Below are 113,875 nucleotides of genomic sequence, written 5' to 3'. Positions count from 1 at the left end.
TATTCGCTGTCGGCCTTGGCGAGGCGTTCCAGCGTCGGCATGGAGGTGATGTTGTAGCCGGAATCCACATAGTGGATTTCGCCGGTGACGCCGCTCGACAGATCGGAGAGCAGGTAGAGCGCCGAATTGCCGACGTCCTCGATGGTGACGGTGCGGCGCAGCGGCGCGTTCTTCTGTTGCCAGGAGAGCATGGCGCGTGCATCCGAAATCCCGGCGCCCGCAAGTGTGCGGATCGGACCGGCGGAGATCGCGTTGACGCGGATGTTGCGCGGGCCATAGTCGCCGGCAAGATACCGTACCGAGGCTTCCAACGCCGCCTTGGCGACGCCCATGACGTTGTAGTTCGGCATGATGCGCACAGAGCCGCCATAGGTCAGCGTCAGCATTGCGCCGCCGTCGGTCATCAGGTCTGCCGCGCGCTTGGCGATCTCCGTAAACGAGAAGCAGGAAATGACCATCGTGCGGGAGAAATTGTCGCGCGAGGTGTCGGCATAGAGGCCTTTCAGCTCGCTCTTGTCGGAAAAGCCGATGGCGTGCACGACGAAATCGAGCTTGCCCCACTTTTCCTTGATCGCTTCGATCGTCGCATCGACCGACGCAATATCTTCGACGTCGCAGGGAATGACGAAATCGGAGCCGAGCTCGGCAGCGAGCGGCTTCACGCGCTTGCCGAGTGCTTCACCCTGGTAGGTAAAGGCGAGTTCCGCACCCTGATCGGCAAGTTTCTGGGCGATGCCCCAGGCGATAGAGTGGTTGTTCGCGACCCCCATGATGAGGCCGCGCCTACCTTTCATGATCCCCGTCATGCCTGTCATCCGTTATGGCGCTGGAAGACCAGCGTGGCGTTGGTGCCGCCGAAGCCGAACGAGTTGGAGAGAACCGTATCGATCTTGGCATTGTCGATGCGCTTGCGCACGATCGGCACGCCGTCGAATTCCGGGTCCAGTTCGGTGATGTGGGCGCTCTCGCCGATGAAGCCGGCCTGCATCATCAGGAGACCGTAGATCGATTCCTGCACGCCGGCCGCACCCAGCGAATGGCCGGTCAGTGACTTGGTCGACTGGATGTGCGGGATCTTGTCGCCGAACACTTCGCGGATCGCGCCGATTTCCTTCGAATCGCCGACGGGCGTCGAGGTGCCGTGCGTGTTGATGTAGTCGACGTCGCCCTTCACGGAGGCAAGCGCCTGGCGCATGCAGCGGATGGCACCCTCGCCGGACGGGGCGACCATGTCGTAGCCGTCGGAGGTCGCGCCGTAGCCGACGATTTCGGCATAGATCTTGGCGCCGCGGGCCTTTGCATGTTCCAGCTCTTCGAGAACCAGGACGCCCGCACCGCCGGCAATGACGAAACCGTCGCGGCTGACGTCATAGGCGCGGGATGCGGTCGACGGCGTGTCGTTGTACTTGGAGGACATGGCGCCCATGGCGTCGAACAGGTTCGACATGGTCCAGTCGAGGTCCTCGTGACCGCCGGCAAACATGATGTCCTGCTTGCCCCACTGGATCATTTCCGCGGCATTGCCGATGCAGTGCGCCGAGGTCGAGCAGGCCGACGAGATCGAATAGTTGACGCCGTGGATCTTGAACCAGGTGGCGAGCGTCGCGGATGCCGTGGACGACATCGCCTTCGGCACGGCGAACGGGCCGATGCGCTTGGGCGAATTGTTCTTCAGCGTGATCTCGGCCGCTTCGATCAGCGTGCGGGTGGAGGGGCCGCCCGAGCCCATGATGATGCCGGTGCGCTCATTGGCGGCGTAATCCGCCTCCTCGAGGCCGGAATCGGCGATCGCCTGCTTCATCGCGACATGGTTCCAGGAGCCGCCCTGCGAGAGGAAACGAGCCGCGCGACGGTCCACCATTTCGGTCGTGTCGATGTTCGGCGAACCCCAGACCTGGCACTTGAAGCCGTGGTCGGCGAAATCCTGGCTGAAGCTGATGCCGGAGCGCGCATCACGCAGCGACTGCGTCACTTCGTCAGCATTGTTCCCGATGGAGGATACGATCCCCAGACCCGTGACAACAACCCGTCTCATGATTCCTGACCTTTTCTAGAACGTCTCATTGTGAAGGCGGCGTGGCGCCGCCCTCAGGCTTCCGGCGGCCATCGCCGCCTTAGGCTTCCTTGTCCTTCGACAGGCCGACGCGCAGGTCGGTCGCCTGATAGATAGTCTCGCCGTCGGCCTTCAGCCAGCCGTCCGCCGTGCCGAGCACGAGGCGGCCGCGCATGACGCGCTTGAAGTCGATGCCGTATTCGAGGAGCTTCGTTTCCGGGCGGATCATGCCCTTGAATTTCACTTCGCCGGTGGACAGTGCCATGCCGCGGCCCGGTTCACCCAGCCAGCCGAGGAAGAAGCCGGTCAACTGCCACATGCCGTCGAGGCCGAGGCAGCCCGGCATGATCGGGTTGCCCTGGAAATGACAGGGGAAGTACCAGTCGTCGGGCTTCACGTCGTATTCGGCGCGGATATAGCCCTTGTCGAAGGCGCCGCCGGTTTCGGAAATATCGGTGATGCGGTGGACCATCAGCATGGGCGGCAGAGGAAGCTGGGCATTGCCGGGGCCGAAAAGCTCCCCGCGGCCGCAGCGCAGAATTTCCTCATAGTTGTAGCTGGATTGCCTGGTCGTCATCGAATGTCTCATCCCCGGTCTGATACGCTTTGTAAGCGTTAGATTTAGAGAAGGTGCGGCACGAATTGAAGCACCCGGTCCTTCCCTTTTTGTCGCCCTACCCATTCTGAGCGGGACGTTATTTCAGCAGTCCGCATACATGATGCTTGCCGCGACAGCCAGTGCAAAGTGGTGCAGTGAAAGCAAAGGGCCCGGTTTTCCGCATGTTGCACGCCATTCAAGTGCCGTAATCCTATTGAATCCCGGCAGCGCTAAAGTTATATCGAAACGTCGACATTGTTGTTCAAGGCCAGACAAGCGGATCCGTCACCCATGACGCATACACACGAGATGCCCATCGAAGAGCGCTTGCGCCACTGCGGCCTGCGCCCGACGCGCCAGCGCGTGGCACTCGCCGACCTGTTGTTCGCCAAGGGAGACCGCCATCTGACGGTCGAGGAACTGCATGAGGAGGCCGTCACTGCCGGCGTTCCGGTCTCGCTTGCAACCGTCTACAACACGCTGCACCAGTTCACCGAGGCGGGCATGATCCGCGTTCTGGCGGTGGAAAGCTCGAAGACCTATTTCGACACCAACGTGTCGGATCACCACCATTTCTTCGTCGAGGGCGAAAACCATGTGCTCGATATTCCGGTGAGCAACATCGCGATCGGCAACCTGCCGGAGCCGCCGGAAGGCATGGAAATCGCCCATGTCGACGTGATCATCCGCCTGCGTCCGCGCAAGGCCTGACCCCTCTCACATCACATCGTCCGGATGCCGCCCCGGCCGCGGCCGATAGACCGGGAAACGCCAGCCGAATCGCAGAGCCCCACCGCGCACGATGAAGGCGGCGGTGATGCCGATTGCCGACGCGATCCAGAGCGGCACGCCCGCCGCGCTCGCCGCCGTGAAGGCCGCCGCACCAATCAGCGCAGCCGTGACGTAGACCTCGGGACGCAGCAGCACCGATGGTTCTCCGGCCAGCAAGTCCCGAATGATACCGCCACAGCTCGCCGTCAGCACCCCGGTGGTGATCGCGACGGTCGGCGATCCGGTCGCGGCAAGTCCTTTCGCAGCCCCCATGACACAATAGGCGGAGACGCCCATCGCATCGAGCCAGAGCAGCAGGCGGTAACGTGACTCGATGCGGTGAGCGAGCACGAAGACCAGAAGCGCGACGACCACGCAGACGATGAGGTAGGTCGGTTTCACCACCCAGAAGACGGGGGTTGCGAGGATGACATCGCGGAACGTACCGCCGCCGATGCCGGTCGCCGCGGCCAGGAACAGGAAGCCGATGATATCGAGTTGCTTGCGCGAGGCGGAAAGCGCGCCAGTGGCGGCAAAGACGGCAACACCCGTATAATCGAGCAATTCCAGGATCGGCACGCTTCCCCTCCTTGTGGGCTTTTCGCAGCCCAAGCCTCGCGACAGCTTTGCCGCGTTAGAGTGCGCGCCCACAGGTCCGGGTAGAATCAGGCAGCGCGCCGGCTCGTCCGCATAATGACCGAATCGCCTGCCATGGAAAGGTTTGAGAGATGGCCATCCGCATCAGAATCCTTGCGCTCCTCTCCGCCGCGCTCGTTTCCACCGTCCTGCCGGCCCGCGCGGCAGAAATCGTCCCCGATGCGCAGGCGGTCGTGAAGGCGGAAGTCGCCAAGCGCTGCAAGGCGCCGATCTACGGTGAGTATTTCGCCGAAAACGTCGATTTCAACAATGACAGGCTTGTCGACGCGATCTTCAATCTCGGCGCGGTCAATTGTGATGGCGTGCCCGGCGGCCTCTGCGGCAATGTCGGTTGCCCGCACGAATTCTATATCCAGGTCGCCGAGGGCGGCTACTTCCTTGCAGCCAATGCCGATCTCTACGGCTACGAGCTGAAGCAGCGCTACGGCAACAAGGTGCTAGAACTCAAGGCCAATGCCGCAAGCTGCGGGCGTGGCGATTCGGAATACTGCGTCATGACGATCCGCGTGCGCGGCGCGCAGTTCGACACGATTTCCAAAAAATAGGCCTATTCCGGGAAGAGCGCGTGCGTGCGTCCCGCAAAGTAATAGAGCAGCAGTCCCGTCCACTCCCTGAGCGCCGTCGTCGTCAGCTGGCTGTTGGTCGACGGCTGCGTGAAGTCGAATGTGAGGCTGGCGCGGCCCGTCGTGCGGAAATCCGTCGGCCAGGGCAGCACGTCGAGCCCAAGCTTGCGGAAAAGACCGACCGAGCGTGGCATATGGAAGGCCGAGGTCACCAGCAGGCAGCGGTCGAGGCCGTTCTCTGCGAGAAGCGCCTTGGTGTTTTCGACATTCTCGAAGGTGGTGCGTGAATCCGTCTCGCGGATCAGCCGGTCGGCGGGCACGCCGAAGGCTTCGAAGAAGCGCGTCGCGACAACCGCGTCGCCCTCATAGCTGCCACTGAACGAGCCGTCGCCGCCGGAAATCAGGATGCGCGCCGCCGGGAACTCCCGGGCGAGCCGCAGCGTCTCGATGAACCGGTCGCCGGCCTGATTCATCTCGAAACCGCCGCGGGCCGCGATCACCTCAGCCTCCACGCCGCCACCGAGCATGATGACGCAGCCCGGCCCGCCGGCCGGCAGCTCCGCCCGGGGAATGCGATCTTCCAGCGCCTGCAGCAGGACCGAACCGGTCGTGGTGAAGAGCGTCACGAAGAGGACGAACGCCGCAGCGACGCTCGCCCATGTCCGAAGACGGTTCCACTTCAAAAGCCCGACCAGCAGGCCAAAGACGAGAAGCAGCAGGGCGAGCGACAGTGGCTGGGCCGCGAGCCAGAAGATCTTCGAGGCGTAATAGGTCACGCGTTACCCGCTGTTCGTTATCATGTCGCCGTCAGCGTCAGGCCCGTCCCAGTGCCGGAGCTGCCGCCTTGCCGCGTCGCAGATAGAGGATGCCTGCTGCAAGCGCAATGCCCGCGACGAGAACCGCTATGGCAATGAACGGGCGATAGGCGATCCAGGCAATGGCGATGACGGCCGGGCCGATCAGCAAGGTAAGGATGAGGGCAATCGCCGACGTGCCGAAATTGACGATCGAGCCGAGGAAGGGGATGACGTCGGCAATCACGCCCAGGATCGACAGGATGAAGGCGAAGCCGACGAAGATGCCGATGAGGCCGCCGGCGCGCACGAGCCAGGTGATCAGCGTGTTCTCGCTCTGCGCCGCATCGAACATCGCTGCCGCATCGACGAGACCGGCATCGCTGAGGAACAGGTCGCGCCCGTTCGTCGTCTTGTAGGGCGTAATGCCGCTGCCGCGCTGGGCGCCGACGAAACTTGCCTCGTCAATGTCGGAGCGCTCGAAGCGGATGCGGATGTCGCCGATCTGCGGGTCTTCCGGATTGAAGGAGAAGATGGCCTGGCCGGCGATCGTCGAGACGGGTTTGCCGAGCGTCACGGCCTCGCCCATCCGGTTCGTCTCGATGGCGGTCAGCGGCACGGGCCGTTCCTCGCCGAGGCGGGCGACCGCACGTCCATCGATGCTGAAGGCGCCGATCGTGGCGGAAGCGACCGGGAAGCTCGCATCGTCGATCGGCTTTTGCGGGTTGTCATGGCCCGACTGGCGGAAATTGCCGGAGTTGATTTCGTTCTGCTTCCATTCCTTGTGGTAGGAATAGGTCGTGACGGTTTCCTCACTGCCGCCGAGCTGCTTGCGCGTCTCCGACTTCGAGGTCTCCACCCACTGGTACATCTCGACGATGCGGTCGAGACCGGCCGCGCCTTCAGCCGAAACGCCGAGCACGTCGTCTTCCGGCACGCCGACCGGCTTCACCGGCCCCGAAATATGCACCAACTTGCCTTCGTTGCCCGGATCGACGCTGCCATTCTCGACAGAAACGACAAGCCCCGCGCCCTCGACGAGCGCGCGATAGGTTTTGACCGAGCGGCCCTCGTTCCAGAAGAGGAGCCAGATGCAGGCGATGAGAAGGATGAAGCCGATCACGATCTTGATCAGCGCCCCCTTCAGCCTGGAGAACCAGGAGGTGGTCGTCGTTTCCGTAAAGCTCATGATGTCCCCCGACAAAGCGTGCGTCCTAGCCTGAGACGCCCGGCAAGCCATGCTTATTCGCGGTTCCTGAACTGTGCAAGCGGGGATATGATGGTCGACTGGCGAGGGACGGGGTGGTGGAACATCTCACCCTGCCAGTCGTTTGTTGCTGGAATGGAAGGGAGCATGTCCATGACCGATGACCGCAACGAAAAAATCCGCAAACGCGCCCACGAACTCTGGCTTCAGGAAGGCCAGCCGGACGGCAAGCCCGACGACCACTGGTATCAGGCCGAACGGGAAATCGACCAGGGTGAAGGCGAGATCGAGGGCGACGATGTCCCGAACCTCGCAGCACTCCGCGAAGCCGCCCGCCAGCATAACGATGTATTCCTGGTAAAGACCGACCTGGAAGATGCCGACCAGCGTGAAGCGACACCGGGCATGCGCGAGCAGCCGTAGCGCTTCCACGCTCTGCCGATCTTCAAATCGATCAAGTATGGGCTCACTGTGCTGGTTGGCACCGAGGAATTCGATAATCTGCTTCTGGGGTTTTTGCGGAAAATCCCGCATGGCGCTCCCAGGCCCGAAAGTGACAACGTTGTTGTCATCTGGAGGGCTCCGCTGAAGCGGAGCCCTGTGTAATTGCGGATCAGTGAGGCGAGAGGGAGATCGTTAGATCATGCCGCCCATGTCCGGCATGCCGCCACCGGCGGCGTCCTTCTTCGGCAGATCGGCAATCATGGCTTCCGTCGTCACGAGCAGACCAGCAACCGAAGCCGCATTCTGAAGCGCGGTACGAACCACCTTGACCGGATCGACAATGCCCATGGCGATCATGTCGCCATATTCAGAGGTCTGGGCGTTGTAGCCGTAGTTGTCCGTATTGCTTTCGAGAATCCGCCCGACCACGATGGAGCCTTCGTCGCCGGCGTTTTCGGCGATCTGGCGAACGAGTGACTGCAAGGCCTTGCGGATGATGGCGACGCCGGCATTCTGGTCGTCGTTCTCGCCCTTGACGTCGAGGACGATGGAGGCGCGCAGCAGGGCGGTTCCGCCGCCGGGCACGATACCTTCTTCGACAGCAGCACGCGTCGCGTTGAGCGCGTCGTCGATGCGGTCTTTCTTTTCCTTCACTTCGATTTCCGTCGAACCGCCGACCCGGATCACGGCAACGCCGCCGGAAAGCTTGGCAAGACGTTCCTGCAGCTTTTCCTTGTCGTAGTCCGACGTCGTCTCTTCGATCTGTGCCTTGATCTGTGCCACGCGGCCTTCAATCTCGGCCTTGGTGCCGGCGCCATCGACGACGGTGGTGGTTTCCTTGGTGATCGAGACTTTCTTGGCATGGCCGAGCATCTCGAGCGTGACGGTCTCGAGTTTGACGCCGAGGTCTTCGGAAATCACCGTGCCGCCGGTCAGGATCGCGAGATCCTCCAGCATGGCCTTGCGGCGGTCGCCGAAGCCCGGAGCCTTGACGGCAGCGATCTTGAGGCCGCCGCGCAGCTTGTTGACGACGAGGGTCGCAAGCGCTTCGCCTTCGACATCCTCCGAGATGATCACCAGCGGCTTGCCGGTCTGAACGACAGCTTCCAGGATCGGCAGCATGGCCTGCAGATTGGAGAGCTTCTTTTCGTGCAGCAGCACGTAGGCATCCTCCAGATCAGCCACCATCTTCTCGGCATTGGTGACGAAATAGGGGCTGAGATAACCGCGGTCGAACTGCATGCCCTCGACGACTTCGAGTTCCGTCTCGGCGGTCTTGGCTTCCTCGACGGTAATGACACCCTCGTTGCCGACCTTCTGCATCGCGTCGGCGATGTACTGGCCGATTTCCTTTTCGCCATTGGCCGAGATCGTGCCGACCTGGGCAATCTCTTCCGAGGTGTTGATCTTCTTGGCCTTGGCGAGCAGGTCCTTGACGACGGCGGTGACCGCAAGGTCGATGCCGCGCTTCAGGTCCATCGGGTTCATGCCGGCAGCGACGGCCTTGCCGCCTTCGCGAACGATGGCCTGGGCAAGAACGGTTGCCGTCGTCGTGCCGTCGCCGGCGATGTCGTTGGTCTTGGAGGCGACTTCGCGAACGAGCTGGGCGCCCATATTCTCGAACTTGTCTTCCAGTTCGATTTCCTTGGCGACGGTGACGCCGTCCTTGGTGATGCGCGGCGCGCCGTACGACTTGTCGATCACGACGTTGCGGCCCTTGGGACCGAGCGTGACTTTCACGGCGTCAGCGAGGATATCGACGCCGCGCAGCAGCTTTTCGCGTGCATCACGGCCGAATTTGATCTGTTTGGCAGACATGGAAAAACTCCCGGGCCGTTGGCCCTCTGGTCTCTATGATAGGAAACGGCAGAAACGCTCGAGATCAGGCGATGACGCCCATGATGTCGGCTTCCTTCATGATCAAAAGGTCCTCGCCGTCGAGCTTGACCTCAGTGCCCGACCACTTGCCGAACAGGATGCGGTCGCCAGCCTTGACGTCCAGCGGGACGACCTTGCCGGACTCGTCACGAGCGCCGGAACCGACGGCGACGATTTCGCCCTCCTGCGGTTTTTCCTTGGCGGTGTCAGGAATGATGATACCGCCCTTGGTCTTGGCTTCAGCCTCGATACGGCGCACGACGACGCGGTCGTGCAACGGCCGGAAAACGGTACTTGTCATTTTTTGGGTTCCTCGGCAAGAACGCGGCCCGATGGCCGATCCCGCCAAACACTCTTAGCACTCCCACGCCGGGAGTGCTAGCGGAGTTTCTCGTTTGGTTGTGCTGGAAAGTGGCCGGGGATAAGACGCCTGCGGGCAATATGTCGGGTAGCCAATGGGAGAAGGCGAGAAATATCACGCCTATTCTGACGTATCGCAGCTCGAAGCATTTAACGGGAAAGTTCGCTAATTCTTGCCAACGTCGCGCGCTGCCTTCATATCGGGCCTATGACCCGTGATTCCAAAATTTTCGTCGGCCTTAAATCCACGCGCAAGAAAGCATCTCCGTCTAGCGAGCCTGTCGGCCCGAAATGTCAATGGGATGGTTGCGAAAAGAGAGGCACGCACCGCGCGCCCGTCGGACGAGACGCCGAAGGCCTGTATCTGCTGTTCTGTCTGGAGCATGTGAAGGAATACAACAAGGGCTACAACTTTGCGACGGGCCTTTCTGATGCAGACGTCGCCCGCTACCAGAAAGAGGCGACGACCGGCGCGCGCCCGACCTGGGGGGCGGCGGTCAGCCAGGGATCCGAAGTCCCGATGCCCTTTACCGTCCGCTCTGGTTCTGCAAAGGCATTGAATGCACGCAAGACCGCGGCCCAGCGCCAGGCGCAAAGAGCCGAACTCCAGAAGCGAAAACTCAAGGTGCTTGAAGCCAAGGCATTTGAGACACTCGGTCTTTCGCCGGATGCGACGCCGGAGGAAATCAAGAGCCGCTACAAGGAAAGGCTCAAGATGCACCATCCCGACACCAACCAGGGAAACCGCATTTCCGAGGATGAGCTTCGCGCTTCAATCGAGGCGCATAAGATTCTCAAGTTGAATGGATTTTGCTGAGAGATTCATCTCTACAGCGGTAGCCCTGCGGGCGTTGAAATGACAAGCTGAGCATTGACCGCCTCGGGGGACAAGACGCGTTTGTTCATCTGTCCGCCTTGCAATGCGATGGTTCGCTCCGCGAAGGCGATACTATCGGCTTCGCGGTTGAACAACGTCGGTAGCCAGCCGCGGTATGTCGAGTGGTCACAACAACGTATCTCAATCTGTGGAAGGCCTATCCATGACACCGTCGTCGAACAGTCGGATCAAACCTTGACCGGTTCCAACCTGCCCCCATCGCTTGAACGGCTCGGCTGGTCGGGTTTCTTCGCCGCTCAGGTCGAGCCAGCCGAAGCGGATCTCGCGCCCAGGCGCGTCGCCTCGGTTCACCGGGCCCGTATCGACACGATCGATACCACCGGACCGGTGGGATTTGAGCTGCCAGCTAGCGCCAACACTGCTGATTTTGCGGTGGGCGATTGGGTTCTTGCCGATCCCCTGACAGGCATGTTTGTCCGCCGTCTCGATCGAAAGACCGTGTTCCAGCGGCGCGCGGAAGGCGGACACGGCCAGCAGCTTGCCGCCGCCAACGTGGATACGCTGTTTATCGTGACCTCGTGCAATGCCGATTTCAACCTTGGAAAGCTGGAACGCTACCTGATCATGGCCAACCAGGCGGGAACCAATCCGGTGATCGTGCTGACCAAGGCTGACACCGCCGATGACGCGGGCCTATTCGAACAGCAAGCCAAGGCGCTGCAGCGTGATTTGCCCGTCATTGTCTTGAATGCGCGCTCGGGCGATGCCGTTTCCCTGCTGAAGCCCTGGTGCGGTGCTGGCCAGACAGTGGCGCTGGTGGGGTCCTCCGGCGTCGGAAAGTCGACGCTGGTGAACACTCTGGCCGGGCCGGCATCCGGCACAATGCAGAAGACCGGAGGGATCCGTGAGCATGATGCACAGGGCCGGCACACCACGACCGCACGATCGCTGCATGCCATTTCAGGCGGCGGTTGGGTTATCGATACGCCGGGAATACGAACGCTCTACGTCAGCGATGTTACCGACGCGATCGATACGCTGTTTGCCGAAATCACCGACCTGACCCCGCTTTGCCGATTTCGCGACTGCACCCATGTCCACGAACCGGGCTGCGCCGTGCAGGCGGCTGTCGCCACCGGGACCCTCAGCGCCGACCGTCTGGAACGCTGGCGCAGCCTTCTTGCGGAAAACCGCGACCGAACGCCGGTCGTCAGCGGACCACGCGGCAACAAGATCGTCCGCAAGAAGAAATACTGAGGTTAGGCCGGATCGACAGTCGGGTTTCCCAAATCGCCCAGTCGCTGTTTCATGGGCGCCGCGTTGAGCCGCATTGGTCTTTGGGTGCCGGCCAGGCGGCATGAGCTAGCTGAGCGATGTTCAGCCATCAAAACGGATTGTTTCACGGGTCAAGGTCATCGGCGATGAGTGAACGACGGCCGCAGACGATCACCCCAGCCTGGTCGTGTTCGGCAGAACAATCGGCAGCGACAAATCCCACTACTGTAAGTCAGCAGTGAAGGCGCATTCAGCGCGCCTCAAGCTCCGCATGCTTACGAAGATCATCCCGCAACTTAAGAAAAGCGGGATCTTCAGGGTTCAGCGCCGCGGCTTTTGACGCAGCCTTCAGCGCATCCGCATATTTGGCCTGAAACGACAGCGCCCGTGCTTGCAGCCAATGGGCATGGGCACAATTTTGGTCAACCACAATGGCTTTTTCCGCACAGGCCGACACCCGCTCCAAATCGATGGGCTCCAGTTGAAGCAGCTTTCTGCCTAGAAAGACCAGTGCTTCCGGGATGGGGCCATCGACTTCGGTGGCTCGTTGCGCCGCCTCCATCCCTTCCGTGGTATTGTTAAGTGCGTATAGTGTTTTGCTTAGCGTCAGCAACGCCCAGCTGTCTGCGGGACTTTCCTTGACAATTTCTCTAGCAAGACCCAGCGCCCGCGATGGATTTCGTTGCCGTATCACGTTGATGCATTTGCGCCAGACATGGCCGTCCGTTTGGCGCAATATCTGTTCCACCTTGTGACCGGCGCCGACTGCGCGCACAAGCACTCCAGCAACTCTCTTTTTTGCGGGATCGTCTAGGTTTTTATAAGTCAGGAGGATGAGTTCGATGATGTCACCCAGTTCCTTGTTGGCGCGGTGCAGAATCGAAAGGGCGGGTTTTTGCTCCGGTTCATTTTGCGAAACGGCAGCTTGCGTCGAAGCTTGAAAGGCTTGCACATGGGCCTCGAGACGTCTGGCGATTGCATCCTCGGACGAAATGTCGACCCAGTATTCGTTTAGAAGATATCCGAGTTGACGCCGAATTTCGGGCGCCTGTACAGGCGTGTCATCAAGGAAAAGGCGCTCCAGCGCATCGATATCCGCGATCTGGGCGGTCATATGGGCGTATTCACTTGACGCCAACGTATAGACAGCTTTGCCGTGAATGAGAGCCTGCAGACCAACACCGGAATTTGAAACGAGAATACATCTGCTCTTCGGAATGAGCCGATGCACCGAGCAACGGCTTACATGGAGGAGGTGATTGTCGCTCACCTCCTCCAGCATCTTCTCGATGGTTTGAGAGTCACATAGCGGATGCCGCTTCAGCACCACGTGCTTGCCATGCCGCTGTGCCAATTCCGCCAGGCGCCGAATTGCTTCGAACTGCGTTAAACGTCCGAGTTTCAGCACCTCGTCGGAATTCACCTGCAACGGATAGAAAACGAACTCATCAAGAGAGGCGATTTCCGGCTCGAGATCATCGTTCGATTGCCTGAGAGCCGAGAAATTTTCCTCGGTGAACCGTCGCCGATAGTGCTCAATTGTAGCATCGGCCTTGCCTTGGTCATAACGATCGCCCAACATATGCAATGCAGGGTTATTTGCGATTTCGGACCAGCCGCTATAGCCTCCGGAATCAAAGTACCAAAGACCCGGCAGTGCACTCGGTTTGACGCAGTAACTATTTTTTCTGGGCCTCTCCGCATGAAAGGCATAAAATATGCCTTCTTCGAAGCGCTTGTTTTCTTCACTTCCAAGATATGGGACCGCCTTGAACAGTTCCATTGGAATATTGAGTCTCAAGGCAGCCGCTATGATCGTCTGATAAGCTTGTCTGATTTCGGCATGATTGTGGTAATGGGTGACGGAAAAACTGGTGGGAACATCAATATAGAATTTCATGGTATTTGGTCACTCCACTGAATTGGAACTCAGCCAAACGAGCGGATATCTCCGTTGAAGCCCTCTGCGAAGCCATCGGGCAGAAAGTGCGCTATTCTGTTGATGTCGCCGTTGTCGAAAACCAAGCCCGCCGGCAAAATACTGCGTTTTTCGACGACAACCGAGATGTTGTAACCATATTGCCGGATCCATGGCTTCCTGCAATCGAAGCCTGCCAATACCAAGTTGTACAAGAGTAATCCGGCATTCCAGAGCGTCACATGCCCGCCAACAATGTTATGCTTCAATGGCGGAACGGAGATTGCCACAATTCCGCCTTCGCGAACAACACTGTGTACCTTCTTTAGGAAGGCATTGACGTTCAATTGGTGTTCGAGAACATGTGAAGCGATAACGCAATCATAGGTTTCACTGAAGTCGATCTTCAGGAAGTCCCCGACCATGGCGCCACTTCCATCTGGATTCTGCTGGAAGTAGTGGCTTTCACCGTAGTCCAACTCAGTTACAATCTTTTTGCTTTGCCTTAGTGCTGCAGCTTGCTCACCAGCACCGCTGCCAATGTCCAAGACAGTCGTAAAATTCCGCTCATCGACAATATGCTGAATCATAAGTCCGCTGAATTTCATTTGGCGAAATTCGGGCCGGATTGAAGAAAGCAGTTTTTCCGTCTCTGCTTTTTCGCGGTAATCTGACGAGCCGCTTAGCTGGAACGCCTGATTCCAGGCCTTTGTTGCGGACTCGTGGTCGCGTCTGCGGCTGGCTACCACAGCATAAAGGTTCAACCCGCCCACATGATTTGGCCGGCGCTCACGGAAAAGCTGGATATCTTCCCAGGCTCCGTCGATTTCGCCCGTGCGAAGCAGATTCTCCGCCCGCATGCGTAAAAAATCAGCTGCGGTTGTATCGCCAGGCTTCTGCTGGGCAGTTGCCCAGATCGTGGCGATCGTAGAAAGTGCGTCGTCTGTTTGGCGCAATTTCGTTTGCCACACTGCAAGTCGATGATGCCCACCCACCCATTCTGGCTTTGCCTTGAGGGCGTCCTTCAAAAAATCTACCGCTTGAGTCTGGGCACCCTGCTCCCACATTTTCGTGGCAAGAGCGAGCTCCTCCGAAGCGGTGCGTGCCTTGGGCGACGTTTTGAATATCTGGACAGCCGCTTCAAACCGCTCCCCCCTAGATAGGATGCGATAGCTGAAGCCAGTTTCCGCGAGCCATTCGTCGAACGCTTTCCACTCTCCTTCCCGCCATAGCGGATACACTCCTTGATCCTTCCAGTCGGCCAGTTCGTCGAACACGATTACGGCACCGTCGACTAACCTCTCCTTGATCGATTGAAGCACGAACTTTGCCGCACTGTAGAGATCAACGTCGATATGCACGAAGCCGATCGCCCCCGCATTCTCAGCGAGCCATGGTGGCAATGTATCCTCGATGAATCCAGCAACGAGCGTCACATTGCCCGGCATCAACGGCAAGCTTTTGAGTTTGAAATGTCCGGCCGGATACGTACTGGTCTCACTTCGGTGCCAGGGCTCAGGCAACCCTTGAAACGAGTCGAACCCTGTAAAAAGTCTTGTTTTATTGGCTAACGCCAGGGTTCGAAGGGAGCCGCCGGTGTACACTCCAAACTCGAGCGCAATCGCATCTTCAGGTGCAATCGCAAGACACATCTTCAACTGCGTCAATCGGTCGAGAACGACTGGGAATTCTTGAAACGACTGAGCATCTAGAGACGCACCACTGTAAGCCTTCGCCAGGTGACCGCGAATGCCCACCGATTGATGATGCGATACGTCATGCACTGGTATTTTCCTTCAATTGGTAGGCTGTGGATATGTTGAGGCTCGGTGCCGCACATTATGCATACCGCCTCAAAGCACATCCAGTGGCAATTTAACAGGCCCTGAGAACTGGCTCGGAAACGCTGAACGATGAGGATAAATGGAATTTTTGCCTGACTTTGGCTTTGGCATTTTTCGATGAGCTTGCCGATGAGGGGCAGGGTACGCTCGTGGGTCGCTCATCGACTTTCCGAAGCATAGCCTTGAGGCGAAAAAGGCTTCCTTAGTCAGGCTGAGTCGGGCTGTAGGGCGGAAGAACGCAGGGCGCCGTGCCCACAACCACGACCCACTCGCGCACCGCCGGGCGCCTGTGGATCGATAAGTTGTCCATGATGGCGACGTCGTCGACGGGACAGTTCGGGGGCGAGAACTTGCGCTACATATCGATTAGTTTTTCGCCACCATTGCCGAGGCCGGGGCGAACTGCCAAGGAAGCTATCTGGTTCGATTGGTCCCTATCGGCACGCAATGGGTACGCCCCTTGGGGCTTAACAAGATACCCGTACAGCGCACTAAACGTAATTATTCTAAAAATTACAGTCTTGAGAAAATTGGTGGAGCTAAGCGGGATCGAACCGCTGACCTCTTGCATGCCATGCAAGCGCTCTCCCAGCTGAGCTATAGCCCCATAACAGGTCCGGCTAGGCCGGTTTTCCGGGAACCGAAGCGGCGTTTCCGTTCGGTGTGCGGCTTATTACTTCCGGTGATCGGAGATGGCAAGCCGAAAAATGAAATCCGGCCGGTTTTTTTGAAACCGGCCGGAAAAACAACGTCTTATGCTTCGTCTTCGTCACCGGTGACGCCGATCAGGCCGGTCATGTCGTCATCGTCGTCGTCTTCGTCCTGTTCCAGGAACGTATCGTCTTCGTCGCCGTCGATTTCGACTTCGTCGTCGCCGAGATCGGGCAGGTCGTCAGCGCCCGCTGCTTCGTCATCGGCATCCTCGAGCGAGACGAGTTCGACTTCCGTGTTCTCGGTATCGACTTCGTTGACTTCCTCTTCCTCGGCCGCCTTTTCGAGAACCGCAACCGCAGCCGTCTCTTCAAAGAAGGACAGCGGATAGGACTTGCCCGTATAGGGCGAGACGATCGGATTGCGGTTCAGGTCATAGAATTTCTTGCCTGTTTCCGGGTCGATGCGTTTGGTTCCGAGTTCCTGTTTCGCCACAGTCAAAGCCTCTCAGGTGCCGAATGTTTCCGGCGGGGCCGGGGGTCCCGGCGCGTTGGACGTAGAATGATTAGCCGGTCCCCATAATCGTCTTGGGCAATCCTGTCAAAGCCAAACTTGGAGACGGTCCGATCCGCGGCCTGCGACGAATGTTTTTCGGCAGGATGATGACGCTTTAAATCGTTTGTGATAGCAAGCCCGCGTTCTCCCCGGCGCGCTCCGTTCGGGGAGCGGTGGATGTATATAAGGAAGACGCCCATGTCGCACGGCGCCAGTGCACGGCCCGCAACCGCCCGCAAGTCCTCCGGCCTTTCCGGGACCGTTCGCATCCCCGGTGACAAGTCGATTTCTCACCGTTCCTTCATGTTCGGCGGGCTTGCTAGCGGTGAAACCCGCATCACGGGCCTGCTCGAAGGCGAGGACGTGATCAATACGGGCAAGGCGATGCAGGCCATGGGCGCCAAGATCCGCAAGGATGGCGACACCTGGATCATCAATGGTCTTGGCAATGGTGCGTTGCTGGCACCGCAGGCGCCGCTCGATTTCGGCAATGCCGGCACCGGCTGCCGCCTGACCATGGGCCTCGTCGGCGTCTATGATTTCGATTCCACCTTCATCGGTGATGCGTCGCTCACCAAGCGCCCGATGGGCCGCGTGCTCAATCCGTTGCGCGAAATGGGCGTGCAGGTGACCGCTGACGCTGGCGATCGCCTGCCGGTGACGCTGCGCGGTCCGAAAACGCCGACGCCGATCACCTATCGCGTGCCGATGGCGTCCGCCCAGGTGAAATCCGCCGTGCTGCTTGCCGGCCTCAACACGCCGGGCATCACGACGGTCATCGAGCCGATCATGACGCGTGACCACACCGAAAAGATGCTGCAGGGTTTTGGCGCCAACCTCTCCGTCGAGACAGATGCGGACGGTGTTCGCACGATCCGGCTTGAAGGTCGCGGCAAGCTCACGGGCCAGGTCATCGACGTGCCGGGCGATCCGTCTTCGACGGCCTTCCCACTGGTCGCCGCCCTTCTGGTTCCGGGGTCCGACGTGACGATCCTCAATGTGCTGATGAACCCGACCCGCACCGGCCTTATCCTGACGCTTCAGGAAATGGGTGCGAATATCGACGTCCTGAACCCGCGCCTTGCCGGCGGCGAAGACGTGGCGGACCTGCGCGTGCGTTCCTCCGAACTCAAGGGTGTGACGGTGCCGGAAGACCGCGCCCCGTCGATGATCGACGAATATCCGGTACTCGCCGTCGCCGCCGCTTTTGCGGAGGGCACGACGGTGATGAACGGCCTCGAGGAACTGCGCGTCAAGGAAAGCGACCGTCTTTCCGCCGTGGCGATCGGCCTGAAGCTCAACGGCGTCGACTGCGACGAGGGCGAAGCCTCGCTCGTCGTGCGCGGCCGCCCGGACGGCAAGGGCCTCGGCAATGCCTCGGGTGCTGCCGTCGCAACGCATCTCGACCACCGCATCGCCATGAGCTTCCTCGTCATGGGCCTCGTCTCGGAAAACCCGGTGACCGTCGATGACGCGACGATGATTGCGACGAGTTTTCCGGAGTTCATGGACCTGATGGCGGGCCTGGGCGCGAAGATTGAACTGAACGCTTAAAATTTCGACTTTGTCGGGAATGGCCTGTTAAGTGCCGTCCCCTAGGTTTCGCAGAAACCCGGAGGACACGCGTGACCCAAATTCCAAGCCGCATTCTTCGTCGTCTTGATGATGGGCGCGTTGTCTATCGCCTTCATTTGCGAGCGAAGGCGGTGGTGCTGACAAGTGCGGAGTGCGAGCGCGTTGAAGGCATGGCGAAGTGGAGCTACTTCCTTCAGGTGTTTTTAGCTCTGGGGATTTGCCTCTCGGCGGCTGCAGCCTTCTTCATTCCCTCGATACGACTGTTCGCAATCGCGTTGACCCTGATTCTGCTCGTTGTCGTGACGCTGGTCGAACAAGGCTACACGCGGGCCATGGCGTCCATCCTCGATAGGGCGCCTGTATCGGCGACAGACAACGTTGAACCACGCCCGTCTGTCGCACAGATTGCCCGCTTGATTGCCCGGCAATTCTTTTCCGCGATTAGCGACCGAAGATTGCGCAACCTCATGATTGGCCTCGGCGCAGTTCTTCTGGTGACCTTGTGTAGAGTGGCTGCGGATGTCTTCGGGATCGATAGTCCGCAGCCCGCAATGAGCGGATTTCACGTCGTATTGTTTCTTCTGGTGTGCCCGCTGGCCCTTCTTGTGCTGTTTGCAGAGCGGCGGAGGCGCGCAACGGACAAACGGAAGGCTGAGAATGCTGTCGGCGCGTAGCGAGCAAGAGGCGTGTTTTTCTAGCGCCAGAGGAAAATGGCCGGCCTGTTGATGGGCCTTGCCCCTTGGCATCGCCCCCCGTCTTCCGCTAACACCCTTGATGAAAAGCATTTGACGCATGGGTGCGACATGAAGACGATTGCCATCGACGGTCCTGCTGCTGCCGGCAAGGGGACGCTGTCGCGCCGCATTGCGGAAGACTACGGCTTTCATCATCTCGATACGGGTCTGACCTACCGGGCAACGGCGAAGGCATTGCTGGACCGCGGCCTGCCGCTTGACGACGAGACTGTCGCCGCCGATGTGGCGCGCAATCTCGATCTCGGCGGGCTCGACCGCTCGGTGCTGTCCGCGCATGCCATCGGCGAGGCGGCGTCCAAGATTGCCGTCATGCCCTCCGTGCGCCGGGCTTTGGTCGAGGCGCAGCGGAATTTTGCGGCGCGCGAGCCCGGAACGGTGCTCGATGGGCGCGATATCGGCACGGTGGTTTGCCCGGATGCGCCGGTAAAACTCTACGTTACGGCCTCGCCTGAGGTGCGCGCGAAGCGTCGTTACGACGAGATCCTCGCCGGCGGTGGGGTGGCCGATTTCGAGACGATCCTCGACGATATCCGCCGCCGTGACGAGCGCGACATGGGCCGGGCGGACAGCCCGCTGAAGCCCGCCGACGATGCGCACTTGCTTGATACCTCGGAAATGAGTATAGAGGCGGCGTTTTCGGCGGCAAAGTCGTTCATCGACGCCGCGCTTAAGCAATAGAACGAGGCCTGTCCCCGCGCCGGATTAGCTGCCCTTGAGGCAGCGGACAAAGTTTTGTTTATCATCAACGCTAACCCCCGGCGCCTGTGCCCGAGAGGCACACCAGGAGTTTTCATGTCTCAAGCAAACCCCACGCGCGAAGATTTCGCAGCCCTGCTGCAGGAATCTTTTGCCACCAACGATCTCGCCGAAGGCTATGTTGCCAAGGGTATCGTTACAGCCATCGAAAAGGACGTCGCCATCATCGACGTCGGCCTCAAGGTTGAAGGCCGCGTACCGCTGAAGGAATTCGGTGCCAAGTCCAAGGACGGCACGCTGAAGGTCGGCGACGAAGTCGAAGTCTATGTCGAGCGCATCGAAAACGCGCTGGGCGAAGCTGTTCTGTCGCGCGAAAAGGCTCGCCGCGAAGAGAGCTGGGCCAAGCTCGAAGTCAAGTTCGAAGCCGGCGAGCGCGTTGAAGGCGTCATCTTCAACCAGGTCAAGGGTGGCTTCACCGTCGATCTCGACGGCGCCGTTGCCTTCCTGCCGCGTTCGCAGGTCGACATCCGTCCGATCCGCGACGTCACGCCGCTCATGCACAACCCGCAGCCCTTCGAAATCCTCAAGATGGACAAGCGTCGCGGCAACATCGTTGTTTCGCGCCGTACGGTTCTTGAAGAGTCGCGCGCCGAGCAGCGTTCTGAAATCGTTCAGAACCTCGAAGAAGGTCAGGTTGTTGACGGCGTCGTCAAGAACATCACCGATTACGGTGCGTTCGTTGACCTCGGCGGCATCGACGGCCTGCTGCACGTCACCGACATGGCCTGGCGCCGCGTCAACCACCCGTCGGAAATCCTGTCCATTGGCCAGCAGGTCAAGGTTCAGATCATCCGCATCAACCAGGAAACCCACCGTATCTCGCTCGGCATGAAGCAGCTCGAGTCGGATCCGTGGGATGGCATCGGCACCAAGTACCCGACCGGCAAGAAGATTTCCGGTACGGTTACGAACATCACCGACTACGGTGCGTTCGTCGAGCTGGAGCCGGGCATCGAAGGCCTGATCCACATCTCCGAAATGTCCTGGACCAAGAAGAACGTTCACCCCGGCAAGATCCTGTCCACCAGCCAGGAAGTTGACGTGGTCGTTCTCGAAGTCGACCCGACGAAGCGCCGCATCTCGCTCGGTCTCAAGCAGACCCTCGAGAACCCGTGGCAGGCATTCGCGCATAGCCACCCGGCTGGCACGGAAGTTGAAGGCGAAGTCAAGAACAAGACCGAATTCGGCCTGTTCATCGGCCTCGACGGCGACGTCGACGGCATGGTGCACCTGTCGGACCTCGACTGGAACCGTCCGGGCGAGCAGGTCATCGAAGAGTTCAACAAGGGCGACGTCGTCAAGGCTGTCGTTCTGGATGTGGACGTCGACAAGGAGCGTATCTCGCTCGGCATCAAGCAGCTTGGCAAGGACTCGGTCGGCGATGCCGCCACGTCCGGCGACCTGCGCAAGAATGCCGTCGTTTCGGCTGAAGTCATCGCGATCAACGATGGCGGCATCGAAGTGAAGCTCGTCAACCACGAAGACCTCACGTCGTTCATCCGCCGCAACGACCTGTCGCGTGACCGTGACGAACAGCGTCCGGAGCGTTTCTCGGTCGGCCAGACCGTTGACGCCCGCGTCCTGAACTTCTCGAAGAAGGATCGCAAGATCCAGCTTTCGATCAAGGCTCTGGAAATCGCTGAAGAGAAGGAAGCCGTCGCACAGTTCGGTTCGTCCGATAGCGGCGCTTCGCTCGGCGACATCCTCGGCGCGGCTCTGAAGAACCGCAACAACGCCGAGTAAGCCTTGCTTACCTGACCAATAAGAAGCCCGCGGAGAGCGATCTCCGCGGGCTTTTTCGTTGCCGGATTTTTGGGGGGCGCTCAGGCCCAGTAGTCGCCAAGCTTCTGGTAGAAGACGAGGCCGGGCTCGATCACGCCGACCATCTCCGCCGTCTTCTCGCGCTTGCGGGCCATGTCGGCGCTTTCAGGCTCGTCATCGGAGGCGTCCGCTTCCGCGTCCTGTTGCGCTGTGTCGTCGCCCCCGGCTTCACTGTCTGCCGCGTCTTCATCGGCAGCCTCGTCGTCTTCCGTATTCCTGTTCTCCGACCATTCGAGGTCTTCCTCGGCAGGCAGGTAGGGAACGAAGGCAAGCGGTATTCCGTCACGCGGCATCGCTGCCGCGAGCAACCTGTCCGGCGTCACGTCAACCACCGTTGCCGATTGGGCGGCTGAGCGAGCCGGCATCGGCAGTACCTCGTCCTGCTCTGTAACCTGCCGTGGCGAGGAGAGGGCGGTTTCAGGCTTTGCCTTGCTGCCTTCGGCCGCCGTTTCGGTCTCGATGGCCTGCTGTACGCTCTCCTCCGGGTGGCCGGTCTCGGCGCGTTCGGTTTCCGGCTCAACCATCGCATCGATCGGTCGCTCCAGCAGCGCCCGAAGAAAGCTTGCTTCCTCGGGTGAGAGGTTTTCGACCAGATGAGCCACTGCCTGCATCAGCAGGGCGGGCGGCACATCGCGTGCCACGGCTTGCAGCACGCTGCGGGCCAGTGCCTGTCCCGTTGCGTTGGCGGTCTGTGTCTTTGCGGGCGGTTCTTCCCGCTTTGCGGCCGGTGTCGTGGTTTCAGGTTCTTCCGCATGGTCACCGTGGCGGACGACCCCTGCTACGGCTTCCACGGGCTGCTGGTCGCCGCGTTTGGCGCTGGGCAGCGGCGGATGCAGTTCCGTCCGGGCTGCCACATTTGTTTCGGCGGGCAAGCGGTTTACCAAGGCGGGATTCAGCCGGCCGGCAACGGTCTCGGCCGCGCGTGCCACCACGGCGCGTGGCTTGCTGCTGCCGTCGGCATCGAAGATGCTTTTCAGTGCCGCTTGCAGCGCACGGGCATCCCCGGATTGCCCTGCCTGCTGCGTGCCTTGGCGGCCGATGGCGATAAGTTGCTGGGCGGTCAGGCCGAGTGGTTTGCGCTCCGCGCCGGCGGGATGAAAGCTGTTGTCGCCCTGGTCGAGATCGACGTTCGCAAGGAGAGCGGCCAGTTTTTGCGCTTCCGGCCCGCTCGGATTGCGCAGGATCTCAGCGAGCACGCGCGCCGGAATGGCAGAGAGCAGATTGCCCTGGCGGCCGATGATGCCAAGCTGCTGATTGGCAAGGCCAATCGGCTTCTGCTGGTGCTCTGCCCCACCTTCGTCGGCGATCGGAAGGCCCGTTGCGATAAGACTGGCAAGCTTTTGAGCTTCCGGCCCGCTTGGATTGCGCAGGGCCTCGGCAAGCACACGCGCCGGAATGGCGGAGAGCGGGTTGCTGCCCTGGCGGTCGAGAATGGCGAGCTGCTGGAGCGTCAGGCCGAGCGGTTTCTGCGGATGTTCCGCACCTCCGCCATGAAAGTCGCCACCGTCAGGAAGCGAAAGGCTGGTCGCGATCAGGGTGGCGAGTTTCTGCGCCTCCGGCCCGTTCGGGTTGCGAATGATTTCGATCAGACTACGCGTGGGCATGGAGGAGAGCACGGTGCTGATCAGCTTTTCCACGCTCGGGCGAAGTTCCGGCGGAAGCTTGGCGAGAATATCGGCAAGCTTGCGGCCATTCTCGCCCTCGCGGCCCGGCAGGCTCTTCAGCGCAACAAGCAATGTCTCGAGCAGGTCACGGCTGGGGGTTGCCTCCGCGCCCGGCGGCAGATGCTTGAGCATGGTTTCGATGAGCCGGAGCAGCACGTCCGCCCGAAGATTGGCGAGTGCGGCGGCGGAGAGCTGCGGCCTGGCGGTCGCATCGACCGAGCCGCCCGCCGGAAGGGCGGGGGAGGGCTGCGAAGTCCCGGTCGTTGTTGCCACGCGCGGCAGCATGCCTGCCTCCTGTTCTCCATCGCCGATGCGTTCCCGCATCGCCAGGCCTGCCAATGTTCCATCGTCCGTCGGATGGCGCATCATGCGCGACGCTGCGAAGGGTGAGCATTCGGCCCGGACGAACCGGGCATTTTACGCGGAGGCGGCGGGCAACCCGGCAAGCACTGAACCGCTTAACTGTACCGGACGGGAGGAACCCTGGACTCCGAACATCTACTGACCCTTACAAATGGCATTTTATGGTTAACGAAATTCTAATACGGGCGAAAAACCTTCGCATGTGCAGCAACGACAGCAAGATTTCACCTCTTTTACAGGGGCTTGCCCCTTATGCTCACCTCGCGTAAATCTTCCCCACACTGTTAACCGCCGATACATGCGGGCCGCGGATGCGGCGGAGATCCCTCGATGAACCTCACCAACTTCATCCTCAACACCGACAGCTACAAGTTCAGCCACTACCTGCAATACCCGCCGGAAACTCGCGCCATCTCCTCCTATGTCGAGGCACGCGGCCATTCCGAGCAGGCGGAAGTGCTGTTCTTTGGCCTCCAGATGTTCCTCAAGGAATATCTCTCGAAACCGGTGACGGAAGCGGATGTGGACGAGGCCGAAGCGATCGTGACGGCGCACGGCCTGCCGTTCAACCGCGCGGGCTGGACGCATATCGTCAACAAACATGGTGGCTTCCTGCCGCTCTCCATCGAGGCGCTGCCGGAGGGCACGTTGGTGCGCCGTGGCGTACCGGTTGCGCAGGTCGTCAACACAGATCCCGACTGCTACTGGCTGACCTCCTATATCGAGACCTCGCTTCTGCGCGCCATCTGGTATCCGAGCACGGTCGCCTCGAACTCGCGCAAGGTGAAGCAGATCATCCAGCCGATCCTCGACAAGACCTGCGACGACCCTGCCGCCGTCTTGCCTTTCCGCCTGCACGATTTTGGCGCGCGTGGAACCACGAGCTTCGAGCAGGCGGGCATCGGTGGCGTGGCCCATCTCGTCAATTTCATGGGCACGGATACGGTGAGCGCGGTGCTCTTTGCACGCCGCTACTACGGTGCGGACATGGCTGGGTTTTCGATCCCGGCATCGGAGCACTCGACAATGACCTCCTGGGGCCAGGAGCATGAAGCGGATGCCTATGGCAACATGATCGACAAGTTCGGCGCCAAGGGGCTCTATGCCGTCGTGTCGGACAGCTACGACATTAACAATGCCGTCACGGAAATCTGGGGCAAGCAGCTCAAGGACCGGGTGCAGTCTGCCGGCGGCACGCTCGTCGTCCGGCCGGATAGCGGCGACCCGGTGGAGACGCCGGTGCAGGTCGTGCGCCAGCTCGCCTATGCCTTTGGCACGCACCTCAATGCCAAGGGTTACAAGGTGCTGGACAACAGCGTGCGCGTCATCCAGGGCGACGGCATTTCGCCGGGCGATATCGGTCTCATCCTCGGTCGGCTGGAGGCTTTCGGCTTCTCGGCGGAGAACATCGCCTTCGGCATGGGCGCGGGGCTTTTGCAGAAGGTCAATCGCGACACCTATTCCTTCGCCATGAAGGCCAATGCGCGGCAGGACACGCAGGGCGCCTGGCATGACGTGTTCAAGCGCCCGGCGACCATGAACCTCAAGGCCTCGAAGGGTGGCCGACAGGCCGTAGTAGCAGGCGCCGGCGGTCTGGAAGCCGTCCGCAGCGACCAGCTGGTGGGCCGCGAGAACCTGCTTCAACCGGTCTGGCGCGACGGCCAGCTGCTGCGCGACTGGACCTTCGACGAGATCCGTGCCCGCGCCGTCTGACCTCTTGCAACAGCACGCGGTCCGCGCCATCTTTCGCTCGTTGACTGGAGACGAGAGATGACGGTTCGCCCGCCACAGGCCCTTGCCCCCTCCTTCACCAAGGATACAGGGCTCAATATCCTCGAATACGAGTTGATGTCCGAGCGGGCCGATGCGCTCGGCCGGCACGGGCTGAAGGTCGAGAAGGCGCTGGCGCTGCTCAGTGAACGCCTTGCCGCGGGATGCGGCAATGGCGAACGCGAAGACCTGCTGAACGACGCGGCCGACAAGGTCTGGGCCTTCTTCATCCAGCGGGAAATGTGCGGCCTGCGCAGCCAGAAGGACGCCGTCCGCCGCTACGGCATTCCGCCCGAGGTGATTGCAAGGCTCGGTATCGTGCGGCGGAAGGCGTAGGCGTCAGGCGACGAGCTGGCGCGTGATCAGATCGTAGATGCCGTTGTCGTCGACCCGCAGTGCAAAGACTTCTTTCTTCGCCTCTTCCCGCTCTTCCAGTTCTCGGGTGCTTGCCGCATCAAGGTTGCGGATCGCCTCGCCGGTGGTTTCGGCCGCGGCTTCCTTGCCCGTGAACAGATTGTCGTTGGTTTTCGCAGGCGCTTTGTCGGTAATATCGGTGGCTTCCGCGCCTGCCGCGAGCAACTGAATGGTATCGAGCGCAGCGGCGGACGGATCGGCGGCTTTCTTGTCTTTCGTCTTGCCGGCGCTCGCGTCTTCGTGGGCTTCGCCGACAGCGTCCTGAAGCTCCTGTACATCCTCGAGCTTCTTGCCGGCTTCCAGCTTGCGGATCGTGTCTTCGCGCTCTTTGCGCGTCTCCGCATCCTCGACGCGGGTCGGGTCCCGCCGGGTGCGGTCGAGCTTCAGTTCCTCGATCGATTTCGGGTTCGCCGCGTCTTCCAGACGGGCAAGCACCTTCTGCATCTCGGGCGTCAGCGCCTTTTCATCATGCGCCTTCTCGGCCAGCGCTTCCTTCACCCGCTCGGCTTCGGTGCCGTAGGGATTGCGGATCGCGGCAACGAGGTCGCTCGCTGCGAGGCCGAGCTCGGAGAGGCCGGTCTTCTTTTCAAGCGTCGCGATATCGGCAGGCAACTCGCCGCGCTGGCGCGTCAGCATGCCGGAGAGGCGCTGTTCGAAGTCGGCGTCCGTCTCGTCTTCGCCCTGCGTCACGTCGGCGGTCAGCGCGAGGCGTGCGACGAGGTTTGCCGTCGCATCGTCGGAGGGGCCGCTCATCGCCTGCTTGACGGCAGTTAGTGTCGTGCCGAGCGAGCCGAGGGTGACGTTGAGCGTGCTTCCCTTGGCGGGAAGTGCGATGCCGTCGATGAGCGTCAACTGGTCGGCAAGGCGCTGGGCGAATTGCCGGCTGGATTCACCATCCTGCTGGGTGAGGCCGAGTGCATCACTGAAACGGGACACCAGCTTGGCAAGCGTGTCTTCGGCTCCGGCATTGCTGCCGAAGAAATGTTCGTTGATACGGGCGTTCGCCTGGCGTGCCGTGTCGTCCGAGCGCAGATGGGTCTGCTCTCGGATTTCGTCGGGCTTGCGCCCGCTCGCCTTCTCCGCTTCCTTGCGCTGGCGTTCCTCCAGTGTCTCGACGATCGACTGCATCGCCGATACGGCGGCAGTGGATTGCGCGCTCTGCAGGGGTGTCAACATGGCAACCTCCGGTCTCATCGGAGGATAGGACGGGTCTATTAACCAGGCGTTAATCCTGTGCCCGTCGGATTTCGGGGGTATCCGGCGGCTGCGGCCGGCAGACGACCGTCACCAGCACGAAGCTGACATAGAGCAGGAGATACCACGATCCGAGCTTGGTGAAGGGCACCATGTGCCAGGTCTTTTGCCCCGGATAGAGCCACACACCCGTCGCCGTACCGATGTTTTCCGCGATCCAGAGGAAGATGCTGGTGAGGAAGGCCGCGACGACGAGCGGCATCCAGCGCGGCTTCGCCTCCACCGTATAATAGATACGCACCCGCCAGAACAGCAGCACCGTCGCCGCAAACAGCACCATGCGGATATCGATGATGAAGTGGTGCATGTAGAAATTGACGTAGATGGCGATTGCCAGCAGCGCTGTCATCCAGAAGGACGGATAGTGCGTGAAGCGCATGTCGAAGATGCGGATGGCACGCGCCATGTAGCTGCCGACCGAGGCATACATGAAACCGGAAAACAGCGGCACGCCGCCAATGCGGAAGACAGCGTCCTCCGGATAGACCCAGGAGCCCATATGGACCTTGAAGATCTCCATGGCCGTGCCGACGAGATGATAGATCAGGATGACCTTCGCCTCTTCCAGGCTCTCCATCCTCAGCTTGAGGAAGGTGACCTGGATGGCGAGTGCCATCAGGAAGAGGGCGTCGTAGCGATGGATCGGCCAATCGGGCTGCCAGACGAGTTTCGTCAGGATGATCAGCCCGAGCATGAGGGCGCCGAACAGGCAGGCCCAGGCTTGCTTCAGGCCGAACAGGATGAACTCGGCAAGCCCGGGCGGGAGGGCCGCAAGCCGGCCGCGGATCAGCCGTCGCAGCGGTTCCAGCGCCGGCCCGGTCTGGTGCTGCTGTCCGTTTTCCACGGACTGGCTCAGCTATGTGCGAAAATGTCGGTCTCGTCCCAGCCGAGCAGATCGAGCTTGGCGCGGGTCGGCAGGAAGGCGAAGCAGGCATCCGCATGGGCAAGCCGGCCATCGCGCACGAGGCGGGCATTGAGCTTGTCGCGCAGCGCGTGGAGGTGGAGCACGTCGGACGCGGCATAATCGAGCTGCGCCGGCGACAGCGTTTCGGCCGCCCAGTCGGAGGACTGCTGATGTTTGGAAATGTCGACTTCGAGCATTTCCTTGAGATTGTCCTTCAGACCGTGCCGGTCGGTGTAGGTACGCGTCAGGCGCGACGCGATCTTGGTGCAGAAGACCGGCGTGGTGGTGACGCCGAAGGTATGGAACAGCACGGCGATATCGAAGCGGCCGTAGTGAAAAATCTTCTGGCGGCTCGGGTCTTCCAGCATGGCGACGAGGTTCGGCGCTTCCTTCTGGCCGGCAGCGATGCGGATGACATCCGCCGTGCCGTTGCCCGGCGAAAGCTGCACCACGCACAGCCGGTCGCGGCGCGGGATCAGGCCGAGCGTCTCGGTGTCGATGGCGATCGCGCCGGTATAGCGGGCCGCATCGGCCGCCGAGATGTCACCTTCGTGATACCGGATTGCACTTGCCATGAAAAACCCCATCTAAGCAGCACGAATATCCGCAGGCCTATAGCGCAAGTTTTTGCCCTGCGGTACCTCTTTGTGGATTGCGAAGGATCGGCCGCCGGCCGGAAGAGATGATGACGATACGATTGACCCTTGCCGCCCTTGCCATGCTGACGATCGTCCCGACCGCCCAGGCGCAGGTTTTTCACGACCTGCCGGGTGTCGTGACGACGGAAGAGCATGAGGCCGAAGATCGTGTGACATGCGAGCCGCGCTATGTTCCTCCGCCGGAAAACAGTTCCAGGCAGATATGGGGACACACCGTCTATGATTGCGTACGTGGCGGCGTGACGATCACCGGCAGAGGCCAGCCATTGTCACGCGAGCGAAGTTTGCGCGGTCTCGACTGGTAAGACACAGGCCGCCCCTTCGCTTTGCCCATACCATCGAGACTGTCCATCCGGAGGAGCCATGACCGACGATACCTTGCCGCTGGTGATCAGCGCGCCCGAGCCGCGTACGCTGGACCTCATCTTCACGCCGGCGGCGGAGGCCGAGCTGCGCAGGACCTACCGGATCGTCGAGGCTGATGCGGAAAACGTTGCAGGGCTCGGTGACGATGTCCTGGCGGAGGCGCGCTACATTCTCGGCCAGCCGCCGCTTTCGGCAGAAACGCTGGCGCGCATGCCGAAGCTGCGGTCGATCCTCAATGTCGAAAGCAACCTCCTCAACAATATGCCCTACGAGGTCCTGTTCGAGCGCGGCATCCATGTCGTGACGACGGGGCAGGTTTTTGCCGAGCCGGTTGCCGAACTCGGCCTTGCCATGGCGCTGAACCTGGCGCGCGGCGTGATCGACGCGGATGTCGCCTTCCGCGAAGGACAGGAGCTGTGGGGCGGAGAGGGTAATCAATCCGCCCGCCTGTTGTCCGGTTCCGAGATCGGCATCGTCGGCTTCGGTGATCTCGGCCGCGCGCTGAACCGCCTGCTCTCCGGCTTCCGTGCAAAAATCCGTGTCTTCGATCCCTGGCTGCCGCCGTCCATGCTGCGCGAGGCGGGCGTCGAACCGGCGTCGCTCTCGGAAGTGCTGGCGATGAGCGATTTCGTCTTCGTCGTTGCGTCAGTGACGAGCGAGAACAAGGGCTTTCTTGGCGCAGAGGCTTTCGCCTCGATGCGCAAGGGCGCTGCCTTCATCCTGCTCAGCCGGGCGGATGTGGTTGATTTCCCGGCGCTGATGGCGGCTGTCGAATCCGGCCATATCGTTGGGGCAAGCGACGTCTATCCGCTGGAACCGCTGCCGCTCGACCATCCGGTGCGCAAGCTCAAAGGCTTCGTGCGCTCGGCGCATCGCGCCGGTGCGCTTGACAGTGCGTTCAAGAAGATGGGGGACATGGTGCTGGAAGACATGGCGCTGATGGACCGCGGCCTGCCGCCGATGCGCTGCAAGCGCGCTGAGCGCGAGACGGTGTCACGCATGCGATCGAAACCGGTCAGCGTCAACTGAAAGAAAAGGCCGTGGCGGGAAACAGCCACGGCCTTTTCGATTCTTGATGGTGGTCAGGCGCGTTTGATGACCTTGATGAGCACGAGCAGGATCACTGCGCCGATCGTTGCGTGAATGATGGCGGCAAGGATGCCGCCGCCGATCGAGAAGCCGAGCCTTGGAAACAGGAAACCGGCGATGAAGGCGCCGACGATGCCGACGACGATGTTGCCGACGAGGCCGAAGCCGAAGCCCGAGACGATCAGGCCCGCAAGCCAGCCGGCAATGGCGCCGACGATGAGGAAAACGAGAATGCTTTCAATGCCCATACTATGCTCCCTTTGACAGTTCCATCTGTCTCTGCTGAATCTGGCAGCCGTTCTCAGGAAAGCAAGGGGCGCTGAAAACTTCTCTTCAGCCGCTCAGACGATGCCGCCGCCGCCACTCGCAACCGCCGGCCGCTCGCTTGTCACCTTCGCCCGGTAACCTGCCGACCGATAGGTCGCGACCGGATCGATCGCGCCGCCCGCGCCCAGCCGCGCCATGGCAAGGATCGGCTCGACATCGGTGCGGAAGCCGGCCTTCAGCGTTTCGGAGGCCATCAGCGCATCGTTGCCGTCCTGGTAGCCGGCAAGGGCCACACGATCGACGATCAGCCCCTGCGCATAGGCGCGGCACACTTCCATGGCACTGCGCATCAGGCTTTCGATCGGGTCGGTAACGTTGTGGCTCTGGTCCAGCATATGGGAGGGCGAAAAGCCCTCGGCTTTTCGCACTTCGGCATCGACCAGCTCGTTGAAGACGAGGAAGAGCCGGTAGGGATCGATCGAACCCGTATCGAGATCGTCGTCGCCATATTTCGAATCGTTGAAATGGAAGCCGCCGAGTTTCTTGAACTGGATGAGCCGGGCGACGATCATCTCGATATTGACGTTCGGCGCGTGATGACCGAGATCGACGAGGCAATAGGCCTTGGGGCCGAGCTCCTGAGCGATCAGGTAATTGCTGCCCCAGTCCTGCACGACCGTCGAATAGAAGGCCGGCTCGTACATCTTGTGTTCGGTGAACAGCCGCCAGTCGTCCGGCAGTTCTTTATAGATGGCCTTCATCGCATTGAGATAGCGCTCGAAGCTCTTGGTGAAGTTGGCCTGGCCCGGAAAGTTCGTGCCGTCGCCGATCCACACCGTCAGTGCCTTGGAGCCCAGCGCATTGCCGATGGCGATACATTCCAGATTGTGCTCGACGGCCTGCTGGCGCGTTGCGGCGTTGGCGTGCGACAGCGAGCCGTATTTGTAGGAATGCTCCTGCTGCGGAGCATCGGAGAAGGTGTTGGAGTTCATCGCGTCGAAGCCGAGGCCCAGCGCATTGCCCCGTTCCTTCAGCTCCTTGAGATCCGTGACCTTGTCCCACGGGATATGCAGGGAAACGGTCGGTGTGGCGCGGGTCAGTTCCTGGATGACCGCGCAGTCCTCCAGCTTGTCAAAAATGTTGCGCGGTTCGCCCTCGCCGGGGAAGCGGGCAAAGCGCGTGCCACCGGTGCCGACACCCCAGGACGGCACGGCGACCGCGTAGGCCGCGACCTTCTTCTTCACCGCATCGATATCGACGCCGCGACGGGCAAGCTGCGCGCCGAGATGCTCATAGTCGCTCTTCAGGTCGGCGAGACGCCTGTCGTTCTCGCGCGCAATCACGTCCTTGGAAATCATCGTCACGACAAAATTCCTCAGCGCGTGAAGGACTGGGCATTGCCCGCGTCGACATTGACGATGTTGCCGGTCGATTTGGCCGACATGTCGGAGGCAAGGAAATAGATCGCCTCGGCGATATCCTCCGGGAAGACCGAGAGCTTCAGCATGGAACGCTCGCGGTAGTGCGCTTCAAGATCGTCGGTTTTGTAGGTCGCGGCGCGCTGTTCCTTCCACTCGCCGGTCCAGATCTTCGAGCCGCGCAACACCGCATCCGGGTTCACCACGTTGACGCGGATCTGCTCGGATGCGCCTTCGAGGGCCAGGCAGCGGGCAAGATGGATTTCGGCGGCCTTCGCCGTGCAATAGGCGGATGCGCCGGGGGAGGCGGCAAGGCCATTCTTGGAGGCTACGAAGACGACGTTGCCGCCGGCCTTCTGCCGGCGGAAGATGCGGAAGGCTTCGCGCGCCACGAGGAAATAGCCGGTCGCGAGAATGCCGATGTTCTTGTTCCACAGCTCCAGCGTCGTCTCCTCGATGACGGCGGAGGAAGCGAGGCCGGCATTGGAGACGAGGATATCGAGGCCGCCGAACTCGACGAGCGTATCGGCAAAGCTCTTTGCCACCAGCGCCTCGTCGGTGACGTTCATGGCGACCGAGCGCACGACATCCTTGCCATAGCGGCTTGCCAGTTCGCTTTGAGCCGCTGCAAGCGCCGTCTCGTCGATATCGGCCAGCACCACGCAGGCACCCTCGGCCATCAGGCGGTTGGCGGTGGCCTTGCCGATACCGCCGGCACCGCCGGTGACGAGCGCGATGCGGCCGGCAAGGCTCTTCGGTTTCGGCATGCGCTGAAGCTTCGCCTCCTCCAGCAGCCAGTACTCGATGTCGAAGGCTTCCTGCTCCGGCAGGCCGACATAGTCCGAGACGCCGGAAGCGCCGCGCATGACATTGATGGCGTTGACATAGAATTCGCTGGAAATGCGCGCCGTCGCCTTGTCCTTGGCAAACGTGATCATGCCGACGCCCGGCACCAGATACACGACGGCATTGGGGTCGCGCATGCCGGGACTGTTGTCCCGCTTGCAGCGTTCATAATAGGCCGCATAGTCGGCGCGGTAGGCCGCCACCGCATCGGCAAGGCCTGCGAGCGTCTTGTCGATATCTGGGTTGGCAGGGTCGAAATCCACGACCAGCGGGCGGATTTTTGTGCGCAAAAAGTGGTCCGGGCAGCTCGTGCCCAGGGCTGCGAGCGGCGCCAGGTTCTTCGATGTCACGAAGTCCAGCACGGCTTCACCGTCGTCGAAATGGCCGACCTTCTTTTCATCGAGGCTGATCATGCCGCGAATGACCGGCATCAGCTTTTCGGCGACCGCGCGACGCTCGGAGGCAGGTAGAACCGGCTTTACCGCGCCGCCGAAGACTGGCGCATTGTTGTTGTCCTCGAACCAGCAGATTGCCTTGTTGATGATCTCAACGGTCGTTTCGTAGCATTCCTTCGCCGTATCGCCCCAGGTGAAGAGTCCATGGCTCTCCAGCACGAGGCCGCGGGCATTGGGGTTTTCCAGGCAGAATTTTTCAAGCCACAGACCGAGTTCAAAGCCCGGCCGCTTCCAGGGCAGCCAGCCGATATCCTCGCCGAAAATCTGTTGCGTCAGCTCGCGGCTGTTCTTCGCGGCGGCAATGGCGATGATCGCGTCCGGGTGCATGTGGTCGACATGCTTCTTCGGCACATAGGCGTGCAGCGGCGTGTCGATCGAGGCGGCGCGCGGGTTGAGATTGAAGGTGCAGTGGGGAAGGTAGCCCACCATCTCGTCCTCATGCTCCAGGCCGCGATAGAGGCCCTTCAGCGCATTCAGCTTCTCCATGTAGAGGGTGGCGAAGCCGTCCATCTTGATCGTGCCGACATCGCCACCCGAGCCCTTGACCCAGAGGACTTCCACCGCGCCCGCGCCGAGCGGGTCCGTCTCGATGGCCTTCGCCGAGGTGTTGCCGCCGCCGTAGTTGGTGATGCGCTTGTCGGAGCCGAGCAGGTTGGAGCGATAGAGCAGCCGCTCGGATTCGCTCATCGTCGACGCCTTGGCGTCATCCCACAGGTCTGCAAGGCGTGCGCCCTGGTTCTTCTCCAGCATCGGCATTTCCTCCCGGTGTTTCTCATGCGCAAGGCGATGGTTCTCATTCGCAAGGCTATCGCCGCGCTTGAAGGCATGCTTTCAGATCACATGAGAGTTTCGCCGATGTCAATCATAAACGATCAAAAACAATCATACTGCGCTGCACAATGAAAAAATATGATTGATTGTGATTGACATTGCGCGATCGTGATGGAAGCATTGCAAGCACTGGAGGAGCCATGCACGAGAAGGAAAGACATCGGATCATTCTGTCCGCGGTTCAGGAAAAGCCGGTCATCACCGTGCCTGAGCTAGTGGACCTGACCGACAGTTCCGAGGCGACGATCCGCCGCGACATCGCAGCACTTCACGTGCAGAAGAAGCTGCGCCGGGTGCGTGGCGGCGCCGAGGCGCTGCATCCGCCGCAGTTCGTCGGCCTTGCCGGCCGGCCCTTCACGGTGAACGAGACGCTGAACACCCGCCAGAAGCAGGCGATCGCCAAGGAGGCGGTCGGGCTCTGCGAGGATGGTGACCCGATCATCATCAATGGCGGCACGACGACATTCCAGATGGTGCATTTCCTGACCAACCGCCGCATGCAGGTCTTCACCAACTCGTTCAACATCGCCGAACACCTGCTGAAGCATTCGAAGAACACGATCATGCTCTCCGGCGGCACGATCTACCGCGAGCAGAACATCGTGCTCAGCCCCTTCGACAATGACGTGACGCGCAATTTCTATGCGCGCCGCATGTTCATGGGCGCGCAGGGCCTCGGGCCGCTCGGCCTGATGGAGGCCGATCCGCTGCTCATCCAGGCGGAACAGAAGCTGATCGACCAGGCGGACGAGCTCGTCGTGCTGATCGATTCCACAAAATTCAAGAAGCGCTCCAGCCTCATTCTCTGCGGGCTGAAGCGCATCGCAACCGTCATCACGGATTCGGGCATCGAGGACAGGGATGCCGCGATGCTGGAGGAGGCCGGCGTCAACCTGATCGTTGCAAACGTTCAGACCGACGCCAGAACGCAGACTGCACCCTCCTCGGCATGACGCCGGAGGGTTGATTTTCACTGGGAGGAAACGTCGTGAAAATTCTGAAGACATTGCTTGTGACCGCGGCCGTCTCGGTCGCGATGATGGCAACCGCACAGGCGGAAACCAAGAAGATCGCCCTCGTCGTCAAGGCGCTCGGCATCGGCTTCTTCGAAGCCGCCAACAAGGGCGCGCAGGAAGCCGCCAAGGAACTCGGCGACGTCGAAGTCATCTATACCGGCCCGACCACGACGACCGCCGAAGGCCAGATCGAAGTGATCAATTCGCTGATCGCCCAGAAGGTCGATGCCATCGCCGTTTCGGCCAACGACACGAATGCCCTTGTACCGGCCCTCAAGAAGGCCATGGACCGCGGCATCAAGGTCATCTCCTGGGATTCGGGCGTCGCGCCGGAAGGCCGCTCGATGCACCTCAACCCGTCGTCGAACCCCTTGATCGGCAACATGATCATCAAGCTTGCCGCCGACAACCTGCCTGATGGCGGCGATGTCGCGGTTCTCTCGGCGACGGCCACCTCGACCAACCAGAACGTCTGGATCGAGGAAATGACCAAGGTGCTGCCGAACTACAAGGGCATCAACGTGGTCGCGACCGTCTACGGCGACGATCTTGCCGATAAGTCCTACCGTGAGACGCAGGGCCTCATCCAGTCGCATCCGAACCTGAAGGCGATCATCGCGCCAACCTCCGTCGGCATCGTCGCCGCAGCCCAGGCCGTCACCGACGCCGGCAAGGTCGGCCAGATCAACGTCACCGGCCTCGGCCTGCCGTCCGAAATGGCCGGCCATGTGAAGTCGGGCGCGTCAAAATCCTTCGCGATCTGGAACCCGATCGACCTCGGCTACTCGGCGACGATGATCGCCTACGACCTGATCGGCGGCGCGGAAGCCAAGCCTGGCGCGGAACTGAAGATGGGCCGCATGGGCACCGTCAAGCTCGACGACAAGAACGAAGGCGCCATGGCCGATCCGTTCATCTACGATGCCAAGAACGTCGAAGAGTTCGCCAAGATCTTCTGATCTGGCGGTCTGAAGGGAGACTGCCCCTCATACGGCCTGCCGGCCACCTTCTCCCCGTGAACGGGGAGAAGGAAACTTGCCGCAGCGCTTCATCCCCCTCTCCCCGCTTGCGGGGAGAGGGCTAGGGTGAGGGGCAGCCCAGCCCGCATTGCTCGCTATCGAGCACAATAAACCCAACCGGTGGACCGAGACTTGCTGCAGGACACGACCACATCGCGGATGAAGCCCGCCATCGCACTTGAGGGGATCTCGAAATCCTTTCCCGGCGTGCGCGCGCTCGCCGAGGTCTCGCTCGCGCTCTATCCAGGTTCTGTGACCGCGCTCGTCGGCGAGAACGGTGCCGGCAAGTCAACGCTCGTCAAGATCCTCACTGGCATCTATCAGCCGGATGAGGGGGAAATCCGCGTCGATGGCGTAGAGACGCGTTTTCCGACCGCCACGTCCGCCGCCAAGGCCGGTGTCACCGCCATCCATCAGGAGACCGTGCTGTTCGACGAGCTGTCGGTCGCCGAAAACATTTTTTTGGGGCACGCCCCACGCACCGGCCTCGGCCTCATCGACTGGAAAAGGATGAACGCGAATGCGCGTGCGCTGCTGTCGCGCGTCGGTGCGGATCTCGATCCGTCGATCCGCCTGCGTGATCTCGGCATCGCCAACAAGCACCTCGTCGCCATCGCCCGCGCGCTTTCCATCGACGCCCGCGTCGTCATCATGGACGAGCCGACGGCGGCGCTGTCGCACAAGGAAATCCACGAGCTCTACGAACTGGTCGACCGGCTGAAGGCGGATGGCAAGGCGATCCTGTTCATCAGCCACAAGTTCGACGAGATTTTTCGGATCGCCGACCGCTACACCGTTTTTCGCGACGGGCGCATGGTGGGCGAGGGGCTGATCGGCGAGACGACTCAGGACGATCTCGTGCGCCTGATGGTCGGCCGCGATGTTGGCCAGGTGTTTCCCAAGCAGGAGGTTGCGATCGGCGAACCGGTGCTGACGGTCTCCGGCTATCGCCACCCGACGGAATTCGAGGACATCAATTTCGAACTGCGCCGCGGCGAAATCCTGGGCTTTTACGGCCTCGTCGGTGCCGGTCGGTCGGAATTCATGCAGTCGCTGATCGGCATTACCAAACCCTCTGCCGGAGCGATCAGGCTCGACGGTGAGATCAAGGTCATCCGCTCGCCGGCGGAAGCCATCGAAGCTGGCATCGTCTACGTGCCGGAGGAGCGCGGCCGGCAGGGCGCGATCATCGGCCTGCCGATCTTCCAGAACGTCACGCTGCCCTCGCTCACGCGCACCTCGCGCGCCGGTTTCCTTCGCATGGCGGAGGAGTTCGCCTTGGCACGGGAATACACCGCCCGCCTCGATCTGCGCGCCGCCTCGCTCGATCAGGATGTCGGTACACTCTCGGGCGGCAACCAGCAGAAGGTGGTGATCGCCAAGTGGCTGGCGACGCGCCCAAAAGTCATCATCCTCGACGAGCCGACCAAGGGCATCGACATCGGATCCAAGGCCGCCGTGCACGCCTTCATGAGCGAGCTTGCCGCCTCGGGCCTCAGCGTCATCATGGTCTCCTCCGAAATCCCGGAAATCATGGGTATGGCCGACCGGGTCATCGTCATGCGCGAGGGCCGCATCGCCGGCCGCTTCGAGCGCGCGGAGCTGACGGCCGAAAAACTCGTGCGCGCCGCCGCCGGCATTCAGGAGGCCGCATGAAACTATTGCTCAAGAACCGCGAAATGCTGCTGGTCGTAGCGATCGCCGCCCTTGTGGCGCTGATCGCCCTCCGCTTTCCGCCCTTCGTCACGCCCGGCAATCTCGCCAATGTCTATAATGACACGTCGATCCTGATCATCCTGGCACTCGGCCAGATGGCCGTCATCCTGACGCGCTGCATCGATCTCTCCATGGCCGCGAACCTCGCGCTGTCGGGCATGGTCGCGGCGATGATCAATGCGGCGATGCCCGGCCTGCCGATCCCGCTCGTCATCCTGACCGCCATGGCGCTTGGCGCCATACTCGGCTCGATCAATGGCCTGCTCGTCTGGAAGCTCGACATTCCGCCGATCGTCGTCACGCTCGGCACGCTCACCATCTATCGCGGCCTGATCTTCCTGCTGTCCGGTGGCGCCTGGATCAATGCACACCAGATGAGCGATGCGTTCAAGGCGCTACCACGCGCAGCCGTGCTCGGCTTCCCGCTGCTCTCCTGGCTGTCGCTCGTCATCATCGGCATCATGGTCGTGGTGATGCGCCGCACGCCGCTCGGCCGCGCCTTCTTTGCGGTCGGCGGCAATCCGCATGCGGCGGTCTATACCGGCATCGACGTCGGCCGCACGCGTTTCTTCGCCTATTGCCTGTCCGGCACGCTGGCCGGCCTTTCCGGCTATCTCTGGGTCTCGCGTTATGCGGTCGCCTATGTCGATATCGCAGCCGGCTTCGAACTCGATATCATCGCGGCCTGCGTCATAGGTGGTATCTCGATTGCCGGCGGCATAGGCTCGGTCGGGGGCGCGCTGCTGGGCGCGCTGTTCCTCGGCGTCATCAAGAACGCGCTCCCCGTCATCAACATCTCGCCCTTCGCCCAGATGGCAATCTCCGGCATGGTCATCATCATCGCCGTCGCCGTGAATGCGCGTGCTGAAAAGCGCAAGGGCCGGGTCATTCTCAGGAAGGCGGAGGCGGTCCATGGCTGAGACCCAGATGGTTGCGCGCCACATCCCCGACCGGCTGGAAGGCCGTGGCGCGCGGCTGGTAAAGAGCTGGGAGACGCTGCTGGTCGCCGTGGCGCTGGCGATCTTTCTCGTCAACTCCTTGGCCTCGCCCTATTTCCTTGATCCTTGGAACCTGTCGGACGCGACCTTCAACTTCACCGAAAAGGCGATGATCGCCTTCGCCATGGCGCTCGTCATCATTTCCGGCGAGATCGACCTCTCCGTCGCCTCGATCATCGCGCTCACCTCCACCGCGATGGGCTACGCCGTGCAACTCGGCTTCGATACGCCGGCGCTGGTTATGGTCGGCCTTGCCACCGGCCTGCTCTGCGGCGCGTTCAATGGCCTGCTCGTCACCGGTCTCGGCCTGCCGTCCATCGTCGTCACCATCGGCACGATGAGCCTGTTCCGCGGCCTCTCCTTCGTCATCCTCGGCGACAAGGCGTTTACCGGCTATCCTGAAAGCTTCTCCTGGTTCGGCCAGGGCTATGTCTGGTGGGTCTTTTCCTTCGAACTCTGCCTCTTCGTCGTGCTCGCGGTCATCTACGGCGTCGTGCTGCACAGGACGAGTTTTGGCCGGACAGTTTATGCGATCGGCAACAACCAGACGGCAGCGCTGTTTTCCGGTGTGCGGGTCGGGCGCGTCAAGTTCGTGCTCTTTCTTTTGACCGGCCTGATGGCCGCGATCGCCTCGATCTGCCTGACTGCGCGCCTCGGCTCGACGCGCCCCTCCATCGCCATGGGCTGGGAGCTGGAAGTGGTGACGATGGTCGTGCTCGGCGGCGTCAACATCCTCGGCGGCTCGGGCACCATTCCGGGCGTCGTTCTTGCGGCGCTCATCATGGGCATGGTGACCTTCGGCTTCGGCCTCTTGAACGTGCCGGGCATCGTCATGTCGATCTTCATCGGCCTGCTCTTGATCTCCGTCATCGCGCTGCCGATCCTCTATCGGCGCTTCCGCGGCCGCAGGAGCCATTGAGCCATGGAGAAATATGCGTTTCGCATGCGGCTCAATCTCGGCTGCTCGGCCGAATACAAGGCACGGCACGATGCGATCTGGCCGGAGCTTTCCGCCCTGTTGAAGGAGGCCGGTGTCTCGGACTACTCCATCCATCTCGACGAAGAGACGAACCTGCTCTTCGGCGTGCTCTGGCGGCGCGACGACCACACCATGGCGGACCTGCCGAACCATCCCGTGATGCAGCGCTGGTGGGCACACATGGCTGACATCATGGAGACGAAGCCGGACAACGAGCCGGTCGCCGTGCCGCTCGTTACCGTCTTCCATATGGATTGAAGCGATGACCCCGCCAAAAACCATCGCCGTCGTCGATATCGGCAAGACGAACGCCAAGGTCGTGCTCGTCGATGGTGAAAGCTTTCAGGAGATCGCCGCCCGTACCATGCCGAACGGCGTGGTGAACGCCGCACCCTATCCGCATTTCGACACGGAAAAGCTCTGGGCCTTCATCTTGGAGAGCCTTGGCGACCTCAACCGCGAGCACCCGATCGATGCGATCTCCGTCACCACCCATGGCGCTACCGCCGCGCTGGTTGGTGAGGATGGTCACCTTGTCCTGCCGGTGCTCGACTACGAGCACGAAGGCCCGCAGGAGCATGCTGACGCGTATCGCGCGGTCCGCCCGCGCTTCGAGGAGAGCGGCACCCCGATCATGCCTATGGGGCTCAATGCCGGTTTGCAGATCTATTGGCAGTCCGGGCGTTTTCCCAAGGCCTTCGCGAAGGCCCACCATATCCTGATGTATGCGCAATACTGGTCCTTCCGCCTCACCGGCATCGCGGCCAGCGAGGTAACGTCGCTCGGTTGCCATGCCGACCTGTGGGAGCCGCGCAACGGACGGTTTTCCAGCTTCGTCGAAAGCCAGGGCTGGACCCGGCTGATGCCGCCGGTGCGCAAGGCCGGTGACGTGCTCGGCCCGATCCGCCCCGAGATCGCTGCGGCGACGGGCCTTCGGTCGGATGTACCGGTCCATTGCGGCATCCACGATTCCAACGCCTCGCTGCTGCCCTATGTGCTGACGCGAAAGGAACCCTACGCGGTCGTCTCCACCGGCACCTGGGTCGTGGTCATGGCGATCGGCGCGCGGTCGGTCGTGCTGGATGAGGCAAGGGACACGCTGATCAACGTCAATGCGCTCGGTGATCCGGTGCCGTCGTCGCGCTTCATGGGTGGACGTGCCTTCTCTCTGCTTGGTGGCAAGTCCGGCGACCTCCCGCCTGCGGCCATAGCTGAAGTGTTGGAGCGCGGCGCCATGCTGCTGCCATCGCTGCCGGAGGAATCCGGGCCGTTCCCCGGCCACAAGGCGACATGGACCGTACCGCGCGAAGAGCTGAGCGAGGATGCGGCGCAGGCCGTCATCGCCTTCCACCTTGCCCTGATGACCGCAACCTGCCTCGATCTCATCGGTGCGGACGGACCGGTGATCGTCGAAGGCCCATTTGCCGCCAACAGGGCATTCCTGATGATGCTGAAGGTTGCGACAGACCGCCCGGTGCTGGCCGGTGGCAGCGCGACCGGCACGAGCATCGGTGCTGCCTGCCTTGCCGCGGGCAGGGCCCCGGACCCCGCACTTGTTTCGATTATGGACACATTGCCAACGGACGCCGTGGACTATGCGGCGCGCTGGCGCGCGCTTGCCGGGCAGGGATAATAGCCTTCAGCGGCTATGCTCAGAAAACGCGGGCCTTGGCCGGCGCGCGCGCCGCATCGATATCGAGAAGAAGATAGATGGCGGCGAGTGTTGCGGAAGCAATCACGGTCGCGCCCAATGCCAGAACAATCATTGCTCTTTCCTCCTGACATCATTGTCAGCCTATGCCCTGACCCTACGCGCGCGAGCTTGTCTGAGGCTGACGCAGCGTTGGGCAATGTTAATTTTAGCGAACCCGGAAGCAAGCCATGAACTATTAACCTTCAGGCAAGGAATTAACCATAAACATTGAACTACGCGTCGGAATGGGAAATTCGCCGTTTCTCACCCAGGCATGATGCCGACCCGCCGTACCGGATTTGAACCGGTATTCGAGTTTCACCGAATTTGATCATGGATCGACGGGTGGCATCGCGTGCGCCGGCTTGCCGGTACGCTACCGCCCCTTGAGCACGGCCGGTCAGCCAACCTCTCCTCCATGCGAGAATTCAATGAGCCACCCTTTTTGGGCGGCTTGGCATTGTTGGTTTGGGAGCGATTTGGTGCAGGAAATGCCAGCAGAACAGGCCCGAACGGGACAGGCGACCAGCCTGCGCGACCGTTTGCGTTTTGCCGGCGTCGACAGCAGCCAGGGCGATACGCTCCGCCGCCACCGCCAGACACTTGAACGGCACGTCGAAACGGCGCTTCGCGATCTTTTCCAGCGTTTCCAGACTTTTCCCGATGCCGCACGCCTCTTCCAGAGCGAGCGCCAGATCGACCGCCTGCACGACCTCCAGAGCTCCCACTGGAGCGTGCTGACCGATGCGCGGTTCGATGCGCTTTACGCCGAACGCGTCAAAGTCCTCTCCGACAGCGAAAGCCAGATGGGCCTCGACCCGCGCTGGCGCATTGCCGGCCATTCTGTCGTCGTCGAAACGGTCGTCTCCGGCCTGATCGAGGACTACTGGCCGAAATCGATTTTCCCCGGCGCCGGCAAGGCGCGCCGCAAGGAACTGACCGACCTCGTCTCCGCCTTCCTGCGCACGGCCTTTGTCGATGCGGAAATCGGCATCTCGCTGCGTTTCAACGAACTGCGCCACGCCCACCAGCGGGCGCTTGGCGAACAGCGCCGGGAGGACCGCGCCGAACTTGACCGCGTGTTCGGGGATACGATCCGCAGCCTGTCGCAACTCGATTTCTCCGCCCGCGTTGCCGGAGAGATGCCGGATGCCTGGCGTGACCTCGCGGAGACGCTGAACGGTGCGCTCGACGAAATCCAGTCCCGCCTCACGTCGGCAGCCGACCGGGCGACGGAAAGCGACCGTCTCGTCGGCACGCTCGCCTCGGGTGCCGGTGCGCTCTCGGCCCGCTCCGCCGAGCAGTCGGCGACACTAATCGACACGGCAAACGCGCTCGGCAGCATTGTCGAACGGGTCCGCCAGACGCTCGATGAAACCCGCAAGGCGCAGTCGGCCGCAGCCTCCACACAACAGTCCGTTGCCCACAGCGGCAACATCGTCGGCGAGGCCATGTCCGCCATGGCCGACATCGAGGCTTCGGCGGAAAAGATCGGCCAGATCATCGGCGTGATCGACGAGATCGCCTTCCAGACCAACCTACTGGCATTGAATGCCGGCATCGAGGCCGCACGGGCCGGCGATAGTGGCCGCGGCTTTGCCGTCGTCGCGCAGGAAGTGCGGGCCCTTGCCCAGCGTTCAGCGGATGCGGCCCGCGAGATCAAGCAGCTCGTTACCAGCACGAAGTCGCAGGTCGAAACCGGCGTCGAGCACGTCCACCGCACCCAGGATGCGATCGGCAACATCGTGCGCCAGGTCGAGGGCATCAACGACGCGATCACCGGCATCGTGCGCGAAAGCGCCGTCGATGTAGATGGACTTGGCAGCGTCACGGCCGATATCGGCCGTGCCGGCCGTGCGCTCGAAGCGGACGCTTCGGATGCAGGCCGCGTCGGCGAGGCAGGCGGCGACCTGCATGCTGTCATTCTCGAACTCGGCCGGACGATCCGGGAGTTCCATGTTTCCCCAGGCCGCGATCTTCGACGCCCGGGCCGCCCCGCATCGGTGGACCAGTATGTGGCGCCGGATCGCAACGAAGCGCAGGCGTCTCCCCTCGATTTCCTGTCGGCACGCGCCGTCGGCTTTGGAGGCTGAGATGACGAACAGGCAACCCCGGCATTGGTTCTCGACGGCACGCAGCCGGCTTTCGGAAGAAAGCCATCCGCCCGCGGTGCCGAACAGGGCGACGATGATTTTGGACAGACGCAGACAAGGAACCCGGTAATGGCGAGCAAGAAAGCCGTTCAGAAAAGTTTAAGCCTTGCCCCCGTTCTCGATCTCAACGAGGCGACGGCGCTGCATACCCAGCTCATGGGCCTGAAGGGCAATCCGCTCGTCATCGACGCCTCGGCGGTCGAGCGGGTCGGTGCGCTCTGTGCCCAGGTGCTGATGGCCGGTGCCAAGAGCTGGGAAGAGGACAGGCAGCCCTTCACCTTCGGCAAGGTTTCCGATCCTTTCATGAAGACAATGCAACTTATCGGCGTGAACATTGATCACTTGCTGGCACAGGAGATTCGGCAATGAAGAAAAAAGTCCTCACCGTGGATGATTCACGGACAATCCGGAACATGCTTCTGGTTACCCTCAACAATGCAGGCTTCGAGACCATCCAGGCCGAAGACGGCATCGAGGGGCTGGAAGTTCTCGAAAACGCCAACCCGGATGTCATCGTCACCGACATCAACATGCCGCGCCTCGACGGCTTCGGCTTTATCGAAGGCGTGCGCCGCAACGAGAAGTACCGGGCAATCCCGATCCTGGTCCTGACCACCGAAAGCGATGCCGAGAAGAAGAACCGTGCACGCCAGGCCGGCGCCACGGGCTGGATCGTCAAGCCTTTCGATCCGACCAAGCTGATCGACGCAATCGAGCGCGTAACCGCCTAATTCACTAGTCCAGGATTCTCCCGATGGATATGAACGAAATCAAAGAGATCTTCTTCCAGGAATGCGAGGAGCAGCTCGCGGAATTGGAATCCGGTCTCTTGAAGCTGAACGACGGGGATCGCGACCCGGAAACGGTCAACGCCGTTTTCCGTGCCGTGCATTCGATCAAGGGCGGTGCCGGTGCATTCGGCCTGGATGACCTCGTTTCCTTCGCCCATGTGTTCGAGACGACACTGGATTGCGTTCGATCCAACAAGCTGGAGCCGACCCAGGATGTCCTGAAGGTCATGCTGAAGTCCGCCGACGTTCTGGCGGACCTGACCAATGCCGCCCGCGATGGCGGAAGCGTCGACGAGGCCCGTAGCCGCACACTCATCCGCGAACTCGAAGCCCTGGCGAACGGCGAAACGCCGGCTGCTGCCGAAGCGCCCGCGCCAAAACCTGCAGCCGCTGCTCCCAAGGCGGCCGCACCGGCGCCGGTCGTGGAAAAGCCCGCGGTCAACGACGAAGGGTTCCAGCCGATCCCGTTCTCCTTCGGCGATTTCGACGACGAACCGGCTGCGCACTACGTTCCGACCTGCCAGGTCCTCTTCAAGCCGAAGAAGGATCTCTACGCCAAGGGCAACGAGGCCGTCCTCCTGCTGCGCGACGTTTCCCGCCTCGGCGACATGAGCGTCTATTGCGACATGGACGCTCTGCCGACGCTCGACAAGATGAACCCTGAGGAAGCTTACTTCTCCTGGAAGATTTCGGTCACGACCGAAAAGGGCGAGGATGGCGTGCGCTCCGTCTTCGAATTTGCCGAATGGGATTGCGACCTCGACATCCGCACCATCGAGGAAGACGTCGTCAGCGAAGCGGCAGATGACGAAGAGCTGCCGATGCAGCCGGTACCGTTCGACCTGTCGATCCTCGACGATGGCGGCTCTGTCGCCGCCGAGGATGAACCGGCAATCATCGAAAGCGATGCCGCTGCCGCCATTGCCGCCGCAGAAACCGCAAGCAAGGTTGCGCAGGTCACAAGCCGCGCCGCCGACAATGCCAAGGCCGCTGCCGCCGCATCGGCCGCGAGTGCTGCGCAGGCCAACCAGGCCGCTGCCGCCGGCCAGACGATCCGCGTCGATCTCGATCGCGTCGACCGCCTGATCAACCTTGTCGGCGAGCTCGTCATCAACCAGGCGATGCTCTCGCAGAGCGTCGTCGAGAACGACAGCAACGGCACGTCCTCCATCAATATGGGCCTCGAAGAGCTGCAGCAGCTCACCCGCGAGATCCAGGATTCGGTGATGGCGATCCGCGCGCAGCCGGTAAAGCCGGTCTTCCAGCGCATGGCCCGTACCGTCCGCGAAATCGCCGATATTACCGGCAAGTCGGTGCGCCTCATCACGGAAGGCGAGAACACCGAAGTCGACAAGACCGTCATCGACAAGCTCGCCGAGCCGCTGACGCACATGATCCGCAACGCGGTCGATCACGGCCTCGAAATGCCGGAGAAGCGCGAGGCGCTCGGCAAGAACCCGGAAGGCACGGTTCGCCTGACGGCAAAACATCGTTCTGGTCGAATCGTCATCGAGCTTGCCGACGACGGCGCCGGCATCAACCGCGAGAAGGTGCGCCAGAAGGCGATCGACAACGACCTGATCGCGGCCGATGCCAATCTGTCCGACGAGGAAATCGACAACCTGATCTTCCACGCCGGTTTCTCCACCGCCGACAAGGTTTCCGACCTTTCCGGCCGCGGCGTCGGCATGGACGTGGTCAAGCGCTCGATCCAGGCGCTTGGTGGCCGCATCTCGATCTCGTCGAAGCCGGGCCAGGGCTCCGTCTTCACCATGAGCCTGCCGCTGACGCTTGCCGTTCTTGATGGCATGGTGGTCACGGTTGCCGGCCAGACGCTCGTCGTGCCGCTGACGGCCATTGTCGAGACCTTGCAGCCGGAAGCCTCCGCCATCCATTCCTTCGGCGCCTCGCAGCGGCTTATCTCGATCCGCAACTCGTTCTGCCCGCTGGTGGATGTCGGCCGGATCCTCAATTTCCGCAACATCCAGGCCAACCCGATGGACGGCGTGGCACTTCTTGTCGAATCGGAAGGCGGCGGCCAGCGCGCCCTCATGGTCGATGCGATCCAGGGCCAGCGCCAGGTCGTCATCAAGAGCCTCGAGGCGAACTACACGCACGTTCCGGGCATCGCCGCGGCGACCATTCTCGGCGACGGTCGCGTGGCCCTCATCCTGGACGTCGATGCGGTGGTTGCCGCATCGCGCGGCCACTCCCTGAGACAAGACATCTCGCTTGCTGCAACCGGTTGAGACGATGACGTACGCAGGAAAGAACATCATGCACGGGCGCGAACTGATCGCGTTCAGGATCGCTGACCAGGAGTTCTGCGTGAACGTCATGTCGGTCCGGGAAATCCGTGGCTGGACCCCGGCGACACCGATGCCGCACGCGCCATCCTATGTCCTGGGCATGATCAACCTGCGCGGCGCCGTCCTGCCGATCGTCGATATGTCTCAACGCCTCGGCATGAAGCCGGCCGAGCCGACCGTCCGTCATGTCATCATTGTCGCCCAGGTCGGGCCGAAGGTGGTGGGGCTGCTCGTCGATTCGGTCTCGGATATCCTCACCGTCACCGACGAGAACATCCAGCCGACGCCGGACATCGCGAACGAAGCGGAAAAGGGCTACGCCCGCGGCATCCTCGCCATCGAGGGCCGCATGATCTGTCTCATCGAACTCGATTCCCTCTTCCCGCATACGGAAAGCGAAGCCGCATGACCTATTCCCCGGCCATCGATACGAGACAGTCTCCGGACGAGTGCCTGGCGAGCGGCGAATATCCGCTGACGCGCAAGGATCTCACCGAGATTGCGGCTATGATCTATGCGGATGCCGGCATCTATCTCAACGAGACGAAGGCCTCGCTCGTCTATTCGCGCCTGTCGAAGCATATCCGCCAGCTCGGCCTCAAGGGGTTCCGGGAATATTGTGCGCTCGTCTCCTCGCCGGCCGGTGCGGGGCCGCGCAAGGAAATGCTGTCGCATCTGACGACCAATTTCACCCGCTTCTTCCGCGAAAACCACCATTTCGACCATCTGAAGAGCGACGTGCTGCCGGACCTTCTGGCGCGTGCCCGCAATGGTGGCCGCGTGCGCATCTGGTCGGCGGCCTGCTCGGACGGGCAGGAGCCCTATTCGATTGCACTCACCGTGCTCTCGATGATGCCGAATGCCGCCGATTACGATTTTCGTATCCTCGCGACGGACATCGACCCGAAGATTCTCGCAATCGCCCGGGCCGGCGCCTATGACGCGACGGCGCTCGAAACGGTCAATCCCGCCATGCGCAAGCAGTTCTTCCGCGAGACGGAGGTCGGCGGCCGGCAGAAATGGCAGATCGACGACCGGGTGAAGCGCCTCGTCACCTTCAACGAACTGAACCTGATGGCGCAGTGGCCGTTCAAGGGGCCGTTCGATGTCATCTTCTGCCGCAACGTCGTCATCTATTTCGACGAGCCGACGCAGGTGAAGATCTGGTCGCGTTTCGCCGGCATGCTGGGCGACAACGGCCATCTCTATATCGGCCATTCGGAGCGCGTCTCCGGCGAAGCGAAGAACCAGTTCGATAATATCGGCATCACAACCTACCGCTACACCGGCAAGCACAGGAGGAGCGTATGATGGCACCCGCGCGCGTACTCGTCGTTGACGATTCGCCGACCATGCGCGGCCTGATCACGGCCGTGCTCAATTCCGACCCGGACGTCAATGTCGTCGGGCAGGCCGGCGACGCCATGGAAGCCCGCAACGCGATCAAGCAGCTCAATCCGGACGTCGTGACGCTGGATATCGAGATGCCGAACATGAACGGGCTCGAATTCCTCGACAAGATCATGAAGCTCCGGCCGATGCCGGTCATCATGGTCTCGACGCTGACCCATCGCGGCGCGGAAGCCTCGTTGATGGCGTTGGAAATCGGCGCCTTCGATTGTGTCGGCAAGCCGCAGCCGGGTGACGCCCGCCCGTTCGGCGATCTTGCCGAAAAGGTGAAGGCCGCCGCCCGCTCGCAGCGCCGGTTCCATGCCGACCCGCCGCCGCTCGCACCGACCGCCACCAGCGTCAACCCGGTTGCCAGCTACAAGCCCGGTCGCAGGGTCATCGCCATCGGGTCCTCGACAGGGGGCGTCGAAGCGCTCATCGCCGTGCTCCAGAAGTTCCCGGCGAATTGCCCGCCGACCGTCATCACGCAGCACATGCCGCCGAGCTTTACAAAGAGCTTTGCGGAGCGGCTGAACCGGCTCTGTGCCCCGGTTGTGCAGGAAGCGACCGACGGCGCGCGGCTCGAAATCGGGAAAATCTATCTGGCGCCCGGCGGCGAGCGCCATCTCCAGATTGCCAACGTGCATGCACCTTGCTGCCGGTTGGTGGAACGGGATCCGGTCAACGGCCATCGCCCTTCGGTGGATGTGCTGTTTGATTCGGTTGCCGAACTTGCGGGCCGCAACGCCGTCGGCGTCATCCTGACCGGCATGGGCCGGGACGGGGCAAGCGGCCTTTTGAAAATGCGTCATGCAGGCGCTCGGACCATCGGTCAGAACGAAAAAACCTGCGTCGTATATGGAATGCCGAGAGTGGCTTTCGAATTGGGTGCCGTAGAACACCAGTTTCCGCTCTCCTCCATAGGGGAGGAAATCTTGAAAATCACTGCGGCCCGTAGAGAAGGGAGCGAATAATGTCTATCGCTGAAAAAATTAAAGTCCTCATCGTCGATGATCAGGTGACCAGTCGCCTGCTGCTGGGTGATGCCCTGCAGCAGCTCGGCTTCAAGCAGATCACGGCAGCCGGTGACGGTGCGCAGGGCATGGCCATCATGGCCCAGCAGCCCCATCACCTCGTCATCTCCGACTTCAACATGCCGAAGATGGATGGCATCGAGTTCCTTCAGGCGGTGCGGTCCAACCCCACCACCAAGAAGGCGGCCTTCATCATCCTGACCGCACAGGGCGACCGTGCCCTGGTGCAGAAGGCGGCGGCGCTCGGTGCCAACAACGTTCTCGCCAAGCCGTTCACCATCGAGAAGATGAAGGCGGCCATCGAAGCAGTGTTCGGGGCATTGAAATGATAGCAGAAGCCGGGACGCGCCGCGTCCATGTCATTCAGGGCGAATACAAGGTCCTCAACGATCCGAATGTGGTGCTCACCACCATTCTCGGTTCGTGCGTGGCCGCCTGCATGCGTGACCCGGTCATTGGTGTTGGTGGCATGAACCATTTCCTGCTGCCGGGTTCGGCCGAGGCCATGGCCTCGGGCGGCGACGCCACACGCTACGGCGTGCATCTGATGGAACTGCTGATCAACGGCCTCCTCAAGCAGGGCGCGCGGCGCGACCGGCTGGAAGCGAAGATCTTTGGCGGCGCGAAGACGATCGCGCGCTTCTCCAATGTCGGCGAACAGAACGCGCTGTTTGCCCGGCAGTTCCTGATGGACGAAGGCATCAAGGTTGTCGGCGAAAGCACGGGCGGCGAACACGGGCGCAAGTTGGAATACTGGCCGTCGAGCGGCCGCGCGCGGCAATATGCGCTGACCGGCGTCGAGACGCAGAAGACGGTGGCGCTGGAGCAGCGGCCCGTTCCTGTCGCAAGGCCCGTCGAAAGCTCGATCGAATTCTTCTGATCGGGCAATCGCGCCCGAAGGAAGCGAAAATACCAAGGTATGTGTGTTGCCGGTCCCGATCATCGATCTGCCGGCCCCGCACGGGGGAAAAGGGTTACCCATGCAAGCCGAGTATCTGAGTGCAGCGACTGCCATGGAGGAAGCCCTTCCGGATGTCCTGATGCGTATCGTGTCCGAACTGCACGACGTCGCCTATCTGATCGAACGGATCGAGCCGCAGCTGGCCGCGGTTCACGGCGAAACGGGAGCGCACGCCGCCGAACGCATGATGGTGCTGCAGGGCATCGACCTTGCCGTGCAGAAGACGCGCGGCCTTGCCGAGTTCATCGACACGATCACCGGAAGCATTCCGGAAAACTGGGTCGTCGACGTCACGACGGCGCTCAATCTGGTGAAGCTTGCCGATATGCAGAAGGCGCTGAGCAATGGAATGCGCCATGGTCATTCCCAGCCGATCGGCAAGGCGGTCGGCGACTTCGAAGCCTTCTAGTTGATTTGAAAGAATAATCAGCTTTCAGATGGCGCCCCTGGTGGCGCCATTTCTCGTTGCCGCATGCCCCTTCGTCCCGCATGGCAACGACATGTTCGCGCAAGTTTCAGCGGCTAGTCTCCACCTCGGGTCAGTTAGATCCGCGTATTCCATGGGGCAGGCGGCGCGTGCGGAAATGTGCCGGTTTCGTCCCACGAGATTGAAAATTTGTCTGATAGCGCCGGCATGTTGCCCGGTGTCCAGGCGACTAGTCCGTGCGGGAACAGAATGAATCTGTTGGAACAGTTGACGAAAGTCTACAAGAACCTGGCTTCGCTGGGGCAGGCGAAGCTCGCGATGCTGGCGGGAGCCGCCGTCGTTTCGATCGGTCTCGTGCTTGCAGCCGGGATCCTGGTAAACAAGCCCGCTTACGAGACACTTTACGTCGGACTGGAAAAGACCGACGTCAACCAGATCAGCCTGGCGCTCGCCGAAGCCAATATTGATTTCACCACCGGAACGGCAGGCGACAGCATCGAGGTCCCGGTCGGCCAGACCGGCAAGGCGCGGCTCTATCTCGCCGAACGCGGCCTGCCGAACAGCGCCAATTCCGGCTACGAACTCTTCGACAAGGTCGGCTCCCTCGGCCTTACCTCCTTCATGCAGGAAGTGACACGCGTTCGCGCCCTTGAAGGCGAAATCGCCCGCACCATCCAGCAGATCAGTGGCATCGCCGCCGCCCGGGTGCACATCGTCATGCCGGAGCGCGGCAACTTCCGCAAAGCCGAACAGGTGCCGACCGCCTCCGTCATGATCCGCGCAGGCGCGCAGGTCGGCCGTGAATCGTCGGCCGCGATCCGCCACCTGGTGGCAGCCTCGGTTCCGGGGCTTGAGGTCGATGGCGTTACCATCCTTGACTCCGCCGGCCAGCTACTCGCCTCCGGCGACGATGCGGAGAACGGTGCGGTCAACCGGTCGCTGACGGCCGTGCAGACCATACAAAGCGAAGTCGAGCGCAACATCGAGAAGGCGCTTGCGCCCTTCCTCGGCATGGAGAATTTCCGCGCCAGCGTCACTGCAGCACTCAACATGGATACGCAGCAGATCCAGGAGACGGTCTACGATCCGGAATCGCGCGTCGAGCGCTCTGTCCGCGTGACTAGGGAAACCCAGAAGTCCGAGCAGCAGGCGGCCAACAAGGCCGCGACCGTCGAGCAGAACATTCCGCAGGGCGGCCCCCAGGGCGAGGCCAACGGCCAGAAGTCGAGCGACGCGGCGGACAAGAAGGAAGAGCAGACCAACTACGAGATCAACAGCAAGACCGTCGCGACCGTTCGCAACGGCTATGCGCTCGAAAAGCTGTCAGTCGCGGTCGTCGTCAACCGGGCCCGCATTGCGGCCATGGTCGGCGAGCCGGCGGATCAGGCGAAGGTCGACGCCTATATAGCCGACATGCAGAAGATCGTCTCGTCCGCAGCCGGTCTCAATGGCGAGCGCGGCGACGTCGTGACCATCACCGCGATGGAATTCCTCGATCATCAGCTGCTCAACGAGGCCGTGCCCGGACCGGGCGTCATGGAAGTGCTGACGCGCAATCTCGGCGGCATCATCAATGCGCTCGCCTTCGTCGGTGTCGCCTTCCTGGTGGTGTGGTTCGGCCTTCGCCCGGCGGTCCGCTCCGTCACCGGTGGCGGCGCTGCGGCCAATGCGCTGGAAAGCGATGCGGCCGGCCTAGAGCTGCCCGACTTCTCGCCCGCTGCCGGCATCGGTGGTCCTGGTGCTACCCTCATGGACGGCTTCGGCGCGGACTTCGGCTTCGACAGCACGGACGACCTGCTCAATGCTGGCGACGACGGCGACGGCACCTTCAACCGTCGCGTCAAGGAAGGCCCGGAACGCCGCCTCGGCCGGATGGTGGACATCAGCGAGGAACGTGCTGCGAAAATCCTGCGCAAGTGGTCCGCCGAGAGAGAAGCAGCCTGACGGCTCCTCCCATAAGAACGATCAAAACGCGGCCCGCAGTGGCCGCGTTTTCGTTTGCGGGAAAGAATACGCCTGCCGTTTTTTGAGCCCGGCCTGTCGCTTTTCGGCAACGCTTGTTCAGCCCGCGCGCAGCAAATTCGTTCATTCGGACTCCAAGCGTCGGCAGGCGCGTTCACGGCCGTGTGATTGCTGAAAAAATTTTACCACCACATTGGTTGAGAGCGGCATGGGCAGGCCGCAATTTTCACTCGAATTAGCACGGGCTTTTGTTCGGGCGGTTGCGAATAATGTATGGTTAACAATCGCTTAACGCTATGCCTTTCAGGAGGGCAAACAAGCAAATCACTCCCCTCAAGTCGATTCACAGAAGGTTGCAAAAGTAAATCCCGAGAAGATGGCGGTGGTTTTTAGCGATAGCCGATGTACACTTTAGTTACTGATTCGTTTGGTGATTCTTGCCGATGCGGCCTGAGCGGGAAGGATTTTGGATGGTTCCAAAATCCTTGACGGGAAGGAGGCGGGAGTTCTCCGTTCGGAATCGGAACAGGGGGCTATCATGGAAACGATCCGGTCGGATGTCGCGGCCCGGGAATCCTATGGATTCACCGCGGAAGCGAGTGAGCGTAAGAGTGCGCGTGAGCTTCTGGTTCAACATCTCGGCCGCTGTGCAAATCGCGCCGGCCTTTCCTCCGGTCTGAAAGCGCTGACCGACTATGTAAGCGCTTCGCATTACCTTCTCGTTCGCCACGACGTCTCGCCCGAAGCGGGCCTCGAAACCGTCGTCGCCTCGGACTGGCCTTTTGACATGGTGCGCACGATTTCCGGTGCGGTCATCGCCAGCCAGTCCCGCATGAGCGAGCTGGACAAGTGCCTCGGGCTGCTCAAGCCCTGCTTCCACCACCTGGCTGATGACGTCGCGGTGCCGAAAGGCACCAGCCGCGAATATTGCGTCATCGCTTTCCATGTCGGCCGGGTGCGCATGTCGCTGCTGCTCCTCTTCCCGGAGCATTTCATCCTCTCGCAGAGCAAGCTGCGCGACGTCGGCGTCATGACCGGTTACTTCGCCAGCGTCTGCTGCCAGGGCGCGATCCTTCGTCATGACCGCGAGATGGAATTGACCGAGCGTGAGATCGAGTGCCTCTACTGGATTGCCGAAGGCAAGACGAGCGACGAGATCGCCGTCATCCTCGGCATCTCACGCAACACGATCAACAACTATATCACCAGCGTGATGCGAAAGACCGCGACGAAGACGCGGTCGGAAGCGATCGCCTGGGCCGTTCGCAACAGCCTGGTCTGAGGAGAACTGCCATGAACATCCAGCTTTCCGGTCCTGCCGCCCTCGAGGTGGAAATCCGGCTCGCGCGGCCACCGAAGATCGCGCGGGCGTCCGATTTCGTTTCCCGCCTGCAGATGATGCAGACGGTCATCGGGGCCGAGAACTTTGCGGTTCTCCGGGTTGCCGGCCATGGTCTTCCCTCGGCGCGCAAGCTGACGCTTTCGCTGCACAACTGGGGCCGTGACATCGGCACGAACACCCGTGCGCTTCTCGACGCGTATGGTTCGGCGATGCTTGCCCATCTCGAAGCCTCCATGCTGCCATTGATCTGGGAAGGTGCAGGCAACAACCAGTTCGCCGAATCCGGTGCCGAACCCTTCACCACGCGCCTCCCGGCGCAACTCCTGCCTTGGTCGGGCATCGCATTCCCCATCCGGCTGGGCGCGCATGGCAATGGTTATGTCGTCTTCATGGGCACCTTCATCTCGCCATCCAGCGACCTGATCGTCGATATCCACATGAAGAGTTGCCAGGTGCTCATCGACATGCTGGCCTGCGAGGAAAAAAGGCTGGCGCCATCCGAAGCGCTCAGCGAGCGTGAGATCGCCTGCCTGCAGATGGCCGGCGACGGCTGCATTTCAGAGGCGATTGCCGAGAAGATGGGGCTTTCGGTGCACACCGTGAACGCCTATCTCGGCACGGCCACCACGAAGCTCGATGCGGTGAACCGCATCCAGGCCATCGCCAAGGCCATTCGCCTCGGTTACATCAACTGACAAATGAATGCGGCCATGCCCGGCATGGCCGCAGCCTTTTTCGTCAATGGGCCTGTGGCGACGACGGGCTGGACTTCACGTAGCGCGCCTCTGCGAGGCTCTTGCGCAGGAAAGCCGTGTTGTCGTCCGGATCGGCTGCCGGGTCGTTGAAGGCGACGTGGGTGACCTCTACGCCGGCCGTATCCTTCTGAAGCAGCAGTTTCGCGTAGACCGTCACGCCCTGCGGGCGGAGTTCCATGTCCAGCGTTACCTCCGGCTCCGTGTCCCAGTCGAGGCGATAGTCACCGCCGGCGCCGAAATTGACCGTACCGGGCAGGAAATAAAGCTCGGCGGCAGAAGAGACCAGATCGGCCAGATTACCGTAGCACTCGAAACGCAACAACGAGACAAGATCGGCTGCATCGAGCAATCTGAGCTCTGTGGCGACCGGGCAAATTGCTTCTGCAACAATCTTCTCGCGTTCGGCGGAATAGGTGCATTTTCTCATCGGATCTAGTTTACCCGTCTGGTCTGGGGCGAAGCTGCATATACCCGGTGAATCAGTTCCGCCACAGCTTTGTAGAACACCGGTGGAATGACACTATCCACCGAGACTTGCGCAAACATTGAGCGTGCGAGCGGCGGGTCTTCAAAAACGGGAATTCCGTTTTCTTCCGCGATCTCGCGAATCTTCAGGGCGACAAGGTCCTGTCCCTTAGCGACGATCACCGGCGCGTCGCCTTCTTCGCGCACGTAACGCAACGCAACGGCAAAGTGAGTCGGGTTGGCGATGACGAGGGTGGCGCGCGGCACTGCGGTGATCATGCGCCGGCGGGCGCGGTCGCGCTGGATCGAGCGCATGCGCGCCTTGACTATCGGGTCACCCTGCGACTGCTTCATTTCCTCCTTCACTTCCTGCTTCGTCATCATCAGTTCGGAAAACCAGTGATGGCGGGTCCAGGCGAAGTCGAGGCCGGCGATGATCGCGGTGGCGAAGAGGATGATCAGCAGCACCTTGTTGATGTCCGAGACCATCATGTAGATCAGCGCCGCCGGCTCGGAAAACATGGTGTCGAGCGAAGCGAAATAGTTGCCGCGCATGGCAAGGGCCACGACCAGGGACACGATCAGGATCTTGATCAGCGACTTGCCGAATTCGACGAGGCCCTGCTTGCCGAAGAGGCGGCCGAGGCCCTTTATCAGGCTAAGGCGGGACATTTGCGGTCGCACCCGCTCCAGTACCGGGCTTGGCAGGTTCTGGAGGATCGACGAGATCACCCCGAAGGCCATCATCATCACGAGGATTGGCAGCATCAGGGCGCCTGCCTCCCAGCCGAGATGGCGGAAGATGGCAATGACGTCCGTGCCGGATTTGAGGTTCCAGGCCTCCGGCTGTTCGAAAAAGTCGCGCAACGTTTCGTTCATGCGGGCAATGCCGCCCGGCATGAAGAAGACGAGGTAGAGATAGATCGCCAGCGTCGAGGCGAACATGGTGATTTCACGGGAGAAAGGCGTATTGCCCTTCTCCATGGCATCCTGGATTTTCTTCTCTGACGGGAGTTCTGTTTTACTGTCCTTGTCCTCGTCGGACATGTCGCGCTCCCCGATGGCCATGCTCGGCCAAAAACAAACGGCCCGAACCCCCTGAAAGGAGATTCGGGCCGCAGATACGCTCCGCCTGTGGCGTCAACGTGTCAAGGAGGGTCAGGCAGCCTGCCGCTCTTCTTCCTTTTCCTTCAACTGGATTTGTCCGGCCGCCGCGAGGCGGATGGCTTCCTGCGTGATCGAGCGGCGGGCGATGGCCACTTCGCGCGGGTTGACGCCCTGGTCGCCGGCAGCGAGGTCGGATTCGATCATGCGGCGCTGGCGTGCGCCGATGCAGGCGAGGATTGCCTCGCGCAGTTCCATCGGCGTGCCGCGCAGTGCGGCCGTGATGATGTCGCCGGAGACGTCGTTGAAGAGCGAGACGCGGCTCTTCTGCGGCATGTAGAGCACGTCCTCGAAGAGGAAGATCTTCGGGCGCACCTTCTTGACCGATTCGGTCGAGACCGTTTCGAGCGAGGCGAGCATTTCGTCGACCTGCGACTTCTCCAACTCGTTCATGAGGTCCGCGACCTTGTTGGTGCCGACCGCGTTGCGATCCGCATCCAGCGCGTTGATCATCTCGATGACGCGGGCCTCGACGATCGCGGTCGCCTTTGGGCTCGCGTCCTTCAGGTTGACCGTACGGTTGATGACGTCGGCGCGGCGCTCTTCCGGAATTTCGAGCAGCACCTTGGCGCCGAAGGCGGAGGGCATCATCGACAGGATGTAGGCGATCGTCTGCGCATGCTCGTTGAGCAGGAATTTCGCGACAAAGACCGGGTCGGCGTCCTGCAGACGGTCCCAGATCGTCGTCTCGAAGGCCTGGAAGGCGGCGCGGCGGCCAAGCAGGCCATCGACTTCGTCCGGTGTCAGGCCCTCTTCGAGAATGCCTTCCATCATCTTGGCATTGTCCATCAGTCCCGCACCTTCGGTGAACAGGTCCTCGAACTCGTTGACGAGGTCGATCAGTTCATGGGGCGGGATGGCACGCAGGTTCTGCGCGGCGGCGATGATCGCCTGGAGCTCGCTCTGGGTGAAATACTTCAGCAGCTTGCCGGCAACACCCTTGCCCATGGCGAGAAGGACGGCTGCGGCCTTCTCAACCGCCGAAAGCGGTGTTCCTACCGCTGTGGAGGTGCCGAAATTTTCGAAATCCATCATGGATCATCCTCCTGAAACCTAAACCGGTATCAGACCTTTCGTGTACTCTTCACTTCGATGAGCTTCACCCCGAAGCGGGTGTCGTCGTTTTCAAGAACGGTGATTTCGCCCCGGCCGATCACGCGGCCGTTGACCATTACCTCGACGGGCTCGCCGATGCGGCGGTCGAGCGCAATCGTTGCGCCCTCGCTGAGGTTCATGAGGCTGGAGACCTGCATCTGCGACGAGCCCAGAACGATCTGCAGATCGATCGGGATGTTCATGATCAGGTCCATGTTGGACTCAAGCGCGCTGCCCGGCTTCGAGGCTTCGCCAAGGTCCGCGGAGAAATCATTGCCGCCACCGAAGTCGGAGACGCCGAAATCCGAACCGCCGAAGCTGGTGTCGGCGCTGAAATCGGATGCCGCGCCACCACCGAAGTCGGAGCTGCCGAAATCGCCGCCGAAGGCGGCGAGCGGGTCGTCGTCGACGGTCGCCGGCAGGCCAGTGCCCATCGCGCCGGAAACAGCATCCTTCTGAAGAACGCCGCGCAGGTCGTCGATCGCCTGCTCCAGTTCCTGGTCGCCCGCGTTGAGGGAAGGCGTCATGTCGTCAAGGGGTGTTTTCTTCGGTGCCATATGACCACTATTCCATTCGAAACTTGCCTGAGGCGTTCCGCTCGACAGGCTTCATGCCTAAACTATCCGATGATGTGCTGGAGGATGTCGTCCTCCGAGCCGTATGTATCCTTGACGCGAACCGTGTAGCGGGCGCCGGAGCGGCCGAATTCGCAGACGTAGAGATTGCGGCCGTTGGCATTGACCTCGACGCGCACGTCACCCGATTCGTTGAACGGGATGATGTCACCGGCCTGAAGCCGGCTGATCGTGTCGAGCGTCTGCGCTTCGAGGCGGATGCGCGCCTCGAGCGTCACCTTCGAGCGGCGGACCTGCTCGCCGAGCTCTTCGCTCCACTCGACGCGGGTTTTCGCCGCGTTGGCAGGCTTGGGGGCGGTGACCGTCGACTTCAGAAGAACGTGCTGCGGAATGATGACGTGGAAAGTCGATAGAACAGGCCCGATGCCGACGGACATGTTGATCATGGCGACGAAGGTGTCGTCCGAACCGTCCTCCGCAGGCTTGCGCGTCTCGGCGTTGTGCGACGGGCCGAGGAAGGGTTCGTAGCTGTTCGCATCGGTGACGGCGGTTTTCAGCACGCTGGAAATACGGTCGAACATCATGGCGGCGAGATCGAGCTCGATCTTGGAGAGCGGGCGTGCTTCCGGATCCTCGATCGAATCGCTGACGGCGCCGAGCATGTTCTCGACGAGTGTGATGATCATCGGGCTGTCGCAGATCAGGGTGAAGCGATCACACCAGTTGCGCAGCGACGCATCGCAGCAGGCCATGGCGCCGCCGAGGCCCGATATCAGCGGGCCGTATTTGCCGGTTTCGAAACCCGCATAGGAAACGGCGACCTCGAAGCCGAGTTCGCTTTCCAGCATGTCCGGCAGGAATTCCGCGAAGACCTCGCCGAGGGTGGCGCAGAGCTTGGAGATCGTTGCCTGGTCGCCGAGCCGGCCGGTGAGGCGGGCGAGAACGATCGGGTCCATGGCGGGCGGTGCAGTCACGGTCGCGTCTCTCATCTCTTAAGCCGCCTTCGATCCGCCGCCCGGGTTCATCATTTCCTGCTCCACCGCGTCGATCGACGGGCGTTCGTAGGAGGAGATGGTCTTGCGGCCATATTCCAGCGCCACCTGCGGCACGGAGCCGTTCATGTAGGCGAGCAGCGTCTGCTTCACGATGATGTAGAGGCGGTTCTGCTTTTCGCGCACCACCTTGATGTTGGTGATGATCGGAGTGACAATCGAATAGGACAGGAACACGCCGAGCAGCGTTCCGACGAGGGCGGCCGCGATCTTGCCGCCGAGCACTTCAGGGCTTTCGTTGATGGCGCCCATGGCCTTGATAACGCCGAGAACGGCCGCGACAATACCGATTGCCGGGAAGGCGTCGCCCATCGTGCCGAGTGCGTGGTAGGGCTTCATCTTGTCGCGCGTGATCGTCTGGATTTCCTCGTCCATCAGCGCCTCGATCTCATGGCTGCGGGCATTGCCGATGATGATGAGGCGGACGTAGTCGCAGATGAAGGCCGTCAGTTCATGATTGGCGAGAACCGTCGGGGCTGACTGGAAGATCGTGGATTCGGCCGGGTTGTCGATATGCGCTTCAATCTCGTTGCGCGACTTCGTGCGCAGGTCCCGCATCAGGCTGTAGAGCACGCCGAGCGTATCGAGATAGTGGCGCTCCTTCGGCACCTTGTGCTTGAAGGCCTCGCCGAGCGCCTTCCCGGTCTCCTTGATCACCTTCATCGTGTTGGCGACGATGAAGCCGCCGATCCCGGCGCCGCCGATGATGAGGAGTTCGAAGGGTTGGTTCAGCACCTCCAGGTGCCCGCCCATGGCCATATAGCCGCCGAGGACGCAGCCGAAGGTAACGATAAGACCGATGATGATGTTCATGAGCGCTGGTGTCCCGACACAATTCTGACCGTTCTGGAGATACGGTTCCAGCCTTGCGTGAAGCTGTACCTAACGGCGGGTTCACGGATCAGGTTCGCGCAAGCAAAAACCCGCAGGATCATGGCTCAAAACGGGCAATCGTGCCCTCTTGCACCTTGATCGGCGGCCAATCGTGACGACCACCTATACAAGCTACAAGCTGATTACCGCCGACCTCCAGACGTCGCTGAACCGCGTGTCGGAGCAGCCGGACGTCAAGCGGGAGACGGAATATTACCTGTCGAAGATCGGCGGCGTGAAATCGGTCGACGATTTCTTCGCCGACAGCCGGCTTTATAACTATGTCATGAAGGCGCACGGCCTGGAGGACATGGCCTACGCCAAAGCCTTCATGCGCAAGGTACTGACGGAAGGCGTCGACGACAAGGACGCGTTCGCCAACAAGCTTACCGACACGCGCTACAAGGCCCTGGCGGAATCGCTCAATTTCGCCAAGTATGGCGAACTTGCCACCACCTTCGAGCGCGCCCAGAAGGGCATGGTCGACAAGTACACCCGCCAAACGCTGGAGCTCAGTGCCGGCGAAGACAATACCGGCGTTCGGCTCGCGCTCTATTTCGAGCGCATGGCATCCACCGTCACATCGGGCTATTCGATCATCGCCGATGACGCGCTGGCGCAGGTCGTGCGCACGGCCTTTCAGCTTCCGGCGGAATTCGCCGCGACCGATATCGACCGCCAGGCCGCCTACTATGAAGACGTGCTCGATCTCGAGGATTTCAAGGACCCTCTGAAGGTCGGAAAGTTCCTGGAGCGCTTCACCGCGATGTGGGAACTGGAAAACCCATCCGGCAGCTACGACCCGCTGACGGCCTTCCAGCCGTCGAGCCTCACCGGCATTTCGACCGACCTGCTTCTATCCATCAATAACCTGAAACTCGGAGGTCGCTGATATGCAGACCGGGCTCTATGTATCGCTTTCGTCCCAGCTTGCGCTCGACCGCCGCCTGACGACCCTCGCCGACAATGTCGCGAACTCGACGACCGTCGGCTTTCGCGCCACGGAAGTGAAATTCAACCAGGTGATCAGCGACCAGAAGGTCGCCGACGTCGCCTTTGTTTCGCAAGGCAACGAATTCATCTCGACGCGCGCCGGCGGCATGACCGAGACCGGCGGCACCCTGGATTTCGCCATCAAGGGTGATGCCTGGTTCCAGGTAGAGACGCCCTCCGGCCCGACACTCACCCGCGACGGTCGCTTCACGCTGACTGAAGCCGGCGAGCTGGTGACGCTCAATGGTTACGCCGTGCTCGATGCCGGTGGTGGGCCGATCCAGCTTGACGGCGCCAATGGGCCGATCGTGCTCAGCGCTGATGGCCAGCTCAACCAGAACGGCCAGCCGGTCGCGGCACTCGGCCTCTTCTCGGCGGATCTGTCCGGCGGATTCACGCGGGCCGGCAACAGCGGCATCATCACCGCCATTCCGCCGGAACCGGTGATCGATCGCCTCGATGCCGGCGTGGTGCAGGGCTATGTCGAGGAATCCAACGTCAACGCCATCGGCGAGATGACGCAGCTCATCCAGGTCACGCGCGCCTTCGAAAGCATCGCATCGCTGTTGCGCGACAGCGAGGAATCAATGAACGAGGCGGTGCGCACCCTGGGTGGAAGCCGGTAAACGATCATGGCGGCGACAGACAACAGGACACCCAACAGACCCGAAGGCGGCCGCATGCTCAATGCGCTCGCTGGCCTCGTGAAGCGCTATTCGTCGCCGGAATTCTCCGTCGTGCACGGTGGCCATGTCCAGACGATCGCCGCCGGCAACTATACGGTGAGCGGCCTGTCGCGCCATGTGCGGCTCGGCGAATTCGTGGCGCATCGCAGCCCGACCGGCATCCATCTCGGCGAGGTGGTGCGTGTCGAGCCGGATTCGGTCGTCGTCTGCCCGATCGAGCCGGGTGAGCCGATCAGCATCCATGACACGGTCATCCGCAAGGGCGCTTTTCGTGTCGCGCCGACAGCCTCCTGGTGCGGCCGCACCATCAATGCGCTTGGCGAGCCGATCGACGGGCTCGGCCCGCTCGTGCAGGGGGACGATCGCCGCTCCATCCACAATTCCGCGCCGCCGTCGATGACGCGCAAGCGCGTCGAAAAGGGTTTCAGCACGGGCGTTCGGGCAATCGATATCTTTGCGCCGCTCTGCCTCGGCCAGCGTCTCGGCATCTTCGCCGGTTCGGGTGTCGGCAAATCGACGCTGCTGTCGATGCTGGCGCGCGCCGATGCCTTCGACAAGGTCGTCATCGCGCTTGTCGGCGAACGCGGCCGTGAAGTGCGCGAATTCATCGAGGATACGCTCGGCGACAACCTTTCCAAGTCGGTTGCGGTTGTCGCGACCAGCGACGAAAGCCCGATGCTGCGCAAGATGGCGCCGCTGACCGCCGTCACCATCGCCGAACATTACCGCGACCAGGGCGACAACGTGCTGCTCATCATCGACAGCGTGACGCGTTTTGCCCATGCGATCCGCGAGGTGGCGACGGCCTCCGGAGAGCCGCCGATCGCGCGCGGTTATCCGGCCTCGGTCTTTACCGAACTGCCCCGCCTGCTCGAACGTGCCGGTCCCGGCGCGGAAGGATCCGGCTCGATCACCGCGATCATCTCGATCCTCGTCGACGGCGACAACCATAACGACCCGATCGCCGACTCGACGCGCGGTATTCTGGACGGGCACATCGTGATGGAGCGCAGCCTTGCGGAGGAGGGGCGCTACCCGCCGATCAATCCACTTGCCTCGATCTCGCGCCTCGCTCGCAAGGCCTGGACGCCGGACCAGGAAAAGCTGGTCTCGCGCCTGAAGGCGCTGATCCATCGCTTCGAGGAAACGCGGGACCTGCGCCTCATCGGCGGCTATCGCCCGGGCGGCGATCCCGATCTCGACATGGCGATCAAGCAGGTGCCGATCATCTATGAGGTTCTGAAACAGACGCCGAGCGAACGGCCCGCGGCCGATTCGTTTTCCGATCTTGCCACGGCGCTGAAGAATGCAGCCGGGCAGGGCGGTGCACCGGCACGAGGAAGGGGATGACAGTGACGGATTTCGACGCGGACGAGAGGGTTCAGCCGATCAAGCGGTCGGAAGGCGGGCGCTACAGTACTGGTGACAAGGTGCTTGCCGGCGTCGGCGTGCTGCTTGCTGCCGGGGCGGCCTTCTTCCCCTGGTATGTCTTCCTCAATCCGGGGAAGTTCTCCGTGCCGGCGCTGTGGGAGGGCAAGACCCGGGACCTGCCGGAGACGGCGGCCAAGGAAGTGATGAGCGTTTCGCCCGCCGCCATGATCGACAACGACGACACCCCGCCGCTCGAGAGCGTCGACCCCGTCGCGACCGCCACCACGGCTGGCGGCAGCACGGAAAAGACGCTGGGTGTGCCGCTGGATACCGGCCTCGACCAGCCGCTGCCGGCAAATTCCGGCTTCCGCCTCATGCATGTGGCGAACGGCCGAGCGCTGATCGAAGACGCGCGCGGCATGTACATCGTGCGCGTTGGCTCCATCTTGCCGGACAACAGTCGCCTGGCGACCCTCGAACAGCGCGACGGCGCCTGGGTCATCGTCACTTCGAACGGCGAGATCGTCAAACGCAACTGAGGCAAACGGGCCTCAGTTCACCTCTGATTCGGCCGGTCCGCCATGTCGCGACCGGTCGTCCGCTCGCGGTCGAAAAGGTCGCTGGAGCACTTTATTTTACCGGAAATTCAGGCACTTGCGGACGCCCCGCCACGGGAGCAAGTCCCACGCAAGATTGGCTCCGTAGGTTCATCTCGAACAAGGATGGAGCTTGTCATGCAACCGATACAACTGTTTGAACTGGCATCGAAGCAAGCCGATTGGCTCTCAGTCCGCCAGAGTGTGGTTGCAGGCAACATCGCCAACGCCAACACCCCCGGGTTCAAGGCGAAGGACGTCACCCCCTTTCAGGCGGTGCTCGAAACCACGGGCATTCGCATGGCGGCAACGCAGCCCGGCCATTTCACCGAAAGCGAAATGGCAAGCCGCGTGATCGAAACCAAACCCACCGAAGAGATCGGCGTGCAGGAGTCCGGCAACACTGTCGGTATTGCCGAAGAACTCATGAAAGAGGGCCAGGTCAAGCGTGATTTCGAGTTGAATGCCGGCCTCGTAAAGGCCTTTCATCGCATGATGCTGATGACAGTCAGAAGGTAAAAAATGGATCCGCTCGTAGCTTCAATGAAAGTCGCGGCCTCGGGACTTGAGGCGCAATCTACCCGCATTCGCATCGTTTCGGAAAACCTGGCAAACGCCCGTTCCACCGGCGACACGCCTGGTGCTGACCCGTTCCGCCGCAAGACCGTGACCTTCGCCTCCGAACTCGACCGGGCAACCGGTGCATCGCTGGTTCAGGTCGAGCGTCTCGGCGTCGACGAGGGCGAGTTCTCGACCGAATACGACCCCGGCAACCCGGCGGCAAACGAACAGGGCGTCGTCAAGATGCCGAACGTCAACATGCTGATCGAAATGGCCGACATGCGGGAAGCCAACCGCTCCTATGAAGCCAACCTGCAGAGCATCAAACAGTCACGCGACCTGATCAGCGCGACCATCGACCTCCTGAGGGCATCGCAATGATCGAGAGCATCAAGGGCGTCAATTCGCTCTTCTCCACCGGCGCCCTTTCGAGCGTCACCAACGACACGTCCAGCACCGTATCCTCTGCCGCCGCGCAGGGCACCGGTACGGGCATGAGCTTCGCCCAGGTGATGGGCGACATGGCGACGGAAGCGACCAATTCGCTGAGACTGAGCGAAACCAAGTCCTTCGAAGCCATCCAGGGCAAGGCGACGACCCGCGAAGTGGTCGACGCCGTCATGAACGCCGAGCAGACGCTGCAGACCGCCATCGCCATCCGCGACAAGGTCGTCACCGCCTATCTCGAAATAGCCAGAATGCAGATCTGAGGACCGGACATGAAAGCCCTTGCCATCGCCGCCACCGGCATGAACGCCCAGCAGACCAATCTTGAAGTCATCGCGAACAACATCGCGAACATCAACACGACCGGCTTCAAGCGCGCCCGCGCAGAGTTTTCCGACCTGCTCTACCAGACGGAGCGCGCCGCAGGCGTGCCGAACCGTGCCAACCAGTCCGTCGTGCCGGAAGGTGCGATCATCGGTCTTGGCGTGAAGACCGCCGCCATTCGCAACCTGCACCTCCAGGGCGGCCTGACGAGCACCGGCAACTCCTTCGACCTCGCCCTGATCGGCCGCGGCTGGTTCCAGATCGAGGCGGCGGACGGCACCACGCTCTATACCCGCGCCGGCGCTTTCAACACCAATGCCGATGGCCAGCTCGTCACCCTCGACGGCTATACGGTCGTGCCCGGCATCACCGTGCCGCAGGATGCGACGGAAGTGACCGTCAGCAAGTCCGGCCAGGTCTTCGCGACGGTCGGCGGCGATCAGCAGGACCTCGGCCAGATCACGCTGGCGAACTTCGTCAACGAAGCCGGCCTCGAGCCGCTTGGCGAAAACCTGTTCCGCGAAACTGCCGCTTCCGGTGCAGCCAATGTCGGCGCTCCGGATGAAGCGGGCTTCGCCTACATCCAGCAGAATTACCTCGAAGCCTCCAACGTTGATCCGGTCAAGGAAATCACCGATCTCATCTCGGCACAGCGTGCCTATGAGATGAACTCGAAGATCATCCAGGCAGCGGACGAAATGGCGGCCGTGGTCAGCAAGAACCTGAGATAACAACGGACAACGGGGAACATGATGTTTCGCCTGACAGCAGCTCTTCGCAGAGGAAAGATCGTCTCGGCCCACGGCCGTGCAGCCTTGCTCGCGCTCCTCGGCCTATTCGTGGCCGATGCCGCGCTTGCGGACATGCGCACCGCCGTCGTGCCGAAGCGCATCATCTATCCCGGCGAGGAGATCCAGGCGGGACAGCTCGAGGAGGTCGAGGTCACCAACCCGAACCTCGTCAATGGCTATGCCGAAGACATCAATGCCGTCAGCGGCTTGATTTCGAAGCGCACGCTGTTGCCGGGGCGGGTCATCCTCACCTCGGCGCTGCGCGAGCCTTTCGCGGTTTCCCGCGGCACCACCGTCCAGCTCGTCTTCGACAACGGTTCGCTGATATTGCGCGCCTCCGGCACGCCGCTGCAGGACGCCGCGGTCGGTGAACTCATCAAGGTTCGCAACAAGGATTCCGGTGTGATCGTTTCCGGCACGGTCATGGGCGATGGAACCGTGCACGTGGTGGCGAAATGATGCGTTCCCTCTTCCTCCGCGCTCTCGCCGTCGTTACCTGCCTCGCCCTTGCGGTCGGTCCGGCCATGTCGGCCGCCCGCATCAAGGACATCGCCTCGCTTCAATCCGGGCGCGAAAACCAGCTCATCGGCTACGGCCTCGTCGTCGGCCTCCAGGGCACGGGCGACAGCATGCGTTCGTCGCCGTTTACCGAACAATCCATGCGCGCGATGCTGCAAAACCTCGGCATCTCGATGGTCGGTACGCAGAGCCGCGCGAAGAACATCGCGGCCGTGCTCGTCACCGCCAATCTGCCGCCCTTCTCCAGTCCCGGCAGCCGTATCGACGTGACCGTCGGTTCTCTCGGTGATTCGACGTCGCTGCGCGGCGGCACGCTCGTCATGACGTCGCTGACAGGCGCTGACGGTCAGATCTATGCGGTGGCGCAGGGCTCGATCGTCGTCACGGGCGTCAGCGCCTCGGGGGACGCTGCGTCCGTCCAGCAGGGTGTTACGACCGCTGGCCGCGTACCGAACGGCGCGATCATCGAACGCGAGCTGCCCTCGCGCTTCAAGGATTCGTCCGACCTCGTTCTGCAGCTTCGCAATCCGGATTTCTCGACGGCGGTCGGTATGGCGGATGCGATCAATCGTTATGCAGCCGCCCAATACGGTTCGCCGATCGCCGAATCGCGCGATTCACAGTCCGTCCACGTCGCCAAGCCGAAGATGGCCGACCTTGCCCGTCTGATGGCGGATATCGAAAACCTTGTCGTCGAAACGGATGTGCCGGCACGTGTCGTCATCAACGAACGCACGGGAACGATCGTCATCGGCCAGGACGTGCGGATCTCGCCGGTCGCCGTCAGCTACGGCACGCTCACCGTGCAGGTCAACGAGATGCCGCAGGTTGTGCAGCCCGAACCCTTTTCCGACGGCGTGACGGCAGTCGAGCCGAACACCGACATTCTCGTCCAGCAGGATGGCGGCCAGGTCGCCCTGCTCGACGGTTCCAGCCTGCGCTCGCTCGTCTCCGGGTTGAACAGCATTGGCGTCAAGCCTGACGGCATCATCTCGATCCTGCAGAGCATCAAGACTGCAGGCGCCCTCCAGGCAGAACTGGTGCTGCAATGAAGACCGAGCCCACCCTTTCCGCCGCGGCAAAGACCTTGGCCCGCAAGCTTGCCTTGCCGGTCGCCGGCTTTGTCCTGATGGCCATTCCCGGCGCCTTTGCCGAAGAGCGCCCCGTCATCTCCACCACCAGTGCGAGTGCCGACGAAATCCGTGCATTCTGCACCAATATTGCGGATGCCGCGCGCGACCAGCGCTACCTCATTCAGAAGCAGGAACTCGAAACCCTCCAGAAGGATGTCGACGAACGCATCAAAGTGCTGGAAACCCGACGTGCTGAGTACGAGGACTGGCTCAAGCGCCGCAACGATTTCCTGAAGATGGCCGAAGGGGGCTTGGTCGAAATCTACCGGAAGATGAAACCGGATGCCGCCGCCGCACAGCTTGCGGAGATCAATCCGGAGATCGCTTCGGCGATCGTGATGAAGCTGCCGCCGCGCCAGTCGAGCACCATTCTCGGTGAAATGCCGGCCGACAAGGCAGCCCTCCTCACCCGCATTATCGCCATTGCCGGCAATGCGAACACGCCAAAGGATCCGTCATGAAGAAGACCGCCTCTGCCCTGGCCGTCGTGCTGGCTTTGACGAGCTGCTCCAGCCAGGCTCTGAACGAGATCGGCAAGGCGCCGGCGATGAGCCCTATCGGCAGCGGCCTCAACTATGCCGAAACGCCGCAATTGGCGGCCTATCCGAAGCAGCCGCGCACGGCCGCTGCCGGTTACTCGATCTGGAGCGACCAGCAGTCGGCGCTCTTCAAGGATTCGCGCGCCTTCAAGGTGGGCGACATCCTGACCGTCAATATCCGCGTCAACGACCGCGCGACCTTCGACAACAAGACAGACCGCTCGCGCACCAACAAGAGCGGCATGAACATTGGCATCGGCGCCAGCGGCGACCTCCCCGATGTCGAGGGGAAGGGCGACCTAACCTACGGCTCGTCGACCAGCACCAAGGGCGACGGCACGACGGAACGGTCCGAGCGCTTGAACCTGCTCGTTGCCGCCGTCGTCACCGGCGTGATCGAGAACGGCAACCTTCTGATCAGCGGCTCGCAGGAAGTGCGCGTCAACCATGAGTTGCGCATCCTCAACGTCGCCGGCATCGTGCGGCCTCAGGATGTCGATTCCGACAACATGATCGCCTACGAGCGTGTCGCGGAAGCCCGCATCTCCTACGGTGGCCGCGGCCGCCTGACCGAAGTGCAGCAGCCGCCGTGGGGCCAGCAGGCCGTCGATCTGTTCTCGCCGCTCTGACGCGGACAAGCCCAACAACCCGGGAAGAAGCACATGGCGGAAGAAGAACAAGGCGACGGCCCGGCGAAGAAGAAGCCGACGCTGATCATCACCATCGCGGCCATCGCCGTGCTGACGCTGCTTGCCGGCGGCGGCGGCTGGCTCGTCGGCAACATGCTGGCACCGCCTCCCGCCGAAAAGCCGGCGGAAGAGGTGGCAAAGGCTGAACCCGAGGGCGGCGCTGCGGAAGGCGAGGCGGGGCAGGAAGTGCCCCACATCTCCACCGAAGCGAACGGCATCGTGCTGCTCGATCCGATCACCAGCAACCTTGCCTACCCGTCCGACAACCGCGTCCGCCTCGAAGTCGCGCTCATGTTCAAGGGGGCGCCGAACGTCGCGCTCGCCGAGGAAATCCATCAGGATATCCTGGCCTACATGCGCACGGTCTCGCTCCAGCAGGTGCAGGGACCGCGCGGTTTCCAATATCTCAGGGAAGACCTGCAGGAGCGGGTTGACCTCAGGTCGGAAGGGCGCGTAACCAACGTCATGTTCCGAACCTTTGTGATCGAATGATTCGTGCCCTTCTGACCTTCGTCGCCATGATGGCGATGACCGGTATGGCCTACGCCCAGCAGCAGTTGCAGCTGCCGGAGGGGCTTCTCAACGGGCAAATCGACGGCTCGGCCGCCTCCTGGATCATTCGCACCTTCGGACTGCTGACCATCCTTTCGGTCGCGCCCGGCATCCTCATCATGGTGACGAGCTTTCCGCGCTTCGTCATCGCGTTCTCGATCCTGCGCTCCGGCATGGGGCTTGCCACCACGCCGTCCAACATGATTCTCGTGTCGCTCGCGCTGTTCATGACCTTCTACGTCATGGCGCCGACCTTCGACCGCGCCTGGCAGAACGGAGTCGAGCCGCTGATCGCCAACCAGATTGATGAAACGGAAGCCGCCAAGCGCATCGCCGAGCCGTTCCGCGAATTCATGGTGGCCAATACCCGCGACAAGGATATCGAGCTCTTCATCTCGCTTGCCGAAGAGCGCGGCCAGACGGTCGTGCAGGACAACGTTGCGGACCTGCGCGTCGTCATCCCGGCCTTCATGATTTCTGAAATCCGCCGCGGCTTCGAAATCGGCTTCCTGGTCGTTCTTCCCTTCCTCGTCATCGACATGATCGTCGCCACCATCACCATGGCCATGGGCATGATGATGCTGCCGCCGACATCGATTTCGCTGCCCTTCAAGATCCTGTTCTTCGTGCTCATCGATGGCTGGAATCTGCTCGTCGGCAGCCTCGTGCGGTCCTTCAGTTAGACCCTCTTAACCATACAGATTTACCCGTCGTTCACCCTGTTTCCCAGTGGTTTGCGCCCCCTTGCCCGATTTAAGAAGTTGGCAAGGATTGGCTGCGAGGTTTGGGCTCACACGACGGGTTTGGTATCCCTTCAGGTCTCTGGAGAAACCGAGTTGGCATGACGCCGAACCGCCGTAACCGGTAAGTCTTTTAGTCCGGTATGTCCCCCATCAGTATTTAGTTCAAAGGGACAACTAGAATGTCGAGCATTCTCACCAACACCTCTGCCATGGCAGCTCTCCAGACGCTGCGCACGATCAACAACGACATGGAAACGACGCAGGGCCGCATTTCGTCCGGCCAGCGCGTTGGCGCGGCTAAGGACAACGCTGCCTACTGGTCGATCGCGACCACCATGCGTTCCGACAATGCAGCCCTTTCCGCTGTTCAGGACGCTCTCGGCCTCGGCGCCGCCAAGGTTGACGTCGCTTACGGCGGTGTCGAAGCTGCCATCGACGTCGTCAAGACGCTGAAGCAGAAGCTCGTCACCGCAACCGAGCAGGGCGTTGACAAGGTCAAGGTCCAGGAAGAAATCACCCAGCTTCAGGACCAGCTCAAGAGCATCGGCGCATCCGCCACGTTCAACGGCGAAAACTGGCTGGCCGGCGGCTCCGCCGAAACCACGGTTGTCACCGGCTTCGTGCGCGGCGACGACGGTACGGTCAAGGTCACGACGGCAACCTACGACTCGGCTGCAAACGCCCTGTTCGGTGCCTATGACCCGTCCACCGGCGAAGTCGACGACAGCACGGGCTACCTGGCCGACACGCTCGCTATCGAGCTGACCGACGCCACGACCGACGCTGAAGTTGCAGGCCACCTCGACACGATCGAAACGGCTCTGACCAACCTCGCCAAGGCTGGCTCGAACCTCGGCTCGCTCTCCATGCGTATCGGCCTGCAGGAAGACTTCGCTTCGAAGCTGACTTCGGCCCTCGACAAGGGTATCGGCCGCCTGGTCGACGCCGACATGAACGAGGAATCGACCCGCCTGAAGGCTCTGCAGACCCAGCAGCAGCTCGCCATCCAGTCGCTGTCGATCGCGAACTCCAACTCGCAGAACATCCTCTCGCTCTTCCGTTAATAAACGGACGGGAAACGGCGCGGAGGCTGACCCGCGCCAGACCCCAAAAGAAAGGCCGCACCCGGCGACGGGTGCGGCCTTTTTTTATTTTTATTCGGCGAGAAAGAATTCCTTAACTTTATTGCGGTCTTCTTGGGTCATCGAAACGGTGGGTTAACCAAACAACTTAACCGGTTGGCAGGCATGATGCTGACCACCGTTCCCCGGTAACATCCGGAATGCCCTTCCTCAGTCAGCCATTCAAGGGGCACTTTTAACATGACCAGCATTCTGACCAACGTCGCGGCAATGTCCGCGCTCAATACCCTGCGCTCTATCGGCAGCGCCATGGAAACCACGCAGGGCCGCGTATCGTCCGGCATGCGCGTCGGTGAAGCCGCCGACAACGCCGCCTATTGGTCGATCGCTACCACCATGCGCTCCGATAACATGGCGCTTTCCGCCGTTCAGGACGCCCTCGGCCTCGGTGCTGCCAAGGTAGATACCGCCTATGCCGGTATGGAAGCCGCCATCGACGTCGTGAAGGAAATGAAGAAGAAGGTTACGGCGGCGACCGAACAGGGCGTCGACAAGGCCAAGGTTCAGGAAGAAATCACGCAGCTTCAGCAGCAGCTGGTTTCCATCGCCTCCGGCGCAGCTTTCAACGGCCAGAACTGGCTCGTCTTCGACAGCACCGCTGCCGACGTCGTTGCCGACAAGACGATCGTTTCGGGCTTCGTTCGTGATGCTTCCGGTACGGTCAAGGTCAACACCACGGTCTACACGCTGGACGAACTGACCGCCGACGGCCAGAACGTCCTGTTCGGCACGGTCGACACGGCCGATCACCTCCAGAGCGCCGGCGGTATCCTCGGCACGTCCGGTGACGACATCGACCCGACCGCCAACACCTATTCCATCACCGACACCGTCGTGACGCTGGACATCACCGACTTCACCGACGCCGAGATGGCCGAAGCCCTCAACCTGACGGAAGCCGCCATCCAGCTGATGACCAAGGCTGCTTCGCAGCTCGGCTCGATCTCCATGCGCATCGACCTGCAGGAAGACTTCGCTTCCAAGCTCATCGACGCCATCGACAGCGGTATCGGCCGCCTCGTCGACGCCGACATGAACGAAGAATCGACCCGCCTCAAGGCCCTGCAGACCCAGCAGCAGCTCGGCATCCAGGCCCTGTCGATCGCCAACTCCTCGGCCGAAGGCATCCTCACGCTCTTCCGTTAATCGGAAGACGAGGCCTAAACCCTTCGCATTATTCAGGAGGCCCCGGTTTTGCCGGGGCCTTCGTCGTTCATCGGCAGACGCCTTAAAGCGGCGCGTGCAGGAAGGTCGACATTCTAGCATTCTCTGCCTTCCGGGCGAGATAGAGCCTGGCCGTATCGAGTGCCTCGCGGATGGTCACGTCCATGTCGAGATAGCGATATGTGCCGAGCCGCCCGACGAAGGTGACGCCGCTTTCCTGTTCGGCGCGGGCGACATACTCGGTGAGCTGCGCCTTCTCCTCGACCAGTCGGATCGGGTAGTAGGGAATGTCCTGCGGTTCGCAGGCGCGCGAGAACTCGCGGTAGCAGACGGAACCGGCATGTTCTTCCCACGGCGAGAAATGCTTGTGTTCGGTAATGCGGGTGTAGGGCACCGAGACGTCGCCGTAGTTCATCACCGCACAGCCCTGGTAGTCGCCGTCATAGGTGAAGCGCTCGAAATCGAGCGTGCGATAGCCGAGCCGGCCAAGCTCGTAGTCGAAATAGCCGTCGAGCGGTCCGGAATAGAAGACGTGGGCGAAACCCTCCGCATCGTCCCGGTTGAACACGGTGTCCAGCGTGACCTTGATGTTGGGATGATCGAGGATACGCTCGATCATGTCCGTATAGCCGTTTTCCGGCATGCCCTGGTATTTATGGAAGAAGTAGTTGTCGTCGTAGTTGAAGCGCACCGGCAGCCGCTTGAGGATCGAGGCCGGAAGTGCCGTCGGCGAGCAGCCCCATTGCTTCTGGGTATAGCCCTTGAAAAAGGCCTCATAGAGGTCGTTTCCGACGAAGCGCAACGCCTGCTCCTCGAAGGTCTGCGGATCCGTGATCGTCCTGTCCGCCTGCTCTTCGAGGAAGGTGCGGGCCTCGTCCGGCCGGAAGGTCTTACCGAAGAACTGGTTGATCGTGTGCAGGTTGACCGGCAGCGAATAGACCTGGCCGCTGCTCGTCGTCTTCACGCGGTTCTTATAGGGCATGAAGGTCGTAAAGCCGTTCACATAGTCCCAGACCTCGGTGTCGTCGGTATGGAAGATGTGCGGGCCGTAGATGTGCACCATCACGCCGGTCGCTTCGTCCCGCTCGGTGTGGCAGTTCCCGGCGATGTGGCTGCGCGAATCGATGATCTCGACCTTGTAGCCCTCCTGTGCGAGCTCGCGGCCGATGACGGCGCCGGAAAGCCCGGCGCCCACGATGAGGATTTTCTCTTTCACACCCATGCCAATCTGTCCTGAATTGAACCTGTCGCGTCAGCCTGCGGCCCGCAGCCGTGGTGCATCCGCCGGAAACAGCCGGTCGCGCATCAAAACCTCGTAGGCCTCGATCAGCGCGGTCGGATCCCAGCCGCGCTCCTGCGGGCCAAAGCTCAGATGGCTCACCATGAAGTCGGAATAGATCGCGGACGGCCGGTCCAGGAAGGTCGGCACGCCGATGGTGAGGGCGTGCTCGTCGTCGCCCTGCGGCAGCGCCATGTGACGCAGGTCGCGCCCGAGCCAGGCGATGAAGTTGATCGACTGCCGTTCGGTCCAGTCGATGACGGGTTCGGGGAAGGGAAGGGCCGCGCCGCCGGTGCCGAGGAAGAAGGCGTGCAGCTGGGTGGCGCGTTCCGCACTCTCCCAGAGGGTGCCGCCAAAACCGCCCGGTGGACGCTCGAAATCACCGACGCTTGCCGGAATGGAGCCCGCCTGCTGCTGGAAGTAGGCGCAGACGCCATTGTTCACGACGTTTGCCGAGACGATGAAATAGTGCGGGTTGGCGCGGCGGAACTGGATGAAGCCGTCCAGCTTGTCGATGTCGAGATAGACGATGTCATCATCGCACTTCAGGAAGACCGCGTCGGAGAAGGCGTCGATCCGCGTCGCGTAGTATTCGTAGGCCTGGAAGTACGGCAACTGCTCCCGCGGATTGCCGATATAGCGGCGGGTCCGGGCGTTGACGTCGCAGAGTTCGAGATCGGCGCCCCAGCCGCCGCGAATGAGAACCGAGGCGCCGGCGCCGAGGTTCAGCTCCGGCCAGGTGCCGATCGTCGCATCGTTGATTCGCAACGTGGGCACACCGGCCGAATCGATCATCAGCGCGACCTCATTGGGTTGCCCCGGGGAGAGCGCACCCGGCGTCGGCTTGGTCCAGAGATTGGCCTGGTTGTCACGGTCGAAATTCTGGAGCTGGTCGCGCGTGATCTTGCGAAGCGCAGAATGGGTGTTCTTCCAGCCGCCGACCACGATTTCGTAGCACTCCTGCGACCGATCGTTCGGAACGATCGCGATGTGCAGGTCGTGACGAATCCGAGCGCTCGTGCGGAAGGATGCCTGGGGTGTCACAGTCCCGGCCGCCTGATACGGCACCTTCGAGCCCATGTAGCGGGCAGGGCCGAACTCCCGGGTCACCCAGGCATGGTCTTCGTCCGCGCGGGTGAAATCCCAGATGTGCCACTCGTCGATGATCCCGAGATCCAACGCCCGCCGGACGTACTGGGTCAGGATTTCCATCCGTTTCTGCCGTCCGGCAAAGGTCACCAGGATAACTGGGGTCATGCTGTCCTCGTCATTCAGAATTGTCGATCGCTGCAAGGCTGTCGTCTGCCGGGTGGTTATCCGGCGGAGGTCCAGAGGCGGGCATCGGGTGAAAGCGGTGCGAAGTCGTTCAGGATGGCAAGCTGCGCGCGATAGCGCTGCCGGTAGGCCTGGTCGTCTTCGAAGTCGATGTTCGCGGCTGCAAGTTCAGCGCCCACCTCGTAGTAGAGGTCAAGGTTGCGCAGGTCAGGAACGGGCGTCTCGCCACGCTCGGCCTCGCCCTGCATCTGCCAGAACAGCTCTTCGAGCCGGCGGGCAAGGGCGGGCATGTCGCGCAGCGCGCAGGTTTCCCGCTGCTGCTGGAGGGATTCCTTGACGGCGGCAAGACGGGCCGGATCCTTGGCGAAAGCGACGGCCTGGCGCACATAATCGTCCGGGCTCTCGCAGACGAGTTCGGGAATTCCCGCCGCCACGACGATGCTGGCGCAGAAACGCGAGGCGAAACTCTTGCCGGCGACGGTCAGTACCGGCAGGCCCTGCGTGATGGCGTCGGCCGCGGTGGAATGCGCGCCGTAGGGGAAGGTGTCGAGGAACAGGTCGGCAAGGCCGATGCGGGCGAGGTGATCCGGGTTCTGGGTCTTGCCGGCGAAGATCAGCCGCTCCGGCGCGACGCCAGCCTGTTCGGCCATCTGCTTGACGCGCTCGTTGACGCTGTCGTCGCCGACCAGCAGCCACAGCACGCTGCCTGGCGTCGCGGTGAGGATGGCCATCCAGCGGGCAAAGCAGTTGGCGGTGATCTTCTGCATGCCGTTGAAGCTTGCGAAGACGAAGGCGTCTTCCGGCAGGCCGACCGCCGCTCGCGTCGGGCGCGGATTGACGGTGCGCTTGCGGTCCACCGGCTGGTTGCAGGGGATGCGAAGCACCTTCTCGGTATAATACAGCTCGTTTTCCGGCGGCACGATCTGTTCGTCGGCGATCATGTACTGGTGATACGGGCTCGCCATCGTGCCGGGATAACCGCAGAAATTCACGATGACTGGTGCCGGCCGATAGGCGAAAATTTTCGTGCGGGCGTGCTTGGTATACCCGTTGACGTCGATCAGTACGTCGATCTCGTCGGCGACGATCTGGCGGGCCGCGTCGACGTCGCTCAACTTGGTGATGTCGCACCAATTGTCGACCGCCAGCTTGATTCGCGCCTGCGTCTGATCGATGAGAACCGGTTCGCCGCAATAGTAGGCGAAGATCTCGACATTGGACTTGTCGTGCAGTTCGAGCAGTTCGCTCAGCGCAAAGCCGACCGCATGCTGGCGCAGGTCCGAGGAGACGTAGCCGACGCGCAGGCGCTGCCCGGTTCCGCTCTTGTGGCGCACCGGCTTGCGCACGAAGCCCTTGAAATCGGCCGGCCGGCCGACGGTCGCCTGGCAGTAGCGGTGCGCCTTTGCCATGTGGAAGAGGGGATCGTCGGTGTAGCAGGCGATCGTCATGGACGACATCGCGTCCATGAACTGGCGCGACGTGATATGGGTGGACGGCGCGACGACCGGCCACTTGCACTGGCGCATGCGGAGCGAAATCCAGTGCTGGGCGGCCTCGGTGCGCGTGGGTTGCAGCTCCATCGCCTGCCACAGGGCGGCTTCCGCCTCTTCGAGCTTGCCGGTCGCTTCCAGAACGCGGCCGATATGCTGGAGGCTCAGCAGACGGTTGTTGATCTTGTCGGGTGTTACGTCCGCCGTCGCATCCGCAAAGGTGCGCCATTGCTGGACGGCCTGCCCCGTCAGGCCGCAATCCTCCAGCGTTCGCCCGAGATTAATATGGGCCTGGCCGAATTGCGGGCTGATCCGGATCGCTGCGCGCAAGGCGTGGATCGTGGCTGCCGTGTCACCCGCCTTCGAAAGCGAAACCGCGAAGTTGAAATAGGCAAGGTGCAGCAGCGGATTGGTGTCGTTGAAGGCGATCCAGGTCTTGTAGAGCTCGATCGCCGGCAGGGTGGCGCCGCCAGCGGCCAGCGCTTCCGCGGTCTGGAACAGCTCGGCAAGCGAGAGCTGCTGGTTGCGCGCGCGTCCGAGCAGGTTGAGGAGCGGTGCGTTCGGATCGGGAACGATGGGGGTGCTGACAGTCATGGACATCCTGCGGCAAGAGGCCTGCTGGCCGGGCTGTTGAACGACTCGAAAAGGAGCTCGTTTGCCTTGCTATCGGAGTTGTCTTGCGTCGGGCTGATCGTTTTTCGCGGCAGGATGGCGTGTGGCGCGGGTTTGCAAGCCCCATCCCCAAAGAAAAAGCGGCGCGGTGTGAACCGCGCCGCCTGTTTTCGGGATCGACCGTCTGGATCAGACGTCGTTGTAGGCTGCGATGATCGCTTCGACCTGCGCGCTGTTCAGGGCGCCGATCTGCTGGCTCGTGAAGGCCCGGGCCTGTTCCGAGCTCAGGGCGCCGATGTCCTCGGTGGAGAGGCCCGGCAGTGCCTTGACGTTGATCGCGGCGATCTCGTCCGACGTGAAGGTCGCGATCTCATCCGAAGCCAGCGCGTCGAGTGCAGCGGAGCTGAGGGCTGCGATCTGCGTGCTCGTCAGAGCGTCGACCTGGTCGGAAGTGAGCGTCGTGATCTGAGCCGTGCTGAGGGCTGCGATCTGGGTGCTCGTCAGGGCTGCCATCTGGTCGCTGTCGAGCGACGAGATTGCGTCGGTCGTGAGCGCTTCGATCTGCTTGGCCGTCAGGGCGACGATGTTGTCGCTCGACAGACCGTCAACCTGGTCGGAGGAGAGAACGCCGATCTGTGCCGTTGTCAGGGAGGCAAGCTGAGCGGTGTTCAGTGCACCGATCTGCTCGCTGCTGAGGAAGGACACGATGTCGGTCGACAGGCCGGCCAGAACCTTGTTGCTGATGGCGGCGATTTCGTCGGACGAGAAGGTACCGATCTCGTCAGAGCTCATCGTGCCGAGCGCTGCGGCGCTGAGGGCTGCGATCTGCGTGCTCGTCAGGGCGTCGACCTGATCCGAAGTCAGGGTTGCGACCTGTGCGGTGGTCAGGGCGCCAACCTGCTTGGAGGTCAGAGCCGCGATCTGATCACTTTCCAGCGATGCGATCGCATCGGTGGTCAGAACCGCGACCTGGTTGGCCGTGAGGGCCTTGACCTGGTCGGAGCTGAGGCCGTCGAGCTGATCGGAGGTCAGGGTAGCGACCTGTGCGGTGGTGAGCGCGGCTACCTGGTCAGAGCTCAGGGCTGCGATCTGATCGCTTGCGAAGTTCCCGATGGCAGCGGTGGACAGGGCAGCCAGAACCTTGGTGCTGATGGCGGCGATTTCATCCGAGGTGAACTTACCCAGTTCTTCGGAGGTCATCGTGCCCAGTGCCGAGGCGCTGAGGGCTGCGATCTGTGCGCTGTCGAGGGCTTCGACCTGGTCGGAAGTCAGCGAGTCGATCTGAGCAGAGGTGAAGGATGCAACCTGCTTGGACGAGAGGGCGGCGATCTGGTCACTGTCGAGCGATGAGATGGCATCGGTCGTGAGTGCTTCAATCTGCTTGGCCGTCAGGGCGACGATGTTGGTGCTGGTCAGACCATCGACCTGATCGGACGTCAGGACGCCGATCTGGGCTGCGGTCAGGGCTGCTACCTGCTTGCTGCTGAGAGCGGCAATCTTGTCGCTGTCGAGGTTGGCGATGGCAGCGGTCGAGAGGGCAGACAGAACCTTGGTGGAGATGGCTGCGACTTCATCGGACGTGAACGTCGTGATTTCGTCGGAGGACATCGTGTTCAGCGCGGCGGCGCTGAGGGCTGCGATCTGCGTGCTCGTCAGAGCCTGGACCTGGTCAGAGGTCAGGGCGTCGACCTGGGCAGTGGTGAGGGCTGCGACCTGCTTGGACGTCAGGGCGGCAACCTGGTCGCTTTCGAGCGATGCGACGGCATCGGTCGTGAGCGCCGTGATCTGCTTGGCGGTCAGGGCAACGATGTTGTCGGTCGACAGGCCGTCCAGCTGATCGGAGGTCAGAACACCGAGCTGAGCGTTGGTAAGGGCAGCAACCTGCTTGGAGGTCAGGGCTGCGATCTTGTCGCTGTCGAAGTTGGCGATCGTGTCCGTTGAGAGGCTGGACAGAACCTTGGTGGAGATGGCGGCGACTTCGTCAGACGTGAACGTTGCGATCTCGTCGGAGGACATCGTGTCGAGCGCCACGGCACCGAGGGCCGCGATCTGCGTGCTGGTCAGAGCCTGGACCTGATCCGAGGTCAGGGCGTCGACCTGGCCGGTCGTCATTGCAGCAACCTGCTTGGCCGACAGGGCAGCAACCTGGTCGCTTTCGAGCGAAGCGACAGCTTCGGTCGTCAGCGCCGTGATCTGCTTGGCAGTCAGGGCAGTGATGTTGTCGGAGGACAAGCCGTCCAGCTGGTCGGAGGTCAGAACGCCGATCTGGGCGGTGGTGAGCGCTGCGAGCTGCTTGCTGTTCAGGGCACCGATCTGTGCGCTGTCGAAGTTTGCGATCGTTGCGGTGGACAGGCTCGACAGAACCTTGGTGGAGATCGCTGCGACTTCGTCAGACGTGAACGTTGCGATCTCGTCGGAGGACATCGTGCCGAGCGCTGCTGCGCTGAGGGCTGCGATCTGGACGCTGTCGAGGGCGTCGATCTGGTCGGACGTCAGGACGTCGACCTGGGCAGAGGAGAGGGCTGCGACCTGCTTGGCCGTCAGAGCAGCGATCTGGTCGCTGTCGAACGAGGTAAGCGCGTCGGTCGTGAGCGCCGTGATCTGCTTGGCGGTCAGGGCGGCGACGTTGTCGGAGGAAAGGCCGTCGATCTGGTCGGACGTCAGGACACCGATCTGGGCGTTGGTGAGAGCAGCAACCTGCTTGGAGGTCAGGGCCGCAATCTTGTCGCTGTCGAGGTTGGCAATGGTTGCCGTCGAGAGGCTCGAGAGAACCTTGGTGGAGATGGCGGCAATCTCATCGGAGGAGAAGGTTGCGATCTCTTCCGAGGTCATCGTGCCGAGTGCATCGGCGCTGAGGGCTGCGATCTGGGTGCTGCTCAGAGCGGCAACCTGGTCGGAGTCGAGGATGGCGACCTGTGCGGTCGAGAAGGCTGCGATCTGCTTGGCGTTCAGGGCGCCGATCTGGTCGCTGTCGAGTGATGCGATGGCATCGGTCGTGAGCGCCGTGATCTGCTTGGCGGTGAGGGCAGCAACCTGGTCGCTCTTCAGGCCGTCGACCTGGTCGGAGGTCAGAACGGCGATCTGGGCGTTGGTCAGCGAAGAAACCTGCTTGGCGCTGAGGGCACCGATCTGGTCGCTGTTGAAGTTTGCGATGGCGGCGGTGGAGAGGCTTGCCAGAACCTTGGAAGAGATGGCAGCGACTTCATCCGAGGTGAAGGTCCCGATTTCGTCCGAGGTCATCGTGCCGAGTGCGGCAGCGCTGAGGGCTGCGATCTGCGTGCTCGACAGAGCCTCGACCTGATCGGAATTCAGCTGGCTGATCTGCGCCGTGCTGAGCGCGTTCATCTGCGACGAGGTGAGGCCGGCGATGTTGGTGGAGCCCAGCGCATCCATCTGCGAAAGGGTGAGGCCGGTGATGGCGGCGGCCGTGACGGCGCTGATCTGGGTCGAGGAGAAGGCCGCAAGGTCTTCGGTCTCGAAAGCCGAGATCTGCGTGGAGCTCAGCGCCTTGATCTGCGTGCTGGTGAGAGCTGCGACGTCGGTTGTGGTGAGGTTCGCGATCGCGGTCGACGAGAGCGCCCGGATCTGGTTGATCGAAAGAGATGTGACGATTGAAGTCATGAACGCGCCCTTGATGGTTGGCTGACCACAAACGTCATTGCCCTGCGAGTCGCAGCGCAAGGGGCCGGTTCGGCGCCTTTACGGCATACTCAGCATGTCCTGCGCTTGCTGCAGCGTTGGACGTCCCCCGGACCCCTCATTGGCTTCGCAATTCGGGTGTCCTTGTGGACGATAACTTGTTTTCATGGAACATGACTCGAACGAGCCAGCGTATCGGAAGGGCATCATGCTTACAGAGCCAGAAGGCGGCTCCGATCCCCACGCCAGTGGTTGCAAGCTCCACACATGTAGAATTCTTACAACTAAGCAAAGTTCTAAGCAGGAACTTCTAATAATGAGTTAATGAGATGCAACACATCCTTGCAATTACAAATTCGGCCTGACTCGAAACGGAACGCTTGTTTTCCAAAATCGCACGGTATCGTGCCACTTGCAGGCAGTGCTCGTCGCATTTTTGGCGCGGAAAGGTTGAAAACCGTAAAAACCTGCCATCGCCCGTTTACGCTTTTTTCATTTTCCTTTCCAAATCCTTAACGACGTTAACCATTTGTTAACCATTGGCCGTTAACCAATCATTAAGAACGATGGACTGACGCCCAGGGCAAACGAGCGGCGTCGGTTGCATGAAGCCTCCCATCGTTACCGGTCCCCCGCCTTTACTCCGGCATGTCCCCGACAATCACTTATTCAGGGCAAATGCCAATGACCAGCATCTTGACCAACTCCGCCGCTATGGCCGCGTTGCAGACTCTCCGTTCGATCGACAACAGCCTCGAGACGACGCAGGCGCGCGTCTCCTCCGGCATGCGCGTCGAAACCGCCGCCGACAACGCCGCCTACTGGTCGATCGCGACCACCATGCGCTCCGACAACCGCGCCATCTCCACCGTCGCCGACGCACTCGGTCTCGGTGCTGCCAAGGTCGATACCGCCTATACCTCCTTGGAAAGCGTCATCGACGTGATGAGCGAGATCAAGGCGAAGCTGGTCGCCGCGCGTGAGCCGGGCGTCGACAAGACCAAGATCAATGATGAAATCAAGGAGCTGAAGAACCAGCTCATCTCGGCTGCCCAGTCGGCCTCGTTCTCCGGCGAGAACTGGCTTTACAATACGGGCGACGAAGCACTCGGCATAAAATCCGTCGTCGCCTCCTTCGTGCGCAGCGCCGACGGCAACGTCAAGGTCACCACGCTCGACTTCAATACAGAGAACTCCGTGTTGATCGACATCGAGACGCCGGAGCAGGGTTACCTCACCAAGCCTATCGATCTTGCCGACGTCATGCCGGATCCGCCGGCCTTTGGTCCGTACTCCATCATCGACATGGACGATCCCGAAGCCGATGGCGTCGTCCAGCTCAAGGCGGATACGACCTACGAAGAAATCGACGGCATGATCAGCGTCACGGATTTCATCCTCAAGGACCTGACGAACGCCGCCTCCACGCTCGGCGCCATCACCAAGCGCATCGAGATGCAGGAGAGCTTCGTCGCCTCGCTTGGCGACGTGATCGACAAGGGCATCGGGCGTCTCGTCGATGCCGATATGAACGAGGAATCGACACGGTTAAAGGCGCTGCAGACCCAGCAGCAGCTGGGCATCCAGTCGCTCTCGATCGCCAATTCGAGCGCAGAAAACATCCTCCAGCTCTTCCGTCAGTAAGGGCAGGACGATCTTGCTTCCGCCCGGCCGGGGTCATCGGCCGAGGCGGGCGGTTGGGCCGCGCGATTTGCCCTGGCGCGGCCCAACACCCTTCATCTTCATCCTCGCACAAGTTTGAACCCCTAGGCTCAATGGCACGATCAGGAAGATTGTGTGCCTTTCGCCTTCCGGAAGGCTCGGTGTCGAGGAGACAGGTCAGCGGTGTTGTCAGCTTCCAGTGTTTACGAGAGCGAGCGTCGAAACGGTCCGCGGGGTTCCCGACGGGCGCTGTTTGCGTTTGTCGGGCACGCGGCAGGGCTGGAGGGCATGGCATGAGCGTGCAACTCGCCCGCTACCTCAAGGATTTCGGCGCGCCGCCGCGCGCGAAGACGCCGACCTTCGCCTCCCCGTCGTTCACGCAGAATGACGGCGGCGCCAAGGCCGAACCCTTCGCAATGCCGCTCGCAGAGCCGCAAGTCGACGTTGCGGCGGAACGGGCCGAGGCATTTGCCGATGGCCGCGCCGAAGCCGAGGCGGAGCTTGCCGCAAAACACGAAGCGGACATGGCCGCTTTGAAGGAAGCGCATCAGGCCGAGCTTGACGGGCTCAAGGCGCGATACGAGCAGGACTACGCGGACGCACTGGCCAAACGGTTCTCCGGGCTGACCGCCGAGGTTGCCGATCTCGTCGCAGCCCAGGCCGCACAGGTCCTGGCGCCCATCATGAGCCTTGTGCTCACCAAGGGCGCGGTTGCCGATCTCGCACGCATGATCACGGAAGGCCTTGCGGGTGGCGAAGGTATTACGGTTACGGTGAAGGGGCCGGCAAACCTCTTCGAACAATTGAAATCGCATTTCGAGGATAACATGCCGGTCTTCAAGCATGTCGAAATGCAGGATGTCGATCTGACGGTGGAGTTCAGCGAAACCGTCCTGGTAACGCGGATGGCGGCCTGGGCTGACACCGTACGCAAGGTGCTTGCATGAGCGAAGGCGAAAATCATCACCACGGCAAGAACGAGATCATCATCGTCAAGCGACATGCCGATCATGAGGGGGACCATCATTCGGCCGCCTGGAAGATCGCCTATGCCGACTTCATGACAGCCATGATGGCGTTCTTCCTCGTGATGTGGCTTGTCAATGCCGCCAACGAGAAGACGCAGGCTTCCGTCGCGTCCTACTTCAACCCGATCAAGCTGACCGACGACAAGCCGGCCGACAAATCGGTGAAGAGGCCGGCCAACAGTGCCGAAGGCGAGGCGACGCAGGACAAGTCCAAGGAACAGGGCCAGCAGCAGGCGAGCGGCAACGGCGCGGAAAGCGGCAAGGACGAGAAGACCACTGCCGGTGAGGAAACCCAGTATTCCGAAGCCAATTTCTTCGAGAACCCCTATTCCGTGCTCTCCGAAATTGCGCAGGAAGTCGGCCAGCAGGCGAATGTGAGCGCCAAGGGCGAGGGCGGTGCGGCCAATTCCGGCCCGTCCACCGGCGCCAGCGGCGGCGAAGCCTATCGCGATCCGTTCGACCCCGACTTCTGGACGCAGCAGGTCGATATCTCGCAGGCGACGAGCGCCGGCAGCGAAGGCAAGACCGTTCAGGAGGCGCTTGCCAAGGACGAGGCGGAAAAGGCCGAAGCCGCAAAGGCCGAGGCGGAGCAGGCTGCGAGCGAGGACGCCAAGGCCAAGGAAGACAAGGAAGCCGACGAGCTTAAGAAGCAGATCAACAAGGAGATCGGCACCCTCGGCAAGCTCGCGGAAGGCCTGACGGTCACGCCGGCCGAAGGCGGCCTGCTCGTCAGCCTCACCGACCAGCTCGATACGCCCATGTTCAACATCGGTTCGGCCGTGCCCCAGCGCGACATGGTGCTGGCGATGGAGAAGATCGGCAAGATCCTCGGAAGCCGTCCAGGCGCCATCGCGATCCGTGGCCATACAGATGCCCGACCCTTTGCGGGTGGCAAGAACGACAACTGGCGGCTCTCGATGGACCGTGCGCAGAGCGCCTATTACATGCTGGTGCGCGGCGGCCTTGAAGAAAAGCGCGTGAGCCAGGTGACGGGCTTTGCCGACCGGCGCCTCAAGGTCCAGGACGATCCGATGGCCGACGCCAACCGTCGCATCGAAATCCTCATTCAGACGGAAGGTGGCTGACGCCATGGGTCTGTTGCGGCGCCTGCTTATGATGGGTACGGTCTTTTGCGGCATCGCGTCTGCCGCAGTGCCCGCCTGCGCGGAGAATCTCGACGATCTCGCGCCCTACAAGATGATCCGTTCGCTGCAATATGTGCAGGACACGGTGGCGCTCGGCGACCATTCCGCAATGGAGATGCAGCGCTTTCTGCTGTCCACTATCGACGAGCGGTTTCGTACGGCGGACGCCGCGATTTTCGATGACCCGCGCAATGTCGATGCAGCACTCATCTATGCCATGAGCGGCGGCAATCCGGAGACGCTGGAACTCCTCATAAAAAGGGATGTCGGCGGCCATTTCGATTCCCGCATCACCGATGCCCTGCGCAGCTATCTGGGTGGCCGCGGCAGCCAGAGCGTGAAGTCGCTGGCCGAAATCTTTCCGGAATACAAGCGTGCGCGCGTCGGTCCCTACCTGGCGCTGGTTTCCGCCAATTCGGTCATCCGCAAGGATCCCGCCTTGGCGCTGACCTATTTCGACTGGGCGCGGCTGGTGGCGCCCGGCACGATCGTCGAAGAGGCTGCGCTGCGCCGCTCCGTCTATGTGACAAGTGAGGCCGGCTGGATCGACAAGAGCATGGTCTATGCGAACCGCTACGCGCGGCGCTACCTGCGCTCGCCCTATGCCAGTCAGTTCGCCGACCTCTTCGTCAAGCTCGCCGTCGATCATTTCGAGGCGATCAAGGAAGAGGATATTCTCGAGGTCCTGTCCTTCATGGATGTGCCGCGGCAGCGGGAGGTCTATCTGCGCATGGCGCGGCTCGCCGCGATCTCGGGCAAGAACAAGCTCGCCTCGCTCGCCGCCGAACGCGCCCAGATGCTGTCCGAGGACGGGGAAAGCGTGCCGCGGGTGCTGGCCGATCTCTATTCCGGGCTGGCCTCGGTTCCTTCAGGCGATGTCTCGTCTGCGATGGAATCCATCATCGCCATTCCGGATGACAAGCTTTCGGAGAAGGACCGCGCCTTGAAGGCCGCGGCCAAGGCGGTGGCTGAAGAGGTCCTGCGCGCACCACAGGCGTCGCTGGCCGAAACGGAGGCCGTTGCCGTACCGGAACAGCCCGAGGATGCGTCCTATGCGGGCCTGAATGAGGCGGAAACGGCGGAGCGGTCGATGGATCCGCAGGCAGGCGCGGAGGAGACCCCGGTCGCTACCGCCGCCGAGCTGGACAAGAAGAAGAAAGAGCAGGCGGCAGAAGCGGGCATCGATCCGACGTTCGATACATTCGTATCGAGTGGTCGGTCCAAGCTCGACGAGATCGACGCGCTCTTGAAAGGAGAAGGCAGTTGAGCAACACCGCGAACGGAATTTTGGGCGCCGCGCCGCATCTGACGTCGGCAAAGAACAAGGCAGGACACGCGAAGACCGCGGAGACCGCTCCCAAAAGTGGCGATTTCGCCAGCACCGTGGCAAACCTTGCCGGACGGGGAGGCGAGGGCGGCCGCAAGGGCGCAAACCTCTCGATCCCCGCCAGTGTCACTGCGGCGCGCTCCATATCGGCCGAGCAGACCGGTGACACGCGGATCAGGACGTCGAATTCGAGCCTGCCGGCTATTGCCGAAGTGCTGCGCAGGGCTGGCGCCGAAAAGGCTGCTGACAAGGCTGCTGCCACGTCCGATGAGCTGGCCGGCTTAAAGGCCGAACCCGGTGAGACCGTGCGTGGTAATGCTGCACCCGGCGAAAAGGCTGCGGCCGAAACCGGCGGGAAAACAACCGGTGGGAAAGCGGATGCAGACAGCGGCACGAAGACCGCCGCGCAGGCTTCAGCGAGACCTGATGCCGACCCAATCGCCAAAACGGACAAGGCCTTTGACGAGAAGCCTGTCGCATTCCACGACCTTGCGGATAAGCCGGGTGAGAAATCGCGTACCGAGACACAGGGCAAGACCAAGGCCGAGTCCACTGATCTCAAATCCGACAAGGTACCCGATGCCGATGCCGAAGCCGGCGCTGTACCGGACACCGGCAGCACGGCCGACGTCGGCAATCTGCTGGCGCTTCTAACCGCTCCGAATGCCGTCGCGCAGGTCGTGGCCAACGGCCAGGCGGCCGCGGCAGGTGGGCAGAATGGCGACGAGCAGCCTGATGGCGAGGTGAAGGGCCGGATCGATGCCCACGGCGATGCCTCCTCGGCATTGGCGGATGGAGCGCATGCCGATGCTGCTGCCGTCGAGACGGCCGCAGCCAAGTCAGAATCCGATACCGATCAGCTCTTTCGGCTTATCCGGGCCGACGGCAAGGGTCGCGACGTCGACATGAGCATTTCCGCCGATGGTGAACGCACGGCCGTTCGTGACGCCAATCCGACCGGCGCGAAGGGGGAGACGGTGACGGTGGTCGATGCACGCCGGTATATCGGCCTTGCGTCGACGGGCAACTCGGCGGCCGTGACGACGGCGCTCACGCAGGATCCGTCCTGGGCGGCGTCGCTGAGCTCGACCGGCAGCCTCCTCCAACCGCATGAGGCCATGACCGGCAAGGTCGTCAACACGCTGAAGATCCAGATGCACCCGATCGAGCTTGGCCTCGTCACGGCGACGCTGAGGCTGCATGGCGACGAACTGACCGTCTCGCTGCAGGTGCAGACGGCCGAGGCCTACCGCCAGCTCAGCGACGATCAGGATGCCATGGTCAAGGCGCTGCGCGACCAGGGCTTCGCCGTCGACCAGGTCAGCGTCCAGTTCACCCCGGCCGACAGAAACTCTGGCACGCAGCAGGGCGACGGGCAGAGCCAGCAACAGCAACAACAGCCGCAGTTCTCCAGCCAGCCGCAGGCCCGCGAAGGCGGCAATGGCCGCCAGGGCGCCGAGGGGCAGGCAGCACGCAGTTTCGCACGCGAGGAAGCATCCCATGAAGGCACCACGTCGGACAACGCTGCTGGCCTCGCTGGCGGCCAGTCTCTGCGTTCTGGCGGCGTCTACCTCTGACGCGAAAGCCGCCGTCGGCAGCTGCGAGCGTGAGATTCTCGCTGCCGCTGCCAAATACGATATCCCCGCCGGGATCCTCTATTCGGTCGGTCTCACCGAGACCGGCCGCAAGGGCTCGTTGCAGCCCTATGCCATGAATATCGAGGGCAAGGCCTTCTTCGGCCAGGATCGGCAGGATGCCCTGCGGGCCTTCGAGGCCGCGCGTGCCCGTGGTGCCAAGCTGATCGATCTTGGCTGCATGCAGATCAACCACCACTTCCACGGCGACCAGTTCACCTCGCCGGCGGAGATGTTCGACCCCCGCAAGAACGTCGAATATGCGGCGGCGTTCCTGGCGCGTCTTCATGCCCGGCACGAGACCTGGACGATGGCTGTTGCACGGTATCATGCCGGGCCAAACAACGATCCGGCGCAAAAGCGATATGTCTGCCGGGTGATCGCCAACCTGGTCGCAACCGGCTATGGAAGCTGGACTCAGAACGCGAAGCAGTTCTGTCAATAATTCGACTAAAAGTTGAATTTTTCCCTTCCGGAATCTGTGCCGCAATGTGGCAAGAATGCGCCATGTTTCGGAACGGCAAGGCGGCTCGTTAACCTTTGTTAACTTTTCCACCATAAAATTGTGGCCGAAGTCGATAAGTCCTACTATATATAGACCAAATCGGCACGCAATTCTTAATCAATTATTAAATTCCCCCAGTCACTTCCTCTAGTTGCCCGGGAATCGCCCGATTCGTACCACTGCCCGAACGAAGCACCACACTGATTCGGAGGCGGACGAATGATCGTAGTGGTTGATGAGCGCGAGCTCGTGAAAGACGGCTATACTTCTCTTTTTGGTCGCGAGGGCGTGCCCTCGACGGGGTTCGATCCCCGTGAATTCGGCGAGTGGGTCAACACCGCTGCCGATTCGGACATCGATGCGGTCGAGGCGTTCCTGATCGGTCAGGGCCAGCTCGGCATGGAGCTGCCCCGGGCTATCCGGGATCGCTCCCAGGCCCCGGTGATCGCGGTCAGCGATACACATTCTCTCGAAAACACCCTTGCGCTGTTTGACAGCGGCGTCGATGACGTCGTGCGCAAGCCGGTGCATCCCCGGGAAATTCTGGCCCGTGCGGCGGCCATCCGGCGGCGCTTGAAAGCGCTCACCAATTTCACCGAAATCGGCCCGATCCGCGTCTTCTCGGATGGTCGCGACCCGGAAATCAACGACGACGTCTTCCCGCTGCCGCGCCGCGAGCGCCGCATCCTCGAATACTTGGTCGCCAACCGCGGCCGCCGGCTTTCCAAGACCCAGATCTTCAACGCGATCTACGGAATCTTCGACGAGGATGTTGAGGAAAACGTCGTCGAAAGCCACATCAGCAAGCTGCGCAAGAAACTGCGCAAGAAGCTCGGTTTCGATCCGATCGATTCCAAGCGTTTCCTTGGCTACTGCATCGACTGGCAGAACTGAGATCAGGATTGCCGGCTGGCGGGGAAGGCGGACCCCGGCAGCCAGCTTCACGCAAGGCCCGTCCCATAGGGTCGAAGTACGAGACGAACGGGGATATGACATGAGTCTTTACGGCACGATGAGAACGGGTGTTTCCGGCATGAACGCACAGGCAAATCGCCTGAGCACCGTTGCCGACAACATCGCCAACGCGAATACGACGGGCTACAAGAAGGCCTCGACCCAGTTCTCCTCCCTGATTCTGCCTTCGACGGGCGGCGCCTACAATTCGGGCGGCGTCACCACGGATGTGCGTTACTCCATCTCGGCGCAGGGCACCTTCACCTACACGACCTCTTCGACCGATCTTGCCATCAACGGCAAGGGCTTCTTCATTGTCGAAGGCACGGACGGCCAGGAATACATGACCCGCGCCGGCGCCTTCACAATGATGGATGACGGCTCGCTGCAGAATTCCGCCGGCTACACGCTGATGGGCTACGAATATTCCTCGACCGAGGACCCGACGATCGTCGTCAACGGCTTCGATGGTCTGCAGCAGATCAACCTGTCGTCCAGCGCGCTGAACGCCAAGGGTTCGACCGCCGGTGCGCTCGACGTCAACCTGCCGTCCAACGAACCGGATGGCTACGAGAAGAAGACCTCGCTCGTCGCCTATGACAGCCAGGGCAACAAGCGCCTGATCGAATTCACCTACACGAAAACCGGCGACAATGCCTGGTCGGTCGACGCGACCTATGATGGCACCTCGGTGTTGCCAGGTGGCACCCCCATTGCAATGACCTTCGATTCGGAGGGCAAGCTTCTGACGCCGTCACCGGCGACGATCACCACGACGGCGCAAACCCTCGATGGGGCAAACCTCAATGCACTCTCCATCAGCATTGGTGGTTCGAGCCAGCTCGCCTCCGCCTTCGACGTGTCCAACGGCAAGATCGACGGCAATGGCGCCAGCAAGGTAACCGGCTACGAAATCAGCGATGACGGCGTCGTCTCGCTGAAGTACAGCAACGGTGAACTGACGCCGAAGTACCGCATCGCCATGGCTTCGGTACAGAGCCCCGACAACCTGAAGCCGCTGCCCGGCAACGTCTATTCGCAGAGCAACGAATCGGGCGTCGTCGTCATGGGGTATGCCGGCACCAACGGCTACGGCAGCATTATCTCCGGCGCGCTGGAAGACTCCAATGTCGACATCGCCGAAGAGCTGACAAGCATGATCGAGTCGCAGCGTAACTACACGGCGAACTCGAAGGTCTTCCAGACCGGCTCGGAACTCATGGAAGTCCTCGTCAACCTCAAGAGATAAGGCGGTTTAAACCCGCGCGCATTCCAGAGTTAGGTAGCAACGATGTCGCTTTCAGCAGCAATGAAGACTGCTCAGTCCAGTTTCTCCAACGTCGGCTTGCAATCCGCCGTCGCGTCGAAGAACATTGCCAATGCAAGCGACACGGCCTACGCCCGCCGCTCGGCGATCCTCGCCACGGCAGCGACCGGCGCCTCGGTTGTCGAAACGCAGCGTGCCCAGAACGAGGCGTTGCTGAAGCAGAATCTGCTCAGCATCTCCAAGTCCGCCGGGCAGGATACGCTGCTTTCCGGCCTGACGCGAATGAAGACGATGCTCGGCGGCGAGGATTACGAACTCGCCCCGTCCACCTATCTCGCCAAGCTGCGCGACAATCTCCAGACTTTCGCCGACAAGCCGAACGAAGTCTCGCTCGCCGAGACGGTGGTGGCGGATGCGATTGACGTCGCCAACTCGCTGAACACCACGTCGCAGGCGCTGCAGAAACTGCGCGCCGAGGCGGATTCGGACATCGCGACTTCGGTCACGGAGCTCAACCGCCTGCTCGGGGAATTCAAGACCTACAACGATCAGGTCAAGCAGGGCACTGCCGCCGGTACGGACGTCAACGATGCGCTCGACCAGCGCGACAAGCTGCTGACCCAGATCTCGTCGATCGTCGGCGTCAGCACCATGAGGCGGTCGAACAACGATCTCGCGCTCTACACGAGCGACGGCACCGTGCTCTTCGAAACCGTTGCACGCACGGTGACCTTCGCACCGACGCCGACCTATACGGCGGCCGTGACGGGCAACCAGGTCTATATCGACGGCGTCGCCGTCCAGGCGGGCACCGGCGGCAACACAAGCGCCCAGGGCTCGATTGCGGCACTCCTGCAGATCCGCGACCACGCAGCGCCGACCTTCCAGAAGCAGCTCGATGAAATCGCCCGCGGCGTCATCACGATGTTCTCCGAGGGCACTGACGAAGGCCTGTTCATCAGCAACGGCCTGCCGGCGCTGACGGATCCGGGCCTCTCGACCGTCATCCGCGTGAACCCCGATGTCATTTCGAACGAGGGCGGCAATCCGATGCTGCTCCGCGACGGCATCAACACCAACTACAACGTCGACAACAATGCGAGCTTTTCGGAGCTGCTGAACGGGTATGCCGCCGCCTTCGAGGCGCCGATGACCTTCGATCCGGCGGCCGCGATCGACGCGTCGGCAACCATCCTCGCCTTCGGCACGTCGTCGGTCGGCTGGGTGGAGCAGCTTCGCAGTGCGGCGACGACGGCGGGCGACGACAAGTCGGCGCTTCTCGGCCGCACCCAGGAAGCCCTCCTCAATGTGACCGCCGTCAGCCTCGACGAGGAGCTGGCGCTGCTTCTCGACCTCGAGCAGTCCTACAAAGCGTCAGCGAAACTCGTGGCAGCGGTCGATGAGATGATCGCGGCGCTTCTCCAAGCGGCGGGCTAAGGTATGAAGGCTTCTTTCGTTTCGAACATGTCCCTTCAGAATGCGATGCGGCTCACCGTGGCCACCGCGCAGAAGGAGATGCTGAAAGTCCAGGAGGAAAGCGTCACCGGGCGTCATTCGGACGTCGGTGCTGTCCTCGGCGCCAAGACCGCACGCACGCTCAACCTGCACCGCGATCTCCAGCGCATGGAATCGCTGAAAAGCACGAACGCGCTTACCACGCAGCGCCTCTCCGCCTCGCAGGAATCCCTGGGCACGATGTCGACGGCGGCGAACGACGCCATGGGCGTGTTGATCGCACTCTCCGGCATCACCTCCGCCGATCAGCTGCAGTTGGCGCAGAAGAACCTCGGCAGCGCCCTCCAGACGTTCACGGCTGCTGCAAACACCTCCTTCAGCGGCGAATATCTCTTCGCCGGCATCAATTCCGATGTGATGCCGCTCAACGACTATTTCCAGGAATCGCCGGTTTCCGACGCCAAGGCCGAATTCGACGCGGCCTTCCTCGCGCATTTCGGCTTCGACCAAGATGACAACGCCGTCGCCACCATCGATCCGGCGGACATGCAGTCCTTCATCGACACTCTCGAAGCGAGCTTCACGAGCGTGGATTGGCAGAACGACTGGTCGAACGCTTCCAGCGAGAACATGGAAAGCCGCGTCAGCACATCGGAGACCGTGCAGAGTTCGACCAACACCAACGCGGACGGCATGCGCTACATGGCACTCGGCCTCGTGCTGGGGCAGGAACTGCTGGCGCTCAACATCAGCGAAAGCGCGCGCAAGGTCGTCAGCGACGCGTCGATCGATTACATGGGCCGGGCGATTTCCGGCATTGACGGCGAGCGCAGCAAGCTCGGCATCTCCGAAGCGCGCGTTGCGCAGGCCAACACCTCGCTCAGTGCTCAGATCACCATTCTGAGCAACAGCATCAAGGACATGGAAGGTATCGATACCTACGAGGCGGCCACGCGTGTCACCACGCTCGAATCGCAGCTTTCGCTCGCCTACACGCTGACGTCGAGGATCCAGAACCTGAGCCTGCTGAATTACCTCTGATGAACCAGAGGGTACGGACACACATGAAGGATGTCTGAATGTACCAGTTTTCATATGCCGAGATCATGGAGGAGGGCGTCGCCGTCTCGAAAGATCGGGAACGACAGGTTCTCGACCGTTCGATCGCGCTCCTCAAGACGGCAATGGCGTCCGATGGCGGCAACTACGGCAAGGAGGCGGTGGAGGCCATTTACTTCACACGCCGCGTCTGGATCCGCTTCATCGAAGACCTCGGAAACCCGGAGAACCAGCTCGAAGACGAGCTGAGGGCCAATCTTATCTCCATTGCAATCTGGATTCTCAAGGAAATCGAAAAGATCCGCAAACGCGAATCGACGAACTTCCAGGGCATCATCGACATCACCACCATCATCAAGGATGGCATCAAATGAAAAGTACCCTGCGTATATCCCTGAAGTCCGGTGAGCGCATTTTCGTCAACGGCGCTGTTTTGAGGGTCGACCGCAAGGTAGCGGTCGAGTTCCTGAACGATGTCACATTCCTCCTGGAGAACCACGTTCTCCAGCCGGAACAGGCGACGACGCCGCTTCGCCAGCTCTACTTCATCGCGCAGATGGCATTGATCAACCCGGAAGGCGCCGAACAGTCGATCGCCATGTTCCGCAAGTCGGTCATCATGCTGCTCTCCTGCTTCAAGAACGAAGAGGTTCTGGCCGAACTGAAGCGCGTCGATGCGCTCGTCACCCAGGACCGCGTCTTCGAAGCACTGAAGGCAATCCGCGGGCTCTACCCGCTTGAGGATCGCATCCTCAACAACCACGAAATGGCGCCGGCCACGATCGAGCAGATCCGCAGGGAGATCGCACCATGGTAACGCCCGTCGGCGCCGCATCGAGCGCCAACACGCCCTATACGCCCTCGGTCTCCGGCGCCGATTCCGGCATCGACGAGAAGACCGCGACGCTGAACTACGAGAGCTTCCTGAAGCTGCTCGTCGCGCAGATGAAGAACCAGGATCCGACGGAGCCGATGGACGCGACCCAGCAGATGGCGCAGCTCGCGACCTTCTCGCAGGTCGAGCAGACCATCAAGACGAACAAGAACCTGGAAAGCCTGCTCCAGCGCACGTCGCTGCAGGAAGCCAACTCCGTGATCGGCCGCACCGTGACCAGCGAAGACGGCAAGATCACTGGTGTGGTGAAGGAAGTCACACTATACAATGACGGCATTGTCGCGAAGCTTGATTCGGGCAAGACGCTCGTCATCGGGCCGGGCGTGAAGATCAGCGACGGAAAAAGCGATACCAAGACGTGAATGAGGCAGACGCCCTCGATATAGCGCAGGCAGCCATCTGGACGGTCATCGCGGCCTCCGGCCCGGCCGTGCTCGCCGCCATGATCGTGGGCGTCGCCATTGCCTTTGTGCAGGCACTGACCCAGGTGCAGGAAATGACCCTCACCTTCGTGCCGAAAATCCTCGCGATCTTCGTGACGATCGCCATCTCGGCCCCCTTCATCGGCGCCCAGATCTCCATTTTTACCGATCTCGTCTTTTCCCGGATAGAAAGCGGCTTCTAGCCGGTTTTCCCAACCTTCGCGCAAGCTTCGGCCTGTAGGTCATGGGGTGAAATGGGCGGTGCGTGTGACGCGCCGCAGCCTCTCATGACGAGACGGGAAGCATTCAGATGGCGCAAGTACCGGCAATCAATATTCCGAAGGTCAGCCCGAATGGCCGCGATATCGCGTTCGCCATTGGCATCCTGACGATCCTGTCGATCCTCTTCTTGCCGATTCCGCCCTTCCTGATCGATATCGGCCTGGCGTTTTCCATCGCCTTCTCGGTGCTGATCCTGATGGTTTCGCTGTGGATCCAGCGACCGCTCGAATTCTCGTCTTTCCCGACCGTGTTGCTGATTGCGACCATGATACGCCTCGCGCTCAACATCGCGACGACGCGCGTCATCCTTTCGCACGGCAACGAGGGGCATGATGCGGCGGGCGGTGTGATCGCCGGTTTTGCCAGCCTCGTCATGTCCGGTGACTTCGTCATCGGTATCATCGTCTTCATGATCCTCATCGTGGTGAACTTCATCGTCATCACCAAGGGTGCGACGCGTATCGCGGAAGTCGGCGCGCGTTTCACCCTTGACGCCATCCCCGGCAAGCAGATGTCGATCGACGCCGACCTCTCCGCCGGCCTCATCGACGAGAAGCAGGCGCAGCTGCGCCGCCGCGAGCTGGAAGAGGAAAGCTCCTTTTTTGGTTCGATGGACGGTGCGTCGAAGTTCGTGCGCGGCGATGCCATCGCCGGCCTGCTCATCACCGCCATCAACGTCTTCGGCGGCATCATCATCGGTTATTTCCGCCACGGCATGGAGCTCGGCGAGGCGGCTGACGTCTTCGTCAAGCTGTCCGTCGGCGACGGTCTGGTTTCGCAGATCCCCGCCCTTATCGTTTCGCTTGCCGCCGGCCTTATCGTTTCGCGCGGCGGCACCGCCGGCTCCACAGACCAGGCCGTCGTCAACCAGCTCTCTGGCTACCCGCGCGCGCTGTTCGTTGCGTCCGGCCTGATGATGCTGCTGGCCGTCATTCCAGGTCTGCCGTTCTTCCCCTTCATGGCGCTGGGCGGCCTCATGGCCTTCGGCGCCTGGGTCATCCCGCGCCGTATCGAAGCGGAAAACCGCATCAAGCGCGATCAGGAGGCCCAGCAGGTCCAGCAGACGCGCGATCAGGAGAAGGATTCGGTCAAGTCGGTGCTGAAGACCGCCGAAATCGAGCTCCTGCTCGGCAAGCAGGTCTCCACGCGCCTGCTCGGTGCTCACCAGGAACTCGCCTTCCGCGTCGGCAAGATGCGCAAGAAGTTCGCCGGGCAATACGGCTTCGTCGTGCCGGAAATCAAGGTTTCCGACGACATCTCCATCCCCGACAAGTCCTACCAGATCCGCATTCACGGCACGACGATCGCATCAAACATCGTGCGTGTCGGCGAAGTGCTGGTCGTCACCGGCGGCGGCCGCAAGCCGAGCGTACCGGGCGACGATATCCGCGAACCCGCTTTCGGCATGCCGGCCGTCTCGATCCTCGAAACCTTTGCCGACGACCTGCGTCGCGAAGGCTTCCACCCGATCGACAACGTTTCGGTGGTGCTGACGCATCTGTCCGAAGTCATCCGCAACAACCTGCCGCAGCTTCTGTCCTACAAGGACGTGAAGGTGCTGATCGAGCGCCTCGATCCGGAATACCGCAAGCTCGCCGACGAGATCTGCTCGTCGCACATGTCCTATTCCGGCCTGCAGGCCGTGCTGAAGCTGCTGCTCGCCGAGCGCGTCTCCATCCGCAACCTGCATCTCATTCTGGAAGCGGTTGCCGAACTGGCGCCGCATGTCCGCAAAACCGAGCAGATCGTCGAGCATGTCCGTATCCGCATGGCGCAGCAGATCTGCGGCGACCTCACGGACAATGGCGTGCTGCCGGTGCTGCGTCTCGGCAACAAGTGGGACATGGTCTTCCATCAGGCGCTGAAGCGCGATTCGAAGGGCGAAATCGTCGAGTTCGATATCGATCCGCGCCAGCTCGAAGAGTTTTCCGAGCAGGCGACCCGGGTTATCCGCGAGTTTCTCGACCGCGGCACCCCGTTTGTACTGGTCACGTCGCCCGAATCCCGCTCTTATGTGCGCATGATCATCGAACGCCTGTTTGCCACATTGCCGGTTCTCTCGCATGTCGAGCTCGCCAAGGGCATCGAGATCAAGATCCTCGGCTCCATTTCATGATAACGGACCCGCAGGGCACGGTATTGGCGCTGTTCGCCGCCTTTTGCCGTGTCGGCGGGTGTTTCATGCTGTTGCCGGGTTTTTCCTCGGCGCGCCTTTCCGTGCAGATCCGGCTTCTCCTGGCGGTGGCGATCTCCATGGGCGTGCTGCCGATCCTGTGGGATACGATCTATCCGCGCGCATCATCGGGCTCGATTGCCAGCTACCTGACGCTGATCGTCTTCGAGACGCTGACCGGCGCGGTCATCGGCCTCATCGCACGCTACTATGTGCTCGGCCTGCAATTCGCCGGCACGGTGCTGACGATGATGATGGGCTTCAACGCGCCGCCGACGCCGGACGTGCTGGAAGACACCGCCGAAAACCAGCTGACGAACCTGCTGTCTTTTGCCGGCCTGCTGGTGCTCTTCATGCTGGATTTCCACCACGTCGTTCTCAGGGCGCTGATCGAATCCTACAACGTCATGCCGCTCGGTGCGGGCTTCAATCCGCAGAGCGCGCTGATCACGCTCACCGATACGCTGAGCCAGACCTTCATGATCATGCTCAGGCTGGCGAGCCCCTTCATTCTCTACGGTCTGGTGTTCAACGTCTCCGTTGGCCTCGTCAACAAGCTGGCGCCGCAGATCCCGATCTACTTCGTCTCGCTGCCCTTCATCATCATGGGCGGCCTGTTCCTGCTCTATTTCGGCGTTTCCTCGCTGCTCGAGATTTTCGCGGCAGGCTTCATTCCGGTCTTCAGGGGAGAGTGACGATGGCGCAAAGCCGTTCCGAAAAGCTGAAACGCCTCGTCAACGTGCAGCGCCATCTCGAGAAGATGGCGGAGATTGATCTGGCCAGCACCACCCGCCAGCGCGAGGAGGTGGCCCAGACCATGGATGCCGTCGCCGAGGCGATCAATTCGCTCAATCCGGTGCACAGAAGCTTTTCCAAGCACTACTCCAGCCAGCACAGCAAACTGCAGCAACAGGACCAGATGCTGGCCAACGTGCAGCAGATGCACGAGATGCGCGTGGTGCGTGAACGCACGAAGGGCGACCGCATGGACGAGCACAGGAAAGAAGCCCGCAGCGCTGAGGATCGCGAGGCTGCGGACGACGCGATCTACGATCTCATCGATCAGCACATCGCCTACAAGGGCAACGCTGAATAGGGTTTTCTGCAAGCTCCTGTAAGACAAGGCGATTTACCGACGCCTTATCAAGCTTGCGTCAAAATGGATTTCGCTGCTGCCCTCGTCACGGCATCGTCATTTGCCACCAGCCTCCCGTAAGGTTGAGCAGCGATAGTCGCATCCGGACGATGAAGAGGTTTACCGAAGCGGCCGCTTGTGTGGCGCGGGCAAACCGGATGTCCAAACAGTCAGAAGCCGGCGAACCGCCATGAGGACGGGTCCGGCGCGCAGGATTCACCTGAAAGGCTCTAGACGTGGCAATTTCTCCCCCCAGTGATCTGGTGCTCGATGTCGTGCGCGCTGCCGATCCGACCCTGGTTCAGGAAGCGCAGGCGAAGCTGAAATCGAACAAGGCCGCCTTCGAGGCGACGAGCCTTGCCGAAGCGGGCGCCGGTTTCCAGGCCGCCGTCGGCATTCTTAACCGGGATTCGGCGAGTAGCCATGCGTCTGCCGGCGCTTCCGCCGTGGGCGGCAAGGTCGTGCCGGAACATATGCGCAAGTTCGAAACCATGGTTTTGCAGAATTTCGTGAAATCCATGATGCCGGCCGAAAGCGAAGAGATTTACGGCAAGGGCACAGCCGGCGAGATGTGGCGCGGCATGATGGCCGACCAGCTCGGCGAAGCGCTATCCAAGGGCGGCGGCATCGGCATTGCCGAAAGCCTTGCCAAGAGCAGCGGCCTCGGCGCCGCCTCTCCCGAAAAGGACAAGAATACCGACCGTGTCGCCACCGGCATGGTTGATGCTCTGCAGCGCAAGGTCTTCGCCGACCTCACGCCGGGCATCAACGAACAAGACACCAAAGCGTAAGCGGAGAACAACAAAATGGAACAGGCTAGCAACGAAATCCGAATCCGCACTGTCCTTGGCCGGCTTGAGACGATCATCGATAACGAGAACGACAATATCGGCAACGATCCCGAATTCGACCTGCCGACCTCGAACGCGCACAAGAGCCGCTGCCTCTACGAACTCTACATGCTGACGCGCGACGTGCGCCCTGACGAGGTTCCGGCCAGCTTCTCGCCGCAGCTCGGCCGCGTGCGTGAAAAGCTCGCCACCAATGCACAGCGCGTGTCCGCCCATCTGGACGCCGTGCGCGAAGTGGTCACCATTCTGAAGAATGCGGTGCAGGACCTCGAGGCTGAAGGCACCTACTCGCAGGAACAGTTCCGGCTGGGCTACGGCACATGATCAAGCTCATCGGCACCGGCGTCTGGATCCTCGTCATCACGCTTGCCTCGGTCTATTTCTCGCTGAAGATGGCCTCGGCACCCAAGGTGGATACGGAAGCCGCCGCGCGCGAGGCCGCTATGGAGTTCGTGACGGGCTATACGACGACCGTGCCGGTGATCGGCGAGGGTGGCGTCCATGGCTACCTGCTGACCAAGCTCGCCTACAAGGCGAACAAGGAACTTGCCGCAAAGCAAGTCGTGCCTTTGCCGCAGATGATCACCGACGAGCTCTACACGCTGCTCGTCGGCAAGAAGATGATCGACGTGGCGGACACCGGAAGCTTCGATCTCGATGCATTCCGCGGCGTCGTGAAGGAAGGGTTGAACCGTCGGTTTGGCGCCGAAGTCATCGCCGAGGTCTATGTCGAGCAGATCGACTACATTACCACCGCTTCGGTGCAGGACCCGGCGCCCAAGAAAGGCGTGACCCTCCTCAAGGGCGAGGTTCCGGCCGGCCAGCAGACGGAAAAAAGCGGCGGTCACTGAAGCCAGCCGCTCTTATGACGCATGACTATCTTCGTGAAAGCCGGCTGCTTCAGAGCAGGCCGGCTTTTGCCGTATCGTCCTGGCGACGCTTCACCACCATGCCCGACAGTTTGTAGCGCATGACGTGATACAGGAAGACCGGGTTGCCGAGAATGTAGCGCCGCCACAGCCGGGTCGGTTCCTGGAGGAGCCGATAGAGCCATTCGAGCCGGAGCCGGCGGATACCGAGCGGCGCCCGTCGCACGTCGCCGGCAACGAAATCGAAAAGCGCGCCGACGCTGAGAACCAGCCGTGCATGGCCGGGACCGACATGCCGGTCGATCCATTTTTCCTGCGCCGGACTGCCCATGGCAACCAGCAGGATGTCCACCTTGGCGTCGCGAACCTGCTCCATGATCTCGTCGGACTTTTCGCGGTCGAAGAAGCCGTCGGAAATCGGGATGAATTCGTGCCAGGGGGCGTGTTGGCGGAAGTTTTCTGCAGCGCGCATCAACGTCGACTTGCGGGTGCCGATAAGGGCGACGCGCATCGGGCGGGTGATATAGGTCAGCAGTGCCGGCACGAAGTCCGTGCCGTTGAGGTTCGCCGGAAACTTGCGGCCATGGAACACCATGGAGGCGATATCGACGCCGTGTCCGTCCGGAAAAACGACCTGCCGTTCGAGCACGGCGCGGTAGTCCGGGTCGCGCATCATCAGGTTGGCATTGTTGGCGTTGATGAAGGCGATGACGGTCTGGCCGAAGGGCATGGTCGCGACCTCTTCGGCAAAGGCGAAGGCGTCGGCCCAGTCCAGTTCGCAGACCGGCAGGCCCAGAATGTCACGTTGCGAGGCGACGATGTTACCTGACGCGAGGTTCATGGCAGAGTTCCTTGTACCGCGACCGCAAGCGCAGGAAGGCCAGCCCCGACGACCATCATGGTCTGCCGGGCAGTGCATTCGATGAATAGAGTGGGAAAGGGCTTCATGCTGCTCCCGCAATGCTTGTGCTGCTGTCAGCGGATTTAGCAATTCCCCCTGAAAGGGCTTTTAAGGAATTCTTTAAAAGGTCGGCGACCCTATTCACGGTTTGGTAACCATGTCGGCTTTCAGACATTTAAGTCATTGATATGTATCGAAATTGTAACGTGGCGCGGGCGCTGATCACCTATCTAGGCGCGAAAATATTTGTACGTCGTGCTTCAAAAAAGGACTCTTTCTTCGCCTTGAAAGGTTCCTTCATGCCACCGCAGTGCCCTGTCACGGCTGACAGGAAAGCGGGTGTTAATAAATTGGGCAGGTTGTTTCCGGCGGGAGGCGCTTGAAATTATCCGTTTTGGACAGCATAGGGCGTTAAAAGGCCATTCCGTTGCGCGGCCGCTCCGATAGAGTGGTCGCACCGCATTCAGGGAGAGAAATGTGACCACCATTATCGATGGGAAGCAGGTTGCCGCTTCCGTGATTGACACTGTGAAGTCCGCAACCGCCACCCTGGAGAAGGAGACGGGGGTAAAACCCGGTCTTGCCGTCGTCATCGTCGGTGATGATCCGGCAAGCCACGCCTATGTCTCTTCCAAGAGCCGCATGGCCAAGGAGTGCGGCTTCACCTCCATCCAGCACACGCTGCCGGAGGAGACGACGCAGGAAGAACTCGCCCAACTCGTCGAAACGCTGAATGCCGACGAGACCGTTCACGGCATCCTCGTTCAGCTGCCTTTGCCGAAGCATCTGAATTCCGATCCGATCATCCAGTCGATCAAGCCGGAAAAGGACGTCGACGGCCTGCATGTCGTCAATGCCGGCAAGCTGGCGACTGGTGATCTTGATGGCGGCCTCGTCTCCTGCACGCCGGCCGGTGCCATGGTCTTCGTGCGCCGTATGCACGGCAACGATCTTTCCGGCCTGAATGCCGTGGTGGTCGGCCGTTCCAACCTCTTCGGCAAGCCGATGTCTGCATTGCTGCTTGCGGCGAACGCGACCGTCACGACCGCCCATTCGCGCACCAAGGACCTCGCCGCCGTCTGCCGCACTGCCGATATCCTGGTCGCTGCCGTCGGTCGCCCGGAAATGGTGAAGGCCGATTGGGTAAAGCCGGGTGCGACCGTCATCGACGTCGGAATCAACCGCATTCCGGCACCGGAGAAGGGCGAGGGCAAGTCGCGCATGGTCGGCGATGTTGCCTTCGACGAATGCGCCAAGGTTGCCGGCGCCATCACGCCTGTACCTGGTGGTGTCGGCCCGATGACCATCGCCATGCTGATGGCCAACACCGTGATCGCTGCCTACCGCAAGGCCGGCAAGGCGCCGCCGAAGTTCTGAGGAGAGCAGGTCCCACTAGAGGTTTGCAAACCTCGAATGCAATTCCGAGGCGCCCGATGGGCGCCTTTTTCATTTCCCGACCGGCGCTGGTCCGGTCGAAGCCCGCACGATCAGATCGGTCTTCCACAATTCCTGCTGAGGCAGCGTCTCGATCTGGAGGATGCCGGCGATCAGGCGGCGAGCGATGCGCTGGCCGGCGGCGCGTAGCGACGAGCGGGTCGTCGTCAGCGGCACCATGAAGTTCTCCGGCTTCAGCATCGGCAGCACGTCGTCGTGGGCGATCAGGGAAATGTCCTCGCCGAGCTTCAGCCCCGCCTGGTTGATTGCCCGCACGGCGCCGAGCGCCAGAACCGTACTGGAACAGAGCACGGCCGTCGGCGGTGTTTCGAGCCGGAGAAAGCGCTCCATGGCGTGAAAGCCGTGTTCGTCCGTCATCTGCGAATGCTGTACGCAGTCCTCGCGCAGCACGAGGCCCTGCTCGGCAAGCGCCCGCGCGGTGCCTTTCTTGCGGCGGATCGAGAAGGCGAGGTAGTCCGGGCCGTTGAGCAGCGCGAAATGCCGGTGGCCGAGTTGCACGAGCAGACGCGCGGCATCGTAGAAGGCGCCGGTATTGTCGATGTCGAGGAACGGATAGTCGTTCGGCACGCCGATCGAGCGGCCATGCACGACGAACGGTGTCTTCAGCGTCTTCATCATCGCGATACGCGGATCCCTTTCGCGCATATAGGCGAGGAAGAGGGCATCCACATTGCCGCTTGCGACCAGCCGCCGGCAGGTCGCCACCTCTTCGTCCGGATGGCTCGGATTGATGACGAAATGAAAGTCGTGCTTGACCGCCTCGTCGCCGAGGCCGGCCAGGAATTCACCGAAATGCACGTCTGACTCGATGCCATCAGCCGTCGGCATGACGAGGCCGATCGAGCCCGCACGACCCGTTGCAAGACGCTGGGCAGCGCGGTTCGGCCGGTATCCGGTCTCCCGGACGGCATCGAGCACGCGCTGGCGTGTTTCCGCGTTGACTTCCGGATATCCGTTCAGTGCCCTGCTCACGGTTGTCTGAGACAGGCCCAGCAACTGCGATAATTGCTTGAGATTCACATGCTTAGCTTTCTTGAAACAGCCGAAGCGCTTTGAATGTCGGGGTTTATTTTTGTCCAAAGCGTTTTGGCATCTAGCATCAGCAAATCCTTGAGGAAAAGCGGATTTGACCGTTTTGCGCCGCAAAACTACGCTGCACCGCGTCATGATTGGCGATTTCGCACCGAATCGATTCGGGGGACTTGACGAGGGCGAGGGGGAAATGGGATGAAAGGAAATCCAAAGCGCTTTGAATTTTGGGGTATTTTAGAGAATGCCTGCCCCGGGAGAGGGCGGGTTTGCTATGGGAGGCAAATCAGGTGAAAAAGACGTTTTTGATGACGGCTGCCCTCGCGCTTTTGATGGCGGGTGGCGCTGCTGCGGCTGATCTGAAGTTCAAGCCCGGCGAAGATTCCAAGTTCAACTGGCAAAGTTTTGAAGATTTCAAGAAGGGCCATGACCTCAAGGGCCAGACGCTGACCATTTTCGGCCCCTGGCGCGGTGAGGACGAGGCGCTCTTCAAGATCGTCTACGCCTATTTCACCGAGGCGACGGGCGTCGAGATCAAGTACTCCTCCTCGGAAAACTACGAACAGCAGATCGTCATCGACACGCAGGCCGGCAGCCCGCCGGATGTCGCCATCCTCCCGCAGCCCGGCCTGATCGCCGACCTCGCCTCCAAGGGTTACCTCTCGCCGCTCGGTGACGAGACCCAGAAATGGCTGCTCGACAATTACGCCGCCGGCCAGTCCTGGGTCGATCTTTCGACCTACAAGGGCAAGGACGGCAACGCAGCGCTTTTCGCCTTCCCCTACAAGATCGACGTGAAGTCGCTCGTCTGGTACGTGCCGGAAAACTTTGAAGATGCCGGCTACGAAGTGCCGAAGACCATGGAAGACCTGAAGGCGCTGACCGAGCAGATCGTCGCCGATGGCGGCACGCCCTGGTGCATTGGCCTCGGCTCCGGCGGTGCCACCGGCTGGCCGGCGACCGACTGGGTCGAAGACCTGATGCTGCGCACGGCAACACCGGAAACCTACGACAAGTGGGTTACCAACCAGATCCCGTTCACCGATGCCGCCGTGACCGGCGCACTCGATGAATTCGGCTGGTTCGCCAAGAACGACAAGTTCGTCGATGGCGGGGCGGCGGCCGTTGCCTCCACCGACTTCCGCGACAGCCCGAAGGGTCTCTTCGCTTCTCCGCCGAAATGCTACCTGCACCACCAGGCGTCGTTCATCCCGTCCTTCTTCCCGGAAGGCACGGTCGTCGGCGAGGATGCGGACTTCTTCTACATGCCGCCCTATGCCAGCAAGCCGGAACTCGGCAACCCGGTTCTCGGTGCCGGCACGCTCGCAATGATCACCAAGGACACGCCGGCCGCCCGCGCCTTCATCGAGTTCCTCAAGACGCCGATCGCGCATGAGGTCTGGATGGCGCAGACGAGCTTCCTGACGCCGTACAAGAGCGCCAACCCGGAAGCCTATGCCAACGCGCCGATGAAGAAGCAGGGCGAAATCCTGCTCAATTCGACGACGTTCCGCTTCGACGGTTCGGACCTGATGCCGGGCAAGATCGGTGCGGGCGCGTTCTGGACCGGCATGATCGACTTCGTTGGCGGCAAGTCCGCGGCCGATGTCGCAGCCGGTGTCCAGAAGTCCTGGGACGCAATCAAGTAAAATCTGGCGAACCGGCCGGTATATTAGCCGGCCGGTTTTCCTGAAGCATGCCGAAGTGCAGCCGGACCACGCGGTGCAACGCCGCGTGAATGATCGACTGACCCCTGAAGGTCCATCGGGGGAAGCATTCCTGGGGAGGAACTTCCGTGCAGCAACTGTTATTCGCCATTTTCACGATGGTGGGCGGCGTACTCGCCTGCGTCGTCTATTTCTTCGGAACGAACTGGCTGCTCGACAAGCTGTTCCCCTCCAAGGGGCTGACCGGAGCCAAGGCCTCGAAGAACCTGCGCATCACCAATGCGATCCGGCCCTGGCTGTTCATGGCGCCCGCCCTTCTCGCGCTGGCGATCTATCTCGTGTACCCCGTCTTCGAATCCGTGCGGCTCGCCTTCCATGACCGCACCGGCCAGCAATTCGTCGGTTTCAGCAATTTTGCTTGGATGATCAATGACGGCGAATTCCGCCAGTCGATCTTCAACAATTTCCTCTGGCTGCTCGTCGTGCCGGCGCTCGCCACCTTCTTCGGACTCGTCATCGCAGCACTGACCGATCGTATCTGGTGGGGTAATATTGCGAAAACCCTGATCTTCATGCCGATGGCGATCTCCTTCGTCGGCGCCGCCGTCATCTGGAAGTTCGTCTATGACTACCGCGCCGAAGGGTCCGAGCAGATCGGCATCCTGAACGCCATCGTCGTCGCCTTCGGTGGTGCGCCAGAAGCCTGGATGACCATTCCGTTCTGGAACAACTTCTTCCTCATGGTCATCCTGATCTGGATCCAGACCGGTTTTGCCATGGTGATTCTCTCGGCCGCACTTCGCGGCATTCCGGAGGAGACCATCGAGGCCGCCGTCATCGATGGTGCCAACGGCTTCCAGATCTTCTTCAAGATCATGGTGCCGCAGATCTGGGGCACGATCGCCGTGGTCTGGACGACGATCACCATTCTGGTGCTCAAGGTCTTCGACATCGTGCTCGCCATGACGAACGGACAGTGGCAGACGCAGGTTCTGGCGAACCTGATGTTCGACTGGATGTTCCGCGGCGGCGGCGATTTCGGGCGCGGTGCGGCCATTGCCGTGGTCATCATGATCCTCGTCATCCCGATCATGATCTGGAACATCCGCAACGCCACCAAGGAAATGGAGGGCCATTGAGATGATTGCTTCGTCCCGTTCGCCGCTCATCTTCGTAGTCCATCTTTCCGTCCTCCTTCTGGTGGCGCTTTGGACGCTGCCCACCGCCGGCCTGCTGATCTCGTCGCTGCGCGACAAGGACCAACTCGCCGTCTCCGGCTGGTGGACAGCGCTCTCCACCTCCTCGCAGAACATGACTGGCCGCGCTGCCTCACCGGAGGCACAGGTCGAGCGTGACGGCAAGTTCGTCATCAGCGGCAATCTGGTGGAAGGCGACACGGCGAAAGTCTCCGCCTTCGGCTTCCGTCCGATGCAGCCGGCAGCCTTCGAGCCTGGCAAGCCGGCCGATATCGGCGACGGCCAGACCCTGACCGTCAACGAGGACGGCAGCTACGAGATCGTCTCGCTGACGAAGATGGAAGGCACGCGCGGCCAGCGCATCTTCTACACGGCCTCGGTGCCGCCACGCTTCACGCTCGACAACTACCGTGAAGTGCTGAATGCCGAGGGCATCGGCGCCTCGTTCATCAACTCGCTGACGGTGGCGATCCCCGCCACGATCATCCCGATCCTCGTCGCCGCCTTCTGCGCCTATGCGCTCGCCTGGATGCCGTTTCCCGGTCGGGCGATCCTGATCGCCGTCATCGTCGGCCTGCTCGTCGTTCCACTGCAGATGTCGCTGATCCCGCTGCTTCGGCTGTATAATGGTGTCGGCGCCTTCTTCGGAGTGCCCGCAAAAACCTATGTCGGCATCTGGCTCGCCCATATGGGCTTCGGCCTGCCGCTCGCCGTCTACCTGCTGCGCAACTACATGGCCGGCCTGCCACGCGAGATCATGGAATCGGCCCGCGTCGATGGCGCTTCCGATTTCGATATCTTCGTGAAGATCATCCTGCCGTTGTCTTTCCCGGCACTCGCCTCGTTTGCTATCTTCCAGTTCCTGTGGACCTGGAACGACCTGCTCGTCGCCATGGTTTTCCTTGGTGCCGGCAATGAGGAACTGGTGCTGACCGGACGTCTCGTGAACCTGCTCGGCTCGCGCGGTGGCAACTGGGAAATCCTCACGGCCTCCGCCTTCATCACCATCATCGTCCCCCTCATCGTCTTCTTCAGCCTGCAGCGCTACCTTGTGCGCGGCCTGCTGGCGGGTTCGGTCAAGGGGGGCTGACAAGGCAATTCCAGCAAAGGTGCGAAGCGGTTTTGCGTCCGGGATTGTGCAGAGACTAAGACTTTCGCAACAGGAAAATCGAGAATGACGACGTTGGATTCCACTCTTCTCCAGCCGGACAAGGACTGGTGGCGCGGCGCGGTGATCTACCAGATCTACCCACGCTCCTTCCAGGACACCAACGGCGACGGGATCGGCGATCTGCGGGGCATCACCGAGCGCCTCGCCCATGTCGCCTCCCTCGGGGCGGATGCGATCTGGATCTCGCCGTTCTTCACCTCGCCGATGAAGGATTTCGGCTACGACGTCTCGGACTATCAGGACGTCGACCCGATCTTCGGCGTGCTGGCCGATTTCGACGCGCTGATCGCTGAGGCCCATCGCCTCAACATCCGCGTGATGATCGACCTCGTCCTGTCGCACACGTCAGACAAACATCCCTGGTTCGTCGAAAGCCGCTCCCGGCGCACCAACCCGCGGGCGGACTGGTATGTCTGGGCGGATTCCAAGCCGGACGGCACGCCGCCGAACAACTGGCTATCGATCTTCGGCGGTTCCGCCTGGCAGTGGGATCCGACCCGCCTGCAATATTACATGCACAATTTCCTGACCTCGCAGCCGGATCTCAACCTGCACAATCCCGAGGTCCAGGACGCGTTGCTGTCGGTCGCCCGCTTCTGGCTGGAGCGCGGGGTCGATGGCTTTCGCCTCGACACGATCAACTTCTACTTCCACGACAAGGAACTGCGCGACAACCCGTCGCTCGCCCCCGAACGCCGCAATGCGCAGACCGCGCCGGCCGTGAACCCCTACAACTACCAGGAACATCTCTACGACAAGAACCAGCCGGAGAACCTCGACTTCCTCAAGCGCTTCCGCGCGGTCATGGAGGAGTTCCCGGCAATTGCCGCCGTCGGCGAAGTGGGCGACAGCCAGCGTGGCCTGGAGATCGCCGGCGAATACACGTCCGGCGGCGACAAAATGCACATGTGCTACGCCTTCGAATTCCTCGCGCCCGATCCGCTGACGCCGGCCTTCGTCGCCGAGACGCAGCATGCGCTTGAAAAGGCGGCGCCCGAGGGCTGGGTCTGCTGGGCCTTCTCGAACCACGACGTGATGCGCCATGTCAGCCGTTGGGGCAATGCCGTTACCGATCATGAAGCCCATGCCAAGCTGCTCGCCAGCCTGCTCATGTCATTGCGCGGCTCGGTCTGCATTTACCAGGGGGAGGAACTTGCCCTGCCGGAAGCCGAGCTCGCCTATGAGGACCTTCAGGACCCCTACGGCATTCAGTTCTGGCCGGATTTCAAGGGGCGCGACGGCTGCCGCACGCCGATGGTCTGGGATGGCCGCCAGCAATCCGGCGGCTTCAGTCTTGGTAAGCCTTGGCTTCCCGTTTCGCCGGCCCATCTGGAGCGTGCCGTCAACGTGCAGGACGGCGACGAAGCCTCGGTGCTGGCGCATTACCGTCGTTTCCTCGCCTTCCGCAAGGAGCACGTGGCGCTCGTCAAGGGCGAGATCCAGTTCCATTCGGCGGAGGGCGCGATCCTGTCCTTCGTGCGCACGCACGGCAATGAAAAGGTGTTCTGCGCCTTCAACATGAGCCCGATCGCCCGCCTCGCCGATCTGCCTACAGGCACGTTGGAAGCGCTGGAAGGTCATGGCTTCGACAGTATCATGCATGAGGAAAACATAGAACTTCCGGCCTGGAGCGGGTTTTTCGCCCGCTTCGCTTGATCGGTCAAAACGTAAAAAGGGGAGAGAGACATGACAGGGCTGGTGCTCAAGGATATCCGCAAATCCTACGGCGCAGTGGACGTGATCCACGGCATCGATCTCGATATCAAGCAGGGTGAGTTCATCGTCTTCGTCGGCCCGTCCGGCTGCGGCAAGTCGACTCTCCTGCGCATGATCGCCGGTCTGGAGGAAATCAGCGGCGGTGACATGATGATCGATGGCGAGCGCGTCAACGACGTGCCGCCGTCGAAGCGCGGCATCGCCATGGTGTTCCAGTCCTATGCGCTCTACCCGCACATGACCGTCTACGACAACATGGCCTTCGGCATGCGTATCGCGGGGGAAGCCAAGGAAGAGATCGACCGACGCGTGCGCGCGGCGGGCGAGGTCCTCCAGCTCACCAAATATCTCGACCGCCTGCCTAAGGCGCTTTCCGGTGGCCAGCGCCAGCGCGTGGCGATCGGCCGTGCCATCTGCCGCGATCCCAAGGTCTTCCTGTTCGACGAGCCGTTGTCGAACCTCGACGCGGCGCTGCGCGTCGCGACCCGCATCGAGATCGCCAAGCTTTCCGAGCAGATGGCAGACACGACGATGATCTACGTGACGCACGACCAGGTCGAGGCGATGACGCTTGCCGACCGCATCGTCGTGCTGTCGGCCGGCCATATCGAGCAGGTCGGCCCGCCGCTCGAACTCTATGAGCGTCCGGCAAACCTCTTCGTCGCCCGCTTCATCGGCTCGCCGGCCATGAACATCATTCCAGCCAAGATCACTGCGGCAGGGACAACGACCACGCTGGAACTGACCGGCGGCCGGACTTCGAGCGTCGATATCGCGACGAGCACCTCCGAGGTGGGCAAGCCGGCAAGTTTTGGCGTGCGCCCGGAGGATCTCCAGATCTCGACCGGCGATGATTTCCTCTTCGAGGGCACGGTGGCGATCGTCGAGGCGCTCGGCGAGGTAACATTGCTCTATATCGAGGGCCTCGTGCAGGGCGAGCCGATCATCGCCAAGATCCCCGGCATCCTCGACGTCAAGCGTGGCGCCAAGGTCCGGTTCACCGCGGACAGGGCGAAGCTGCATCTCTTCGATGCCGCCGGCCAGAGCTATCGCGCGTCCTGAAGCAAATCGGCTGAGCGGCAGGATTTTGCCTTGCCGCTCAACCCGATGTTAAGCGTTGCTCGCCTAGGTTTTCCCAGAAAGAGACAGCGCCGGGGACAGCAGGCAGATGGGCATTCAGGGATCGGTACCGCGTAACAACTACCTGAGCAAGGAAGAGTCCTTCATGTACGATCGGGAGAAGAGTTTCCCGATGGAGGACACCTGCAACGAGGCCCGTATCGAGTTCACCGAGAATGGCGGTCTCGTCAATCTCGTCTCCCGTCGCGGCCTGATCATCAAGCTGTCGAGGAGCGGCGCCGTCATCACCATGACGACGAAGTTCCAGCTGCCGCGCAACTTCTATCTCGACATCGTCAGCGCCCGCCTGCCGATGATCGGCTGCCTGACGCAGCGCGTCTATCCCAACGACGTCGTCGAAGCCCGCTTCCTGCGCCTGCTCTCCGACAAGGACCTGCAACGCATCTTCGTCTACTCATCGCACCGCAACCATCAGGGCCGGACGCTGGATATCTACAGCTGAGACGAAAAGAGGGGCGTGCAACAGCGCCGCCTGATCTGGCGACCCTAAATCACCAACGTTCGTCATCCTCGGGCTTGACCCGAGGATCCATCGGCACCCGTGGCGTGGATGGTCGGGCCAGGCCCGACCATGACGATGGAGATGCTTGAAAGTCGATGGCATTGAAAGGGTGTCGGCCCTCTCCTAGCCCTCACGCAAACAGCACGCTCGCGCCGTGATCCGCCGGCCCGGCAATTGCGCGGAACGGCGCGAAGAGTTCGCGGCCCATGCCGAACTCGTTGCCGGAGAGATCGGCCGTTGCCTGCGGGCGGGCGGCGAACTCGGCGGCATTCACCAGAACTTCGATCGTGCCATGTGTGGCATCGAGCCGGATGATGTCGCCGTTCTTGATGCGGCCGATCGGGCCGTTGTCGACCGCCTCCGGCGTAATGTGGATTGCCGCCGGAACCTTGCCGGAAGCGCCGGACATGCGGCCGTCGGTGAGCAGTGCCACGCGCTGGCCGCGGTCCTGAAGGATGCCGAGCACAGTGGTCAGCTTGTGCAGCTCCGGCATACCGTTCGCCTTGGGGCCTTGGAAGCGCACGACGGCGATGAAATCGCCCGTCAGTTCGCCAGCTTTGAAGGCGACGTTGAGTTCCTGCTGGTCGTGGAACACCTTTGCCGGTGCTTCGATGACATGACGCTCCGGCTTGACGGCGGAAATCTTGATGACGGCATTGCCGATATTGCCGGTCAGCATCTTCAACCCGCCCGACGCCTGGAAGGGCGTTTCGATATTGGCGAGCACCTTCGGATCATGGCTGACCTTCGGCGACGGTTCGCGCACCACGACGCCCCGGTCGCCAAGCTTCGGGTCGATCGCATAGGCGCTGAGGCCCTGGCCGAAGACGGTGCGCACGTCGTCGTGCAGCATGCCCTGCTTCAGCAGTTCCTGGATCAGGAAGCCCATGCCGCCCGCCGCGTGGAAATGGTTTACGTCGGCAAGGCCGTTCGGATAGACGCGGGCGAGCAGCGGCACGGTGTCGGAGAGGTCGGAAATATCCTTCCAGGTCAGCAGGATGCCGGCCGCGCGCGCCATGGCGATCAGATGCAGCGTGTGGTTCGTCGAACCGCCGGTGGCGTGCAGGCCGACCACGCCGTTGACGATCGAGCGTTCATCGATCATCTCGCCGGCCGGGGTGAACTCGTTGCCCTGCGCCGTGATGGCAAGTGCCCGTTTGGTGGCTTCCTTGGTCAAGGCGTCGCGCAGCGGCGTGCCCGGATTGATGAAGGAAGCGCCAGGCATGTGGAAGCCCATGATCTCCATCAGCATCTGGTTGGAGTTCGCGGTGCCGTAGAACGTACAGGTGCCGGGGCCGTGATAGGATTTCGACTCGGCTTCAAGCAGTTCCGCACGGCCGGCCTTGCCTTCGGCGAAGAGCTGGCGCACGCGGGCCTTCTCGTCGTTCGGCAGGCCGGAGGTCATCGGGCCGGCTGGAATGAAGACGGCGGGCAGGTGACCGAAGGTGAGGGCCGCGATCGTCAGGCCGGGCACGATCTTGTCGCAGACGCCGAGATAGACGACCGAATCGAACATGTTGTGCGACAGGCCGATGCCGGCCGCCATGGCGATCAGGTCGCGCGAAAACAACGACAGTTCCATGCCCGGCTGGCCCTGGGTGACGCCATCACACATGGCCGGAACGCCGCCGGCGACCTGCGCCACGCCGCCGGCCTCCCGGGCTGCCTGGCGGATCAGCTCCGGATAGGTCTCGAACGGCTGGTGGGCCGAGAGCATGTCGTTGTAGGAGGTGATAATGCCGAGGTTTTGGATGCGGTCGCCGGCGAGCGCGTCCTTCTCGGCGGGGGAACAGACGGCAAAGCCGTGCGCGAGGTTACCGCAGGAAAGCACGCCGCGATGCACGCCCTTGGACATGGCCGCGCGCACGCGGTCGAGATAGGGTCCGCGATGCGGCTTCGAGCGTTCGACGATGCGGGCTGTAATGGCTTCGATGCGTTTGTCGGCGGACATGGAGCTATCCTGACTTCTCTCGATTGCATTTTCGCGCGGCAAAGCGGGCGGGAACGCTGCGCTGTCCGCTGTTCATTGGCGCCATGCGCCGGGCATGTTCGGCTTCAGCCGGCTGAGCGCGCTACGGCGCCCAGTAGATATCGACCGGCGTTGCCGCGCGCCGGAGAACGGCACGGATCGGCATGTCGGTCTCCGGGCCGTCGCTTTCCGCGGCGGCCAGAACGTCCTTCTTGCCCTGGCCTTCGATATGCAGCACCAGCAGGCGTGCATCCTGAAGGCTGGTGAAGGTGAAGGTGAGGCGTGTCTCGCCAGCACCTTCCGCTTCCATGGTGATCACGCCGCGCGGCGTGTCGGGCGAAATCGCCTCGGCAAGCTTGCTGCCGCCCGGAAAGAACGAGGCCGTGTGGCCGTCCGTTCCCATGCCGAGAATGGCAACATCGAAGGGATTTCCGAGCGCAGCGGCATCGGCCGTCACGATTGTTGCGGCTTCTTCCGCGCTGCCGGCATCCTTGTAGAGCGGCAGGAAGTTCGCGGCTTTCGCCTTGCCCTGAAGCAGGTTTTCCGCAACGAGCAGATGGTTCGAGCGCGGATTGTCAGCCGGCACGAAACGCTCGTCGATCAGCGTGACCGTCACCTTTGCCCAGTCGATGTCGCGGGTCGACAGGGCCTTGAAGAAAGCCTTCGGCGTGGAGCCGCCGGAGACTGCGATGGTCGCCTTGCCGCGGGCTACGATGGCATCCGCAAGCGCGGCGGACACCCGGTCTGCCAAGCCCTCGGCCAGCGCCGCACCATCCTTGAATTCATGCAGTCTCGCGCTCATCGGTCTTCCTTACGTCTCATGCCAGGTACGGCCGTCACGCTCGATGAGAGCGATGGCCTGGCTCGGCCCCCAGGTGCCGGCGGTGTAGCCCTGGACCTGCTGGCCGGTCGCTTCCCAGGCCTTGAGGATCGGGTCGACCCAGCGCCATGCGGCCTCGACTTCGTCGCGGCGCATGAAAAGCGTCTGGTTGTTGCGCACGACGTCGAGCAGCAGGCGCTCGTAGGCGTCCGCATTGCGCGCGTCGAACGCTTCGGCGAAGCTCATGTCGAGCGAGACGTTGCGCAGCCGCATGCCGCCCGGACCCGGGTCCTTGATCATCAGCGACTGCTTGACGCCTTCGTCCGGCTGGAGACGGATGATCAGCTGGTTGGCTTCGATGCGGCCCGCGGAGGGGTCGAAGATCGAATGCGGGATCGGCTTGAAGGTGATGACGATTTCCGACATGCGCGCGGCAAGGCGTTTGCCGGTGCGGATGTAGAAGGGCACACCCGCCCAGCGCCAGTTGCCGATTTCGGCCTTGATGCCGACAAAGGTTTCGGTGCTGGAAACGCCGCCTTCGAGTTCTTCGAGGTAACCCTTGACCGGGCCGCCGGACGAGGCACCCGCGCGGTATTGGCCGCGCACGGTGAGACGTTCGACATTGTACTGGTCGATCGGCTTCAGGGCGCGCAGCACCTTGAGCTTCTCGTCGCGCACGGCCTCGGCGTCCATGGAGGAGGGCACTTCCATCGCCACAAGGCAGAGCAGCTGGAGAATGTGGTTCTGCACCATGTCGCGCAGCGCGCCGGCCTTGTCGTAGTAACCGGCACGGCTTTCGAGGCCGACGGATTCGGCCACCGTGATCTGCACATGGTCGATATGGGCGGAATTCCACAGCGGCTCGTAGAGCGCATTGGCGAAGCGCAGCGCCATCAGGTTCTGCACCGTCTCCTTGCCGAGATAGTGGTCGATGCGGAAGATCTGCTCTTCGCGGAAAACCTTGCCGATCGTGTTGTTGAGCTCGTTGGCGGACGCGAGGTCCCGGCCGATCGGCTTTTCGACGACGATGCGGGTATGCTTGGTGATCAGCTTGTGATCGCGGATTTTCTCAGAAATGTCGCCGAAAATCCCCGGCGCCACGGCGAGGTAGAAGGCGCGCACGCGCTCCTTGCCCTCGTCGAGCAGGTCCTTCAGCTTGTCCCAGCCCTGATCGGACTTGGCATCGACGGCGACGTAGAACAGACGGTCGCAGAAGGTCTTGATCTGCGCGTCGTCGAATTCGCCCGGCTTCAGGTGCTCCTTCAGCGCATCGACGGCGAACTTGCGGTATTCGGCGTCCGTCAGTGCTGTGCGCGACGCGCCGATGATACGCGTCGGATCGGAGAGCTGGCCGGCAAGCTGCCGGTGGTAAAGGGCCGGAAGGAGCTTGCGTTCCGCAAGATCGCCGGTTCCGCCGAAGACGACATAGTCGAAAGGCTCAACGGGAATGATCTGGCTGCTCATCGGATATCTCGATCTCGTTCTGTTGGCGGATGTTATAATCTAATCGATTTAAAAACACCAGCGTGCAACGCAACAAAATCGGTGTTTCCGAACAGATCAGAGCTTGTCGCGTAGCGCGTACCACGTCATGGCGAGGAACAGAAGCGGCGAGCGGAACCGCGGGCCACCGGGAAAGGCCGGGATTTTCAGGGCCTTCAGGTGGTCCAGTTCAGCACTGCCGCCGGTCACGTCGTCAGCATAGAGCTTGCCACAATAG

110 protein-coding genes and 1 tRNA gene (2 of these 111 cut by a window edge) are annotated in these 113,875 nt (G+C 61.7%); 76 read left to right on the top strand and 35 right to left on the bottom strand.

The features are described 5' to 3' along the window. The 3 genes from fabI to fabA form a co-directional block, all read right to left on the bottom strand. Positions 1–806: the 5' portion of an enoyl-ACP reductase FabI gene (gene fabI / locus BSY16_RS12810; protein WP_069060017.1), read on the bottom strand. Its footprint begins 1 nt before the window's first position; 806 of the gene's 807 nt are visible here — the first part of the coding sequence; its start codon is at positions 804–806; the stop codon is cut by the window's left edge — 2 of its three bases fall inside, at positions 1–2. Between the two features lie 5 nt (positions 807–811). Continuing rightward, on the bottom strand, positions 812–2,035 hold the full coding sequence (gene fabB, locus BSY16_RS12805) for a beta-ketoacyl-ACP synthase I (RefSeq protein ID WP_069060016.1): 1,224 nt from the start codon (positions 2,033–2,035) through the stop codon (positions 812–814). 79 nt (positions 2,036–2,114) lie between these two features. Then, positions 2,115–2,630 carry a 3-hydroxyacyl-[acyl-carrier-protein] dehydratase FabA gene (fabA, locus tag BSY16_RS12800; protein ID WP_069060015.1) on the bottom strand — a complete coding sequence of 172 codons (516 nt, stop codon included), beginning with the start codon at positions 2,628–2,630 and terminating at the stop codon, positions 2,115–2,117. A gap of 312 nt (positions 2,631–2,942) precedes the next feature. On the opposite strand from fabA, the gene irrA reads away from it, so the two are divergent. Further along, positions 2,943–3,362, top strand: coding sequence for an iron response transcriptional regulator IrrA (gene irrA / locus BSY16_RS12795; protein WP_069060014.1), 420 nt, complete (start codon positions 2,943–2,945; stop codon positions 3,360–3,362). Positions 3,363–3,368: 6 nt separating this feature from the next. On the opposite strand, the gene BSY16_RS12790 is transcribed toward irrA, so the two are convergent. Continuing rightward, positions 3,369–4,001, bottom strand: a complete 633-nt coding sequence (locus BSY16_RS12790; RefSeq protein ID WP_069060013.1) for a trimeric intracellular cation channel family protein — start codon at positions 3,999–4,001, stop codon at positions 3,369–3,371. A gap of 149 nt (positions 4,002–4,150) precedes the next feature. On the opposite strand from BSY16_RS12790, the gene BSY16_RS12785 reads away from it, so the two are divergent. Next, positions 4,151–4,624 (top strand): hypothetical protein, encoded by a 474-nt coding sequence (locus BSY16_RS12785; protein ID WP_083242904.1) that lies wholly within the window; start codon positions 4,151–4,153, stop codon positions 4,622–4,624. A 2-nt stretch (positions 4,625–4,626) separates the two neighbouring features. On the opposite strand, the gene BSY16_RS12780 is transcribed toward BSY16_RS12785, so the two are convergent. After that, positions 4,627–5,418: a YdcF family protein gene (locus BSY16_RS12780; RefSeq protein WP_069060012.1), complete on the bottom strand. Its 792-nt coding sequence runs from the start codon at positions 5,416–5,418 to the stop codon at positions 4,627–4,629. Between the two features lie 37 nt (positions 5,419–5,455). Further along, entirely contained in the window at positions 5,456–6,625 is a 1,170-nt protein-coding gene (locus BSY16_RS12775; protein WP_069060011.1) for a TMEM43 family protein, read from the bottom strand. A gap of 165 nt (positions 6,626–6,790) precedes the next feature. Here BSY16_RS12775 and BSY16_RS12770 point away from each other — a divergent pair, with 165 nt between their 5' ends. Then, the gene (locus tag BSY16_RS12770; RefSeq protein ID WP_069060010.1) at positions 6,791–7,066 is read left to right on the top strand and encodes a DUF2934 domain-containing protein; all 276 of its coding nucleotides are present in this window, start codon (positions 6,791–6,793) and stop codon (positions 7,064–7,066) included. Positions 7,067–7,279: 213 nt separating this feature from the next. Here BSY16_RS12770 and groL read toward each other — a convergent pair whose 3' ends face one another. Together groL and groES are read right to left on the bottom strand one after the other, a co-directional pair. Then, positions 7,280–8,905: a chaperonin GroEL gene (groL, locus tag BSY16_RS12765; RefSeq protein ID WP_069060009.1), complete on the bottom strand. Its 1,626-nt coding sequence runs from the start codon at positions 8,903–8,905 to the stop codon at positions 7,280–7,282. Between the two features lie 64 nt (positions 8,906–8,969). Further along, positions 8,970–9,266, bottom strand: a complete 297-nt coding sequence (groES, locus tag BSY16_RS12760; protein ID WP_069060008.1) for a co-chaperone GroES — start codon at positions 9,264–9,266, stop codon at positions 8,970–8,972. 267 nt (positions 9,267–9,533) lie between these two features. Here groES and BSY16_RS12755 point away from each other — a divergent pair, with 267 nt between their 5' ends. Continuing rightward, on the top strand, positions 9,534–10,142 hold the full coding sequence (locus BSY16_RS12755; protein WP_069060007.1) for a J domain-containing protein: 609 nt from the start codon (positions 9,534–9,536) through the stop codon (positions 10,140–10,142). A gap of 255 nt (positions 10,143–10,397) precedes the next feature. After that, positions 10,398–11,420 carry a ribosome small subunit-dependent GTPase A gene (rsgA, locus tag BSY16_RS12750; protein ID WP_286157133.1) on the top strand — a complete coding sequence of 341 codons (1,023 nt, stop codon included), beginning with the start codon at positions 10,398–10,400 and terminating at the stop codon, positions 11,418–11,420. A 268-nt stretch (positions 11,421–11,688) separates the two neighbouring features. Here the strand turns inward: rsgA and BSY16_RS12745 are convergent, their stop codons facing one another. The 4 genes from BSY16_RS12745 to BSY16_RS12730 form a co-directional block, all read right to left on the bottom strand. Further along, complete coding sequence (locus BSY16_RS12745) at positions 11,689–13,338, bottom strand: capsular polysaccharide export protein, LipB/KpsS family (protein ID WP_069060006.1); 1,650 nt, start codon at positions 13,336–13,338, stop codon at positions 11,689–11,691. 29 nt (positions 13,339–13,367) lie between these two features. After that, positions 13,368–15,140 (bottom strand): class I SAM-dependent methyltransferase, encoded by a 1,773-nt coding sequence (locus tag BSY16_RS12740; RefSeq protein WP_069060005.1) that lies wholly within the window; start codon positions 15,138–15,140, stop codon positions 13,368–13,370. Positions 15,141–15,731: 591 nt separating this feature from the next. Next, positions 15,732–15,807 (bottom strand) — tRNA-Ala (locus BSY16_RS12735). A 146-nt stretch (positions 15,808–15,953) separates the two neighbouring features. Continuing rightward, the gene (locus BSY16_RS12730) at positions 15,954–16,346 is read right to left on the bottom strand and encodes a TIGR02300 family protein (RefSeq protein ID WP_069060004.1); all 393 of its coding nucleotides are present in this window, start codon (positions 16,344–16,346) and stop codon (positions 15,954–15,956) included. 258 nt (positions 16,347–16,604) lie between these two features. Between BSY16_RS12730 and aroA the strand changes: the two genes are divergently transcribed. The 4 genes from aroA to rpsA all read left to right on the top strand — a co-directional run bounded on the left by aroA (position 16,605) and on the right by rpsA (position 21,235). Continuing rightward, complete coding sequence (gene aroA, locus BSY16_RS12725; protein ID WP_069060003.1) at positions 16,605–17,960, top strand: 3-phosphoshikimate 1-carboxyvinyltransferase; 1,356 nt, start codon at positions 16,605–16,607, stop codon at positions 17,958–17,960. A 71-nt stretch (positions 17,961–18,031) separates the two neighbouring features. Then, positions 18,032–18,655, top strand: a complete 624-nt coding sequence (locus tag BSY16_RS12720) for a hypothetical protein (RefSeq protein ID WP_069060002.1) — start codon at positions 18,032–18,034, stop codon at positions 18,653–18,655. A 129-nt stretch (positions 18,656–18,784) separates the two neighbouring features. After that, complete coding sequence (cmk, locus tag BSY16_RS12715) at positions 18,785–19,414, top strand: (d)CMP kinase (RefSeq protein ID WP_069060001.1); 630 nt, start codon at positions 18,785–18,787, stop codon at positions 19,412–19,414. Positions 19,415–19,528: 114 nt separating this feature from the next. Further along, positions 19,529–21,235 carry a 30S ribosomal protein S1 gene (rpsA, locus tag BSY16_RS12710; RefSeq protein WP_069060000.1) on the top strand — a complete coding sequence of 569 codons (1,707 nt, stop codon included), beginning with the start codon at positions 19,529–19,531 and terminating at the stop codon, positions 21,233–21,235. Positions 21,236–21,315: 80 nt separating this feature from the next. Here the strand turns inward: rpsA and BSY16_RS12705 are convergent, their stop codons facing one another. Continuing rightward, a complete protein-coding gene (locus BSY16_RS12705; protein WP_069059999.1) occupies positions 21,316–23,346 on the bottom strand; it encodes a hypothetical protein in 2,031 nt (676 codons plus the stop codon). 324 nt (positions 23,347–23,670) lie between these two features. Here BSY16_RS12705 and BSY16_RS12700 point away from each other — a divergent pair, with 324 nt between their 5' ends. Next, positions 23,671–25,053: a nicotinate phosphoribosyltransferase gene (locus BSY16_RS12700; protein ID WP_069059998.1), complete on the top strand. Its 1,383-nt coding sequence runs from the start codon at positions 23,671–23,673 to the stop codon at positions 25,051–25,053. A gap of 57 nt (positions 25,054–25,110) precedes the next feature. After that, positions 25,111–25,446, top strand: coding sequence for a DUF6665 family protein (locus BSY16_RS12695; RefSeq protein ID WP_069059997.1), 336 nt, complete (start codon positions 25,111–25,113; stop codon positions 25,444–25,446). A gap of 3 nt (positions 25,447–25,449) precedes the next feature. Here the strand turns inward: BSY16_RS12695 and BSY16_RS12690 are convergent, their stop codons facing one another. Genes BSY16_RS12690 through BSY16_RS12680 form a run of 3 tightly spaced genes read right to left on the bottom strand, consistent with a single transcriptional unit; the run spans position 25,450 to position 28,257 of the window. Further along, positions 25,450–26,700, bottom strand: coding sequence for a hypothetical protein (locus BSY16_RS12690; RefSeq protein ID WP_083242902.1), 1,251 nt, complete (start codon positions 26,698–26,700; stop codon positions 25,450–25,452). A gap of 49 nt (positions 26,701–26,749) precedes the next feature. Next, on the bottom strand, positions 26,750–27,622 hold the full coding sequence (locus BSY16_RS12685; protein ID WP_150129952.1) for a DUF817 domain-containing protein: 873 nt from the start codon (positions 27,620–27,622) through the stop codon (positions 26,750–26,752). Positions 27,623–27,630: 8 nt separating this feature from the next. Next, positions 27,631–28,257 carry a ribonuclease D gene (locus tag BSY16_RS12680; protein WP_069061521.1) on the bottom strand — a complete coding sequence of 209 codons (627 nt, stop codon included), beginning with the start codon at positions 28,255–28,257 and terminating at the stop codon, positions 27,631–27,633. Positions 28,258–28,367: 110 nt separating this feature from the next. Here BSY16_RS12680 and BSY16_RS12675 point away from each other — a divergent pair, with 110 nt between their 5' ends. Together BSY16_RS12675 and BSY16_RS12670 are read left to right on the top strand one after the other, a co-directional pair. Then, a complete protein-coding gene (locus tag BSY16_RS12675) occupies positions 28,368–28,646 on the top strand; it encodes a hypothetical protein (RefSeq protein ID WP_069059996.1) in 279 nt (92 codons plus the stop codon). A gap of 58 nt (positions 28,647–28,704) precedes the next feature. Then, positions 28,705–29,736, top strand: a complete 1,032-nt coding sequence (locus BSY16_RS12670) for a hydroxyacid dehydrogenase (RefSeq protein WP_069059995.1) — start codon at positions 28,705–28,707, stop codon at positions 29,734–29,736. Between the two features lie 53 nt (positions 29,737–29,789). Here the strand turns inward: BSY16_RS12670 and BSY16_RS12665 are convergent, their stop codons facing one another. From BSY16_RS12665 to BSY16_RS12655, 3 genes are all read right to left on the bottom strand, one after another. Next, positions 29,790–30,044 (bottom strand): GlsB/YeaQ/YmgE family stress response membrane protein, encoded by a 255-nt coding sequence (locus tag BSY16_RS12665; protein ID WP_069059994.1) that lies wholly within the window; start codon positions 30,042–30,044, stop codon positions 29,790–29,792. 93 nt (positions 30,045–30,137) lie between these two features. After that, complete coding sequence (gene rhaI / locus BSY16_RS12660; RefSeq protein WP_069059993.1) at positions 30,138–31,421, bottom strand: L-rhamnose catabolism isomerase; 1,284 nt, start codon at positions 31,419–31,421, stop codon at positions 30,138–30,140. Between the two features lie 17 nt (positions 31,422–31,438). Further along, complete coding sequence (locus BSY16_RS12655) at positions 31,439–33,532, bottom strand: bifunctional rhamnulose-1-phosphate aldolase/short-chain dehydrogenase (protein WP_069061520.1); 2,094 nt, start codon at positions 33,530–33,532, stop codon at positions 31,439–31,441. A 221-nt stretch (positions 33,533–33,753) separates the two neighbouring features. On the opposite strand from BSY16_RS12655, the gene BSY16_RS12650 reads away from it, so the two are divergent. The 20 genes from BSY16_RS12650 (at position 33,754) to visR (ending at position 54,097) form a co-directional block, all read left to right on the top strand. Continuing rightward, on the top strand, positions 33,754–34,566 hold the full coding sequence (locus BSY16_RS12650; protein ID WP_069059992.1) for a DeoR/GlpR family DNA-binding transcription regulator: 813 nt from the start codon (positions 33,754–33,756) through the stop codon (positions 34,564–34,566). 35 nt (positions 34,567–34,601) lie between these two features. Continuing rightward, positions 34,602–35,588: a rhamnose ABC transporter substrate-binding protein gene (rhaS, locus tag BSY16_RS12645; RefSeq protein ID WP_069059991.1), complete on the top strand. Its 987-nt coding sequence runs from the start codon at positions 34,602–34,604 to the stop codon at positions 35,586–35,588. Between the two features lie 219 nt (positions 35,589–35,807). Further along, positions 35,808–37,304, top strand: a complete 1,497-nt coding sequence (locus BSY16_RS12640; protein ID WP_069059990.1) for a sugar ABC transporter ATP-binding protein — start codon at positions 35,808–35,810, stop codon at positions 37,302–37,304. Next, complete coding sequence (locus BSY16_RS12635; RefSeq protein WP_069059989.1) at positions 37,301–38,284, top strand: ABC transporter permease; 984 nt, start codon at positions 37,301–37,303, stop codon at positions 38,282–38,284. Before BSY16_RS12640 ends, BSY16_RS12635 begins: the two co-directional genes overlap by 4 nt. Further along, positions 38,277–39,281 carry an ABC transporter permease gene (locus BSY16_RS12630; RefSeq protein WP_069059988.1) on the top strand — a complete coding sequence of 335 codons (1,005 nt, stop codon included), beginning with the start codon at positions 38,277–38,279 and terminating at the stop codon, positions 39,279–39,281. The genes BSY16_RS12635 and BSY16_RS12630 overlap by 8 nt, the downstream gene beginning before the upstream one ends. A gap of 3 nt (positions 39,282–39,284) precedes the next feature. Further along, positions 39,285–39,599 carry an L-rhamnose mutarotase gene (gene rhaM / locus BSY16_RS12625; protein WP_069059987.1) on the top strand — a complete coding sequence of 105 codons (315 nt, stop codon included), beginning with the start codon at positions 39,285–39,287 and terminating at the stop codon, positions 39,597–39,599. A gap of 4 nt (positions 39,600–39,603) precedes the next feature. After that, positions 39,604–40,974, top strand: coding sequence for an FGGY-family carbohydrate kinase (locus tag BSY16_RS12620; RefSeq protein WP_069059986.1), 1,371 nt, complete (start codon positions 39,604–39,606; stop codon positions 40,972–40,974). A 551-nt stretch (positions 40,975–41,525) separates the two neighbouring features. Beyond that, positions 41,526–43,127: a globin-coupled sensor protein gene (locus BSY16_RS12615; RefSeq protein ID WP_286157132.1), complete on the top strand. Its 1,602-nt coding sequence runs from the start codon at positions 41,526–41,528 to the stop codon at positions 43,125–43,127. A gap of 129 nt (positions 43,128–43,256) precedes the next feature. Then, entirely contained in the window at positions 43,257–43,556 is a 300-nt protein-coding gene (locus BSY16_RS12610) for an STAS domain-containing protein (protein WP_069059984.1), read from the top strand. Beyond that, positions 43,553–43,918, top strand: coding sequence for a chemotaxis response regulator CheY1 (gene cheY1 / locus BSY16_RS12605; RefSeq protein ID WP_069059983.1), 366 nt, complete (start codon positions 43,553–43,555; stop codon positions 43,916–43,918). The genes BSY16_RS12610 and cheY1 overlap by 4 nt, the downstream gene beginning before the upstream one ends. Before the next feature lie 23 nt (positions 43,919–43,941). Next, complete coding sequence (locus BSY16_RS12600; RefSeq protein WP_069059982.1) at positions 43,942–46,227, top strand: chemotaxis protein CheA; 2,286 nt, start codon at positions 43,942–43,944, stop codon at positions 46,225–46,227. 4 nt (positions 46,228–46,231) lie between these two features. Beyond that, positions 46,232–46,696 (top strand): chemotaxis protein CheW, encoded by a 465-nt coding sequence (locus tag BSY16_RS12595; protein ID WP_069059981.1) that lies wholly within the window; start codon positions 46,232–46,234, stop codon positions 46,694–46,696. Beyond that, positions 46,693–47,598, top strand: a complete 906-nt coding sequence (cheR, locus tag BSY16_RS12590; protein WP_069059980.1) for a protein-glutamate O-methyltransferase CheR — start codon at positions 46,693–46,695, stop codon at positions 47,596–47,598. The genes BSY16_RS12595 and cheR overlap by 4 nt, the downstream gene beginning before the upstream one ends. Further along, complete coding sequence (cheB, locus tag BSY16_RS12585; protein WP_069059979.1) at positions 47,595–48,650, top strand: protein-glutamate O-methylesterase CheB; 1,056 nt, start codon at positions 47,595–47,597, stop codon at positions 48,648–48,650. Before cheR ends, cheB begins: the two co-directional genes overlap by 4 nt. Beyond that, a complete protein-coding gene (locus BSY16_RS12580) occupies positions 48,650–49,039 on the top strand; it encodes a response regulator (protein ID WP_069059978.1) in 390 nt (129 codons plus the stop codon). Before cheB ends, BSY16_RS12580 begins: the two co-directional genes overlap by 1 nt. After that, a complete protein-coding gene (gene cheD, locus BSY16_RS12575) occupies positions 49,036–49,590 on the top strand; it encodes a chemoreceptor glutamine deamidase CheD (protein WP_069059977.1) in 555 nt (184 codons plus the stop codon). Before BSY16_RS12580 ends, cheD begins: the two co-directional genes overlap by 4 nt. Before the next feature lie 100 nt (positions 49,591–49,690). Beyond that, complete coding sequence (gene cheT, locus BSY16_RS12570; protein ID WP_069059976.1) at positions 49,691–50,080, top strand: chemotaxis protein CheT; 390 nt, start codon at positions 49,691–49,693, stop codon at positions 50,078–50,080. A gap of 267 nt (positions 50,081–50,347) precedes the next feature. Next, entirely contained in the window at positions 50,348–52,042 is a 1,695-nt protein-coding gene (fliF, locus tag BSY16_RS12565; protein ID WP_069059975.1) for a flagellar basal-body MS-ring/collar protein FliF, read from the top strand. A gap of 556 nt (positions 52,043–52,598) precedes the next feature. After that, a complete protein-coding gene (gene visN, locus BSY16_RS12560; RefSeq protein WP_069059974.1) occupies positions 52,599–53,342 on the top strand; it encodes a transcriptional regulator VisN in 744 nt (247 codons plus the stop codon). 11 nt (positions 53,343–53,353) lie between these two features. Next, positions 53,354–54,097: a transcriptional regulator VisR gene (gene visR / locus BSY16_RS12555; protein WP_069059973.1), complete on the top strand. Its 744-nt coding sequence runs from the start codon at positions 53,354–53,356 to the stop codon at positions 54,095–54,097. A 43-nt stretch (positions 54,098–54,140) separates the two neighbouring features. Here visR and BSY16_RS12550 read toward each other — a convergent pair whose 3' ends face one another. From BSY16_RS12550 to motA, 6 genes are all read right to left on the bottom strand, one after another. Further along, positions 54,141–54,584 (bottom strand): BspJ family T4SS effector nucleomodulin, encoded by a 444-nt coding sequence (locus BSY16_RS12550; RefSeq protein ID WP_069059972.1) that lies wholly within the window; start codon positions 54,582–54,584, stop codon positions 54,141–54,143. Positions 54,585–54,589: 5 nt separating this feature from the next. Further along, positions 54,590–55,669: a flagellar biosynthesis protein FlhB gene (gene flhB / locus BSY16_RS12545; protein WP_069061519.1), complete on the bottom strand. Its 1,080-nt coding sequence runs from the start codon at positions 55,667–55,669 to the stop codon at positions 54,590–54,592. 111 nt (positions 55,670–55,780) lie between these two features. Then, a complete protein-coding gene (gene fliG / locus BSY16_RS12540) occupies positions 55,781–56,821 on the bottom strand; it encodes a flagellar motor switch protein FliG (protein ID WP_069059971.1) in 1,041 nt (346 codons plus the stop codon). Between the two features lie 29 nt (positions 56,822–56,850). After that, entirely contained in the window at positions 56,851–57,438 is a 588-nt protein-coding gene (gene fliN / locus BSY16_RS12535) for a flagellar motor switch protein FliN (RefSeq protein ID WP_069059970.1), read from the bottom strand. Between the two features lie 62 nt (positions 57,439–57,500). Next, positions 57,501–58,445, bottom strand: a complete 945-nt coding sequence (locus tag BSY16_RS12530; RefSeq protein WP_069059969.1) for a FliM/FliN family flagellar motor switch protein — start codon at positions 58,443–58,445, stop codon at positions 57,501–57,503. A gap of 3 nt (positions 58,446–58,448) precedes the next feature. After that, entirely contained in the window at positions 58,449–59,321 is an 873-nt protein-coding gene (motA, locus tag BSY16_RS12525; RefSeq protein ID WP_069059968.1) for a flagellar motor stator protein MotA, read from the bottom strand. Between the two features lie 172 nt (positions 59,322–59,493). Here motA and BSY16_RS12520 point away from each other — a divergent pair, with 172 nt between their 5' ends. The 16 genes from BSY16_RS12520 (at position 59,494) to BSY16_RS12445 (ending at position 71,613) form a co-directional block, all read left to right on the top strand. Beyond that, a complete protein-coding gene (locus tag BSY16_RS12520) occupies positions 59,494–60,273 on the top strand; it encodes a DUF1217 domain-containing protein (RefSeq protein WP_069061518.1) in 780 nt (259 codons plus the stop codon). A gap of 1 nt (position 60,274) precedes the next feature. Then, a complete protein-coding gene (flgF, locus tag BSY16_RS12515; protein ID WP_069059967.1) occupies positions 60,275–61,000 on the top strand; it encodes a flagellar basal-body rod protein FlgF in 726 nt (241 codons plus the stop codon). Between the two features lie 6 nt (positions 61,001–61,006). Continuing rightward, positions 61,007–62,410 carry a flagellar protein export ATPase FliI gene (gene fliI, locus BSY16_RS12510; RefSeq protein ID WP_493105818.1) on the top strand — a complete coding sequence of 468 codons (1,404 nt, stop codon included), beginning with the start codon at positions 61,007–61,009 and terminating at the stop codon, positions 62,408–62,410. Further along, entirely contained in the window at positions 62,407–62,970 is a 564-nt protein-coding gene (locus BSY16_RS12505; RefSeq protein WP_069059966.1) for a flagellar protein, read from the top strand. Before fliI ends, BSY16_RS12505 begins: the two co-directional genes overlap by 4 nt. A gap of 195 nt (positions 62,971–63,165) precedes the next feature. Beyond that, a complete protein-coding gene (gene flgB / locus BSY16_RS12500; RefSeq protein WP_069061516.1) occupies positions 63,166–63,546 on the top strand; it encodes a flagellar basal body rod protein FlgB in 381 nt (126 codons plus the stop codon). Positions 63,547–63,549: 3 nt separating this feature from the next. After that, positions 63,550–63,969 (top strand): flagellar basal body rod protein FlgC, encoded by a 420-nt coding sequence (gene flgC / locus BSY16_RS12495; protein ID WP_069059965.1) that lies wholly within the window; start codon positions 63,550–63,552, stop codon positions 63,967–63,969. Further along, complete coding sequence (fliE, locus tag BSY16_RS12490) at positions 63,966–64,298, top strand: flagellar hook-basal body complex protein FliE (RefSeq protein WP_069059964.1); 333 nt, start codon at positions 63,966–63,968, stop codon at positions 64,296–64,298. Before flgC ends, fliE begins: the two co-directional genes overlap by 4 nt. 9 nt (positions 64,299–64,307) lie before the next feature. Then, positions 64,308–65,090 (top strand): flagellar basal-body rod protein FlgG, encoded by a 783-nt coding sequence (gene flgG / locus BSY16_RS12485; RefSeq protein WP_069059963.1) that lies wholly within the window; start codon positions 64,308–64,310, stop codon positions 65,088–65,090. An 18-nt stretch (positions 65,091–65,108) separates the two neighbouring features. After that, on the top strand, positions 65,109–65,609 hold the full coding sequence (gene flgA, locus BSY16_RS12480) for a flagellar basal body P-ring formation chaperone FlgA (RefSeq protein WP_069059962.1): 501 nt from the start codon (positions 65,109–65,111) through the stop codon (positions 65,607–65,609). Next, positions 65,609–66,721, top strand: coding sequence for a flagellar basal body P-ring protein FlgI (locus tag BSY16_RS12475; protein ID WP_069059961.1), 1,113 nt, complete (start codon positions 65,609–65,611; stop codon positions 66,719–66,721). Before flgA ends, BSY16_RS12475 begins: the two co-directional genes overlap by 1 nt. Next, positions 66,718–67,263, top strand: a complete 546-nt coding sequence (locus BSY16_RS12470) for a MotE family protein (RefSeq protein ID WP_069059960.1) — start codon at positions 66,718–66,720, stop codon at positions 67,261–67,263. Before BSY16_RS12475 ends, BSY16_RS12470 begins: the two co-directional genes overlap by 4 nt. Further along, complete coding sequence (gene flgH, locus BSY16_RS12465; RefSeq protein ID WP_069059959.1) at positions 67,260–67,970, top strand: flagellar basal body L-ring protein FlgH; 711 nt, start codon at positions 67,260–67,262, stop codon at positions 67,968–67,970. Before BSY16_RS12470 ends, flgH begins: the two co-directional genes overlap by 4 nt. 33 nt (positions 67,971–68,003) lie before the next feature. Next, positions 68,004–68,522 (top strand): flagellar basal body-associated FliL family protein, encoded by a 519-nt coding sequence (locus BSY16_RS12460; RefSeq protein ID WP_069059958.1) that lies wholly within the window; start codon positions 68,004–68,006, stop codon positions 68,520–68,522. Further along, the gene (fliP, locus tag BSY16_RS12455) at positions 68,519–69,265 is read left to right on the top strand and encodes a flagellar type III secretion system pore protein FliP (protein WP_069059957.1); all 747 of its coding nucleotides are present in this window, start codon (positions 68,519–68,521) and stop codon (positions 69,263–69,265) included. The genes BSY16_RS12460 and fliP overlap by 4 nt, the downstream gene beginning before the upstream one ends. Before the next feature lie 239 nt (positions 69,266–69,504). Next, positions 69,505–70,389, top strand: coding sequence for a flagellin N-terminal helical domain-containing protein (locus BSY16_RS12450; protein ID WP_069059956.1), 885 nt, complete (start codon positions 69,505–69,507; stop codon positions 70,387–70,389). A 258-nt stretch (positions 70,390–70,647) separates the two neighbouring features. Continuing rightward, the gene (locus BSY16_RS12445) at positions 70,648–71,613 is read left to right on the top strand and encodes a flagellin N-terminal helical domain-containing protein (protein WP_069059955.1); all 966 of its coding nucleotides are present in this window, start codon (positions 70,648–70,650) and stop codon (positions 71,611–71,613) included. Between the two features lie 82 nt (positions 71,614–71,695). On the opposite strand, the gene glf is transcribed toward BSY16_RS12445, so the two are convergent. From glf to BSY16_RS12425, 4 genes are all read right to left on the bottom strand, one after another. Continuing rightward, the gene (gene glf / locus BSY16_RS12440; protein ID WP_069059954.1) at positions 71,696–72,853 is read right to left on the bottom strand and encodes a UDP-galactopyranose mutase; all 1,158 of its coding nucleotides are present in this window, start codon (positions 72,851–72,853) and stop codon (positions 71,696–71,698) included. 30 nt (positions 72,854–72,883) lie between these two features. Then, on the bottom strand, positions 72,884–74,167 hold the full coding sequence (locus BSY16_RS12435; protein WP_069059953.1) for a DUF6250 domain-containing protein: 1,284 nt from the start codon (positions 74,165–74,167) through the stop codon (positions 72,884–72,886). A gap of 56 nt (positions 74,168–74,223) precedes the next feature. Then, the gene (locus BSY16_RS12430) at positions 74,224–76,269 is read right to left on the bottom strand and encodes an O-linked N-acetylglucosamine transferase, SPINDLY family protein (RefSeq protein WP_069059952.1); all 2,046 of its coding nucleotides are present in this window, start codon (positions 76,267–76,269) and stop codon (positions 74,224–74,226) included. A 207-nt stretch (positions 76,270–76,476) separates the two neighbouring features. Then, positions 76,477–79,908, bottom strand: coding sequence for a beta strand repeat-containing protein (locus BSY16_RS12425; protein WP_069059951.1), 3,432 nt, complete (start codon positions 79,906–79,908; stop codon positions 76,477–76,479). A 702-nt stretch (positions 79,909–80,610) separates the two neighbouring features. On the opposite strand from BSY16_RS12425, the gene BSY16_RS12420 reads away from it, so the two are divergent. The 20 genes from BSY16_RS12420 (at position 80,611) to BSY16_RS12325 (ending at position 98,571) form a co-directional block, all read left to right on the top strand. After that, positions 80,611–81,570, top strand: coding sequence for a flagellin N-terminal helical domain-containing protein (locus BSY16_RS12420; protein ID WP_069059950.1), 960 nt, complete (start codon positions 80,611–80,613; stop codon positions 81,568–81,570). A gap of 311 nt (positions 81,571–81,881) precedes the next feature. Then, on the top strand, positions 81,882–82,535 hold the full coding sequence (locus tag BSY16_RS12415; RefSeq protein WP_069059949.1) for a hypothetical protein: 654 nt from the start codon (positions 81,882–81,884) through the stop codon (positions 82,533–82,535). Further along, complete coding sequence (locus BSY16_RS12410; RefSeq protein ID WP_069059948.1) at positions 82,532–83,701, top strand: flagellar motor protein MotB; 1,170 nt, start codon at positions 82,532–82,534, stop codon at positions 83,699–83,701. Before BSY16_RS12415 ends, BSY16_RS12410 begins: the two co-directional genes overlap by 4 nt. Positions 83,702–83,711: 10 nt before the next feature. After that, positions 83,712–85,028: a chemotaxis protein MotC gene (motC, locus tag BSY16_RS12405; protein WP_502696007.1), complete on the top strand. Its 1,317-nt coding sequence runs from the start codon at positions 83,712–83,714 to the stop codon at positions 85,026–85,028. After that, complete coding sequence (gene fliK / locus BSY16_RS12400; RefSeq protein ID WP_069059946.1) at positions 85,025–86,665, top strand: flagellar hook-length control protein FliK; 1,641 nt, start codon at positions 85,025–85,027, stop codon at positions 86,663–86,665. The genes motC and fliK overlap by 4 nt, the downstream gene beginning before the upstream one ends. Further along, positions 86,589–87,167: a transglycosylase SLT domain-containing protein gene (locus BSY16_RS12395; protein WP_069059945.1), complete on the top strand. Its 579-nt coding sequence runs from the start codon at positions 86,589–86,591 to the stop codon at positions 87,165–87,167. Before fliK ends, BSY16_RS12395 begins: the two co-directional genes overlap by 77 nt. 279 nt (positions 87,168–87,446) lie before the next feature. Continuing rightward, on the top strand, positions 87,447–88,121 hold the full coding sequence (gene rem / locus BSY16_RS12390; protein WP_069059944.1) for a transcriptional activator Rem: 675 nt from the start codon (positions 87,447–87,449) through the stop codon (positions 88,119–88,121). 100 nt (positions 88,122–88,221) lie between these two features. Further along, the gene (locus tag BSY16_RS12385) at positions 88,222–89,430 is read left to right on the top strand and encodes a flagellar hook protein FlgE (RefSeq protein WP_069059943.1); all 1,209 of its coding nucleotides are present in this window, start codon (positions 88,222–88,224) and stop codon (positions 89,428–89,430) included. Between the two features lie 42 nt (positions 89,431–89,472). After that, positions 89,473–90,885, top strand: a complete 1,413-nt coding sequence (gene flgK, locus BSY16_RS12380; RefSeq protein ID WP_069059942.1) for a flagellar hook-associated protein FlgK — start codon at positions 89,473–89,475, stop codon at positions 90,883–90,885. 3 nt (positions 90,886–90,888) lie between these two features. Then, entirely contained in the window at positions 90,889–91,944 is a 1,056-nt protein-coding gene (locus BSY16_RS12375) for a flagellar hook-associated family protein (RefSeq protein WP_069059941.1), read from the top strand. A 38-nt stretch (positions 91,945–91,982) separates the two neighbouring features. Then, complete coding sequence (flaF, locus tag BSY16_RS12370) at positions 91,983–92,336, top strand: flagellar biosynthesis regulator FlaF (protein WP_069059940.1); 354 nt, start codon at positions 91,983–91,985, stop codon at positions 92,334–92,336. Beyond that, positions 92,333–92,779 carry a flagellar biosynthesis repressor FlbT gene (gene flbT, locus BSY16_RS12365; protein WP_069059939.1) on the top strand — a complete coding sequence of 149 codons (447 nt, stop codon included), beginning with the start codon at positions 92,333–92,335 and terminating at the stop codon, positions 92,777–92,779. Before flaF ends, flbT begins: the two co-directional genes overlap by 4 nt. Then, positions 92,773–93,219, top strand: a complete 447-nt coding sequence (gene flgD, locus BSY16_RS12360) for a flagellar hook assembly protein FlgD (RefSeq protein WP_069059938.1) — start codon at positions 92,773–92,775, stop codon at positions 93,217–93,219. Before flbT ends, flgD begins: the two co-directional genes overlap by 7 nt. Then, the gene (fliQ, locus tag BSY16_RS12355) at positions 93,216–93,482 is read left to right on the top strand and encodes a flagellar biosynthesis protein FliQ (protein ID WP_069059937.1); all 267 of its coding nucleotides are present in this window, start codon (positions 93,216–93,218) and stop codon (positions 93,480–93,482) included. Before flgD ends, fliQ begins: the two co-directional genes overlap by 4 nt. A 107-nt stretch (positions 93,483–93,589) precedes the next feature. Further along, on the top strand, positions 93,590–95,677 hold the full coding sequence (gene flhA / locus BSY16_RS12350; protein ID WP_069059936.1) for a flagellar biosynthesis protein FlhA: 2,088 nt from the start codon (positions 93,590–93,592) through the stop codon (positions 95,675–95,677). Next, a complete protein-coding gene (gene fliR, locus BSY16_RS12345) occupies positions 95,674–96,429 on the top strand; it encodes a flagellar biosynthetic protein FliR (protein WP_069059935.1) in 756 nt (251 codons plus the stop codon). Before flhA ends, fliR begins: the two co-directional genes overlap by 4 nt. Before the next feature lie 2 nt (positions 96,430–96,431). Beyond that, a complete protein-coding gene (locus BSY16_RS12340) occupies positions 96,432–96,830 on the top strand; it encodes a hypothetical protein (protein ID WP_069059934.1) in 399 nt (132 codons plus the stop codon). A 275-nt stretch (positions 96,831–97,105) separates the two neighbouring features. Beyond that, positions 97,106–97,660 carry a rod-binding protein gene (locus BSY16_RS12335; RefSeq protein WP_069059933.1) on the top strand — a complete coding sequence of 185 codons (555 nt, stop codon included), beginning with the start codon at positions 97,106–97,108 and terminating at the stop codon, positions 97,658–97,660. A gap of 15 nt (positions 97,661–97,675) precedes the next feature. Continuing rightward, positions 97,676–98,044 (top strand): hypothetical protein, encoded by a 369-nt coding sequence (locus BSY16_RS12330; protein ID WP_069059932.1) that lies wholly within the window; start codon positions 97,676–97,678, stop codon positions 98,042–98,044. Next, the gene (locus BSY16_RS12325; RefSeq protein WP_069059931.1) at positions 98,041–98,571 is read left to right on the top strand and encodes a hypothetical protein; all 531 of its coding nucleotides are present in this window, start codon (positions 98,041–98,043) and stop codon (positions 98,569–98,571) included. The genes BSY16_RS12330 and BSY16_RS12325 overlap by 4 nt, the downstream gene beginning before the upstream one ends. Before the next feature lie 49 nt (positions 98,572–98,620). Here the strand turns inward: BSY16_RS12325 and BSY16_RS12320 are convergent, their stop codons facing one another. Further along, positions 98,621–99,430, bottom strand: a complete 810-nt coding sequence (locus BSY16_RS12320) for a WecB/TagA/CpsF family glycosyltransferase (protein WP_069059930.1) — start codon at positions 99,428–99,430, stop codon at positions 98,621–98,623. A 537-nt stretch (positions 99,431–99,967) separates the two neighbouring features. On the opposite strand from BSY16_RS12320, the gene folD reads away from it, so the two are divergent. Then, positions 99,968–100,867 carry a bifunctional methylenetetrahydrofolate dehydrogenase/methenyltetrahydrofolate cyclohydrolase FolD gene (folD, locus tag BSY16_RS12315; protein WP_069059929.1) on the top strand — a complete coding sequence of 300 codons (900 nt, stop codon included), beginning with the start codon at positions 99,968–99,970 and terminating at the stop codon, positions 100,865–100,867. Positions 100,868–100,936: 69 nt separating this feature from the next. On the opposite strand, the gene BSY16_RS12310 is transcribed toward folD, so the two are convergent. Beyond that, the gene (locus tag BSY16_RS12310; RefSeq protein ID WP_069059928.1) at positions 100,937–101,965 is read right to left on the bottom strand and encodes a LacI family DNA-binding transcriptional regulator; all 1,029 of its coding nucleotides are present in this window, start codon (positions 101,963–101,965) and stop codon (positions 100,937–100,939) included. A gap of 317 nt (positions 101,966–102,282) precedes the next feature. Between BSY16_RS12310 and BSY16_RS12305 the strand changes: the two genes are divergently transcribed. From BSY16_RS12305 to BSY16_RS12280, 6 genes are all read left to right on the top strand, one after another. Further along, a complete protein-coding gene (locus BSY16_RS12305; RefSeq protein WP_493105900.1) occupies positions 102,283–103,623 on the top strand; it encodes an ABC transporter substrate-binding protein in 1,341 nt (446 codons plus the stop codon). Between the two features lie 146 nt (positions 103,624–103,769). After that, positions 103,770–104,780 (top strand): carbohydrate ABC transporter permease, encoded by a 1,011-nt coding sequence (locus tag BSY16_RS12300; RefSeq protein ID WP_069059927.1) that lies wholly within the window; start codon positions 103,770–103,772, stop codon positions 104,778–104,780. Position 104,781: 1 nt separating this feature from the next. Continuing rightward, positions 104,782–105,927 (top strand): carbohydrate ABC transporter permease, encoded by a 1,146-nt coding sequence (locus BSY16_RS12295; RefSeq protein WP_069059926.1) that lies wholly within the window; start codon positions 104,782–104,784, stop codon positions 105,925–105,927. 84 nt (positions 105,928–106,011) lie between these two features. Then, positions 106,012–107,664 (top strand): beta-galactosidase BglA, encoded by a 1,653-nt coding sequence (bglA, locus tag BSY16_RS12290; protein ID WP_069059925.1) that lies wholly within the window; start codon positions 106,012–106,014, stop codon positions 107,662–107,664. 30 nt (positions 107,665–107,694) lie between these two features. Beyond that, on the top strand, positions 107,695–108,786 hold the full coding sequence (locus tag BSY16_RS12285; protein ID WP_069059924.1) for an ABC transporter ATP-binding protein: 1,092 nt from the start codon (positions 107,695–107,697) through the stop codon (positions 108,784–108,786). 106 nt (positions 108,787–108,892) lie between these two features. Continuing rightward, positions 108,893–109,306 (top strand): hypothetical protein, encoded by a 414-nt coding sequence (locus BSY16_RS12280; protein ID WP_083242900.1) that lies wholly within the window; start codon positions 108,893–108,895, stop codon positions 109,304–109,306. 190 nt (positions 109,307–109,496) lie between these two features. Here BSY16_RS12280 and edd read toward each other — a convergent pair whose 3' ends face one another. The 4 genes from edd to BSY16_RS12260 form a co-directional block, all read right to left on the bottom strand. Beyond that, on the bottom strand, positions 109,497–111,317 hold the full coding sequence (gene edd, locus BSY16_RS12275; RefSeq protein WP_069059922.1) for a phosphogluconate dehydratase: 1,821 nt from the start codon (positions 111,315–111,317) through the stop codon (positions 109,497–109,499). A 121-nt stretch (positions 111,318–111,438) separates the two neighbouring features. Beyond that, positions 111,439–112,137: a 6-phosphogluconolactonase gene (gene pgl, locus BSY16_RS12270; protein WP_069059921.1), complete on the bottom strand. Its 699-nt coding sequence runs from the start codon at positions 112,135–112,137 to the stop codon at positions 111,439–111,441. 9 nt (positions 112,138–112,146) lie between these two features. Beyond that, positions 112,147–113,619: a glucose-6-phosphate dehydrogenase gene (gene zwf / locus BSY16_RS12265; protein ID WP_069059920.1), complete on the bottom strand. Its 1,473-nt coding sequence runs from the start codon at positions 113,617–113,619 to the stop codon at positions 112,147–112,149. Between the two features lie 96 nt (positions 113,620–113,715). Next, positions 113,716–113,875 carry the final stretch of an NAD(P)/FAD-dependent oxidoreductase gene (locus BSY16_RS12260; protein WP_069059919.1) on the bottom strand. It continues 1,127 nt past the right edge of the window, so the window shows 160 of its 1,287 coding nt (coding positions 1,128–1,287); the start codon falls outside the window, past its right edge; its stop codon occupies positions 113,716–113,718.

Source organism: Sinorhizobium sp. RAC02, from assembly GCF_001713395.1.
GTDB lineage: Bacteria > Pseudomonadota > Alphaproteobacteria > Rhizobiales > Rhizobiaceae > Shinella.
Note: the sequence above shows the minus strand (reverse complement) of the source record. Positions and strands in the feature narration are given on the sequence as shown.

Bases quoted from the DNA above. Each gene is read 5' to 3' on its own strand.
- fabB (WP_069060016.1), bottom strand. From the start codon at position 2,035: ATGAGACGGGTTGTTGTCACGGGTCTGGGGATCGTATCCTCCATCGGG.
- fabA (WP_069060015.1), bottom strand. From the start codon at position 2,630: ATGACGACCAGGCAATCCAGCTACAACTATGAGGAAATTCTGCGCTGC.
- irrA (WP_069060014.1), top strand. From the start codon at position 2,943: ATGACGCATACACACGAGATGCCCATCGAAGAGCGCTTGCGCCACTGC.
- BSY16_RS12785 (WP_083242904.1), top strand. From the start codon at position 4,151: ATGGCCATCCGCATCAGAATCCTTGCGCTCCTCTCCGCCGCGCTCGTT.
- BSY16_RS12775 (WP_069060011.1), bottom strand. From the start codon at position 6,625: ATGAGCTTTACGGAAACGACGACCACCTCCTGGTTCTCCAGGCTGAAG.
- BSY16_RS12770 (WP_069060010.1), top strand. From the start codon at position 6,791: ATGTCCATGACCGATGACCGCAACGAAAAAATCCGCAAACGCGCCCAC.
- groL (WP_069060009.1), bottom strand. From the start codon at position 8,905: ATGTCTGCCAAACAGATCAAATTCGGCCGTGATGCACGCGAAAAGCTG.
- groES (WP_069060008.1), bottom strand. From the start codon at position 9,266: ATGACAAGTACCGTTTTCCGGCCGTTGCACGACCGCGTCGTCGTGCGC.
- BSY16_RS12755 (WP_069060007.1), top strand. From the start codon at position 9,534: ATGACCCGTGATTCCAAAATTTTCGTCGGCCTTAAATCCACGCGCAAG.
- BSY16_RS12745 (WP_069060006.1), bottom strand. From the start codon at position 13,338: ATGAAATTCTATATTGATGTTCCCACCAGTTTTTCCGTCACCCATTAC.
- aroA (WP_069060003.1), top strand. From the start codon at position 16,605: ATGTCGCACGGCGCCAGTGCACGGCCCGCAACCGCCCGCAAGTCCTCC.
- cmk (WP_069060001.1), top strand. From the start codon at position 18,785: ATGAAGACGATTGCCATCGACGGTCCTGCTGCTGCCGGCAAGGGGACG.
- rpsA (WP_069060000.1), top strand. From the start codon at position 19,529: ATGTCTCAAGCAAACCCCACGCGCGAAGATTTCGCAGCCCTGCTGCAG.
- BSY16_RS12705 (WP_069059999.1), bottom strand. From the start codon at position 23,346: ATGATGCGCCATCCGACGGACGATGGAACATTGGCAGGCCTGGCGATG.
- BSY16_RS12700 (WP_069059998.1), top strand. From the start codon at position 23,671: ATGAACCTCACCAACTTCATCCTCAACACCGACAGCTACAAGTTCAGC.
- BSY16_RS12695 (WP_069059997.1), top strand. From the start codon at position 25,111: ATGACGGTTCGCCCGCCACAGGCCCTTGCCCCCTCCTTCACCAAGGAT.
- BSY16_RS12690 (WP_083242902.1), bottom strand. From the start codon at position 26,700: ATGTTGACACCCCTGCAGAGCGCGCAATCCACTGCCGCCGTATCGGCG.
- BSY16_RS12680 (WP_069061521.1), bottom strand. From the start codon at position 28,257: ATGGCAAGTGCAATCCGGTATCACGAAGGTGACATCTCGGCGGCCGAT.
- BSY16_RS12675 (WP_069059996.1), top strand. From the start codon at position 28,368: ATGACGATACGATTGACCCTTGCCGCCCTTGCCATGCTGACGATCGTC.
- BSY16_RS12670 (WP_069059995.1), top strand. From the start codon at position 28,705: ATGACCGACGATACCTTGCCGCTGGTGATCAGCGCGCCCGAGCCGCGT.
- BSY16_RS12665 (WP_069059994.1), bottom strand. From the start codon at position 30,044: ATGGGCATTGAAAGCATTCTCGTTTTCCTCATCGTCGGCGCCATTGCC.
- rhaI (WP_069059993.1), bottom strand. From the start codon at position 31,421: ATGATTTCCAAGGACGTGATTGCGCGCGAGAACGACAGGCGTCTCGCC.
- BSY16_RS12655 (WP_069061520.1), bottom strand. From the start codon at position 33,532: ATGCTGGAGAAGAACCAGGGCGCACGCCTTGCAGACCTGTGGGATGAC.
- BSY16_RS12650 (WP_069059992.1), top strand. From the start codon at position 33,754: ATGCACGAGAAGGAAAGACATCGGATCATTCTGTCCGCGGTTCAGGAA.
- BSY16_RS12640 (WP_069059990.1), top strand. From the start codon at position 35,808: ATGAAGCCCGCCATCGCACTTGAGGGGATCTCGAAATCCTTTCCCGGC.
- BSY16_RS12635 (WP_069059989.1), top strand. From the start codon at position 37,301: ATGAAACTATTGCTCAAGAACCGCGAAATGCTGCTGGTCGTAGCGATC.
- BSY16_RS12630 (WP_069059988.1), top strand. From the start codon at position 38,277: ATGGCTGAGACCCAGATGGTTGCGCGCCACATCCCCGACCGGCTGGAA.
- rhaM (WP_069059987.1), top strand. From the start codon at position 39,285: ATGGAGAAATATGCGTTTCGCATGCGGCTCAATCTCGGCTGCTCGGCC.
- BSY16_RS12620 (WP_069059986.1), top strand. From the start codon at position 39,604: ATGACCCCGCCAAAAACCATCGCCGTCGTCGATATCGGCAAGACGAAC.
- BSY16_RS12615 (WP_286157132.1), top strand. From the start codon at position 41,526: ATGCCAGCAGAACAGGCCCGAACGGGACAGGCGACCAGCCTGCGCGAC.
- BSY16_RS12610 (WP_069059984.1), top strand. From the start codon at position 43,257: ATGGCGAGCAAGAAAGCCGTTCAGAAAAGTTTAAGCCTTGCCCCCGTT.
- cheY1 (WP_069059983.1), top strand. From the start codon at position 43,553: ATGAAGAAAAAAGTCCTCACCGTGGATGATTCACGGACAATCCGGAAC.
- BSY16_RS12600 (WP_069059982.1), top strand. From the start codon at position 43,942: ATGGATATGAACGAAATCAAAGAGATCTTCTTCCAGGAATGCGAGGAG.
- BSY16_RS12595 (WP_069059981.1), top strand. From the start codon at position 46,232: ATGACGTACGCAGGAAAGAACATCATGCACGGGCGCGAACTGATCGCG.
- cheR (WP_069059980.1), top strand. From the start codon at position 46,693: ATGACCTATTCCCCGGCCATCGATACGAGACAGTCTCCGGACGAGTGC.
- cheB (WP_069059979.1), top strand. From the start codon at position 47,595: ATGATGGCACCCGCGCGCGTACTCGTCGTTGACGATTCGCCGACCATG.
- BSY16_RS12580 (WP_069059978.1), top strand. From the start codon at position 48,650: ATGTCTATCGCTGAAAAAATTAAAGTCCTCATCGTCGATGATCAGGTG.
- cheD (WP_069059977.1), top strand. From the start codon at position 49,036: ATGATAGCAGAAGCCGGGACGCGCCGCGTCCATGTCATTCAGGGCGAA.
- cheT (WP_069059976.1), top strand. From the start codon at position 49,691: ATGCAAGCCGAGTATCTGAGTGCAGCGACTGCCATGGAGGAAGCCCTT.
- fliF (WP_069059975.1), top strand. From the start codon at position 50,348: ATGAATCTGTTGGAACAGTTGACGAAAGTCTACAAGAACCTGGCTTCG.
- visN (WP_069059974.1), top strand. From the start codon at position 52,599: ATGGAAACGATCCGGTCGGATGTCGCGGCCCGGGAATCCTATGGATTC.
- visR (WP_069059973.1), top strand. From the start codon at position 53,354: ATGAACATCCAGCTTTCCGGTCCTGCCGCCCTCGAGGTGGAAATCCGG.
- BSY16_RS12550 (WP_069059972.1), bottom strand. From the start codon at position 54,584: ATGAGAAAATGCACCTATTCCGCCGAACGCGAGAAGATTGTTGCAGAA.
- flhB (WP_069061519.1), bottom strand. From the start codon at position 55,669: ATGTCCGACGAGGACAAGGACAGTAAAACAGAACTCCCGTCAGAGAAG.
- fliG (WP_069059971.1), bottom strand. From the start codon at position 56,821: ATGATGGATTTCGAAAATTTCGGCACCTCCACAGCGGTAGGAACACCG.
- fliN (WP_069059970.1), bottom strand. From the start codon at position 57,438: ATGGCACCGAAGAAAACACCCCTTGACGACATGACGCCTTCCCTCAAC.
- BSY16_RS12530 (WP_069059969.1), bottom strand. From the start codon at position 58,445: ATGAGAGACGCGACCGTGACTGCACCGCCCGCCATGGACCCGATCGTT.
- motA (WP_069059968.1), bottom strand. From the start codon at position 59,321: ATGAACATCATCATCGGTCTTATCGTTACCTTCGGCTGCGTCCTCGGC.
- flgF (WP_069059967.1), top strand. From the start codon at position 60,275: ATGCAGACCGGGCTCTATGTATCGCTTTCGTCCCAGCTTGCGCTCGAC.
- fliI (WP_493105818.1), top strand. From the start codon at position 61,007: ATGGCGGCGACAGACAACAGGACACCCAACAGACCCGAAGGCGGCCGC.
- BSY16_RS12505 (WP_069059966.1), top strand. From the start codon at position 62,407: ATGACAGTGACGGATTTCGACGCGGACGAGAGGGTTCAGCCGATCAAG.
- flgB (WP_069061516.1), top strand. From the start codon at position 63,166: ATGCAACCGATACAACTGTTTGAACTGGCATCGAAGCAAGCCGATTGG.
- flgC (WP_069059965.1), top strand. From the start codon at position 63,550: ATGGATCCGCTCGTAGCTTCAATGAAAGTCGCGGCCTCGGGACTTGAG.
- fliE (WP_069059964.1), top strand. From the start codon at position 63,966: ATGATCGAGAGCATCAAGGGCGTCAATTCGCTCTTCTCCACCGGCGCC.
- flgG (WP_069059963.1), top strand. From the start codon at position 64,308: ATGAAAGCCCTTGCCATCGCCGCCACCGGCATGAACGCCCAGCAGACC.
- flgA (WP_069059962.1), top strand. From the start codon at position 65,109: ATGATGTTTCGCCTGACAGCAGCTCTTCGCAGAGGAAAGATCGTCTCG.
- BSY16_RS12475 (WP_069059961.1), top strand. From the start codon at position 65,609: ATGCGTTCCCTCTTCCTCCGCGCTCTCGCCGTCGTTACCTGCCTCGCC.
- BSY16_RS12470 (WP_069059960.1), top strand. From the start codon at position 66,718: ATGAAGACCGAGCCCACCCTTTCCGCCGCGGCAAAGACCTTGGCCCGC.
- flgH (WP_069059959.1), top strand. From the start codon at position 67,260: ATGAAGAAGACCGCCTCTGCCCTGGCCGTCGTGCTGGCTTTGACGAGC.
- BSY16_RS12460 (WP_069059958.1), top strand. From the start codon at position 68,004: ATGGCGGAAGAAGAACAAGGCGACGGCCCGGCGAAGAAGAAGCCGACG.
- fliP (WP_069059957.1), top strand. From the start codon at position 68,519: ATGATTCGTGCCCTTCTGACCTTCGTCGCCATGATGGCGATGACCGGT.
- BSY16_RS12450 (WP_069059956.1), top strand. From the start codon at position 69,505: ATGTCGAGCATTCTCACCAACACCTCTGCCATGGCAGCTCTCCAGACG.
- BSY16_RS12445 (WP_069059955.1), top strand. From the start codon at position 70,648: ATGACCAGCATTCTGACCAACGTCGCGGCAATGTCCGCGCTCAATACC.
- glf (WP_069059954.1), bottom strand. From the start codon at position 72,853: ATGGGTGTGAAAGAGAAAATCCTCATCGTGGGCGCCGGGCTTTCCGGC.
- BSY16_RS12435 (WP_069059953.1), bottom strand. From the start codon at position 74,167: ATGACCCCAGTTATCCTGGTGACCTTTGCCGGACGGCAGAAACGGATG.
- BSY16_RS12430 (WP_069059952.1), bottom strand. From the start codon at position 76,269: ATGACTGTCAGCACCCCCATCGTTCCCGATCCGAACGCACCGCTCCTC.
- BSY16_RS12425 (WP_069059951.1), bottom strand. From the start codon at position 79,908: ATGACTTCAATCGTCACATCTCTTTCGATCAACCAGATCCGGGCGCTC.
- BSY16_RS12420 (WP_069059950.1), top strand. From the start codon at position 80,611: ATGACCAGCATCTTGACCAACTCCGCCGCTATGGCCGCGTTGCAGACT.
- BSY16_RS12415 (WP_069059949.1), top strand. From the start codon at position 81,882: ATGAGCGTGCAACTCGCCCGCTACCTCAAGGATTTCGGCGCGCCGCCG.
- BSY16_RS12410 (WP_069059948.1), top strand. From the start codon at position 82,532: ATGAGCGAAGGCGAAAATCATCACCACGGCAAGAACGAGATCATCATC.
- BSY16_RS12395 (WP_069059945.1), top strand. From the start codon at position 86,589: ATGAAGGCACCACGTCGGACAACGCTGCTGGCCTCGCTGGCGGCCAGT.
- rem (WP_069059944.1), top strand. From the start codon at position 87,447: ATGATCGTAGTGGTTGATGAGCGCGAGCTCGTGAAAGACGGCTATACT.
- BSY16_RS12385 (WP_069059943.1), top strand. From the start codon at position 88,222: ATGAGTCTTTACGGCACGATGAGAACGGGTGTTTCCGGCATGAACGCA.
- flgK (WP_069059942.1), top strand. From the start codon at position 89,473: ATGTCGCTTTCAGCAGCAATGAAGACTGCTCAGTCCAGTTTCTCCAAC.
- BSY16_RS12375 (WP_069059941.1), top strand. From the start codon at position 90,889: ATGAAGGCTTCTTTCGTTTCGAACATGTCCCTTCAGAATGCGATGCGG.
- flaF (WP_069059940.1), top strand. From the start codon at position 91,983: ATGTACCAGTTTTCATATGCCGAGATCATGGAGGAGGGCGTCGCCGTC.
- flbT (WP_069059939.1), top strand. From the start codon at position 92,333: ATGAAAAGTACCCTGCGTATATCCCTGAAGTCCGGTGAGCGCATTTTC.
- flgD (WP_069059938.1), top strand. From the start codon at position 92,773: ATGGTAACGCCCGTCGGCGCCGCATCGAGCGCCAACACGCCCTATACG.
- flhA (WP_069059936.1), top strand. From the start codon at position 93,590: ATGGCGCAAGTACCGGCAATCAATATTCCGAAGGTCAGCCCGAATGGC.
- fliR (WP_069059935.1), top strand. From the start codon at position 95,674: ATGATAACGGACCCGCAGGGCACGGTATTGGCGCTGTTCGCCGCCTTT.
- BSY16_RS12340 (WP_069059934.1), top strand. From the start codon at position 96,432: ATGGCGCAAAGCCGTTCCGAAAAGCTGAAACGCCTCGTCAACGTGCAG.
- BSY16_RS12330 (WP_069059932.1), top strand. From the start codon at position 97,676: ATGGAACAGGCTAGCAACGAAATCCGAATCCGCACTGTCCTTGGCCGG.
- BSY16_RS12325 (WP_069059931.1), top strand. From the start codon at position 98,041: ATGATCAAGCTCATCGGCACCGGCGTCTGGATCCTCGTCATCACGCTT.
- BSY16_RS12320 (WP_069059930.1), bottom strand. From the start codon at position 99,430: ATGAACCTCGCGTCAGGTAACATCGTCGCCTCGCAACGTGACATTCTG.
- BSY16_RS12305 (WP_493105900.1), top strand. From the start codon at position 102,283: ATGACGGCTGCCCTCGCGCTTTTGATGGCGGGTGGCGCTGCTGCGGCT.
- BSY16_RS12295 (WP_069059926.1), top strand. From the start codon at position 104,782: ATGATTGCTTCGTCCCGTTCGCCGCTCATCTTCGTAGTCCATCTTTCC.
- bglA (WP_069059925.1), top strand. From the start codon at position 106,012: ATGACGACGTTGGATTCCACTCTTCTCCAGCCGGACAAGGACTGGTGG.
- BSY16_RS12285 (WP_069059924.1), top strand. From the start codon at position 107,695: ATGACAGGGCTGGTGCTCAAGGATATCCGCAAATCCTACGGCGCAGTG.
- BSY16_RS12280 (WP_083242900.1), top strand. From the start codon at position 108,893: ATGGGCATTCAGGGATCGGTACCGCGTAACAACTACCTGAGCAAGGAA.
- edd (WP_069059922.1), bottom strand. From the start codon at position 111,317: ATGTCCGCCGACAAACGCATCGAAGCCATTACAGCCCGCATCGTCGAA.
- pgl (WP_069059921.1), bottom strand. From the start codon at position 112,137: ATGAGCGCGAGACTGCATGAATTCAAGGATGGTGCGGCGCTGGCCGAG.
- zwf (WP_069059920.1), bottom strand. From the start codon at position 113,619: ATGAGCAGCCAGATCATTCCCGTTGAGCCTTTCGACTATGTCGTCTTC.